Raw genomic sequence first — 115,343 nt, forward strand, 5'->3', positions numbered from 1 at the left:
GGGGCGCCAAGCGCCAAAATCCCCGCGAGCTCGCCTACGAGTTCGACGCTCAGAGCGTCGTCGTCTGGGATCATTCGGATGTCCAAGAGCAAGCTGCGGATGATCGTCATGGCTTCCGCCTTAGTGGTCTCCGCGTTGAGCGTCTCGGTGAGCAGCGAGACTTCCTCACGATAGCGGTCGGGCAAGCCAGGGTGCAGCAAGACTGGGTTCTCGTCGAACGCATCTGCGATCATTGCTTCGAGTTCGTTTCTGCGGGCCTCGAGATTACCAAGCTTCGTCTTCATGCTCTCGTGGAACATGCCACCTGCGATTGCTTCCACCACGCGGTCGATCTGATCCGTCACCTTAGTGAGGTCGCACTCTGCCTATGCCCGGTCCCGTTCGCGTTGCTTGCTCAGGAGATTGAACTCTCCCTGATAGGCGCGGGTGAACTGAGCAACCAGCTCAGGTGCCATGAGTTGGTTCTTAAGCCCTCGAAGGCCGCGGCTTTCTAATCGATCCCTCCGGATGGTGAGCATGTTCTCGCAGGTGCCTTTGTTGCGTGCATTGGCGCCGCCGTAATGGCTTTTACCTATGAGGATGTAACCCCCGCCGCAGTTTGCGCAGGTCAGAAGCTCGGAAAAAAATGCTTGGCTCGCTTGGTCCGGTTGAAGCCGTCGCTGATCGCCACTTTGCGGGTCTCGGATTGGCGGGTTTTGACCGACGCCCAGAGATCGTCATCGAGAATTCTGATTTCTGGTACGTCTTCGATGACCCATCTCTCAGGCGGGTTCAGGCGAGCCTGACACTTGCCGATCATTGGGTCTTTGACGAAGCGCTGGCGGTTCCAGATGAGCTTTCCGACATAAAGCTCGTTGTTCAGAAGCCCGGTTCTGCGCTTTTGATTGCCGTGAATCGTTGATGCGCCCCATGTCCCGCGCGGACCGGGAATACCCTCTTCGTTCAGAGCGGAGGCGATGCTGCGTGGGCTGACGCCTTTGGCGTAGTCACGAAATATGCGGCGCACGACCTCCGCCTGACCCAGGTTGATGCGCCGCTCTCCGCGAGTCGTATTGCCGTCCTCTTCGAGGGATCGGACGACGTCGTAGCCATAGGTGATGCCACCCGCCGATTTGCCGCTTCGCACTCGGCCTTCCAGGCCCCGCCTTGTCTTCTGCGCGAGATCGCTCAAGAAGAGGCTGCTAATCGTGCCCTTCAGTCCGATATGCAGTTCGGAGACGAGGCCTTCCGAGACGGAAACCACGGACATCCCGTGGAACACCATCTGTTTGTAGAAGGCCGCAATGTGCTCTTGGTCTGGGCTGAACCTGTCTAGGCCCTCGGCCAAGACGATATCAAACTGGCTTGTCCGCGCATCCTGGAGAAGCTGCTGATACCCAGGGCGGAGCTGAGACGCACCGCTGGGCGCCGCGTCAGAATAAGTCTGAACCGTGATCAAGCCGTTTTGATCCGCCAGTCGCTGGCAGAGCCGAATTTGATCCTCAATGGAGGCGTCACTCTGAAGGTCGGTGGAATAGCGGGCATAGATTGCTGCGCGCATTTTGGGCCTCCTATCTGCTCGTCTCGTACCGTCTCCGGCGCGAATGCTTTTGATTGGCCCGCCCCATTTTAGGCATATCCTTGCGGATATCTTTCACTATCGATTGCAACCGGTTGCAACTGGCGATGCCGCTGGCGCGATTGTAGCGCTTCTCGGCCATGTCGAGCGTGGCATGCCCCAGAAGGTCGCGGATGATGTTGACGTGCTCTAGATCCGTCGCAGCAATTGAGGTGGCAGCGACATGTCGAAAGGCGTGTGGGCGAATCGGGACGCCGAGATGCCGCTCGGTGACTTTGGGCAGTTCACGCGAAAAGCTATCTGAGGTGAGAGGTTTGCCGTATTGGCTAATCCATAATCCCGATGAAGATTTGCCGCTGAGTAAAACACTTCGATGCGGCTGAGATATGCATCCATGGGGTCAACCAGCGCGTTGAGAAGCGGCATATCGCGGGCCTTTCGATCCTTGATATCCTCGGCTGAGAATTTGAGCCTAAAGCCGCTCGCGTGACGATCCAGATGCCCGTCTACATTCATGCTGAGCAAAGTGCGCCGCCGAACTGGGCGCGCTGTAAGAATGCCGATCATGAGAGCTTGGCGGAACCATATTGCGCGCTCCATGTCGCTAGGTGCTTGGTCCGCTTGGACATCGGCCATCCTCTGCAGGCTCCAGCGCCAGATCGTCTGGGCAGTCAAGGGAGGGGCTTCTTGCAGCTGCTCAAGATGCGAGCGGCTCAGTAGGCGACGCGTTCCACGGTCGAGCCAAGCCCAATCAGTCTCGGGGCGAAGCCTTGCGCCAAGACATAGAGGTCAAGTATCAAACCTGCTGAAGACCGGGTCTTCAGGCGCACCTCGCACTCTTCTAGGTAACGCTCCACACGCTCCTGGGTGATCCGTTCCGAGGGAAAAAGTTCTAACGCAGCAGGATCGGTCCTCGCGACAAATGACAGCCATTGCCCGTAGGATTGTCGTCGCTTTAGGCGGCTGCCTTCCGACCAACCTTGGAAAGGGCCTGTGTCGTCGAAGAGGCCGCCTTCTGCGAAGAATGCGGCCCAGGCGTGCTGATCGAGCTTTGGCCAGTCGGGGAACTTTAAGACAAGGGGGATTTGCTTAATCATCGGAACCCCCAATCTTGGAAAGCACCACCTGATCGTAATGATCGTGCGCCCATTGGTTAGAGAGGGAGGCGTAGAAATCCATCGTGGTCTGAAGGCGCTTGTGCTTGAGCAACCGGCGGACCAACTCGAAATTCTCAGGACGCTCTTTGAGATACAGGTAGGCCGCGAAATGCCGGAAGAGGTGCATGTGCATCACAAGACCGGTCTCGCGTTCGATCACTTCCTTAAGGTGAGCGGAGAAGTTGGAAGGCTTGCGCGGTCGGCCGTCGCTGCGCCGGGGAAAGAGCGCGGTGCTCTCGTGCTCTGTCAACATCGGACGAAACTGCACAATGTATCGATCCAAGAGTCGCGACATCTTCGCGTTCAGTTTTACTTCAACGGGTTCGCCGTTCTTTACCTCCGAACCCTCCACGCGAATTCCGTAACGCAACGCTGCGCCGTGGCCTTGCGGCCTCAGGTGACGGTCTAGGTCAAGCGATGAGACATTCTGCGCGCGCATCGGGCAGGAAAGGAGAACCCCGAGCGTTGCCGCATGCATCGCGGCCAAGGCACTCTCGCGACTTGTCGGATCCTCATTGGCTCGGTCCATTAAGACATGTGCCAGGGTGGCGACGCGGATTACGTTTTGCCAGTCCTCGAATTGCCCAAGGCGTTCCTTGTTTTTGGTGCTCATGCCACGCGGGTTCGTTGCGAGACGCTTCTTAATAGTGATGAATTGCTGCACCTCCGGCTCGGGCACCTTCAGGTGATGGCGTGCGATTGCAGTCAGCGTCGCGGCGATGTTCGCGAAACCAGGGGGAATTGCGTTGCTACCCCGCCGTCGTAGCATGGAGTTGAACGCACGCTTTGCCGTTTCCGGTGTCACCACGTCTTTGAGGCTCTGCATGTCTTCGATAGGCATGCTGTCGCTGACAAGAGCATCGAGATGCTGGCGAATATGAGCTTCAATATTGCGAATGCTTGTTGGGCGGAGCGGTTTGTCCGGACCCTCTTCGTCGAAAAGATCACTGTGTTCCAAGCGACTTATATAGGAAGCGATCTCGTCTTGCAGCGATTGTGGATAGTCTGAAAGACGGCGAGCCTTGAACCGCCTTTTTGCCCCCCAAGCTACTCGCGAGAAGGGTAACTTGTTAACCGCAATCAGATAGTTCCAAGTCTCAACAGAGACTTTGCATACATCGCGCGGCGAGCGCGCAAGAAGGCGTTCGTCAAGATACTTGAAGAACCGCTCAAATACCGCTTCATCCACGTTCTCTGGCGCAATCTGATGCGCACAGCAGAAATCTGCAAACCGAGCCAGACCCCAGCGCTGGTGATCGGACGGCGCGCTGTTCAGGAACGCGTTCCAAGCATCAGTGCGATCAATCGGTTCGTGCTCTGCCGGAATAACCCCTGCAGACTTCAGCGCGCTCGTCAGGTTGCTCTTGATGTTGGAGAGGGTCTTTGACGAGACGCCGCATTGGACAGCATGCAGCTTGGAGATCAGGGGGCGCAGCTGCGTCACGCCAGCCGGCAGATCGCCGGGACTCCGGTGCAGCATCTCTGAAATCCGCGGAATGGCCGATGTCTGGTCGCGGTGTTCATTGGGCCCAGTGCAAGCGTCTGCGTTTAGCAGGGCCAGTACATCAGCCAGTGTGTTCGGTTTGTTGGTATCGAGCGCCATGTCAGGCTCCTATGTGGAGGAAAGGGGAAACAGAGGGGGGCAAGCGTCCTTGGGGGTCCACGAGCGGACATTCGGGAAAGACAAGCCGTTGATTTGTAGCCATAGTTGGTGGCTTTATCGTCCCGAACCTCCTGAAAAGCGTTCAATGACAGAACCTTACAGGGCATGGTGTATCGCCCCATTGCCGCGGTCTGCTGCCAACTGCTTCAAGTCGCTGCGTGCGATGCGCCAGCCGCGACCGATCTGCGTAGCAGGCAGGTCTCTGTTCTTGATCCAGCGTCGAACGGTCTTCGGGGTCGTTCGAAACAACTCGGCGACCTCGTTCACCGTCAGAAAGGTCGCGTCGCTCGGGTATGGGAGGTCGATCATTCACGCCTCCCCAGCTTCGTCGTTGCAACGCGTTGCAACATCCGCGCGCGCTGCCTCGCGGGCGAGCAAGCGCACAAGCTGCTTCAATGAGGTCGAGCTGTCAGGAGAGTATGATCGCCCTTTGCTGGGCGAGGAAGAGCACGTCATGGAACAGTTCCTTGTTCGGAACCGCACTCGACAATGATCTCGAAAGTTCGGTCAGGAGCGCACCCAAGACATACAACCTCAGGCCTCGAAAGAGACCCAGATCATCGTCGCGGTGCTGCTGGCTCAGTGGCCTGCTGCTCCTAGCGGCCCAGCCAGTCAGGCTGGTGGTTGATAGTGGGATCTAGCGGTACACTGAGAGAGGCGACCTGCCAAGGGGCAGGGTGGACGTGGCGGACACATTGGTCTGAAAGCGTTAGCGAAAAACTATTGACAGGTCTTAATTATTCGAACCGGCGCTGGCGGCATGCAGGTGACCCTGGTCTCGATACTGTCGCTCGCATCGCGGCTTCAACAAACCGCCCGTTCGTGCTTCGCGCGGCAGTTCGGGACATGAATGATAGAAGGCGGACCTTTCTGCCTTGAGCTGCAAATGCCTAGTCGACGCCTCAACGGCGGCGGGCATTGTCAAGAAGGGTCGCAACGCGACGTTGCTATGTCATGCAAAAAAGGGCGGAGAGCGGCCATTCGCTGCGTGCTGCACGAGCGGCGGCGATGCGCAGGAAGCAGGCTTTGCAAAGTCAGGGACTCGCGGCTGCCGGACTGACGCGAACGGCCCTTTGCGGACAATAGCCATTGCCGAGTACGGCGCGGTGCGGCAGTTATGAGATCTGCCATTCGCGAAGTTTTTTTGTTCTGCGGAACGCCATAGACTGAGCAAGTTCCACTGTGCCAAAACTTCACAATGCCATTGCTGGCAGAGCTGGCTACGATCATTAAATCTCCAACATGCGATTTTTTTCTGACGGCCCTTCTATTCCCGATCTCCTCCTGGAGCGCTGCGACGCCGGTCGTGTTGTCTTCCTCTGTGGTGCCGGAGTGTCATTCAATTCGGGGATGCCAACATTTCTTGGGCTTACGGAGCACGTGATCGACTTCTTCGACCCACCGGAAAGCTCGGAGATCATGAAGGCATTCGCCCCCTGGCGAACCGATCCAACAGCAGCAAATGTTCCCCTAGACCAGATATTCAACCTTCTGCACCAGGAGTATGGTCGGGATGAGGTCAACGCACTGGTAACAGAGCGTTTGCTGCTCCCATCAACTGCGGCAACCATCGGTCGTGAACACAGCCTGTTGAAACGGATATCTTCGAACCAGAGTGGCGTTCCTCAGATCGTGACGACGAACTTCGATCACCTGTTCGAACTTAGCGACGAAGCGGGCAGCATCCCGGTCCATATTCCTCCGGCGTTCCCTGATCTGACTTTCGGATCACCAATTGATAGTATCACCTATCTACACGGGCGACTTGTTGCACCAGACGCGACCCAACACCCCTACGTGCTGAGCAGTGCAGATTTCGGCAGAGCCTATCTGTCCGAGGCATGGGCCACAAAGTTCATCAGCGGCCTGCTGGAACGATATACCGTCGTTCTTGTCGGGTATCAGGCCGAAGACCCGCCCGTGAAGTACCTCCTTCAAGGGCTCAACCATGATGGTCAGTTCGACCGAACGCGCCTCTATGCATTCGACCGAGGGGAGCCGGAGGAAATTGAAGCCAAGTGGCGAGATCGGGGCGTAACTGCCATCGCCTATCAAGATCATGGCCACCTATGGCAGACTATGGAAGCTTGGGCTGACCGGGCTGACGACCCACGTGCCTGGCGGAACCGGGTCGTCGCTTCTGCGGAACGTGACCCGAAGGAGATATCACCGCACGAGCGTGGGCAGGTCGCCCATGTCCTGCGTTCCGTTCCAGGAGCCAAGGCATTTGCCGACGCCGAACCATCACCACACCCGGAGTGGGTTTGCGTACTCGATGCATTCGTTCGCAATGCCAAGAAGTGCAGCGGATACGGGGAAGATGCCGAAGAGTTCGATCCCGTGCAGGCATATGGCCTCGATGATGATCTTGTTCCGATCAGTGATGAGGATTTCAGACGGGGAACCAGAAACGATAACCTGTTCGAATGGCGGAGTGGCGACGACAACCCGCCCGATTTTCACCGCCTCGGAGGGCGCCAAGTAGAAGGCCATGAGGCAATGCCAATCCGGTTGTGGCATCTCGTCCGCTGGATCGGAAAGTCACTCCAAGCGCCAGTGGTCGCCTGGTGGGCGGCTCGTCAACTTGGCCTGCATCCTCGCCTCATCGACCACATTGCTTGGCACCTCGACCAATCGAAGGAAGTTGACGGGAACTGCTGACAAATCTGGAACCTGATATTGGAACACCACCGGGATCCTCGGAACCGTCGGTGGAACGGGCGATGGTACGACCTGAAAAAGCGCATTGCCGAAGAGGGTTGGGTCCCCAGCGTTCTCCGTGACTTCCAACACGCAGCCCAACCATGCTTAAACATCAAGCGGCCCGTGGGCCTGCATGAGAACAAGCCGCCCACATCCGAGTGGGGTGAACTTCGGTTCGACGAGATCGCTCGGTTCGAGATCAAGTATCTTGAGCGACATAACGAGGACCTGGTGGTGCCGGATGAGGACCTGTACGCTGTCTTTCGCCTTTTGGACAACCATTTCACCACTGCGGCTGGGATGCTGTCTGACCTTGGTGTGTCCTACTTCACCACGCCTACATGCTACCCGGAACGGGAAACCGACGGCGGGGAGCAGTACCGTGATTCTTCTGAACCATTTCTTCTGTTCATCGAACTCTTTAACCGGATCGTGGCGCTCGACGCCAAACGGGCATTGGCTCATGCTATGCTTTGGGACGAAGGCAACGAGTATTTCTTTCGTAAGCTCAAGCTCTATGCGCTGTCGAAGCCTGACCTTTTCGATGCTAACGACGCCGCCGAGATCATCTCCACGTTCGATCAGACCGCGTTCTGGGACAACGAAGTGGTGCGCGAACTTCTCTTCGCCCTGGTAGATCGGTGGGATGAGTTCACGGATGACAGCAAGGAGGTCATAGCTGAACGTATCCTTGCTGGCCCTGACAAGATGGACCACCAGTCAGAGGACGATTACCCGGCATTCCGTGATCAGATTGCCGCCAGTTACGGCCGTTACCTTCAGTTAAATGGCTGCGATCTACCTGATGCTTCGGCTACGCGGTTGGCGGAAATCATCGCGGGGATTCAAAATTGGCATGATGGTTGGGCAACGTCGACGGTGATACTGTCGGGCGTGCATACGTCTTGGGTCGGAACGGACGAAACTCCAGACGCTGTTCTCGACCTTCCAGTCAACGAGGTCATTACAAAGGCAAAAGAAGACCTGAAGCGCGACTTCGGTAGTTTCACCGAGCGCCGACCCTTTACGGGCCTGGTAAGGGCAAATCCCCGCAAAGCCCTTTGCGCCCTAACCATTGCCGGGAAAACCGGTGACTTCCCACTGGCATTCTGGTCAGCAATAATCAACGAGTTGCCCTCAGACATCGCTCCCCGGCTCAGAAGGGTCTTCCTGCATCGCGTTGCTCGCCTTCCGCACCCAATCGTTGTTGAGCTCCGTCATACATTGGCTCGGTGGCTGGAACAGAACCTGGTCGACTTGCTTGAGTTCGACGACGATCTGGGCTGGACCGTTTTTGATCATGTGGTTGATGGCACCCTGAGTGGTGGAGCGGATGCCGCTGCAAGTGGTCGTGGCGAGGTCCGCATGGGTGGAGAGGTTATAGAACGATCCAGGCGCACATATGGCCATGCAATCGACGGCCCATTGGGAATGTGTGCGGAGGCATTGTTCCACGCTGTACCCGGAGAGAAGCAGGAAGCCGGTTCCTTAGTTCCTGACCACATTAAGGCCCGCTTGGAACGACTGTTCGCAGCACCAGGCGAAGGCTCCGATCATGCTGTGTCGACAGCGACAAGAAAGCTCAACTGGCTGATGTACATTGACCCGGATTGGACCCAAGAGCGCCTCATCCCCCTGTTAGCTTATGATCACCCGGCCTCGGAGCCAGCATGGAATGGCTTGCTTTACAGTGGGCGTGTGCCTCGGCTCCCGCTGGCCAAAGTCATTAAACCCCTGATGCTCGACCTTTTTCCATGGATCGAAGAATTCTCATGGGACCGTGACCTCTCAAGAGTGGCCGCTCAGTGGTTGGGTTTCATGCGGGTGTTTCATCCCGATGACCCGGCGGACTTACCAAGGCCGAGATGAAGTCCGCTCTCAGGGCAATGTCCGAAGAGTCCCGCAATCGGTTCACTTTCTGGTTGGGGCTTGTGGGACAGAAAAACGACGATGGTTGGATCAAATACGTGGTTCCCTTAGTCAACGAGGATTGGCCCAGAGAGCGCCAGTTTCGGACTTCTGGATCGGTTAAAGCTTGGATCAGGCTGCTTGACGACACAGGCGATGATTTCCCAGCAGTCTATGAAGCTGTTAAAAAGTTCTTGGTGCCAATCGAGACCGACGACTATTCATTTTATCGCTTCACCCGTAAGGTCAATGAAGGAGAACCAATCACTACTCGTTTCCCAATTGAAACACTCGATTTGATCCACCGAGTTACACCCAACGGGTTATCTCGCCTCCCGTATGAGCTACCGAAAATTCTTGCCCTGATTTCTGAAGTCGAACCGTCATTGACCTCCGATTATCGTTATCTGCGCCTGATCGATTTGCTGGAGCATTGTTGACGGCGACCTAATCTTTCATTTGAAAGCTCAGCTCGTAATTGAGCGCTTGGGATTATCCTTCCTCCAGCTAACCTGCGGCTTTATGCCACGCAACGAACGACTGCTTCCCTCCCCTCTCCGAATGTGAGCGAATGTCCATTATCTCGAAGGGGGCGCGCAACGGGTCACCGTTGCGCGGATAAACTAACTTGAAACACTCACCTCACCTTCCGCACTTTCGTCAAGCAACGGGTAGATATCTTCTGGAGTTAGCTCCCAGCCGAGCCCGTTAGTTGAACGAGCCTGCTCAGCCAACATCCGAACCTGATAACCCTGTTCGGCAGTTTTCAACTGTTCAATTGCTCTAGAAAGCGCCTCACTTTTCCTTTCATCGACGTGAATTAGAGAAGTAAGAAGCTGGTAGTTCATATTATCATCTGCATTTATACCATTTGAAATGCTCAAGAAGTCAATTACCCGAGCCGGATTATCCGCATATACGCGAGACAGGCCTTCGACCACATCTATGACCACCTTATCCCAAGTTGCCAGAATGTACCCGGCGTCATCGTGCTCCCTAATGTATGTGCAGACGCGAGCGTCATGCTCAATCAGAACTCGAGGGTCGTACCGTTTCTCATGCGCTATTTGTTTAAATATCTCAACCTCATAATCACCATCTCGCACAATTGATATTCCAAAGTCATTTAGCAATGACTCAATTCTGTTCTCGATTTTTTGTAGGCCGACTCCTTCCCTTATTCCAAAGTACGAAAGAAAATCAAACAGCGATAGTTGCCGCCCCTGCTCCCTCTCGATATCCGCTATATGAGTGTAGTGACTAAGGTAAGCGTTGCCAGATCCTGTCAAAGAGGAGCGAGCTACATCAGGCAGAGCTTCATGAACTGGTTGAAAAGCTTTCGCCTTTCCTCCATGAAATGCCATTTCGTTAAGATAGCTCTTCGGAACTGCGAGCTTAATCCCGTGAGATTTGCAGGCTTTAATTAGAGCCGCGGCGGCTGTTCCATATCTCGAACGCGCGTGCCCGAAAGATAAGCCGCACAAAATAGGCATTGCTACGCTTGCATCAAGCAAAACGGTTAGATCCGTCCTTCGCCCCAACGCCCGGTAAATATCGAACGTATTGGACTTGCATATGTGGTCTAGCGTTTCGCCATATTGCTTGAGCTTTGCGGTTTCGCATTTCGCAAGGCACTCATAAACCTTATTGCGGCGACGCGATAAGTCATGTTGAGAAATGAAATGCCTTAGCTCCTCCTCCCGAACGCCCGATGCATTGAGCTCCCCGTTACGCAACAGTATTTCAATTCCCAAGTTCAACAGTTCTTCTGCGGAATCCTCTTCCAGTCCCAGCTCAGATTTTATTGATCCAATATCAATTAATCTAGCCGACAGAAGGTTCTTTTCCGCGACGTCCATCTTCTCGCTTTCCGCCTCAGAAAGACTGATATCAGTTTTCTTCCCAACAATTTTGCCCGCGCCGCGCAGTCTGGAAATTGAAGATTCTACCAATCTATCAGCCACCGCCCAAGGGAGCGCCTTAGACGCTTCGGCCACCAACTGTTCCTCTGCGATCCTTCCTTCCTGTCGGATTATTGATTTGACGTTAACATCAATTATTTCCTTGCGAAGCTCTCTCGCCTCATTTGAGAAAAGAAGCATTGAGCTTAAAGCCACTTCTTTCGGGTCAGCGCTTATTTCTTTAGGAATCTCAAGATGAAGAATTTCATGCGTCTTAGACAGCGAGCCCGGCCGGGAAAGGGAAGTGGAAATTCTATTTAGGTCGTGAATACTAGCATCCACGTCGCCGGCGAATTTATATTCGGACGTTAGGAAATCTTGCTCTACAGATTGAGATATCGCTCTATTTGTAACGTAAACGATGTGCTTCAATCCCTGACTTTTCGCGCGGGCCGCCTCATCATTTACTTTATTTTTCCAATCCTTCCGGACACTTAGTTGAATGATTAAATCATTTCGATCGGATATTACATCTCTTCCGCCATCCCCGGGTCCGTCAACAACAGAAAGACCAGTATACCCTAGACCCTCTAAGTAAAGCGTTGCTATCTGGTAGAATGCCTTTTCCTCGAGCACTCCAATTGCTTTCCGTATGACTGGAAGATACATGCAAAATCCTCTATCCGGACCATGGTCGCAAGCTGGTGCGTGTCCAGTTTCGTGTGGTCAGTGGCACCTTTAGTCAATTGCGCCTGACACCTGTAAGCGCCATCTCTCGTGAGTACTATAGCATCTGACCGCTGTGATCCACTTGAAGCAGTTGCTCTGATGCCGACCTTCTTGTGGTTACGAGACAAAGGGTAAGGTCAATACGAGTGTTGCTTCCTGCGCTTCATTTCGAGGGTATCGCCGATGGTGGGCGTCCGTGTTTGGACCGTTGGCACCCAGAGAGTGGGACACTGTAGGAATCGCTCTCTGCGTATCGCTGCCGTTCGTTTGGGACTCCGCGAATGGCGGGAAGGTCCCGCAGAGCAGACGTTGGTGCATGGCGCAGCGAAGGTTCGCTTCGCTTGCCGTCCGTCGCTGTCCTCTGCGATGTGTGCGCTCTTGCAGTCTTGGATTTGGCCATACAGAGCGCCTACCTCAGATCGCTCAGACTAGGCAGCTCAAGCATGTTCGGTATTGTCGGTTGCGTGCTCCCGCAACCAGTCATTCAGACACGCCGCAGCCGGAAGGCTCGCGGCGTTTTCTGTCGTTGAGGCAAGGGGTTCGCCCTACCGACCCAAGGCCCATCGGCGGTCCTCCGCGCAGAGGCAAAATCCCCGCCCTTCTTCATAAAATTGTCTTCGCTCCCCTCTAGGCTGAGTCCCATCCGTCCCGGGCCCCCACCTCACGGGCCCCGGGGCGCTGCCAGCGAAACTCAGGGAGCCAGCCATGAAAGACATCGATCGCAACAAGCTGTCCGCCGACGATTGGGACGAACAGACCTTCCCGCGGCCCAAGGTGCAGGAGTTCGACCGGGTGGTCGACCGCGCGGTCTCGCGCCGGGGGTTCCTGGGCGGCGCGCTGGCCTTCGGCTCGGGCGCGGCGGTCATGGGCACCGCGTTCCTCAAGGGCACAAGTGCCATGGCCCAGCAGGCCACGCGCTTTGCCTTCGAGGGCATCCCAGCCCAGACCGACGGCACCGTGCATGTGCCCGAGGGCTACAGCTGGAAGGTCACCGCGCGCTGGGGCGACAAGCTCTTCTCGGATGCGCCGGAGTTTGACCCGGAGACGGGCGTGGCCTTCGAGGGCTCCGACCGGGTCTTCGGCGAGAACACCGACGGCATGGAGCTTTTCCACGTCGCGGGCCGCGAGATCCTCGTGGTGAACAGCGAATACACCAACAATGAGATCAACCTGCCGCAGACCGAGGACGGCACCCCGCAAAACGCCGAACAGGTGCAGCTTCTGCAGAACCTCCAGGGCGTCACCGTCATGGAGCTGGCCGAGGGCCCCGAGGGCTGGGCGATCGTGGTCGACAGCCCCTACAACCGCCGCATCCATCACCGCACGCCGATGCGCTTCGACGGGCCGGCGGCGGGCCATGACCTGTTGAAGACCGAGGCCGACCCCGAGGGGCTGACCAGCCTCGGCACGATGAACAACTGCGGCTCGGGCCGGACGCCCTGGGGCACCTATCTGACCTGCGAAGAAAACTTCAACGGCTACTTCGGCGCCACCGGCGAGATGCCGGAGGACGAGACCTTGGCGGCGGGTTACGCGCGCTACGGCATCGGCTCGGACGGCTGGGGCTACAACTACCACCTGCACGACCCGCGCTTCGACGTCTCCACCACACCAAACGAGCCGCATCGCGCGGGGTATATCGTCGAGATCGACCCGGCCAACCCCGAGGCGACACCCGTCAAGCACACCGCACTTGGCCGCTTCAAGCATGAGAACGCCGCCACGGCGCTCGCCCCCGATGGCCGCCTGGTGGTCTACATGGGCGACGACGAGCGCGGCGAGTTCATGTACAAATGGGTCTCGCGCGACATCTATGTGCCCGGCGGGGACACCTCGACGCTGCTCTCCGAAGGCCAGCTTTACGCCGCGGTCTTCGAGGACGACATGTCGGGCCGCTGGGCCGCGCTGACCCCCGAGGCGACCGGCATGGAGCCCGCCGAGATCGCCATCTTCACCCGCACCGCGGCCTCTGCCGTGGGCGCGACCACCATGGACCGGCCCGAGTGGATCGCGGTCAACCCGGTCGCCGTCGAGGGTTATTGCTGCCTGACCAACAACAGCCGCCGCGGCGCGCTGAACGACGACGGATCGGTGCGCACCAACGCCGGCGGCGACCCGATGAGCGTCAACGCGCCGAACCCGCGCGAGACCAACGAATACGGCCAGATCCTGCGCTGGCGCCCGGCGGGCGACGACCATGGGTCGGAAGAGTTCGAATGGGATCTCTACGTCATGGCGGGCAACCCCATGGTGCATGACGACGCCTATGCGGGCAGCGAGGCGATCAAGGAAGGCAACCTCTTCAACTCGCCCGACGGCATGCAGATCGACTCGACCGGAATGATCTGGATCCAGACCGACGGCGACGACAGCAACGAGGGCGATTTCGCCGGCATGGGCAACAACCAGATGCTCGCGGGCGACCCGGTGACCGGCGAGATCCGCCGCTTCCTGACCGGGCCGAACGGCTGCGAGGTCACGGGGCTGACCTGGTCGACCGACCGCCGCACGATGTTCGTGGGCATCCAGCACCCCGGGCGGCCCTTCCCGGACGGGCCCGACAGCCTGCCGCGCAGCTCGATCGTGGCGGTCAAGCGCGACGACGGGGCGCTGGTGGGCTGAGGCTCTTGGTGTCTTGAGTGGATAGGCGGTCCGGCCGGAGGGTCGGGCCGCGCGGGCGGCTCCGGGGAGATTCGGAGCCGCTTTTTTGTTGTTAAGTAGAGGGTTAGGGGCGCGAGAGCGGCCCTCTCCTTCGAGGGATAGACAGAGCTGCGGGGCTCCATCGGCGGGAGGCGCGCCGGGAGTTGGCTCGCACTCTGCCTCCTGAAACCGCGTGGATCGTGACCGCTCCGGCTCGCGCTTCCACAGCGCCGAGCCCCGACCAAGCCTTCCCCGCACCAAGCCCCCAACGCCTCCCACTTCCAGACCAATTTGTAGACCAATCCCACCCAAGGCATAGACCCCGGTGCAGTCCCGCGCAGGAGGTCGCCCGTCATGTCGCTTCTCGTTCTCACCCTCGCCGGGCTCCTCGCCGGGATCGTCAATGCGGTCGCCGGGGGCGGCACGCTCCTAACCTTCCCGGCGCTGGTCTGGCTCGGCGTGCCGCCGATCATGGCCAATGCCACCGCGACGCTGACCGCCCTGCCGGGCTATCTCGGCAGCGCCTGGGCCTATCGCCGGGACATCGCCGCCGAGGGCGCACTCTCGCTCCGGGCCATCGTGATCCTGGCCGCGTTTGGCGGGCTGCTCGGCGCGGGGCTCCTCCTGATCACGCCGGGCGAGGCTTTCACCGGTATCGTGCCCTGGCTTCTGCTGGTCGCGACGCTGGCCTTCGCGCTTGGCCCCCGGCTCATCGCCGCGCTGCAGGCGCGCGGGCGCGGCGCGGCGGGCCTGGGGATCTCGACCTTCGGGGTGATCGCGGTCGCGGGCTACGGCGGCTATTTCAACGGCGGCCTCGGGATCATGCTGCTGGCGCTTTTCGGGCTCATCGGCTTTCGCGACCTGCATGGGATGAACGGGCTGAAGAACCTCTTGTCGGCGGTGCTCTCCTCGGTTTCGGTCGTGGCCTATGCCAGCGCGGGGCTGATCGCCTGGGACCAGGCGCTGGTCCTGGCGCTGGCCACGACGCTCGGCGGCTACATCGGGGCGCGGCAGGCGCGGCGGATCACCAACACCGGGCCGCTGCGCGCAGGCATCGTCGCGGTGGGCGCGGTGCTGACGCTGGTCTTCTTCCTGGTCTGAGGGGCTGGCCCTTGCCAGCGCGCGCCGCGCGGGGCTGAATTGGCGCGAGAGGACAGGAGCGGCAGGCCCCATGCGGATCGGAACGGATAGTGCGCTGGCTCAGCTGCGCGCCCTGATCGAGGTCGAGGCCCCGGCGCCGGGCGACCGGCTGCCGACCGAGCGGGTTTTGGCGGCGCGCATCGGTTGCAGCCGCGCGACCCTGCGCGGCGCGCTGGCCCGGCTCGAGGCCGAGGGCGAGCTTTGGCGCCGCGTCGGCCAGGGCACCTTCCGGGGCCGCGCGCCCATCGGCACGCCCCTGCGCGATCACCTGCTGCTCGAGGCGACGACGCCGGAAGAGCTCATGGATGCCCGGCTGCTGCTGGAGCCGCAGGTGGCCGCGGCGGCGGCGCTGCGCCGCGAGCCGGGGGATCTCGCGCATCTCCACGCTCGGGTGGCGGAGGGCCGAGCCGCGCGGGACCGGGCCGCCTCGGAGCGCGCCGACGATGCCTTCCACCAGGCCCTGGCGCAGGTCGCGCGCAACCCGGTGCTGATCGCGCTTCTGCGGCATTTCTCCGGCGCGCGTTGCCGGGCGGTCTGGCAGCGCGAATGGGACCGCACCTACCGCCGGGTCGGCGTGGCGGAGTTCCGCGGGCTGCACTCCGACCAGCATGCCGCGGTCGTCGAGGCGGTGGCGCAGGGCGATGCAGGCGCCGCGCAGGAGGCCATGGCGCGCCACCTCGAGACGGTGCGGGTTGCGATGGCGGGTGGCGCGGCCGAAGGGTAGGCAGGGGCGGTTATTCTTTGCTGCCGCTGCCTCGTGACCCAGAGGTAAGCGTCGGGTTTCCAATCCCGCGATGTCTGCGGCCTGCCCCGCGGCGCGCCCTGCCGGTGCCGCGCCCCGTCGCCCCACCCTCAGCGCGAGCGGATGCGCCGGCTGCGGCGGCGGCCGGGGGTGAGCCTCGGTCGGATCGCCGGCTGCCGCTCGCGCCAGAAGACGTAAAGCCCCGAGCCCAGGATCACCGCGATGCCCAGCCAGGTCCAGCCGTCGGGAAAATCGCCGAAGACCAGGTAGCCTGCCGCCGTGGCGCCGATGATCTCGAGGTATTGGAAGGGCGCCAGCGTGCCCGCCTCGGCGCGGCGGAAGGCCTCGGCGATGAGCACGAAGCTCGCCGCCGCAAAGGCGCCCGCGCCAAGGACCGCCGCCCAGCCCTGGGGCCCGAGCCCCATGATCCCGGGGGTGAGCGGCCCGAGCGCCCAGAGCCCCGGCACCAGCAGCCCCATGCCGAGGCAGGCATAGACCGTCGCGCCGCATTGCACCGTCAGCGCCGAGCGCGTCTCGGAGGCGCGGCGCAGGACAATCATGTTCAGCGCATAGGCCGTGGCGGCGATCAGCGGCAGCGCCGCCGCCCAGCCGAAACCGCCGCCCGGGCGGATCACGATCAGCGCGCCCATGAGGCCGATGCCCACCGCCGCGAGCCTTCGCGGGCCGACCTTTTCGCCCAGGAGCGGGCCGACCAGCGCGGTCAAGATCAGGGGCTCGACGAAGAAGATCGCGATGGCGGTGGCGATGGGCATGACCGAGAAGGCCCAGATCAGGCTGCCGAGCGTCACGCAGACCAGCCCGCCCGAAAGCGCCACCACCGGCGAGAACATGGCGCCCCTGAGCCGCGCCCGCAGGATCAGCGCGGTCGGCAGCAGGAAGAGCGCCTGCGCCAGGAGCCGCGCGAGGGTGACCTCGAGTGGGTGCAGGCTTGTGGTCAGGAGCTTGGCGAAAGTGTCGCCGATCGGCAGGAGCGCCATGGCCAGCGCCATCAGCGCCATGCCCCGGGTCGTGTCGGAGAGCCCCGGCCGGGCCGGGGCCTGGGTCGCATCGGTCATCTGGACCTCATCACGTCGGGCCCGCCGGGGGGCGGGCGACGTCCGGGCGTGCAGGACGGGAAAGGTTCGGGAAAGGCCCTGGCCCCGCGACGCCATCGCGGGGGGCGGCCCTTGGGTGGCCTCTTAGGGAGGCGGAGGGGCCGGGGTCAAGGGGGGCTTGGAGGTGAGGGAGTTGGCGGGTTGAGTGTAGCTGAGTGGGGTGTGGGTTTTGGTGGGTGGCTTGTCAGAGGTTGCCGGTTGAGCTGCACAGGTCTGCGTCTGCGTCTGCGTCTGCGTCTGCGTCTGCGTCTGCGTCTGCGTCTGCGTCTGCGTCTGCGTCTGCGCCTGCGCTTGTGCTGTGGAGGCGGATGCTTGCACCGAGGAAAAGGTTCTTGGGGTGAGGGAGGTGGCTCTCGGGCGAAGTGCCCGACGCGCAGCCTCAGTCTCCCGCGCAACCTGCGCCCGAATAGCACCGAAGGTGCCGGGCGCGCGCCGGACCGGCCCGATGGGCCGGCGCTCCTTGGGGTGGCGTGCCTAGCTCACCGCTAGCCCTGACCTTGTTGGGATTAAGCGCGCAGCTCAAATCTCAGAAGCGCCGGCCCCCGGTCCGGCGCGCGCCCTCTCTGTGAGCGGGCGGCGCAGCTCGGCGGACAGGTGCAACGGTCCCTTGGGAAGTTCTCCGTCACAGCGGTCGGTAGGTCGCCGGATACGGAAATGCCCCGCCCGGTCTCCCGGGCGAGGCGGATCGCTTATGCACATCTCGAGCGGCCTTCAAGGCGTCGCGTCCGGCGAGCCGTCACGCTGGGGCGAGGTCACTCTGCCCGACCCTGCGGACGAGGCGCCTCACTCCCCCCCCTCACGCCGCCTGCCGCTCAGCCTCCGGCGCACCATCCAGCGCGGTCCAGCCGCCGTCCGGGTCGCGCCGGGACAGCCGGCCCTGACCGTCCATCGCGATCAGCGACAGCCAGCCGTTGTCGAAGAGCGCCCGCACCTGCGGCTGCCGCTCGAGCACCGCGGTCAGCGCCGATTGCGGCGCCTCGACCACCACCTGCAGCCGGCTCGGGCCGTGCCGCAGCTGGCTGCCGTCGTGCAGCGACTGCCGCGGCAGCCCGGCGCGCAGCGCCCCGCCGTTGCCCTCGAGCACGCCGATCCCGCCGACCACGTTGTGCAGGAGCTTGTTGCCCGCGCCGAAGGTCTCGGGCGCGACGCTCGAGCCGTGGTATTGCAGCGCGATCCAGCTCGCGACCACCACCGGCGCGCTCAGGATCAGCTCGAGCACCTGGGCCTCGGGGTCCTGGCTTGCGTCGTAGTCGTGCAGGAAGACCTGCCCGCCGAGGTCCCGGCCCGCGGTCCGCGCGCGGGGTGCGGCGACGAAGGCCCGGCAGCCCGCGAGCCCCCATTCGGGGCGCAGCTCGGACCAGTCCTTCCCACGCGCGGCCAGCCGGTCCTCGGCGCCCCGCGGCAGGCTGAGCGCGCGCTCGGTCCGGGCCTGGGTGCCGGCCTTGGCGAGCGCCTTGCGCAGCCGCGCGGCATCCTCGGCATGGCTTGCGGGCAGGGCGTCGTCGAAGAGCGTCACCTGGTCCGACACGGTGTCATGCAGGCCCGCGAGGAACCAGGTGTCCTCGGGGATCGCGATGCCGGTCTCGGCGAGGCCCGCGCGGACCTCGGGCTCGTTCAAAAGCCCCGCCAGGAGCGCCGCGTTCACGTCGCCCGCATGGCCGCCGCAGGCGCCGCATTGCAGGGCGCTGGCGTGCGGCGCATTGGTCACCGTCGCGCCGTGGCCGCAGATCAGCACCAGCCGGGCGAAATCGCGGGTCAGCGACATGGCGCCCAGGATCTGTGCGGCGCTGGCGATGCGGTCGGCGAGCGGCAGGTCGAGGACCGGCGCGGGCGCCTTGGCACTGCCTCCGGTCTGGCCCAGCCCGTCGCGGATCAGCTTGCCCACATACAGCGGGCCCGCCGCCTCGACGAAGGCGAAGGCCGAGACCGCGGCGCGCTTGAACCGGCCCCAGGCGCGGATCGCGCGCAGGTGGATGCGGTCGCCCAGGTCCTCGCCCGCCGTGGCGCTGGTGACGCCGGGGTTGAGCAGGATCGGCGCCCGCGCTTCGGAAAGGTCCGAGGCATGGCCCGCGTGTTTCACCGCCAGCCCGAAGAAGCCCGCGAAGCCCTTGGTCCGCAGCCCGGGGTCCGCGGCCTCGAGCGCCCGGCGCAGCACCTCGGAGCGGACGTCGATGCAGAAGGCGGCCTGCAGCGCCGGCCGGCCCTCGGGGGGCTCGGGCGCAGGCTCGGCCAGCTCGGTGACCAGCCGCCGCTCGGCGGCGAGGTCATAGGCCACCTGCAGCGCGGCGTCGCGGCTGAGCTCGGCGTCGGGGACGAGCGGCGCGGCGAACCGCGCCCGCGCCTCGGCCCAGGCCTCGGCGGTGACCGCGCCCCCGGCTTCAAGCAGGGCGACCTCCCAGGTCAGCCGCAGGGTCAGCATCTCGAAGAGCGTGTCGTCCCGCCCGCCGTCGCGCTCGGCGGTCCAGCTGAGGTGCCGCGCCATCTGGCCCCAGCCCGAGAGCGTCACCAGGAGCCGGTGGAAGTAACCCGGCGCCGCCTCGGGCGCGAGGTCGAGCGCCGCGCAGGCCTCGGCGAAGGCGGCGCGCGCGTGGCTCGGGCTTTCCGCGATGCGCGCGGCATAACCCGGCAGGCCGGCGAGCGCCGGCGTCAGGTCGCGGGCGGCGAAGGCCCGCCAGGAGGGCCAGGCCGATTGCCCGGGCGCGGGCCAGAAGGCCTGCCCCCGGTCGAACTGCGCCGCGGCCCAGAGGCCGATCCGCTCCTCGATGAGCTCGGGCCAGTCGACGCCGGTCTGCCGGGCCGCGATGTCGGCGAGGCAGGGCACCGGGGCGGGCGCGGGACGCGGGGTCTCGGCGGCCTTGGCCAGGGCCTCGGGGCTCTCGCCATGCTCCGCCGCCGCGGCGGCAAGGTCTGCCTTTGTGATCTCGCCCGAGGCGATCCGGGAGGCGATCTCGGTGCGCGGGGTGAAGAGCGCCCCGCCGCCGACCCGTTCCATGCGGGCCGCCGCGGTCAGCCGATCCTCGCCGGTCTGTCCGAGCCAGGGGTTCACCGCCACGGTGGCCTCCAGCGGGAAGGCGGGCGGCAGCTGCCGCATGGCCTCTTCGGCGGCGGCGAAAAGCTCGAGGTCCGGGCCGGGCCAGGTCATATGCAGGGTCATTGGGTCGCTCCCGTCTTGGAGGTCCAGCGGCCCGACATCCGGTCGGACAGCGCGTTGAGGTAAAGGCCGTTCATCAGGTGCACCCGCATGCCTGCCGCTGCCGGATGGCCGGCCCAGAGCGGGAAGGTGGTCTGGGCCACCGCGGCGACGCAGAAGCTGGCCACGGCGAGGGTGATGGTCGCCCAGATCAGCCCGTCGGGCGGCGGCGGCGCGGGCAGGGTGGCCGCCGAAAGAAGCGTCGCCCCTTCCTGCAGCGCGAAGTAGCCGAGGGTGGCCGCAACCGACATCGCCACGGTCCGCCAGGTCAGCGCCCGGGGCGCGAGGTCGGCCAGCCCCTGGGCGATCAGGTAGACCACGCCGAAGATCAGGATCGCGCCCAGGGCCACCACCTGCGGCGGCTTGCCGGTGATCCCGAAAAGAAGGCCCACGGCCAGGTAGAGTGCCAGCGCCAGGCCGAAGGCCCGCGCCACGGCGGCCAGGCCGGGCACCGCGACCGGGCCGGGCCGGCGGGTCGCGGTGACCTCGCCCACGGCCCCGCCCGAGGCGAGGAAGGCATGCGCCTTGTAGAGCGAATGCGCGACGATATGCAGAAGCGCCAGCGGGAAAAGCGCCAACCCGCATTGCAGCACCATGAAGCCCATCTGCGCCGAGGTGGACCAAGCCAGCGCCGTCTTCACCGCCGGCTGGGTCAGCGCCACGGCGGCCCCGACCAGCGCGCTGAAGCCGCCGATCAGCGCAAGCACCGCGAGCACCCCGGGATTGGCCAGCAGCACGTCGGCGAAGCGGATGAGCAGGAAGCCCCCGGCGTTGACCACGCCCGCGTGCAGCAGCGCCGAGACCGGGGTCGGGGCCTCCATGACCTCGGTCAGCCAGCCGTGCACCGGCAGGAGCGCGGATTTGAACACCGCCGCCACGGCGAGGAACAGCGCGGCCAGCCAGATCGGCCCGCTGCCCGTTCCGGCGCGCGCCTGGGCGTTGATCTCGGCGATGTCGCCGGTGCCGTAGCCGGCGATCAGGATCGCGCCCGCGCCCAGAAGCGCGGCGCTGGCGATCAGCCCGCTCATGGCCTTCTTGCGCGCGGCGCGCCGGGCCCGGGGCCTCTCGGGGTAGAACAGGAGAAGCCTGTGCAGCGTCACGCCGACCGCGACCCAGCCCAGCACCAGCTGCAAGAGGTTCCCGGCGCTGACCAGCAGCAGCACGCAGGCGATGGTCGCCGCCATCCAGCCCATGAAGGCCGGCTGCCGCGCCTCGCCATCAAGCGCCACCCGCGAGAAGCGCAGGACGCTCCAGCCGACGAAGGCGACGGTCAGCGACATGGCGATGCTGACGATATCGGTGCGCACCGAGAAGCCGACCGAGGCCAGGCCCAAAAGCGGGCTTGTGGTCGGCCCGTTGAGCGAGAGGTTGAGTGCCGCCAGCGCGGCGAGCGCCAGCGCGATGAGCGCCGCGATCTCGGGCAGGCGCAGGCGCCAGTCGCCACGCGCGGGCGGCGAGAGCGCGATGGCACCGGCGGCCAGGGCGGGGCTCAGGGCGGAAAACAGCAGTAACAGACTCATCGGGGCCTCCCGTGGTGGATCTGGCTGTCACCTAGCGGGGGCGCTTCCCCTAGAAAAATACATTGTTTGGAAGAAAACGTTCTATAAAATAGAACTCATGCGGCTGAACTACCATCACCTGCGCTATTTCCAGGAGGTCGCCCTCGAGGGCAATCTGACCCGCGCGGCGGAGCGGCTGAACCTCTCGCAATCGGCGCTTTCGACCCAGATCCGGCAGCTGGAAGAGCGGCTGGGCCATGACCTTTTCGACCGGTCGGGACGGCGCATGAGCCTGACCGAGGCCGGGCGCATCGCGCTGGATCATGCGGAGCGGATCTTCGGCGTGGGCGAGGATCTGATCGCCACGCTGGCGCGCAGCGGCGGGCCGGTGGCGCCGCTGCGGGTGGGCGCGCTTTCGACCCTGTCGCGGAACTTCCAGCTGCGGTTCCTGCGGCCGGTGCTGGGGCCGGGCGACACCGGCGGGGCGGGCATCGTGCTGAGCTCGGGCAACACCCAGACGCTGCTGCGCGCGCTCGAGGACCTGGCGCTCGACCTCGTGCTGCTGACCAGCCCGCCGCCGCGCGAGAGCTTTCCCGATCTGGTCTCGCACCGCATCGCCGATCAGCCGGTGGCGATCCACGGCGCACCGGCGCGGCTGCGGCACGGCTCGCTGGCCGAGCTTCTGACCGAGGAGCCGATGATCCTGCCCACCGAAAGCTCGATCCGCACCGGCTTCGACAGCCTGGTGGCGCGGCTGGGGATCACCCCGAAGATCGCCGCGGTGGTCGACGACATGGCCATGGTCCGGCTTCTGGCGCGCGACGACCTGGGGCTGGCGATCACGCCGGCGGTGGTCGTGGCCGACGAGCTGGAACAGGGGGTGCTGGCGCGGGCGCCCTTCGCGCTCGACATCGTCGAGAGCTTCTACGCCGTGGTCGCCCCGCGCAGCTTCCCGCATCCGATGCTGGAGCGGCTCATTCCCGGGGGCGAGACCGCGGACTTGGCGGCGGACCGTGCGGCGGACCACTCAGGGGGCCCGAACAAATAGGCGACCTGCACACCGGGGAGCGGTGGTGCAGGCCGCCTGGCCCCGACGCGCGCCGCATCGTGCCGGGGTATCTCTCCGGCCCTCAGGCGGGCCGGGCGACGCTTGTGGCGCGATGCAGGGTCGCCATCACGCCATCGAGCAGCGACAGCTCGTCCTTCAGCCGCAGTTTCGCGCGCTTCATCCGGCCCAACCGCAGCGTGCAGGGCAGCGGGCGGGCCATCTCGGCGTCGATCTCGGCATCGAGGCGGCGCTTGCGCTCGGTCAGGGCGAAGGCGCGCGCATCGAGCGAGCGGGGTCGGGTGAGGGGGCGGGCGGTCATCGGGTCCTCCGTGTTGACGTCTCTTTGGTCGCGGGGCCGGGGCGATGCCGGGGCAGGGCGGTCGGGGATCCGGCGGCCACAGGGATGAATTGGGGGTCGGCGCGGCCTGTAAGAAGATAATGGAAATTGAAAGTTTGATAGTTTTTTCCTATCTACTTTCGATCCCTGCGTGAGATGCCCATGCCCCGCCCCCCGAGCCTGCGCCAGCTGCGCTACCTTCTGGCGCTTTCCGAGACCGGCCATTTCGGCCGCGCGGCCGAGCGCATGGGCATCGCCCAGCCCTCGCTCAGCGTGCAGATCGCCAACCTCGAGGAGGCGCTGCAGTTGAAGCTTTACGAGCGCGGGCGCGGGCCCTTCCGGCTGACCCCCGAGGGCCGCGAGATCACGCTGCGCGCCCGCGAGGTGGTGGCCGAGATGCAGGGTATCCTCGATCTCTCGGACAGCCTGCGCTCGGGGCAGTCGGGCACGCTGCGGCTCGGCACCACGCCGACGCTTGGGCCCTATCTCCTGCCGCATGTGGTCGGCGCGCTGCACGAGGCCTATCCGGAGCTGAAGCTCTATATCCGCGAGGCCGCGCCGCGCGACCTGGAGGTCGAGCTCGACCACGGGCGGCACGACGTGATCCTGACCCAGCTGCCGGTGAGCGGCGAGAGCTTCGTCACCGAACGGCTGTTCCGCGAGCCCCTGGCGCTGGCGCTGCCCGCCGATCATCCGCTCGCCGCGAAGGAGGAGCTGGGCGAGGCGGACCTTTCCGGGCTGGTGATCCTGGGGCTAGGCCCGGCCTATGTGCTGCACGGCCAGATCAGCGCGCTTTGCCGCGAGCTCGGGGCCGAGCTCCGGGCGGATTACGAGGGCACCAGCCTCGACGCGCTGCGGCAGATGGTGGCCATGGGCATGGGTGCGAGTTTCCTGCCGATGCTCTACGTCCGCTCCGAGGTCGAGGGCCGCGACAGCTCCATCGCCGTGCGCCGCTTCCGCCGAGGGCGGCTCGACCGGTCGGTCGGCCTGGTGCGGCGGCGGACCTCCGGCAAGACTGCGGGAATCGCGCATATCTCTGACGCGCTGCGGCAGGCGACCAAGGCGCGGTTCGCGGATATTTTGACGTTGGAGTGAGGGGGGCAAGGGCGACCCGCCTCTCGCTGTCTTTTGGCCGCATCTCAGCCCTACGAACCGCTCGAGATCCGATCTGCGCGAGGTGTGTGGGCGGCGAACGTGCTTTCGACGGGCCGTGTTTTAGCCGCCTGAGACAGCCTTGTGGCAACCAGCCATCCTGTCTCCCTTCACCCCAGAGCCACCGCCAACCCCCACGCCCAACCTGCGCCCGAATAGCATCGAAGATGCCGGGCGCGCGCCGGACCGGCCCGATGGGCCGGCGCTCCTTGGAGTGGCGTGCTTAGATCACCCCTAGTCCTGACCTTGCTGGGATAAAGCGCGCAGCTCAGAGGTCAGCAGCGCCGGCCCCCGGTCCGGCGCGCGCCCTCTGATGTGCGGGGTGATGGCGGAGTGGGGCGGTGTTCTGGGATGGGTGGCGGGGCGCTTTACGGACGCAGGTTATCCGTGGGGCGTGTCCGGTGGGCGGAACCTTGCTACCTGGAAGGCCTAGGCCCGGCGGGCAAGTCGACCTTTCGCGCGAGCTAGAACGCAGCGGGCGAGCACGCGCCGACGTTGGAGGAGGTTGCGAGGCTGCCGCTGTTATCAGCCCGGTTCGGCAATCATGACCGCCGCGCGCCGCACGGCGCCACAGCCCTCTCCGCCCCACAGCCAGCCCCCGCTCCCACCAGCCCAAAACCACCCCCACCCCCGCCGAACCCCGCACATACCGGCCCATGCGGCATCCGGTCGCTTCCGGGCGGGCGGGCCTTCACCGGCACATCGCAGCCCTTATATGAGTTTCAGAAATTTCTGAAATCGAGGAAAGCCATGGGGCGCGTCGAAAAAGAATTCATCCTGCACTTCGGTGAAATGGGCTCCCGCTGGGGCATCAACCGCACCGTGGGCAAGATCTACGCGCTCCTCTTCATCAGCGAGGAGCCGCTCTGCGCCGACGACATCTGCGAGCGGCTGGGCTTTTCGCGATCCAATGTCTCGATGGGCCTCAAGGAGCTGCAGGCCTGGCGGCTGGTGAAGCGCGCCGACCGCGACGACGACCGGCGCGAGTTCTTCACCACGCCCTCGGACCTGATGGCCATCGTCCGCACCCTGGTCGAGGAGCGCAAGAAGCGCGAGATCGACCCGACGCTGACCAAGCTGCGCGAGCTCGAGATCGAAAGCGCCGAGGACGGCCGCTCCGACAGCTACGGGGCCACCCGCATCACCGAGCTGCGCGAGCTGATCGAGAGCCTCACTGCGCTCTACGACGATCTGGCCCGGATCGAGACCGAACGGCTGGCCACCCTGCTGAAGGCCGGCTCCACCCTGTCGAAACTCGTGACCGCCACCGGCCGCGTGATCCCGCTGCGCAGCCGCACCGACGGTCCGGAGGCCAAGGAGGTCCGCTGACATGATGGACACCTTCCTGCTGTCGCGAATCCAGTTCGCGGCCAATATCTCGTTTCACATCCTGTTCCCGACGATCACCATCGCGCTGGGCTGGATGCTGCTGTTCTTCAAGCTGCGCTTCAACGCCACCGGCGAGGAGCGCTGGATGGACGCCTACCGCTTCTGGGTGAAGGTCTTCGCCCTGTCCTTCGCGATGGGCGTCGTCTCGGGCATCACCATGTCCTTCCAGTTCGGCACCAACTGGCCGGGCTTCATGGAGAGCGTCGGCAATATCGCCGGGCCGCTTTTGGCCTACGAGGTGCTGACGGCCTTCTTCCTCGAGGCGGTCTTCCTGGGCATCATGCTCTTCGGCTTCCGCAAGGTGCCGGGCTGGGTGCACACCACGGCGACCTTCCTCGTGGCCTTCGGCACCACCATGTCGGCCTTCTGGATCATCGTGCTGAACTCCTGGATGCACACGCCCACCGGCTTCGAGATGCGCGAGGGCGTCGCCCATGCCACCGACTGGCTGGCGATCATCTTCAACCCCTCGATGCCCTACCGGCTGGTGCACATGCTCCTGGCCTCGGGCCTGACCGTGGCCTTCCTGATCGCCGGCATCTCGGCCTTCCGCTGGATCATCGGCGACCGCGGCGCGGAGGTGCGCACCACCCTGCGCACGGGTCTGATCACCGGCGCGGCGCTCATTCCGCTGCAGATCCTGGCGGGCGACCTGCACGGGCTCAACACGCTCGAGCATCAGCCGGCCAAGGTCGCCGCCATGGAGGGCAACTGGGAGACCGGCCCGAACGTGCCGCTGGTGCTCTTCGCGATCCCGAACGAGGAGACCCGCTCGAACGACTTCGAGATCGGCATCCCCAACGGCGCGAGCCTGATCCTCAAGCACAGCGCCGACGGCGTGGTGCCCGGCCTCAACGACTTCGTCACCGAGGAGGGCGAGGTGCTGCACCCGCGCGTGGCCCCGGTCTTCTACGGCTTCCGGGTCATGGTCGGCACGGGCTTCGCCATGCTGGCGCTGACCTGGGGCGCGCTGGCGCTCATGGCGCGGCGGCGGCCGGGCGCGACCGGCGGCTGGCTCGAGACCCGGCGCGGGCTCGACGGGCTGCCGAAGCCGGTGATCTGGGCGGCGCTCGCCATGACCTTCTCGGGCTGGCTCGCCACGCTCGCGGGCTGGTATGTGACCGAGATCGGCCGTCAGCCCTGGCTGGTGACCGGGGTGCTGCCCACCGAGGCCGCGGTCGCCGATGTCGCCCCCGGCATGGTCGTCTCGACGCTGCTGGTCTATCTGGCGATCTACCTGGTCTTGACGCTGGCCTATGTCGGCGCGCTCTTCCACCTCGCGCGGAAGACCGCCGGCAAGGACCAGACCCCGGAGCGGCCCGCCGCCCCCAGCCTGCAACCCGCCGAATAAGGAGGCCCTGCGATGATGACGCTCTTTGGCGATCCCACCCTCTGGCTGCCGGCGACCTTCGCGGCGCTGATGGGGCTGTCGATCCTGATCTACGTGGTGCTCGACGGCTTCGACCTGGGGGTGGGGCTGCTCTCGCCCCTGGCCACCGAGAGTGAGCGCGACCGCATGGTCGCCTCGATCGGCCCGTTCTGGGACGCCAACGAGACCTGGCTGGTGCTGGCCATCGGGCTTCTCCTGGTGGCCTTCCCGACCGCCCACGGGCAGATCCTCTCGACGCTTTACCTGCCGGTGGCGGTCATGCTGGTCGGGCTGATCCTGCGCGGGGTGGCCTTCGAGTTCCGCGTCAAGGCGCCGATTACCCAGAAGCGCAACTGGGACTGGGCCTTCTTCGCGGGCTCGGCCCTGGCCTCGCTCTCGCAGGGCTACATGCTCGGCGCCTACGTCCTGGGCCTGGCGCCCGGCCCGCTGACCTGGGCCTTCGCGGCGCTGACGGCGGTCTTCCTGACCGTGGCCTATAGCTTCATCGGGGCGACCTGGCTGATCTACAAGGCCGAGGGGGCGCTGCAGAAAAAGGCCGTGGCCTGGGCGCGGGGCGGCATCTGGGGGCTGCTTGGCGGGTTGGCGGCGGTCTCCATCGCCTCGCCCATCGCCTCGGCGCGGATCTTCGAGAAGTGGTTCTCCTTCCCGGAGATCGTGCTGCTCGCACCCATGCCGCTGGGCTTCGCGCTGATCGCCGCACTCCTTGTGCTGGCGCTGCGGCGGCTGCCGACCTCGGACGACAGCTGGGCCTGGTTCCCCTTCGTGGCGACGGTGGCGCTTTTCTGTCTGGCCTTCGTGGGGCTTGCCTATTCCTTCTATCCCTACGTGGTGCCGGACCAGCTGACGATCTACGAGGCCGCCGCCGCGCCCGAGAGCCTGGCGATCATCCTCGCCGGCACGGTTTTCGTGCTGCCGGTGATCCTGGGTTACACGGCGCTGGCCTACACGATCTTCCGCGGCAAGGCGGGGCTTCTGAGCTACGACTGAGGGCGGGCCTGCGGGCCCGGCCCCCCCAGAAAGGAAACGCGGCGCTCCGGGGTCCCGGGGCGCCGCGTTTTTCATTCCGAACCCTGCGCCGCGGCGCCAGGGCTACCCTTACCGGCCGGTGATGCCCGGGAAGGCGATCAGCATCGCCAGCGCCAGGATCTGCAGGCAGATGAAGGGCAGGAGCGACTTGAAGATCTCGCCCAGGCTGATCTCCGGCGGGGCCACCGACTTCAGGTAGAAGGCCGCCGGGCCGAAGGGCGGAGAGAGGAAGCTCACCTGCATGTTCATGCAGAACAGCACCCCGAACCACACCGGGTCATAGCCCAGGTCGGTGATGATCGGCACGAAGACCGGCATGGCCAGAAGCGCGATGCCCACCCAGTCGAGGAACATCCCCAGGAGGAACAGGATCGCCATCATGAAGAGCAGCACGTAAAGCCGGTTGTCCGAGATGTTGGTGACCAGCGACTGGATGAAGTCGAGCCCGCCCATCAGGTTGAAGACCCCGACCAGCGCCGAGGCGCCGATGCCGATCCAGACGATCATGCCGACGGTGCGCAGGGTCTGCATGGCCGCGCCGCGCAGCAGCTCCAGCGTGAATTCGCCGCGCAGCATGGTCGAGACCATGACGCCCAGGACGCCCACCGCGGAGGCCTCGGTCACGCTGGCGATGCCGCCGTAGATCGAGCCAAGCACCCCGATCACCACGAGGATCGGCAGGATCAGCCCGCGCAGGAGCTTGAGCTTCTCCGACAGCGGCGTGTCGTCGTCGGCGGGCATGGCCGGCGCGATGGCGGGGTTCAGATAGGCCCGGACCAGCACGTAGGTCACGTAGAAGCCGGCCAGCATCAGCCCCGGCAGGAAGGAGGCGGTGAACAGGTCGCCGATCGAGACATTGGCGGTTAGGCCGTAGATGATCAGCACGATCGAGGGCGGCACCATGGTGCCGAGCGCCCCGCCCGCGCAGACCACGCCGATCGCGAGGTTGCGGTCGTAGCCGAGCCGCAGCATCTGCGGCAGCGCGATGAGGCCCAGGAGCACGATCTCGCCGCCGATGATGCCGGACATGGCGGCCAGGATCACCGCGACGATGATGGTCTGGATCGCCACACCGCCGCGCAGCCGCCCGCCGACGAGCTTCATCGCGTCGAAGAGGTCGCGGGCGATGCCCGATCGGTCGAGGATCGCTGCCATCAGCACGAACATCGGCACCGAGACGAAGACGAAGCTCGAGACGAAGGAATAGACCCGGCTGGTGATCAGCGGCACCGCCATGGGCCCGAACCAGCCGAGCGCGAAGATCAGCGCAACGAGCAGGGTCACGAAAGCCAGCGGGATGCCGGTGACCAGAAGCACCAGCAGCATGCCGAACATCAGGTAGGTGGCGGTCTCGACGCCCAGCCCCTGGAGAGATCCGAAAAGCTCCATCTCAGCGCTTCCCCCTGGCGTAATTCACGGTGAGGATCAGGAACTGCAGCGCCATCACCGCGAGCACGGCGAGCAGGAAAACCTTCATCAGGCCGGGATAGACCGGGTCCCAGGCGCTGCCCGAGCGCTCCAGCCGGAACTCGCCCGAGGGCGTGAAGGCGGCGCGGCTGACCATGATCCAGGCGGCATAGGCGAACATCGTCGAGGCCAGCGCGCAGACCGCCGAGATCGCCACGTCGAGCCAGCGCCGGGCGCGGGCGGGAATGGCGTCGTAGATCAGCACCACGCGGATGTGGCTGTCGCGGGCGACGCAATAGAGCCCGCCGTAGACGAAGGCCACGCCGGACAGGAAGATCGTCGTCTCATGCGCCCAGGTGGTGGGATTGTTGAAGAAGTAGCGCAGCACCACTTCCTGGATGAGGATCAGCATCGCGATCACGATGCCCGCGGCAAAGACGATGCCGCCCCTTGAGATCATCCGCCCGAGCAGCCCCGCCTCGGGGATCGGCCCGCCCTCGTCGCGGTGGCCGGTGTCGGCGCCGGGATGGTCTTGATCGTCCTTCTGGGTGGTCATGCGATACCCTCCTCAACTGCAAAGGCCGGCCCCGATGCGGAGCCGGCCCCTTGCCTGGGTATGAACTTACATCAGGCCTTCTTCGGCCAGGTAGGCGGTCAGCGCGTCGTAGACCTTCTGGGCGTTCTCCGAGCGCTCGGCGACCTTCTCCCATTCGCCCTGGGCGATCTGGCGGAACTTGGCGCGCTCTTCGGCGGGCCAGTCGTGCACGGTCACCTCGCCGCCGGCCTTGGCCTCGGCCACCGCGGCCTCATCGGCCTCGCGCAGGGTTGCGACCTGCATCTGCGAGAACTCCTGGACCGACTCCGACAGCGCCTGCTGGTGCTCTTCGGAGAGGTTGTCCCACTTCTGCTTGTTCATCGAGATCTCGACGAGCGGCATGGAGTGGAAGCCCGGGTAGACCGGGTGCGGGGCGACGTCATGCATGCCCTGCGCCTGGTTGGTCGAGAAGACGGTGTAATCCGCCGCGTCGATCACGCCCTTGTCGAGCGAGGTGAAGACCTCGGAGCCGGGCAGGTTCACCGGCGCCGCGCCGGCGGCCGCGAAGACCTGCTGCACGAGGCCCTCGGGGGCGCGCATCTTCAGGCCCTGCAGGTCGTCCACACCCTCGAGCGGCACCTTCGAGACGAAGGCCTCGAGGCCCGGGGTGGTGGCGCCGATGAACTGCAGACCATAGGGGTTCACCAGCTCGTTCATCAGCTCCTTGCCGCCGCCTTCATACATGAAGGTCAGCATTTCCTGCGGGTCGCCATAGGCGCCCACCGGGTTGGCGATCAGGCCGAAGGCCGGGTCCTTGCCGGCGAAATACGAGGTGTCGGTGACATGGCCGTCGAGGATCCCGGCGGCGATGGCGTCCTGCGTCTCGTTGTGCGCGACGATGGATTCCACCGGCAGCAGCTCGACCTCGATGGCGCCGTCGGTCTTCTCCGAGACGCTCTCGGCCCACTTCTGCTGAAGCTGGAAGTTGGGGTTGCCCGCGGGGTCCGAGGACTGGAAGCGCAGGGTCATCTCCTGGGCCATGGCCAGGCTCGATGCGCCCATGGCGAAGACTGCGGCAAGTGTCAGGGTTTTCATGGTTTTCCTCCCAAAGTGAAAAATACCGTCACGCCGGGCGGCGTGAACGGGTGGCGAAAGCGAAGCCCGTATCGGCCATCCGGCCGAGCGGTTCGGTGATCTCGAGGGTGAGCACCCCGTCGCCCTGGGGCGGCTCGAGGTCGGCCAGCTGGCTGTCGATCAGGCTGGCGGGCATGTAATGCCCCTCGCGCGCGGCCATGCGGCCGGCGATCAGGTCCCGCGCGCCCTGCAGGAAGACGACGTCGAGCGGCCCGAGCGTCTCGGAGAGCCGCTGCCGATAGGCCGCCTTCAGCGCCGAACAGGCGATGACGCTCGGCCCGCCGGTCGCCGCGGCGGCGGCGCCGACACGGTCGAGCCAGGACCAGCGGTCGTCGTCGCTCAGCGCGGCGCCGCTGGCCATCCGGGCGATGGCCTCGGGGGAATGGTGGTCGTCGGCCTCGATCAGCGGGCGTTGCATGCGGTCCGCCAAGAGCGCGGCAAGGCTCGACTTGCCCGTTCCGCAAATGCCCATGACCAGTAGATGCCGCACGTCTGACCCTCCCTCTTTCGCTGCCAAACGGCATATGACAGCGCTGTCATGGGTCTGATGCTTATTGACAGCGCTGTCATTCGTCAATGATTGTCTTTCCCATGCCGAAGCACCCCAGTGACAAGACCGGAAAACCCGGGCGGCGCGTGACCTTGGCGGATGTCGCCCGCGAGGTCGGCGCCTCCACGATCACCGTGAGCCGCGCGCTGCGCCGCCCCGAGATGGTCTCGGAGGGGCTGCGACAGCGAATCGCCGCGGCGGTCGAGACCCTGGGCTACCTGCCCGATCCCGCCGCCCAGGCGTTGGCCTCGCGGCGCAGCAACGTGATCGGCGTGCTGATCCCCTCGGTCACCAACAACGTCTTCTCCGACGTGCTGGCCGGGCTCTACGACACCGTTGGCGGGACCGCCTTCAACGTGCAGCTCGGCAATACCCGCTACCGCGCCGAGGTCGAGGAAGAGCTGATCCGCATCTTCCTCAGCCAGCGGCCGGCGGGGCTGATCGTGGCGGGCATCGACCAGACCCCGGCCTCGCGGGCGATGCTGGCGCAGGCGGAATGCCCGGTGGTGCAGATCATGGAGCTGGGCGAGGACCCGGTCGACATGCTGGTCGGCTTTTCCCACCGCGACGCGGCGCAGGCGGCCACGGAACACCTGCTGGCCCAGGGCTACCGCGCGCCCGCCTTCCTGGGGGCGCGCATGGACCCGCGGTCCGAGCGGCGCCACGCGGGCTTCCGCGCGGCCCTGGCGGCGGCCTCACCTGAAGGCGCCGCGCCCGCCCGCGAGCTGACCACCACCGAGCCCTCCAGCGTGCGCCTCGGCGGGGTGCTCTTCGACCGCCTGCGCGAGCGCTTCCCCGAGACCGACGCGGTCTTCTGCAACAACGACGACCTGGCGCTGGGCGCGCAGTTCGCCGCGCAGCGCGCGGGCCTCAAGGTCGGCCCCGAGGTCGGCATCTGCGGCTTCAACGACCTCGAGGTCATGTCCGCGGCCCATCCCACGATCACCAGCGTGCGCACCTTTCGCCGCGAGACCGGCGAGACCGCGGTGCGCAAGGTGCTGGCCCGGCTCGCCGGCGAAGAGGCCGGGCCGGATGTCACCGATCTGCAGTGGAAGCTGATCCCGCGGTCGAGCACCGACCGGGGGTAGGGGCGGCGCTCAGCCCTTGTCGTTCGCCTCGCGCAGGGTCTTGCGGTGGAAGAGCTCCCAGTAGGTGCCTTCCTTGCGGCCGATGTGGTCGACCAGCACCTCGAGCCCGGTCTCGGCGTCGCCGCGGCGCACGCAGTCCGAGATGATCACATGTTCCTCGAAGGATTTTGCCATGTGGTCGATGTGCCGCCCGAGCCGGTTGCGCAGGGCCGCCATCTTCGGGCTGATCGCCGCATAGGCGCGGATCAGGAAGGGATTCTTCGAGCCCGCGACCAGCAGGTCGTGAAAATCCGTGTCGAAGGCGAGATAGGCCGAGGTGTCCTCCCCGGCGCGGGCGCGGCGCATGTCCTCGACGCAGGCCGAAAGCGCGGTGTGCAGCCCGCGCGGATCGGTGCGCAGCGCCACCTGCAGGGCCTGGGTCTCGATGCAGACGCGGGCATCGCAGAGCTGGCCCAGCTCGTCCGGGCCGACCTCGAAGACGAAACAGCCGCGCTGCGCCTCGACGCGCAGAAGGCCCTCGCTCTCGAGCCGGTTCACCGCCTCGCGCACCGGGGTGCGGCTGACCTCCATCTGCTTGGCGATCCGCGCCTCGGAGAGCTTCTGCCCCAGCTCCAGCTCACCGGAAATGATCCGCGCGCGCAGGCGCTCGGTCACGAGTTCGGTCAGGGATTTCGGACGGGCGATGCCGAGGGGCGAAGGTTCCATCAGCCGAAAGTATTACGCATGGGCCTTGCATACAACAGAGCACGGGCCCTGGTAACGCGCGCTTTATCGTCGCCCCCGGGCCCGCGGCCCCCTTGCCAGACCCAGCCTGTGCCAGACCCGGGCGGGGAATGTCCCGGCGCGGATTGCAGCCGCGGCGGCGATCCGCCTACACTCGCTCCGGTTTCAGTGCCCTGCGGAGCCCCGCCTTGTTCCTGTCCTTGCGTTCCTGCCTCGCCGCCTGCCTTGTCCTTCTGGCCCTGCCCGCGGGCGCGGCCCTGCGCGGCCCCGAGGGCGGCGCAGTGCCCGGGGCCGAAGCACCCGCGCCTGCGCCCGAGGCCCGGCGCCTGGCCCAGGCCGACCCCGAGCCCGCTGCCGCCGGGCCCGCGACGGGCGGCGCGCCCGCGCTGGCGCTCGGGCTCAACGGCGTCACCGACTGGTCGAGCCAGCATCCCTTCGTCGACATCTTCAAGACCTCGCGCGCCTGGATCGGCCATCTGCCCGGCCAATGGGGCGGGATCGAGGCCGAGGAGCTGCGCGCGGGCGGCCATATCGACGCCGCGGGCTGGCCGGTCTCCCTGCCGGACCGGGCCGAGCGGCTGGAGGCGCTGATCCTCACCGACCAGCCCGAGGAGGCCACGGGCCAGCGCGGCTATTACATCCTGACCCACGCCGGCCGGGGCGAGATCACCCTGACCGGTCGCGCCCGCCGGGTCGACGACAGCGCGCCCGGGCGGCTGCGCTTCTTCTACGAGCCGGGGCCGGGGGCCGTCGGCGTCTCGATCTCGGCGCTCGATCCCGAGGACCCGATCCGCGACATAAAGGTCTACCGCGAGGAACACGCCGCGCTGATCGAGGCCGGGGCGATGTTCAACCCCGCCTGGCTTTCCGAGGTCTCCGCGATGCGGGTGCTGCGCTTCATGGACTGGCAGGCCACCAATGATTCCACCCTGACCGACTGGGACGACCGCCCGCGCCCCGGCGATGCCAGCTACATGCCCTGGGGCGTGCCGCTCGAGGTGCTGATCCGGCTGGCGAACGAGGTCGGCGCCGATCCTTGGGTGAACGTGCCCCATGGCGCCTCGGACGGCTATGTCCGCGCCATGGCCGAGATGCTGCGCGACGGGCTCGATCCGCGGCTCAAGGCGCATGTGGAATATTCCAACGAGGTCTGGAACGAGATCTTCGAACAGGCGCGCTGGGCCGAGGCGCGGGCCCGCGACCTCTGGGGGCCGGGCGAGGACCTGAAGATGCAGTATTACGGCCTGCGCGCGGCCCAGGTCATGGACATCTTTGCTGAGGTCTACGGGCCCGAGCGCGCGACCCGGCTGGTCCGGGTCTTCGCCACCCAGACCGGCTGGATGGGCCGCGAGGCCCGGGCGCTGACCGCGCCGCTGGCCTATCTGACGCTCGGGCGGATGCCGCGGGACAGCTTCGACGCCTATGCGGTGACCGGCTATTTCCCGCATGGCGCCAAGAAGGACATCTGGTCCGACCTCTCCCGCGTGCTCGACGCCGCCGAGGCCGAGGCCCGCGCGGCGGGTGAAGCCGAGGGGCTCGCCCGCGTCGCCCTGCGCGAGCATATCCGCGCCACACGGTTCGAGGCCGCCTACCCGGTCTTCGCAAAGATGCTGGAGCCGGGCATCGACCTTCTGACCGAGGAGGTCTTTCCCTATCACGCCGCGGTCGCCGCCGAGGCGGGGCTCGACCTCATCATGTATGAAGGCGGCGCGCATCTGGTTGCCGCGGGCACCGGCCCGGACGAGGAGCGCATCGCCGAGTTCCTCGCGGGCTTTGGCCAGTCCGAGCCGCTGGCCGGGCTCTATACCCGGCTGCTCTCGGGTTGGGCGGCCTCGGGCGGGGTGCTCTTCAACGCCTTCGTGGACGTCGGCGCGCCCTCGCGCTGGGGCATCTGGGGCCACCTGCGGTTCCTCGGCGACACAAGCCCGCGCTGGGAGGCGCTGGGCGCCTATAACGCCGCCGGGCCCTTGCCCGACGCGCGCCCGGCCTCGGTCTTCGCCGATGGCGCGCTGGCGGCGGGCAGCGCGGGCGACGACGAGATGCGCGGCTCCTCCGAAGAGGATGTGCTGCTCGGCGGGCCGGGCGACGACCTGCTGATCTCGGGCGGCGGGGCGGACCTTCTGCACGGCGGGCCCGGCATGGACGAGGCGCGGCTGCCCGGCGCACGGGCCGATTACGCGCTGACCGAGGACGCCGCGGGCCGCACGCTGGCCACGGCGGGCTGGCGGCGGGTCACGCTGACCGGGATCGAGCGGCTGAGCTTCGAGGCGGAGCCGGGCGAGAGCTTGCCGCTGCCCTGAGGCGCGGGCATGCTCTGGCGCAACAGGAGGCAGGCGGGCGCCCGGCAGGGCCCCGGGCGGAGCGGATGACAGACACGGCAGCCAGGCTCAGCGTCATCGTGCCCGCCTCGAACGAGGCCGGGCGCATCGGCGCGTGCCTCGCCGCGCTCGCCGGGTCGAGCTGGCACCTGCCCGAGCCGCCCGAGGTCATCGTGGTCGAGAACGGCTCTACCGACGGCACCGCCGAGGTGGCGCGCGGGGCCGGCGCGGCGCTCGAGGCCCGCGGCTGGCGCTGCCGGGTGCTGGAGGCCGAAAGCCTCGGCAAACCCGCCGCTCTGAACGCCGGGGACGCCGTGGCCGAGGCGCAAGCGCGGCTTTACCTCGACGCCGATGTGACCGTGGCGCCGGACCTTCTGGAGGCGGTGGCCCGGGCGCTCGACACCTCGGCGCCGCGCTTCGTCTCGGGGCGGCTGCGGATCACCGCGCCCGAGAGCTTCGCCAGCCGGGCCTATGCGCGCTACTGGGCGCAGGTGCCCTTCATGGCCGAGACGGTGCCGGGCTGCGGGCTTTTCGCGGTCAACGCCGCGGGCCGCGCGCGCTGGGACACCTTCCCGGAGATTATCTCGGACGACACCTTCGCGCGGCTGAGCTTCGCGCCGGGGGAACGCCGGGCGGTCGCCGCGCCCTACGACTGGCCGGTGGTGGCGGGCTTCCCGGCGCTGGTGCGGGTGCGCGCCCGGCAGAACCGGGGCGTCGCCGAGGTGCATACCCGCTGGCCCGAGCGCGCGCGGAACGACGATCACCGGCCCTTTCCCCTGCACCGCAAGCTGCGGCTGGCGCTGGGCGACCCCGTGGCCTTCGCGGTCTATTCCAGCGTGGCGCTGCTGGCGCGGCTGAACCCGGGGCAGGGCTGGAGTCGCGGGCGATGAATGTCTTCGGCCTGACCCGGCTGCGCGGCAGCTCGCTCGGCGCGCGGGCGCTGCGCTCCTCGATCTGGACCACCGGGGCCTTCATGGCGAGCCAGGTGATCCGGCTCGGCGGCAACCTGGTCTTGACGCGGCTGCTTTTCCCCGAGGCCTTCGGCCTGATGGCGCTGGTCGCGGTGATCATGCAGGGGCTGGCGAATTTCTCCGACACCGGCGTCTTGCAATCGGTCATGCAAAGCAAGCGTGGCGAGGATCCGCGCTTTCTCGACACCGCCTTCACCATCCAGGCGATCCGGGGGGTGCTGCTGTGGGGGGCGGCCTGCCTCCTGGCCTGGCCGCTCGCCCTGGTCTTCGACGCGGCGCTGCTGACCTGGCTCCTGCCGGTCGCGGCCTTCTCGCTGGTCGTCCTGGGCTTCACGCCGATGCGCAGCGCCACCGCCCACCGGCATCTCCTGATCGGGCGGGTCGCGGGGCTGGAGCTGGCGGGCCAGGTGCTGGGGCTTGTCGCGGGCATCGCGCTGGCCTGGGTGACGGGCTCGGTCTGGGCGCTGGCGATCAGCGGCATCATCGGCGCCGTGGCGCATGTCTGGCTGAACTGGCGCTACCTGCCCGGCCACCGCGAGCGGCTGCGCTGGAACGCCTCGGCGGCGCGCGAGCTGACCAGCTTCGGCAAGTGGATCTTCCTGTCGACGATCTTCGGCTTCCTGACCGCCCAGGGCGACCGCATCCTGATCGGCCGGGCGCTCGCGCTCGGGGCCTTCGGGGTCTACAACATCGGCTACTTCCTGGCCTCCTTCCCGATGATGCTGGGCAAGATGGTCGCCGGGAAGGTGCTGATCCCGATCTACCGCGAGGCGCCACCCGCCGAGAGCCGCGACAATTTCCTCAAGCTGCGCCGGATGCGGGCGCTGGTCAGCGGCGGGCTGATCGCGCTGGTGGCGCTCCTCGGCGTGATCGGGATCGAGGTGGTGGGGCTGCTTTATGACGACCGCTACGCCGACGCGGGCCCGGTGACGGTGCTCATGGCGGTGATGTGGATCCCGCACATCCTGACCCTGACCTACGACCCCGCGGCGCTGGCGCGCGGCGACAGCCGCAGCTTCTGCCTGCTCATGGCGGGCCGCGCCGTGGCGGTCCTGGGCGCCGTCGCGCTGGGGCTGGAGCTGGCCGGCCTGCCGGGGGCGATCGTCGGGCAGGGTGTCGCGGGGGTGCTGATCTATCCGGGCGAGGTCTGGCTGTCGCGGCGGGCCGGGGCCTGGGACCCGCTGCACGACGCGACCTTCGGGGCGCTGGGCCTGGCGGTGGGCGCAGGCGTGATCTGGCTGCACGGCCCGGCGATCGCCGCCCTGGCCGCGGCGACAATGTGACGCCGGCCTGACAGGGCCCCGCCATTGCGCGTATGTTACCAGACAAACGCCGCAATATCCGCGTATTTTCCAAATAGATCATCCACGAAGGATTAAGCAGGATTGGCCATGTTGGACCCGGCGGAGACCCCCGAGACCGGCGCGACGGATATTGCCATAGTAGGCATGGCGGCGCATCTGCCCGGCGCGGCCAGCGTCGAGGCCTATTGGCAGAACCTGCGCGCCGGGCTCTCGGCGATCCGGCGTCTGAGCGAGGAGGAGCTGCGCGAGGCCGGCGAGGCCCCCGGCATGATCCGCCGCCGCGACTACGTCCCCTTTGCCGCGCCGCTCGACGGCTTCGAGATGTTCGACGCGGAGTTCTTCGGCTTCTCGCCGAAAGAGGCGGCGATCCTCGATCCCCAGCACCGCCGCTTCCTCGAGGTGGCCTGGGAGGCGATGGAGAACGCGGGCCATGTGCCCCGGGGCTTTCCCGGCGCCGTCGGCGTCTACGGCGGCTGCGGCATGGGCAGCTATTTCTACTTCAACATCTGCTCGAACCCCGAGCTGGTCGACCAGACCGGCATGTTCCTTCTGCGCCATACCGGCAACGACAAGGACTTCCTGACCACCCGCGCGAGCCATGTCTTCGACCTCAAGGGCCCCTCGCTCAGCCTGCAGACCGCCTGTTCGACCTCGCTTGTCGCCACCCATTACGCCGCCCAGGCACTGCTGGCGGGCGAATGCGACATGGCGCTGGCGGGCGGGGTCACCATCGAGCTGCCGCAGGGGCGCGGCTATCTCTACAAGGAGAACGAGATCCTCTCGCCCGACGGGGAATGCCATGCCTTCGACCACCGCGCCGCCGGCACGGTCTTCGGCTCGGGCGCGGGCGTGGTGGTGCTGCGCCGGCTCGCCGATGCGCTGGCCGACGGCGACCATGTCTGGGCGGTGATCAAGGGCAGCGCGGTCAACAATGACGGCGCCGACAAGGCGGGCTACCTCGCGCCCTCGGTCGGCGGCCAGGCGGCGGCGATCTCCGAGGCGCAGGCCATCGCCGATGTCGATGCGCGCAGCATCGGCTACGTGGAATGCCACGGCACCGGCACCTACCTCGGCGATCCGATCGAGGTGGCGGCCCTGACCCAGGCCTTCCGCGAGACCACCGAGGACAGCGGCTTCTGCCGCATCGGCTCGGTCAAGACCAACATCGGGCATCTCGATACCGCGGCGGGGGTGGCGAGCCTGATCAAGGCCTCGCTGTCGCTGCACCACGCCGAGATCCCGCCGAGCCTCGGCTACGAGGCGCCGAACCCGGCGATCGACTTCGCGGGCTCGCCCTTCCGGGTGAACGACCGGCTGACGCCCTGGCCCGAGGCCGCGCGCCAGCCGGGCCAGCCGCGCCGCGCCGGGGTCAATTCGCTGGGCGTCGGCGGCACCAACGCGCATCTGATCCTCGAGGAGGCGCCCGCCCGCGCGCCCTCGGAGGCGCCGGAGTTTCCCTTCCAGATCCTCACGCTTTCGGCCCGGAAGAAGACCGCGCTCGAGGGCAATGCCGCCCGGCTCGCGGGCTGGCTGAAGGCCCATCCCGAGGCCGAGCTGGCCGATGTCGCCTATACCCTGAAGGAGGGCCGCGCCGCTTTCGCCGAACGCCGCGTGGTCGTGGCCGAGACCCCAGCCGAGGCCGCCGAAATGCTCGAGCGCGGCGACCCGCGCCGGGTCTTCACCCACCGCGCGCTGAGCGCCCCGGACGTGGCCTTCCTGCTGCCCGGCGGCGGGGCGCAATACCCGCAGATGGCCAAGGGCCTCTACGAGACCGAACCGGTCTTTGCCGAATGGATGGACCGCGGGCTCGACCACCTCGCCGGGCTGACCGGCGGCGACCCGCGCGCCGACTGGCTGGCCGCCCCGGGCGCCGAGGCCGAGGCGCGGCTCCTGAAGCCCTCGGTGCAGCTGCCGCTGATCCTGGTGACCGAGATCGCCCTGGCGCGGCTCTGGGAAAGCTGGGGGGTGACGCCCGCGGCGCTGATCGGCCATTCCATGGGCGAGAACGCGGCGGCCTGCCTGGCCGGCGTCATGCGCTTCGAGGAGGCCATCGGCCTCGTGCATCTGCGCGGCGCGCTCTTCGACACGGTGCCACGCGGGGGGATGCTTTCGGTGCCGCTCTCCGAGGCGGTGCTGTTGCCGTATCTCGGCGAGGAGCTCGACATCGCCTCGGTCAACGGCGCGCAGCTCACCGTGGCGACCGGCCCCGAGGCGGCGCTCGAGGCCCTGGCCGAGCGGCTCGCAGGCGAAGGCATCGAGAGCCAGCGCATCGGCATCGACATCGCCGCGCACAGCCGGATGCTCGACCCGATCCTGCCGGCCTTCCGCGACTACCTGGCCGGGCTCGACCTGCGGCCGCCGGAAATCCCGATCATGTCGAACCGCAGCGGCGACTGGCTGACCGCCGAAGAGGCGACGGATCCCGATTACTGGGTCGCCCACCTGCGCCATACCGTGCGCTTCGCGGACGGGCTGGCGCGGCTCGCCGAGCCCGAGAACCGCGTGCTGCTCGAGGTCGGGCCGGGCCATGCGCTGGGCGCGCTCGCGCGGCAGCAACCGCAGATCGGCGCCAACCGGGTGGTCTCGAGCCTGCGCCACCCGCAGGACGTCATCGCCGACGACCGCCACTTCCACGAGGTGCTGGGCCGGCTCTGGGCGCTGGGCGTCGCGGTCGACTGGGACCAGGTCTGGGGCGAGGCGCGCCGGTTGCGCCTGCCGCTGCCGAGCTACGCCTTCCAGCACGCGCCCTATTTCATCGCGCCGGGCCATGCCGCCAGCGACACCGCCGACCGTTACCCCGCGCGCAGCGACGACATGGCCGACTGGGGCGCGGTGCCGGTCTGGCGGCCGCGCGCCGCCGAAGTGCCGGTCGACGTGGAGCATGACCTGGGGCTGCTTGAACCGCAGACCTGGCTGGTCTTCGCCGATGCCGCGGGGCTGGCCGAACGCGCCATGGCGCCGCTGCGTGCCGCCGGGCACCGGGTCATCGAGGTGCGCCCCGGCGACACCTTCGCGCGGCTCTCCGAGGACCGCTATGCCCTGGCGCCCGAGCGCGGGCGCGAGGGCTACGACCTGCTCCTGGCCGATCTCGACGCGCGCGGGCTCTCGCCCGGGCGGATCGCGCATTTCTGGCTGGTCACCGCCGAAGAGGGCCACCGCCCCGGCTCCAGCTTCTTCCACCGGCTGCAGGAACAGGGGTTCTACTCACTGCTCTTCCTCGCCCAGGCGCTGGTCGACGAGGGGCTGACCGGCCTGCATCTGGACGTGGTGACCTCGGGCGCGGCGGCGCTGTGCGACGCGCCGCTGGCCCATCCCGCCAAGGCGCTGATCGCGGGGCCGCTGCGGGTGATCCCGCGCGAGGTGCCGGGCTTGAGCTTCGCCGCGCTCGACGTGGTGCTGCCCGAGACGCCCCGGCGCGGGCTCTTCGCCCGGGCCGACCGGGGGACCGAGGCCGCCTGGGAGGGGCTCGCCCGCCAGGTCACCGAAGAGCTGATCTGCCCGCCCGCCCCGCGCGAGGCCGCCCTGCGCGGCGGCCGCCGTTTTGAGCGCGGGCTGAACCCGCTGCCGCTGCCCGCGCCCGAGGCCGGTGAGGAGACCGGGGCCCCGCCGCTCACCGGCACGCTGCTCATCACCGGCGGCTTCGGCGGTATCGCCCGGACGCTCGCCCGCGCGGCGGCCGCCCCGGGCGTGCGGCTGATCCTGGCGTCGCGCAGCGCGCTGCCTCCGCGCGCGGACTGGGCCGAATACCGCCGCCGCCACGCGCCCCACGATCCCGTCAGCCGCGCCATCGCCCATGTCGAGGCGCTCGAGGCGGCGGGCGCCGAGGTCATGGCCGAGGCCGTCGATGTCACCAACCTCGAAGCCATGCGCGCGCTCTGCGAAAGGGCCGAGGCGCGCTTTGGCCGGATCACCGGGGTGATCCACGCGGCGGGCCGGCTGTCGGACCAGCCTTTCCTCGGGCTCGGCCCCGCGGACGTCGAGGACACGCTGGCGCCGAAGCTGCACGGCGCCGATGTGATCGACCGGCTGTTCCCCGATGGCAGCACCGACTGGATCGCGCTCTTCTCCTCGGTCTCGACCATGGCCGCGGCGGCGGGGCAGCTCGATTACGTCGCCGCCAATGAATACCTCAACGCCCTGGCGCAGGCGCGCGCGGGCGGGCGCACCCGGGTCGTGGCGCTGAACTGGGGCATCTGGGCCGAGGCCGGCATGGCCGCCGAGGCGCTTGCCCGCCGGATCGGCGAGGCGCCGCCCGCGCCCGAGGAACCGGTGACCCGCCCGCTTCTGGACAGCATGGGCTTCGACGCCGAGGGGCGGCGCGTCTTCCGCAGCCGCTTCACCACCGCCGACTGGGTGATCGACGAACACCGCACCCGGGCGGGGCTGGCGCTGCTGCCCGGCTCGGCCTGCGTCACCCTGGCCGCCCATGCGCTGGCCGAGGCCGGCGAGGACCGCGCCTTCGAGATCCGCGACCTGGCCTTCCTGCGGCCGCTGACCGTCTCGGAGGAGACCCCGCGCGAGGTCACCCTGCGGCTCACCCGCACCGAGGCGGGCTATACGCTCGAGCTGCTGCATGCCGCCCGCGCCCAGGGCCGCGAGGGGCTCTTGCGCTTCGCCGAGGCCGAGATCGCGCTGTCCGCGCTGGGCCCCGCGCCACGCATCGACCCCGAGGCGATCCGCGCCCGCTTGCCCGCGCCCGAGCGCGCGGCGCCGGGCCTGAGCCTCACCACCGGGCAGGAGCGGCACCTGGCCTTCGGCCCGCGCTGGCGCAGTCTTGTGTCGCGCAGCCTCACCGCCCGGGAAGGGCTCGCCGAGTTGGCCCTGCCCGAGGTGGGGGAGGGCGACGACTGCCTCATTCATCCCGCGCTGTTCGACATCGCCACCGGCTGGGCGATGGAGCTGATCGAGGGCTACGAGGCGCGCCACCTCTGGGCGCCGATCTCCTACGGGCGGGCGCGCATCTGGGGGCCGCTGCCGAACCGGCTCCTGAGCTGGGTGCGTCCCAGCGCCGGCGGCGAGACCAGCCGCGAGAGCGCCAGTTTCGACGTCACCCTCGCGGCCCCCGATGGCACCGTGGTGATCGAGATCCACGGCTTCGCGATCCGGCGGCTCGACGACCCCGCGGCGCTGGGCCAGGCCCGCGCGCCCACCCCCGCCGAGATCGAGGGCGCCGAGGGCGGCGCGGCCCAGCCGCTCTCGCCCGGCGAGACGCTTCTGCAGCACAACCTCTCGCAGGGCATCCGCCCCGAGGAAGGCGCCGAGGCCTTCGCCCGCGCCATGGCCAGCGGCGCGCGGGTGGTTGCGGTGAGCCCGGTGCCGGTCGAGGCGCTGCGCCGCCAGGCGGCGCTGGCGGCGACCCCGGAAAGCACCGCCCAGAGCTTCGACCGCCCCGAGCTCGACGGCGATTTCGCCGCCCCCGAGACCGACATCGAAAAGCGCCTCGCGGGCTTCTGGGAAGACCTCCTGGGCGTGCGCAACGTCGGCGTGGACGACAGTTTCTTCGACCTCGGCGGGCACAGCCTGATCGCCGTGCGGCTCTTCTCCATGGTCAAGAAGACCTACCGCGTCGACTTCCCGATCTCGGTCCTCTTCGAGGCGCCGACGATCCGTCAATGCGCCGCACTGATCGCCGAGAAGGCGGGTCTCTCCGACCAGCCCGCGGGCAGCGAGGCCGCGCGCCCGGCGCTGACCCGCCCCGAGCGGCGCTTTGCCCATGTCGTGCCCATGCACGAGGGCGAACCGGGCCCCCGGCGGCCCTTCTTCCTGGTCGCGGGCATGTTCGGCAACGTGCTGAACCTGCGCCATCTCGCGCTTCTCTTGGGCCGCGACCGGCCCTTCTACGGGCTCCAGGCCAAGGGGCTCTACGGCGACGAGGCCCCGCATGAGACCATCGAGGAGGCCGCCCGCGACTACATCGCCGAGATGAAGCGCATCCAGCCCGAGGGCCCCTATCTGGTCGGCGGCTTCTCGGGCGGCGGCATCACCGCCTTCGAGATCGCCCGCCAACTCGAGGCGCTTGGCGACGCCGTGGCGCTGGTCGCCATGCTCGACACCCCGCTGCCGCAGAAGCGTCCGCTGCTGGCGGTCGACCGGGCGGTGATCCAGCTGCAGGAGGCGCGCCGCAAGGGCCTCGGCTACCCGCTGGTCTGGGCCCGCAACCGGATCCGCTGGGAGATCGAGAAACGCCGCGCGCGCGGCGCCACCGAGATGGCCGAGGCCTTCCACAACCTCGAGATCGAGGCCGCCTTCCTGGGCGCCGTGGCGCGCTACGAGCCCGCGCGCTACGCCGGGCGGGTGGCGCTTTTCCGGCCGCCGCTGCGGGCCAAGTGGCGGGTCGCGGGCGGGCGGCTCGTGAACGACGAACGCGCCTATCTGACCCATGACAATGACTGGGGCGGGCACCTCTCGGATCTCGAGGTCATCGAGGTGCCGGGCGATCACGACAGCATGGTCCTGGAGCCCAACGTGCGGGTGCTGGCCCAGGCCCTGCGCCGGGTTCTGCAGGAGGCCGAGCGCGGCAGCCCCGAAAGCGCGGTCCTGCCCTTCCGCCCGACCGAGGCCGCCGAATGAGCGCCCGGGTCGAACGGCTCCTCGCGGTGCTCCTGAACTGGCGGAGCGCCGAGATGACGGGGCGCGCGCTGGAGGCGCTGGCCGCGGCGCTCGACGGTCTCGATGCCGAGATCGTGGTGGTCGACAACGACAGCGGCGACGGCTCGGAAGAGGCCCTGCGCGCCAGGGTCGCCGGGCGCGACTGGCCGGTGCCCGTGCGGGTCGTGCAATCGGGCCGGAACGGCGGCTACGGGGCGGGCAACAACGTCGGCATCCGCGCCGGGCGCGCCGACGGGCAGCGCCCCGATGCGGTCTACCTGCTGAACTCCGACGCCTTCCCCGAGCCGGAGGCCCTGCGGGTGCTGGTCGATCACCTGAACGCCCATCCTGATGTCGGCATGGCGGGCTCGCAGCTCTATAGCGACGACGACCCCTGCCATGCCACCGCCTTCCGCTTCCCGGGGCTGGCCTCGGAGTTCGAGCAATGCGCGCGGACCGGGCCGATCTCGCGGCTCCTCTGGCGCTACCGGGTGCCGCTCTCGGACCTGTCGCGCCCGCGCCGCCCGGATTGGTTCGCCGGGGCCTCGGCGCTCTTCCGGCAGGAGGTGCTGGAGGAGGTCGGCCTCTTCGACGAGGGGTTCTTCCTTTATTTCGAGGAAACCGAGCTTTTCCACCGCGCCGCCCGCGCGGGCTGGCAGGCGGCCTTTCTGCCCGCCAGCCGGGTGGAGCACATCGGCTCGGTCTCGACCGGCATGAAGACCTGGCGCGCGGTGCCGGACTACTGGTTCGACAGCCGCTGGCGCTATTTCGAGCGCTGCCACGGGCGCGGCTACGCGGCGCTTGCGACCCTGGCGCGGCTCGCGGGGCTTCTGGTCTGGAAGACCCGCCGGATCTTCGGGGCGCCCCGGCTCGACCCGCCGGGCACCTTCCGCCGCACCCTGCGGCACGGCTTGGGTCGGATGCTGCGCGGCGCGCCGGGGGCCTCGCCCCCGCCCGTCGTGCCGTCTCGGTGCAGGAGTGAGTCATGAGTTTTTCCGCCATACTGATCGGCAACGACCGGCTGACCCGCGAGGCGGGCGCCAAGCTTCTCTCCGCGGGCCATGCGATCACCGCCTGCGTGACCCGCAACGCGGAGGTCACCGCCTGGGCCGGCACGCTGAACCTGCCCACCCTCGCCCCGGGCCCGGGCCTCGCCGAGCGGCTGGCGCCCCATGCCGCCGACTGGCTCTTGAGCGTGGCGAACCTCGACCTGCTGCCCGAGGCGGTGCTGGCGTTGGGCCGCAAGGGCGGGGTGAACTTCCACGACGGGCCGCTTCCGGCCTATGCCGGGCTGAACGCGCCGGTCTGGGCGCTCCTGAACGGCGAGACCCGCCACGGGATCACCTGGCACATGCTCGAGAGCGGCGTCGACCGCGGCGCCATCCTGGTCCAGCGCGGGGTGGAGATCACCCCCGAGGACAGCGCGCTGACGCTCAACACCAAGTGTTTCGCCGCGGCGCTCGACAGCTTCGACGCGGTGATCGCCGCGCTCGAGGCGGGCGCGCCCGAGGCGATGCCGCAGCCCGAGAGCGGGCGCAGCTACTTCGGCCTGGCCGCCCGGCCCGCGCATCACGGCACGCTCGACCCCGCGCAGCCCGCCCGCGCGCTGGAGCGGCTGGTCCGGGCGCTCGATCACGGGCCCTATCCCAACCCGCTGGCGCTGCCGAAGCTCTGGACCGGGCAGGGGCTTTTCGCCATCGGCGCCGCGCGGGAGGCCGCGCTGACCGAGGGCCAGGACAGGACCCCGGGCCGGGTGCTCGCGCGCGAGGATGCCGGGCTGACGCTGGCCACCGGGGCGGGCGCGCTGGTCCTGTCGGAGCTGGTGCCGCTTGCGCCCGGGGCCGCGCTGCCCGAGGTCGGTGCGCTCCTGCCCGCGCCGCCCGAGGACGACCTTTCGGACCTCGCGCGCGGCGAGGCGCAGTGGCGCGCGCGGCTGCCGGGTTATGCGCCGGCGCGGCTGCCGGGCTTCGGGACGCCGGGCGAGGAGACCCGTTCCTTCCCGGTGGAACTGCCGCCCGAGGCGCTGGGCCTCCTGGCCGCGCGGCTGGCCCAAGGGGAGCGCACCGACATCGCGCTTCTGACGCCTGAGAGCCGCGCGCGGGCACAGAGCGGGCTGGCGCTGCCCTGGATGCCCGTTCTGCTCGACACCCAAGGCCAGTCCGAAGACCTGCGCGCCCGCGTCGCCACGGCCTGCGCGGCGGCCCGCAAGACCGGCCCCATGGCCCGCGACCTGCCGCTTCGGCTGCCCGGCGCGGCCCCGCTGGAGCTGCCCGCGCTGGCGCTCAGCGAAGGGGCGGGTCCGCTGCCCGGCGCGCTCATCACGCTTGAGACCGGCGATGTCACGCTTCTGCACTACGACAGCGCCGCTCTGACCGAGGAGGCCGCGCGCCTTGTCGCCGCCCGGCTGGGCGCGCTGGTGACCCACACCGGGCCGCTCGCCGAGGCGCCGCTTCTGACCGAGGCCGAGCGGCGGCTCACGCTCGAGACCTGGAACGCCACTGAGGTGCCGCCGACCGACCGCACGATGCTCGATCGGTTCGAGGCGCAGGCCGCCGCCACCCCCGGGGCCGAGGCCGTGGTGCACGAGGACCAGGCGCTGAGCTACGCCGACCTCGACCAGATGGCCAACCGCATCGCGCATCTTTTGCGCGAGGAAGGCGCGGGCCCCGAAAGCGTGGTCGCCTTGCACCTGGCGCGGGGGCCGCGGCTCCTGGCCGCCGCGCTGGGCGTCCTCAAGGCGGGGGCGGCTTATCTGCCGGTGGACCCCGGCTATCCCGCCGAGCGGCAGGCGCATTACCTCTCGGACAGCGGCGCGTCAGTGGTGCTGACCGAAAGCGCCGTCGCGCGCGCCCTGCCGCGCCACGCCGCGCGCGAGATCCGGCTCGACATCGAGCCCCGGCTCTATGCCGCCGCCGCGACCCGGCCCGAGCCTGGCCCGGAGCCCGGCGCGCTGGCCTATCTGATCTATACCTCCGGCTCCACCGGCACCCCCAAGGGCGTCATGGTCGAACACGCGCAGGTGGCCAATTTCTTCACCGCCATGGACGCGGTGGTGCCCGATCCGGGCGGCACCTGGCTTGCCGTGACCAGCCTAAATTTCGACATCTCGGTGCTCGAGCTCTTCTACGCGGTCTCCCGCGGCTACAGGGTGATCATGGCCTCCGAAGAGGTGGCCAGCGGCGTCTCCTCGGGGCCGCGCCGGGCCAGCGGCATGGCGCTGTCGCTGTTCTACTGGGGCAATGACGACGGCGCGGGGCGCGAGAAATACCGCACCCTGCTGGAAGGCGCGAAATTCGCCGATGCCCATGGCTTCCGCGCGGTCTGGACGCCCGAGCGGCACTTCCACGCCTTCGGCGGGCCCTATCCCAACCCCGCGGTGACCGGCGCGGCGGTGGCGGGCGTGACCAGCCGGATCGGGGTGCGCGCGGGCTCCTGCGTGGCGCCGCTGCACCATCCTGCCCGGGTGGCCGAGGACTGGGCCGTGATCGACAACCTCACCGACGGGCGCGCGGGGCTCGCCATCGCTTCGGGCTGGCAGCCCGACGATTTCATCCTGCGCCCCGAGAACGCGCCGCCCGACAACAAGCGCGCCATGCTCGAGGCGATCGACCAGATCCGCCGGCTCTGGCGCGGCGAGGCGGTGGGCTTCCCGCGCGCCGACGGCAGCCTGCACGAGGTGGTGACCCAGCCCCGCCCGGTCAGCCGCGAGCTGCCGCTCTGGATCACCACGGCGGGCAACCCCGAGACCTGGAAAGAGGCCGGGCGGCTCGGGGCCAACGTGCTGACCCATCTCCTGGGCCAGAGCATCGCCGAGGTGGGCGAGAAGATCGCGCTCTACCGCCAGGCCCGCGCCGAGGCGGGGCACGATCCCAAGACCGGCGAGGTGGTGCTGATGCTGCACAGCTACCTCGCGCCCAGCCGCGAGGAGGCGCGCGAGACCGCCCGCGAGCCGATGAAGGACTACCTGCGCTCGGCCGCCGCGCTGATCAAGCAATACGCCTGGGCCTTCCCGGCCTTCAAGAAACCGCAAGGCGTGACCAACCCCATGCAGCTCGACCTCGGCAGCCTGTCGGAGGAGGAGCTGGAGGCGATCCTCGACCATGCCTTCGAGCGGTATTTCTCGGAATCGGGCCTCTTCGGCACGGTGGAGGACGCCGAGGCGCGGGTGGCCGAGCTGCAGGCCATCGGCGTCGACGAGGTCGCCTGCCTGATCGACTACGGCATCGCGCCGGAGCAGATCTTGGAAGGGCTGAAGCCCCTGGCCGAGGTGGTCGCCCGGGTCTCGGGCCCGGACCTGCCCGCCGAGGACGACTTCTCCGTCGCGGCCCAGATCCGCCGGCACGGGGTCACGCATCTGCAGTGCACGCCCTCGCTCATGCGGCTGATGCTGGCCGACGAGGGCGCCCGGGCGGCGCTGCGGGACCTGCGGCAGATCTTCCTCGGCGGGGAGGCGCTGCCCGGCCCGCTGGTCGCGGCCCTGGGCGAGGTCACCGAGGCGCGGGTCACCAACATGTACGGCCCGACCGAGACGACGATCTGGTCCGCCGCGGGCCCGGCCCGGGTGACCTCGGGCGTCGTGCCCATCGGCCCGCCGGTCGCCAATACACGGCTCTACGTGCTCGACCCCGAGGGTGCGCCCTGCGCGCTGGGCCAGCCGGGCGAGCTCTGGATCGGCGGGGCGGGCGTGGCGCGCGGCTACTGGCAGCGGCCCGAGCTGACCGAGGCGCGCTTTCGCCCCGATCCCTTCGCGGGCGGGCGGATGTATCGCACCGGCGACCTGGTCCTGCGCCGCGCCGACGGCTGGCTCGAGTTCCTGGGCCGCGCCGACGGGCAGGTGAAGCTGCGCGGGATGCGGCTGGAACTGGGCGAGGTCGAGGCCCGGCTCGAGGCGCTGCCCGGCGTGCGTCAGGCCGCCGCCACGGTGCGCGACGACCGGCTCCTGGCCTATGTCACCGGCGCGCCGGGCGAAGAGGCCGCCGCCAAGGCCTGGCTTGCCGAACGGCTGCCCGCCCATATGGTGCCCGCGCGGATCGTGACGCTGGAGGCGCTGCCGCTCACCCCCAACAAGAAGGTCGACCGGGCGCGGCTGCCGGAGCCGCCCGCGCCGGTTCTTTCGGCACCTGTGCCGGAGGCCCCGGCCCGGCGCGCCGCTTCGGGCGCCTCCGGCCCGGGCCGCGCCGATCCCGCCACGCTGGGCGAGCTGGGCGAGGTCTGGTCCGGCATCCTCGGCGTCGCGCGGGTCACCGGCGGCGACAATTTCTTCGCCCTCGGGGGGCATTCGCTGCTGGCGGTCGAGCTTTTCCGCGCGGTGCGGGAGCGCTTCGGCGTCACGGGCTTCGCGATCACCGATGTCTTCCGCTTCCCGACGCTCGGGGCCATGGCGGGGCGGGTGGCCGAGCTGCGGGGCGATGCGCCCGAGGCAGCTGCCACCACTCCCGCCGCAGCCGGCGCCGAGCCCGCCAGCCCGCCGCGCAACGCCCGCGCCGAGGCGCGGCGCGCGGCCATGGTCAAACGCCGCGCCATGCGCGCACGGGCGGGGGGCTGAGGGCGTGGCGGCGGCGGCGCTCGAGAGGATGATCGCCGGGCTCGGCGCGGCCTGGCCCCGTGGCGTCGCGGTGGCGATCTGCGCGCCCGACCCCGAGGCGCGCGGGCTCTACCCAGTCGAGGAGGCCGCCGTGGCCCGCGCCGTGGCCGGGCGCCGCTCCGAGTTCGCCGGGGGCCGCCGCGCCGCGCGCCGGGCGCTGGCCGCGCTGGGCCATCCGCCGGTGGCGATTCCCATGGCCGAGGACCGCTCTCCGGTCTGGCCCGAGGGCTTCGTCGGCAGCGTCTCGCATTGCGCGGCGGCCTGTATCGCCGTGGTCGCCCGCACCGAGGGTTTCGCCGCGCTGGGCGTCGACATCGAACCCTACGACCCCTTGCCCGAGGACCTCCTGCCCGAGATCGGCTCGGAGGCGGAGCTGGCGGGCGTCGGCCCCGACCGCAGGCTGGCCGGGCGGCAGCTCTTCTCGGCGAAGGAGGCCGCCTACAAGGCGCAATACCCGCTGTCGCGCACGCTTTTCGGCTTCGACGGACTGCGTTACGACGCCGGTGCCCGGGCGCTGCGCTTTGCCCGCCCGGTGCCGCCCTTCGCGCGCGGCCAGGCGATCCCGGTCAGCCAGTGGACCGGCGACGGGCTCTGCCTGTCGCTCTCTGCCCTGACGGCGGCCTGAGCGCGTGGAAAGGCGAAATGTGGCAGGAATTTCCGAATGCGGGACGCTCTGTTTCCGTCCAAGGCGCGGACAAACGTGGCAATAATCGGGCAGCGCCCGTACATTGTGGCGGAAGCGTGACCGCCGCGCGGCGGTTTCGCGGACTTGCGCATTGGGGGCCTCTTTGCGGGAGTAATAGGTAGATGTTGCAGTTTCAGACCCCCGAAGAAGTCTTCGCGGCGCTCAGGCGCCGTGCGCCCGCCATGGCCATCGTCATCGTGCTGGGCTGCGTGCTCTCGGTGCTTTTCGCGCTGGGCCAGCAGAAGCTCTATCTCGCCACCGCGGTGGTGCAGGTCGAGGGCGCGCGCATCCAGGCCGCCGAGGACGGCGCCGACATGGGCGCGGAATCGGTGCGCCGGATCGAGCTGATCAAGCAGCGCATGACCGCCTCGGACACGCTGCTGACCATCGGCGACGAGATCGGCATGTTCACCCCCGACGACCCCGAGGCCGAGCCCCTGAACCGCAGCTCGAAGCTGGCCGTCATGCGTGCTTCGATCGAGGTTTCCGAGGTCGCCGACGACCGCATCGGCCAGCCCCGGATCGCGCCTTTCGCGCTGATCATCGAGGCGACGACCGACGATCCCGAGCGCACCGCCGAACTGGCCAACCGGGTGATGATGGCGGGCATCGACGAGGCCCGGCGGCAAAGCCTGTCGCGCGCCGCAGACGCGCTGGCCTTCTTCGACGAGGAGACCGCGCGGCTCGAAGGCGCCATCGCCGAGGCCGAGGCTGAGCTGGCCGAGTTCCGCCGCGAATACGACCAGAGCCTGCCCGGCGCGGTCAGCGTCTTGCGCGGCCAGCGCGGCGCGCTGGAGGAGACCGCCTTCAACATCGACCGCGACATCGCCGAGCTGGAAAGCACCGTGACCCGCCAGCGCGACACCGTGCGCGACCGCGAGATTTCCCTGCTCGAGGAGCAGAAGGCGCTGATCGAGGCGCGCATCGCCGAGATCGACGCCGCCATCGCCCGCGCCCCGGAAGTGGCCCGCGACCTCGCGGTGATCGAGCGGCGGATCAGCAACCTGCAGGAGCAATACAGCACCGTGGTGCGCCAGCGCGCCGACGCCGAGCTCGACCAGGTGCTCGAGGCGCAGGACCAGTCGGACCGGCTGACGGTGCTGGAACGCGCGGTGCCGCCGGACGAATCCTTCTCGCGCAGCCGCAAGTCGATCGCGCTGATCGGCGCGGTCCTGAGCGGCGCGCTGGCGCTGGGGCTGGCCTACGCGCTGGAGCTGTTCAATCCCGCGATCCGCAGCGCCGCCCAACTTGAACGGCGGCTCGGCATCACCCCGGTGATCAGCGTGCCCGTGGTCGACCGCCGCCGCCCCGGCTGGGGACGGCGCATCGGCGTTCTGGCGGGGCTTGCCGGGCTCGCCGCGGCGGTGCTGGCGGGGCTGCAGTTCTTCGGCAGCCGGCTGTCGGATCCGGGCTTCTGGGGCCGGTTCCTGCCGCGGCGCGTGTGGGGCTGAGAGGGCGGGTTTGCCGGTTCGCCTAGCCTGAAGGCGAAGGGGGTGGCGGCCCGCATTTCGTTGTCTCTGGAAAAGCGAGAGTCCGGGCTTGGGCGCGCGCGACAGCTCACAGCGCGCCCCGAAATCCCCGCCCGCTTCAGTAGCTGTATTTCCGCGCCGAGGAGCCCTCGGCCCGGTTCATCACCACGCCCAGAAGCGGCGTCTCGGTCCCGAGGCGGCGCTCCACCTCGCGGATCTCGCGCTCGGTCGTCAGCCCGCCGCCGACCACCAGGATCACCGCGTCGAGGCAGGGCCGCATGGCGATCACGTCGTCGCCGTAAAGCGCCGGCGGCATGTCGAAAAGCATCACGTCGGGGTCGTAGTTCTCTTCGATCGTGGCCAGCGTCCGCGCGGTGCGCGGGTCCTGCAGGAGCTCCGAGGCATAGGTCTCGGGCGCCTCGTTGAACCCCACGGCGAGGTTGTGGCCCGCGTGGATCGCGTTCGGCCCGACCCGGCGCAGGTGGTCCGCCGGCGTCACCTGGCCGCGGAACATGTTGCCGATCACCCCGGTGCCGCGCAGCCCGAAGACCTTGCCCAGCGAGGGGTTCCGCAGGTCGGTGTCGAAGAGGATCGTCCGGCAGTTCTCCTGCCGCGCCAGGCTGATGGCGAGATTTGCGGCGGTGAAGGTCTTGCCGCAGCCCTGGGTCGGCGAGGTGATCGCGACGCGGGTCCAGCCGCGCTCGCTCAGGGCCTGGAGGAGCCGGGTGCGCAGCACGTCGAAGGAGGAATAGGCCGGGTCGTAGCGGCTCGCGGTGATGATCCGGTTGCGGTCGAGCATGCGCTCGTCGAGGGCGAATGGCTGGAGCCGCGCCCAGAGCCGATCCGCGGCGGCGCTGTCCCGCTCGCCCAAGTCGGGGCGGGAGGGGGCGGCGGTCTTCGCTGCGGAGGGCGCGTCGGCGGGCGGGGTGTCGACGGGCGGCGTGTCGTGATGTGCTTCGGTCGGGTGTGCCGCTGGGGCCGCGCGCGGAGGGTCGATTGGGGCGGGCTCCGTGGCGGGCGTGGTCTCCGAATCGACAGGGGCAGGCTCCGACCCGTGCACGGGCTGGTCGTTGGCCTCCGGTGCGCCCTGCGCCACGGCGTCATCATCGCTCACCCAGGTATCCGCTCCGTCGCGCATCTCGTCCCGCTCAGTGCACTCACCCGCAGGCGCCGTCAGGTCCTCGGCCTCCTCCGCCCGCGCAGATGGCGGAGCCACGCGGCGCGGGGTGACGGGGGCGCTTTCCTCGGGGCTCTGCCGGGCGGGCGAATTGCGGCGGCGGAAGGTGCGGCGGCGGGGCTGGGGGGCTTCGCTCTCGCGGCCCTCGGCCTCCCGCGTTTCCTCGGGGGCCTCCTGCGGCGCCGCGCTCTTCTGCTGCCGGATGTTGCGGTCGCGCGTCATCGCCTGCCCTCCACCCTGCGGCGGGGGGGCTCGAGGCGCGTCGCGCGCGCCGTCATGCGATCGGTTCCCTGCATCGAATTGCCTGCCAGTCTGGCCGTTTCCCGGCGGATATGCACGGTTAAAGCGGTAAATTCTGTCCAAAGTTGGGTCAAATCGCGGGGATTGTTGACCACCCGGGCGCAAAGCCTCGGCCCGGTGTCAGCCCGGGCCGCGGTATTCGATCAGCCCCAGCCGCCGGCCCGTCGCCCGGCGCAGATGGTAGCGCAACATGCCCTGGAGGCCCGGCAGTTTTGCCAGGGTGAACAGCGCCGCGAAGCCGCGCGCGTCTTCGGGCGGCACGCCGTCGCTGCGCAGGCTGCGGTAGCCGCGCCAGGTGCTCAGGCCCCAGGCGAGCGGCGGCAGCAGCGCCAGCGGCGGAGCGACCAGAAGCCCCGCCAAAAACACCAGCGGCAGCGCGCCGCCGTAGACCCAGGCGCGGAGCCGCTCGGCACGCCGCGCGCCGGGGTGTTTCGCGGCAAGCTGCGCCAGCCCGTGCCCGGCCCGTTCGGTGCGCCGCCACCACTCGGACAGCCGCGTCATGCCCGCGTCATGGGTGACCATCTCGCGGGGCAGCCGCTCCAGCGCGTGACCCTTCGCCAGAAGCCGCAGGCAGAGGTCCTCCTCCTCCGAGGCGATGAGCATGGGGTCGAAGCCGCCCACCGCGTCGAACGCCGCGCGGCGCAGCATGAGGTTGCCGGTGCAGCTGGTGATCCGCCCTGCCGGGGCGCGCCATTCCCAGTCGATCAGCCGGTTGTAGATCGAGGCCTCGGGCGCCTCCTCCCGGGCCCAGCCGGTGATGAGCGCGTGGCCGGGATGTGCCGCGAGGAACTCCCGCGCGGCCTCGGTCCAGCCGGGCACCAGCAGGCAGTCGCCGTCGAGGAACATCAAAAGCGGCGCGGGGTCTTCCAGCGCGGCGGCCCCGGCGTTGCGGGCGCGCGCGGCGGTGAAGGGCCGGTCCGGGTCCAGCGGCACCACCCGCGCGCCCGCCGCCTCGGCCAGCGCGGGGCTGCCGTCGGTCGAGCCCGAATCGACATAGACCATCCGCGCGCCGGTGGCCTTGGCCGCGGCGAGGGTGGCGGGCAGGCGGCGGGCCTCGTTGCGCCCGATCAGCACGATGTCGAGCGCGCTCACGGTCCCGCCTCGAAGAGCGCCGAGAGCTGGCGGGCCGAGCGGCGCACGTCGAACTCCGCTTCGACCTTGGCGCGGGCGGCCCGGCCCATGGCGCGGGCGCCCTCGGGGTCGGAGAGCATCTGCCCCAGCGCCTCGGTCAGCGCCTCGAGGTTGCCCGGCGGCACCAGCCGGCCCGAGACGCCGTCCTCGATCAGCTCGGGGATGCCCGCGATCCGGGTCGAGAGCACCGCGCGTTCTGCGGCCATGGCCTCCATCAGCACCACCGGCACGCCCTCGGCGAAGCTCGGCAGGCACAAGAGGTCGGTGCGCGAGAGCTCTTCCGCTACCCGCTCGGGCGGCTGGTAGCCGAGGAAGGTGACGCGGTCCTTGAGCCCCAGCGCGGCGACCCGCGCCTCAAGCGCGGCGCGGTCCGGCCCGTCGCCGAGATAGGTCAGCCGCGCTTCGGGATGCGCCTCGGCGAGCCGCGCCAGCGCCTCGAGCAGCAGGCGCGGCCCCTTCAGCCCCACGAGCCGCCCGACGAACAAGAGGTTCCGCCCGGCAAACGCGCCGCCGCGGTAGTCTTCGGGGATCACGCCGCAATGCACGATCCGGAGCTTTGGCCAGTCCTCGGGATCGGTGAAACACATGAGCTGGGAGCGCGCGAAATCTGAAATGCAGGCCACGAAGGCCGCATGCCGGGTCTTGGTGCCGAGGTGCCAGCGCGGAGCCTCGAAGAAGGTGTCGGGCCCGTGGATCGTGTAGCTGTAGGGCAGCTCGGCCAGTTCGGCGGCCAGCATGGTGACGTTCAGCGATTGCGAGGCCAGGTGGTTGTGCAGATGCGCGACACCTTGGGCGGTGAGGTGGCGGGCCAGCACGGCGGCCTCGGCGAAATAGAAGAGCTGGCGCAGATGCGCGCGCGGGCCCTCGGGCGCGGTCTTGAGCGCAAGCCGCAGGGCGCGCAGCCAGCGGCGCGGGTGGTGACGCAGGGCATTGGCATGGGCGCCGATCAGCTCCGCCGGGCGGCGGGCGGCCTCCAGCAGGTGCCAGGTCTTGGCCTGTTCGGCCTCCTGCGCGGGGCCGGAGAGCTCGGCGCGCGGGGTGCGGCGGACCGAGCAGGTCAGCACCTCGTGCCCCAGCGCCCGCAGGGCTGCGACCTCGCGCTCGATGAAGGTATGCGAGGCACGGGGGTAATGGCCGGTGAGATAGGCGATGCGTTTCATGCGGGTCTCGGGAAGTCTTCAAGGGGCGGGCGATGCGATCGGCGGGGGCCGCGCGGCAGGCCGGTCACGGGCGGGGGCGGGTCTTTACGCCGCGCGCGCTTTCCGCCTCCCGCAGGGGCGGGGGCCATGCTAGGCACGGGGCCATGAGCCGCGAGATGTCCTTTGACTACGCCGGGACCCGCGTCGCGCTGACGATCCGCGACATGGCCGCGCTGAAGCGCGCCGTGGCCGGGCGGCTCGCGGCGGGCGAGGGCTTTGCCGTGGCCACGCTGAACCTCGACCACATGGTGAAACTGCGCAGCGACGCGAGCTTCCGCGCCGCCTATGCGCGCCACGAGCTGGTGACGGCGGACGGCCACCCGGTGGCCTGGCTGGCGCGGCTCGCCGGGCGCCGCGTGGCGCTGGTGCCGGGCTCGGACGCGGTGCTGCCGCTGGCGCGGATGGCCGTGGCGGAGGGCGCGCCGCTGGGGCTTTTCGGCAGCAGCCAGGTGGTGCTCGACCAGGTGCGCGCGCGGCTCGCCGAGGAGCTGCCCGGGCTGCAACTGGTCTTTGCCGAGGCCCCGCCCATGGGCTTCGACCCCGACAGCCCCGAGGCCGAGGCCGCGCTTTTGCGGATGCGGGCCTCGGGCGCGCGGCTGGTGTTCCTGGCGCTTGGCGCGCCCAAGCAGGAGCGGCTCGCCGCACGGGGCCGCGCGCTGGTGCCCGAGCTTGGCTTCGTCTCGGTCGGCGCGGGGCTCGACTTCCTGGCGGGCGGTCAGCGCCGGGCGCCGCGGCTCTTGCGGATGCTGTCGCTCGAATGGCTCTGGCGGATGCTCGGCGCGCCGCGGCGGCTCGCCCCGCGCTACGCGCGTTGCGCGGCGATCCTGCCCGGAGAGGCGCGCCGCGCCCTGGCCCTGCGCGGGCGGGACTGAGACGCCGTCGCTCATGCCGCCAGCGGCCCGCCCAGAAGCGCCGGCGCTGGCGTCGCCCGGCCCGAGAGCACCCAGTCGTAGACCCGCGCGACCTGTTCGGCCTTCGCGGCCCAGGTAAAGCGGCTTGCCACCAGGTCGGCGGCGCGGGCGCCCCGGGCGCGGCAGCCCGCGGGGTCGGCGAGAATCTCGTCCAGCGCCTCGGAGAGCGCGGGCACCAGCCGGTCGGGCGGCAGGATCGGCACCTTGTAGCCGGTCTCGGGCGTGACCAGCTCGCCCGGCCCGGCGTAATCCACCACGAGCGGCGCCCGGCCCATGGCCATGGCCTCGAGCACGACGCCGCCGCCAAAGTCGCGGATCGAGGGGAAGGCCAAAAGGTCCGCCTCGGCGAGCCGTCCCTGCACCTCGGCATGGGGCAGCCAGCCCGCGAAACGCACCGCATCGCCGAAGGGCGCGGCCTGCGCCGTGAGCCGCGCCATCTCGGGCCCGTCGCCGATGATCTCGAGGTGGAGCCGCCCGTCTGACAGCGGCCCGCGCGCCGCCTCGAGCAGCATGTCGACGCCCTTGAGCGCCACCAGTCGGCCGACGAAGACCGCGCGCAGGGGCTCGGGCTCCGGGCCCGGTACCCGCGCCGGCCGGCGCGGGAAACGCGCCGGATCGACCGCGTTCTCGGGCAGCCAGAGCACCTTGTGGTGATGCGCCGCGGGGATTTCCGCCGCGGTGAAGCGCGAGCCCGCGAGGATGGCGCTGGCGTGGCGCAGGGTGGCGCCCCGGCCCGGCATCCGCTTGTAGAGCCCGCGCAGGTAGCCCAGCCATTCGCGCTCGGCCCGGCGGACGTGGCCGTAGCCCTCGGGCCAGGGCACCCCGCCGTTCAGCGGGCCGAGGACGAAGGGCACCCCGATCCGCGCCAGCCGCGCCGCCAGCGGCGATGGCGCTGTGGGCGCGAGCGGCGTGACCCGGTGCACCAGGTCGTAGTCGCCCGCCTCCAGCGCCGGGCCGAAGCGCTGCCAGACCTTGCGCTCGAACCAGGGGTAGGTAAGCGACTGCGCCGCCTGCACCATGGTCCAGCCCTTGCCTTCGCCCATGCGCAGGATCTCGGCGGCGCGATGGGCAGGGCGGGCCAGCGCCTCGGTGTCGATCGCGGTGAAGTCGCGGCCCTCGACGTAGCCCGCCTTCAGGATCGCCGCGCGGTTGCGCACTTGCGTCACCAGGTGCACCTCGGCCACATCGCGCAGCGCATGGGCCAGCGACCAGCCGACCAGCGGCACCGAGACCCACTCGGGGTTGGCGGCCTCGGCCAGGACGAGGACGCGCGGCCTGCGGGTGGGGGCGCTCACAGGATCGGCTTCCAGCGCAACCCGGGCCCGCTACTGCCCTGCGCGGCGGCGGGCGCGCCGCGCCGCTCGGGCCGTTCGGCATGGGCGAGCAGCACCCCGGCGATCAGCCAGCTCAGGGGCGTCAGCGTGGCATTGGGGATCAGGTCGAGCGTGTTGAAGGCCAGCAGCAGCGCCAGGGGCGGCGCATAGGGCGAGAACCGTTCGGGCGCGCGGGTGATGCCGCCGGCCAGCAAGAGCAGGATCGGCGAGATCAGCAGCCCGAACTCGGCCAGGAAGCCGACCCAGCCGAAGACGCCCAGGGTGATGACCCAGCGCCCGTCCGAGATCGTCTGCCATTCGCCGGTGCCCGCGTTCATCACGTGGTTGCGCCCCCAGCTGCCCCAACCGAAGGCGGGCCGTTCGAGCGCGCGATCAAACAGCCGGTCCTCGTTCTCCAGGCGGAACTCCAGCGAAAAGGCGCGCTCGGGGTCGATGCGTTCGATCCGGGTCAGAAGCCGCTCCTCGGGCACCAGGTCGGCGGTCTTCAGAAGCGGATAGGTCAGGCTCAGCGCCGCCACCAGGGCGGCGACCAGCGTCTGGCTGCGTCGCCCGGTCAGCAGGATCAGCGGCAGGAGCAGAAGCGCCATGGCCAGCGCACCGAAGGATTTCATCGCCACCAGCAGGAGCGTCAGCCCGAGGCCGACCCCGAGGTAGCGCAGCCGCTTGCCGCTTTCGTGACGCCAGAGCGTCCAGGCCGCGGCGCAGGCCATGAGCGCGAAAAACGCGGTCCAGAGCCCGTGCTGCAGGAAGACCACCGGGCGGAAGGTCTCGCCGCGCTCGGCCTGCTCGAGGCTGGCCTGCGAGAAGCCGTAGAGCGCCTCGTGCAGGAAGGGGCCAAGCGGCACTTCGACCAGCATCAGCGGCGCATAGGCCAGCCCTGCCAGCACCAGCGCCAGCGCCAGGTCGCGCGCCGCCCCGCCCCGGGCCAGGTGCTGCCGCGCGAGCAGGAAAGGCAGGACCGTCAGCGCGTTCTGGATGCAGAGGCCGAGCCCGTCCTTCAGCGAGGTCGCGGGCAGCTCGTAGCTGCCCCAGGCGACCGGGTCGGCATTGGTGAGCGCGGTGGCCAGCGGCACGGTGACGTAGAGGCCCAGAAGCAGCCGCACCAGCGGCGCCTCGGGCCAGAAGCCGCGCGCCTCGGGCGGGCGCAGGACCAGGAGGCACAGAAGGCTCATCAGCGCCGGCAGGGAACTTTTGTCGAGCGGCGGCACCAGCGGCAGGTCGAAGGCGGTGGGCGGGCTCGGCAACAGCAGGTAGCCGCCCAGGATCACCACCAAGAGCGCCCGTCCCGGTGCCAGGAGCCGGAACGCCAGGACGGCGGCCAGCGGCACCAGGCCGAGCATCAGAAAGGCGATGGTATTGGGCATCTTGGGTTGCGGTCCCTCGCACGTCCCGGCGGCGCGGGGGCGAGGATAGCAGCCCGCCGCGGGGCTGTCCTCACCCCCGGGGGCCGGCGCGCGACGGGCGGTGCCGGAATGTTGCAGTCAGGAGGGGAGGGCTGGGGGCGGGGCCGTGTTTGGCCCCCGAAAGCGCCTCAGCGTCCGCGCAGCCAGCTGCCCATGCGCTTGCGGCGCTGGCTCAGGCCCTGGGCGGCCTCGTCGAGGCTGTCCTCCATGCTCGACATCACCGGGTCGATGCGGTTCTGCCGGAAGCGCCGCCAGCGCACCCAGATCGCCCAGAAGACCGCCGCCAGAACGACCAGCGTGAAGATCGCCCGCCAGGGCAGGATCTGCACCTCGGGGCCCGCCACCGGCTTGATCGCCACGGCGTTGGGAAAGATCGACAGGAACTCCGCCCGCCAGCCGTAGTGCCGGATCGCCACCCAGCGCGGCTCAGCGCCGGTGGAGCGCAGGTCCGCCGCCTCGGCCTGCAGGTTGGAGCTGTTGAACTTGAAGTAGGGCGGCCAGCCCCAGCCGGTGTCCTCGTTGCGGTAGACCATGATGTCATCGCCCGCCCGGCGGGTCTGGATGAAGAAGACGTCGCGGCTGCTGCGGACCTCTCCTCCGGTCTCGCCGCGGGCCCAGAACAGCCCGTTGGCGCCCAGGTCCTGGCGCTTCTCGTAGGTGTCGGTGATCCGCACGATGTCGTTCTGCGGCAGCGTGTAGTGCAGGAAGGACAGGGTCACGATCCAGAAGAGCGCGATCAGCGTCCATTTCACATATGCCATCGGCGGGGCCCTCGTGTTCGGTCCTCTGGGGGGAATTTTGCCCCGAAGCGGGGCCGGTTCCAAGGTCTCAGACGCCGTCCTCCGCGGGGTCGAGCGCCTGGCGCAGCTCGCGCAGGCGGGCCTGCAGCCGGGCGACCTCGGCGGCGTCCATGCCGAGCCGGTCGAGCACGCAGGCCGGGATATGCGCCGCGCGGCTGCGGAGCGCCAGCCCCGCCTCGCTCGGGGCGACGATGACCCGGCGTTCGTCGGCGGCGTCGCGGCTGCGCGCCACCAGCCCCGCGCCCTCGAGCCGCTTCAGGAGCGGCGTCACGGTATTGGTCTCGAGGCCCAGCCGGGCGCCGATCTGGCCGACGCTCAAGGGCGCCTCGGTCCAGAGCGCGGTCATCACCAGGTATTGCGGATAGGTCAGCCCCAGCGGATCGAGCAACGCCTTGTAGAAGCGCCCGAAGGCGTTCTGCGCGGCATAGAGGTCGAAGCAGAGCATCTGCTCCAGGCCGTGTCCGGGGGCGCGGTCAGTCATGGGTTCGATGTAAGCCGCGGTTTTGCCCCCGGCAAGCGGGGAAGCGGGCAGGCGCGGGGGGCTGCCGGTGGGGTGGGGCCGCGGTGCAGCCGGGTGAGCGGGGGAGTGGGGCGCTTGGGCGCCTCACGTGCAGGGCCGCGGTGGCGCCGGGTTTGCAGGCGAGAGGGTAGCTTGCGCATGGGCCGCACCGGGCTGCGGCTGCGGCGGGTGTGTGAAGGCGTGGGGCGCTTGGGCACTGGCCGCGCTTGGCCAGGCCCTGCGTAGCGCCAGACCCGGCGCGCCGCAGGGCGCCCCGGCCCGCGCCTTCCACGGCCCCCACGCCCCGCGCTGCCCTCAGCCCAGCGTGTTGAAGTCCCGGCCATAGGGATAGCCGGTGATGTTCTCGGCCCCCGCCTCGGTGATCACCAGGATGTCGTGCTCGCGGTAGCCGCCCGCGCCGGGCAGGCCCTCGGGCAGGGTCAGCATCGGCTCCATGGAGATCACCATGCCGGGCTCCAGCCGGGTGTCGATGTCCTCGCGCAGTTCTAGCCCCGCCTCGCGGCCGTAGTAATGCGACAGCACCCCGAAGGAATGGCCGTAGCCGAAGGTGCGGTATTGCAGGAGATCGCGCTCGGCGAAGAAGGTGTTGATGCCCTCCGTCACCTCGGCGCAGCTCGCCCCCGGCTTCAGAAGCGAGATGCCCAGCTCATGCGCGCCGACATTGGCGTCCCAGATCGCGGCGGTCGCGGCATCGGGCTCGCCCAGGTGCAGCGTGCGTTCGAGCGCGGTGTAATAGCCCGAGATCATCGGGAAGGTGTTCAGGCTCAGAAGGTCGCCGTGGCGCAGCTGCCGCCCGGTGACCGGGTTATGCGCCCCGTCGGTGTTCAGCCCCGACTGGAACCAGACCCAGGTGTCGCGATACTCGGCCTCGGGGAAGCGGGCGGCGATCTCGAGCTCCATGGCGTCGCGCCCGGCCATGGCCACGTCGATCTCGCGGGTGCCCTCGCGCACCGCCTCACGGATGGCGTAGCCGCCGACGTCGGCGACCTCGGCCCCGGCGCGGATCAGCCCGATCTCGGCGGGGCTCTTGAGCATCCGCTGGCGCATGGTGGCGGGCGCGATGTCGGTCACGCCCACGGGCGCCAGGAGGCTGTCGAGCGCGGCGCGCCCCGCGACGGTCAGGTGATCCGCCTCGATCCCGATCCGTCGGTTGGTCCCGGCGACATGGCCCACCGCGCGCCAGAAGTTGTCGCGCCGCCAGTCGGTATAGGTGATCTGCTCGCCGTGGCAGCGACGCCAGGGCTGGCCCGAGTCGATCCCGGCGCTGACCACCACGTCGGCCTCGAAGGTCACCACCAGCCCGTAGGGCCGCCCGAAGGCGCAATAGAGAAAGCCCGAGTAATAGGCGATGTTGTGCATCGAGGTCAGCACGCAGACCTCGACCTCGGCCTCGCGCATGATCGCCCGGAGACCCGCCAGCCGGGCCTCGTATTCGGCGGCGGCAAAGGGCAGGGGCGCCTTGTCGCCATTGGGACAGTGGTAGAAATCCGGTCGCTGCATCGCGCCCTCCCGCTGACCCGCCCGGGGCACCCTGAGAGCGGGCGCGGGGCGGAGAAGTCCCGGCGTGCAGGACGACAAAGAGGGGCGGGGGTGGGAGCGACGCCATCGCTCGGCCCAACCAAGCGATAGCCGGGCCGCCCCCTGCGAGGCAAGAGGGCTGGCGGCGGGCCTATCCCAGAAGTGCCTGAATCATCCGGCTTTCGGGATCTTCCAGCCCGTCGATCACGTCGAAGTGATGACGGTTCTCCTCGATCACCAGCCCGGCCTCCCAGGCCTCGGACAGCAGCCGCGCCTGGTCGAGGAAGGCCGGCCGCTCGTCACCGCCGACCCAGACCGTGACCTTGGCGGCGGGCTTGGGCTGATGCACCGGGCTTTCGGCACGAGCGGTCTCGGCGTCGAGCTGCAGCTCCTCGTTCATCGAGGTGCGCAGGAGCGGCTCGAGATCGGCGAGCGGCGAGATCGGCATGACATGGTCGATGCGGCGGGCGATCTCCTCGGGCAGGCGCCCGGGTTCGAGCATCCGCGCCACCAGGTGGCCGCCGGCGGAATGGCCGGTGAGCCGGATCGGCACGTCGGGCACCTCGCGGGCGGCGGTGATCACCGCATCGGTGATCTGCCGGGTGATGTCGGGAATCGTGACTCGTGGGCAGAGGTCGTAGGAGGGCATGGCCACCGCCCAGCTCGCCCGCATCGGGCCCTCGGCCAGATGCGACCAGTCGCCCCGTCCGAAGCGCCGCCAGTAGCCGCCATGCACGAAGACCACGAGCCCCTCGGCACGCCTGAGCGGCAGGAACAGGTCGAAGACGTTGCGCGTTCCATGGCCATACATCAGGCCCAGCCGCGCCCGGTTCGCCGCCCCCAGCCGTTTGCGCATCTCGCTGGCCTTCTCGGCCCATCGCGGCGGGTAGCTCGCGGCGTCGGCGATGTGGTCCTGATTGGAATAGGCGTCGTCCAGATCCATCTGTCTCTCCGGGGCGGTTTCGGCGACAATATCGTGATGACGGGCCGGGTCCACCCCGAAGCCCGCCCCAGCAACAAGGAGATGCTTCATGCGCGACCTCACCACCGACCTCTCGGGCCTTCTGAAAGACCCCAGCCTGCTCGAGACCCGGGCCTATATCGGCGGCGCCTGGGCCGAGGGCGCGGATGGCACCTTCGAGGTCACCAACCCCGCCCGCGGCGATGTCATCGCCGAGGTGGCCGACGCCTCGCGCAAGCAGGTCTCCGAGGCGATCGACGCCGCCTATGAGGCCCAGAAGGACTGGGCCCGCTGGACCGGCAAGGAGCGCGCCCAGGTGCTGCGCCGCTGGTTCGACCTGATGATGGAAAACCAGGAGGACCTGGCCAAGATCATGACCGCCGAACAGGGCAAGCCGCTCGGCGAGTCGCGCGGCGAGGTGGCCTATGGCGCCTCCTTCGTGGAGTTCTTCGCCGAAGAGGCCAAGCGGGTCCTGGGCGAGCAGATCCCCGGCCATGCCCGCGACAAGCGCATCCTGGTGATGAAGCAGCCGATCGGGGTCGCCGCCTCGATCACCCCCTGGAACTTCCCCAACGCGATGATCACCCGCAAGGCCGGCCCGGCGCTGGCGGCGGGCTGTTCCTTCGTCGCCCGCCCGGCCTCGGAGACGCCGCTCTCGGCGCTGGCGCTGGGCGTGCTGGCCGAGCGCGCGGGCCTGCCGGCGGGGATCTTCAACGTGGTGCCCTCGTCCTCCTCCTCCGAGGTCGGCAAGGAGTTCTGCGAGAACCCCAAGGTGCGCAAGCTGACCTTCACCGGCTCCACCGAGGTCGGCCGCATCCTGCTGCGCCAGGCCGCCGACCAGGTGATGAAATGCTCCATGGAGCTGGGCGGCAACGCGCCTTTCATCGTCTTCGACGACGCCGATCTCGACGATGCGGTCGAGGGCGCGATCATGTGCAAGTTCCGCAACAACGGCCAGACCTGCGTCTGCGCCAACCGGATCTACGTGCAGGAGGGGGTCTATGACGCCTTCGCCGAGAAGCTCGCCAAGCGGGTGAGCGAGCTGAAGGTCGGTGACGGTCTGGCCGAGGAGGACGTCGACCTCGGCCCGCTGATCGCGCCGGATGCCATCGACAAGGTGAAGGCCCATCTGCGCGATGCCCGCGACAAGGGCGGCAAGGTGATCCTCGGCTCCGAGGAAGGCGAGATCGACGGCAATTTCTTCAAGCCCGCCATCGTCACCGGCGCCACCCAGGAGATGACCGTCGCCCACGAAGAGACCTTCGGCCCGCTCGCGCCGCTCTTCGCCTTCAAGGACGAAGAGGACGTGATCGCCAAGGCGAACGACACGATCTTCGGCCTGGCCTCCTATTTCTACGCCAAGGACCTGAGCCGCGTCTGGTCGGTCGCCGAGGCGCTGGAATACGGCATCGTCGGCGTGAACACCGGCATCATCTCGACCGAGGTCGCGCCCTTCGGCGGGGTGAAGCAATCCGGCCTCGGCCGCGAGGGCAGCCACCACGGGATCGAGGAGTTCCTCGAGATGAAATACGTCTGCCTGAGCCTGTGATGCGCTGAGCGGAGGGGGCTGCGGCCCCGCTCCGCCGGCTGGCTCGGAGGGCCAAAGCGCCGCGCCGGGTCACCCGGCGCGGCGCGTCTTTTTTGGGGGTGGCGGACCCGTGCCCGCCCCTCGGCCCTACCGGTTGTCCACCTGCGCCCGCACATTGCGGCGGCCCTGCGCGGAGATGCGGTAGGGGCTGGAGGCGCGGCTTTCGATCAGCCGTTTGCGGCGGAGCTTGCGGAAGACCTCGAGCGAGCAGTCGCCGAGGATCAGCCCGTCGCGGGTGACGCAGGTGACCTCGGTCACCTGGCCGCCGGGCGCGCGCTCGTAGGCGATCACGCCGCCCTGGGCCAGCGCGTGCAGCACGCGCTGTTCGTGTTTGGAAATATTCATGGATGCGTCCTGTGACGTCGCTGTCAGGCCCCGGACATGGCGGCAGAGCCGGCCGGCCGGGGGTAGGCGTCACCTCGTCGAACCGAGGTGTCAGCGGGTGGTCACAAGCTCCAGCATCAACAATTCCCGTCACTGGGGTGTCGTCACGGCCCCTTGGCTAGATCCGGCGGCCCTGGCGGTCAAGCGGGGGTCCAACGCAAAACGCCCCGGCCGTGGCGGCCGGGGCGCAGGGTCGTCGAAGCGGCGCGAGGGCGCCTGCCGCGATCAGTTGACCTTTTGCGCGTCGAGCAGGTCCTTGCGGGTCTCGACGGTGTCGGTCTTCTGGATCTCGATGCGGCGCGGCTTCAGCGCCTCGGGGATCTCGCGCTCGAGGTCGATGTGCAGCATGCCGTCGGCATGGCTGGCGCCGATGACGCGCACGTGGTCGGCGAGATGGAAGCGGCGCTCGAAGGCGCGGGTCGCGATGCCGCGGTGCAGGAAGGCGCGGTTTTCGTCTTCCTCGGCCTTGCGGGCCGAGACCACCAGCGCCTGGTCCTTCACCTCGACCGAGAGATCGGTCTCGGAGAAGCCGGCCACGGCGATGGAGATGCGGTAGGCATCCTCGGCGGTCTTCTCGATGTTGTAGGGCGGATAGGTGGGCTGGGTCACATCCGAGGCCAGCACCCGGTCCATGAGGTCGGCGATCTGGTCGAAGCCGACGGTGGCTCGGTAGAGCGGGGCGAGGTCAAAGCTACGCATGGGTTATCCTCCTTTGAGCGATACCATATGTTGTGCGCCTTCCCGTATGGGACAGGCGGCTGCCAAGTTATGCGGAACCCGAAAGCGGCGTTCCGCAGCCAGAATTTGGGGAGGCCCGCGCGGGCTTTCAAGTCTCTTGCGGGCGGAGGAACTCGGCGGCTAGGGGCGCAGGAACTTGGCGGCGCTGGCGCGGCTGCCGGTCTCGGTCACCGACTTGATCCCGGGCAGCCTTGCGCGGCGGGTTTCCTCCGCAAGCGCCGCCTGCAGTCGGGGCAGCGCCGCCTCGACCGAGACCCCGAGCGAGACCGGCGCGCCCTCGGCCTCGGCCTTTGCCGAGACGATGGAGACCACCCGCGGCACGCCCGAGGCGAAGGAGAAGACCGGCGAGCCCGACGAGCCGAAATCCACACGGCAGGACATGACCACCACGCCCTGCTGTTTCGAGAGCACCGCGCAGCGCTCCTCGAGCGCGGGCACATCGGCGCCGCCGCGCGCATAGGAGACCACGCCGATACTGTCGCCGCGGGCGGGGTCGGCGTCGGTCTCGAAGGGGGTGATCGTGGTGTTCTGGATCGGGTGCTGCAGCTTCAGAAGCGCGATGTCGTTGCGCACCCGCGCCGGGCCCGAGGGCAGCGAGAAGTCGTAGTCGGGATGGGCGATGGCGCGGCGCACCCGGCGGTAGGCGGCGGCGCGGCCGTTGCGCCAGCCGGCGAGGAACTGCACCTCCTCGACCGCGACGGGCGCGCCGCTCGCGCGGTCATAGAGGCAATGCGCGGCGGTCAGCACCAGGTCGGGCGCGATCAGCGCGCCGGTACAGAAGGTCTTGCCTGAGATCTCGAGCCGTCCAACCGAATCCCAGGCCCCGCCCGCGGCATCTGGCCCGAGCGAGAACAGCCCCTGGGCCGAGAGGGGCTGGGCGAGGAACAGCCCCAGGAGGGCAAGGGCGAGACGGCGCGGCAATGGGATCTCCGGCGGTGGCGCGGCTGCGGGCCAGACTATTGAGCCTCATTGACCGGAATGGGGCAAGGCTGCGGCAATCGCGGGGAGGGCGCGCGTGGGGCGGGGAGCTGTGCGCGCGGGGGCGTCGCGCCGCTGCCTCAGCGCCCGTCCGGTGATCGGCGCAGAGTGCTCCGACCGGTCTGCGCCACTACGGCGCGCCCCTTACGCCTCGCGCATCAGCTTCGACGGCTTCGGCCCGCCGGTCGCCCAGTCCAGAAGCTCCACCGTATGGACAACCGGCACCTCGGTGCCCGAGCCGATCTGCATCATGCAGCCGATGTTGCCCGCGGCGATGACCTCGGGTGACTTGGCTTCCAGCGTGCGCACCTTGCGCGCCTTGAGCTGCCCGGAAATCTCGGGCTGCATCAGGTTGTAGGTCCCCGCCGAGCCGCAGCACAGATGGCTGTCCGCCGGTTCGACCACCTCGAAGCCCGCGCGCTTCAGAAGGGTCTTCGGATGCGTCTTGATCTGCTGGCCGTGCTGCAGCGAACAGGCGGCGTGATAGGCCACCCGCAGCGCCCCGCCGCCGGTGCCGCGCGGCGGCGCATGCACGCCCCGGCCCGGCGCGGCGTCGGGCCCGGCGATGCCCTCGCGGGCCTCCTGCGGGCTGGCCTCGCCGGGGGCGGGCACAGCCTCGGGCATCAGCTCGACCAGCACCTCGCTCACGTCGCGGGCCAGGGCCGAGACCTTCGCGGCCTCGTCGGCCAGCGGGCCGTTGCGGAACATGTGGCCGTAGTCCTTGACCGTGGTGCCGCAGCCCGAGGTGTTGATGACGATGGCGTCGAGCCCCTTGCCCTCGATCTCGCGGGTCCAGGCCTCGATGTTGCGCGCGGCGGTGTCATGGGCCTCGTCGCTCTTGCCCATGTGGTGGGTGAGCGCGCCGCAGCAGCCCATGCCCTCGGCCACCACCACCTCAGCGCCGAGCCGGGTCAGCAGCCGGATGGTCGCGTCGTTGATGTCGGTGTCGAGCGCCTTCTGCGCGCAGCCGGTCATCAGCGCCACGCGCATCTTCGGCGCGCCCGCGGCGGCAAAGCTCTGCGGGTCGTCGTTGCGACTGACCGGCGGGATCACGTCGGGCGCCATCTCGAGCATGGCGCGCAGCCGCGGGTCGGGCATCAGCCCCCGGAAGGGCCGGCCGATCTTGGCGGCCAGCAGCGCCAGCCGGAAGCGCTTGGGATAGGGCAGGATCCGCGCCAGCACCCAGCGCAGCGCGCGGTCGCGCCAGGGGCGCTCGTAGGTCTCTTCGATATAGGCGCGGGCGTGGTCGACCAGGTGCATGTAATGCACCCCCGAAGGGCAGGTGGTCATGCAGGCCAGGCAGGAGAGGCAGCGGTCGATGTGCTTGACGGTCTTCTCGTCGGGCACCCGCTCGTTCTCGAGCATGTCCTTGATCAGGTAGATCCGGCCGCGAGGGGAATCGAGTTCGTCGCCCAGCACCTGGTAGGTCGGGCAGGTCGCCGTGCAGAAGCCGCAATGCACGCAGGCGCGCAGGATCTCGTTCGACCGCGCGACATCGGGGTCTTGCAACTGCTCGGGGCGGAACTGGGTCTGCATGTCTGTCCTTCTGGTGAGCGTCAGGGCGAAAGGGTCAGGGCCGTGGCCAGCCCGAACCACGGCAGGGTGGTCGCAAGGCTGCCGCCAAGCCGGGTCCAGCGCGAGCCGCGCCCGCCGGCGAGCTTCTGCGCCGCCGCGGTCGCGCAGGCCAGGGCCGCGATCCAGGCGAGCCAGAGGCAGATGAGCGCCGCCAGCGGCCGCAGCGGGCCGAGCGTGATGCCCGCCAGCGCCAGGGTCAGCGCGCCGACCACCAGCGCGGCGAGGTTCACCCGCGAGGGCGGCGTGCGCAGCGCCAGAACGTAGAGAAGCGGCCCCGCGCCGAAGCAGAGCGCGAAGGCTAGGACCATCTCGGCGCTCATGCGGCCTCGGCCTGGGCGAAGATGCCGCGCGGGTCGAACTTCGCGGCGATGCCCCGGCTGAGCGCGGCCAGCGGCTCGGGTTCGGGGTGCAGGGCCGGCGGGCGGGCCGGGCCGCCCGGGGCCGCCCGCACCAGCGTCGCGTGGCCGCCGAGGCCGGAGAGCGCCGGGCGGGGGTCTTCGCCCGCCCGGAGCGCCGCCCAGACCAGCCCGCCGCCCCAGTCGTAGAAATGTGCTTTCGCGCCCAGCCGCCGGGCCACCTCCGGTCCGTCGCTCGGCTTGACCGAGAGCCGCCAGACGTCGCCCTCGGCCGCGGCCAGGGGCTGGGCGTCGCGGATCTCGCGCCAGAGCGCGGCGCTGGCCTCGGGGTCGGTCTGCGGCTCCTGGCCTGCCTCGGGGAAGAGCGCGGCCAGCGCCTTCAGCCGGTAGGCCACCGAGCTCTCGAAACCCTCGATCCGCAGGCAGCAGGCGCCGCGGTCGGGCAGATGCGCCGCGCCCGAGACCTCGTAGGGCGAGCCGAGCGCGCGGGACATGGCCGCCACCGCGCCTTGGTCGTCGAGCCCGGTCAGCACCAGCGTGGCGCTGGTCTCGGGCACCGGCAGCACCTTCAGCGCCACCTCGGTCAGGACGCCGAGCCGCCCACGGCTGCCGGCCAGGAGCTTCACCAGGTCGTAGCCGGTGACGTTCTTCATCACCCGCCCGCCGTTCTTCACGATCTGGCCCGCGCCGTCGACGAAGCGCACGCCCAGGAGGAAATCCCGCGCCGCGCCGGCCTGGATGCGTCGGGGCCCCGAGACATTGGCCGCCGCCACGCCGCCCAGCGTCGGTTCGCCCTTGGTGCCAAGGAGCGGGCGGTGATCCATCGGCTCGAAGGCCAGCCGCTGGCCCTCGCGGGCCAGCGCCGTCTCGACCTCGGAGAGCGGCGTGCCCGCGCCCGCGACCAGGGTCAGCGCGCCGGGCTCGTAGAGCCGGATGCCGGTCAGAGCGCCGGTTTCGATCACCGGGCCCTCGGGCGGGGCCGACCGCGTGCCGCCGCCGCGCACCGCCAGGGGCTCCGTCGCCGCGCGGATCGCCGCGCTCAGCTCTTCCTCGCTTGCCGGTCTCATCTGCCCTGCTGTTCCTTCATCCTGGCGAAAATAGTTGGTGGGCCGCGGGGGCTGGCCCCGGCTACTCGGCCGCGATCGGCACCGACCGCCGGGCCTCCGAGACCGCCAGCGGAAAGACCTTCGCGGGGTTCAGAAGCCAGGCCGGATCGAAGACATCCTTCACCGCCATCTGCGCCTCGAGATCGGCGGGATCGTATTGCGCGGTCATCAGGTCGCGCTTCTCGATGCCGACGCCATGTTCGCCGGTCAGGCAGCCGCCGACCTCGACGCAGAGCCGCAGGATGTCGGCGCCGAGCGCCTCGCATTTCTCCAGCTCGCCCGGCTCGTTGGCGTTGAAGAGGATCAGCGGGTGCATGTTGCCGTCGCCGGCGTGGAAGACATTGGCGACCTCGAGCCCGTAGTCCTTGGACATCTCGCCGATGCGGGTCAGCACGCGCGGCAGTTCCGAGACCGGGATGGTGCCGTCGAGGCACATGTAGTCGTTGATCTGCCCCATGGCGCCGAAGGCCGATTTCCGGCCGAGCCAGATGCGCCCGGCCTCCTCGGCGTCGCGGGCCTCGCGCAGTTCCACCGGGTCGTGGCGGCGGGCGATCTCGGTGATCAGTCCGAGCTGGTGGTCGATTTCGGGCTCGGAGCCCTCGACCTCGACGATCAGCAGCGCCTCGCAATCGGGGTAGCCGGCCTTGGCGAAGGCCTCGCAGGCGCGGATGCAGGGCCGGTCCATGAATTCGATCGCCACCGGCAGGACGCCGGCCTTGATGATGTCCGAGACGCAGGCGCCCGCGACCTCGTTCGAGGCGAAACCCATGAGCACCGGCCGCGCGCCCTCGGGGTTGCGCAGGATCCGCAGCGTGGCCTCGGTGACCACGCCGAGCTGCCCTTCGGAGCCGCAGATCACGCCCAGGAGGTCGAGCCCGCCGGCGTCGAGATGCGCGCCGCCGATCTCGACGACGCTGCCGTCCATCAGCACCATGGTGACGCCGAGGAGGTTGTTGGTCGTCACCCCGTATTTCAGGCAATGCGCCCCGCCGGAGTTCATCGCGATATTGCCTGCGATGGCGCAGGCGAGCTGCGAGGAGGGGTCGGGGGCGTAGAAGAAGTCCTCCGCCTCGACGGCGCCGGTGACGGAGAGATTGGTGCGCCCGGTCTGGAGCCGGATGAAGCGGTTCTCGTAGTCGGTCTCGAGCACCTCGTTCATCCGCGCGACGCCCAGGATCACGCAGTCCGCCGTGGGCAACGCGCCGCCCGCGAGCGAGGTGCCCGAGCCGCGCGGCACCACCGGCACGCCCATTTCGTGGCAGACCTTGAGCACCGCCGAGACCTCCTCGGTCGAGGCCGGCAGCACCGCCGCGAGCGGCGGGCAGCGATAGGCGGTCAGCGCGTCGCATTCATAGGCGCGCGTCTCCGAGAGCTCGTCGATCACCGCCTCGGCCGGCAGGACGGCGCGCAGCCGCGCGACGATCTCTTCCTTGCGGGACAGGACGCTGCGGTCCGGTGTCGGCATCTCCATGCGGGAACCTCCCCTTGTCGTGGCGTCACTATCTAGCATGGAAAGGGTTAATGCCAGCACTCACCCCGGGAGTGCGGCGAGACGCCCGGGGGAGGGGGGGGGGTTTATGTGCCGGGCCAGAATGCGCCATCGGCTGCCCCAGGGTCACTATGCTGCAAAGGTTGCCCACGCCCCGCCGCCCGGAGAACCCCATATCCACAAGCGCACCCCCTTGCGCCCTCTGTTGGAACTGGTGGAGCGGGCAAAGGGCATGATCACTGCGCGAGACTCGCTGACCATCCGTCCGCGTCAGCGTGTCCCGTTCCAGCCCGCGCTTCTTGCGCCCGAACAGCACCGAAGGTGCCGGGCGCGCGCCGGACCGGCCCGATGGGCCGGCGCTCCTTGGGGTGGCGTGCTTAGCTCGCCCCTCGTCCTGACCTTGCTGGGATAAAGCGCATAGCCCGGAGGTCGGTAGCGCCGGCCCCCGGTCCGGCGCGCGCCCTCCGGTGGGGCTGGTTGAGAGGGTGGTGGGTGACGGGTGGCAGGGAAGATGCACCCGACAAAGCCCCCCTCCGAGCGCCGTGCCGCTCCGCGCCAGCGCGCCGCAACTGACCAACCGCACAACCCCTTCCGGCACCCCAACTGACCTACCGCACAAACCGCCCCAACACCCCCTCAGCTTCCCCCCGCCACCCCCCAACCCCCTTGCGCGAGGCGCGGGCTTGCCGCAGAGGAGTCCCATGACCTGGATCAAGATCATACATCTGCTCTGCGTGATGGGCTGGATGACCTCCATCTTCGCGGTGCCCCGGGCGCTGATCTTCTGGAAGCGCGAGCACGCGCGGCTGGGCGAGTTCGGCCCGCTGGGCGACCTGACGATCCGGCTCTATCGCTTCTCGGCGGGGCTTGGCGTCATCGCGCTCATCACCGGGTTCTGGCTGGCGGGGCTCTTGGGCATGCCCGGCTGGGTCTGGTGGAAGCTGGCGCTCGTCGCGGGGCTGGTCGCGCATTACGGCTGGACCGGGCGGCTGGTGCTGCGCGCCCGGCGCGGCACCTTCTCCGAGAGCGACCGCTTCCTGCGCATCTTCAACGAGCTCAGCGTGCTCCTGGTGATCGCGGTCCTCTGGGTTGTCGTGGCCAAGCCGGTCTGATGGCCGATACGCTCGACAGCCTCTTCACCCTGCTCGACGCCACGGCGCTGATCGTCCTGGGGCTGGCCTGGCTCGGCAGCGGCCGCATCATCGAGCGCCCGCCCGCGCGCCGCCCCTCGACCTCGCTCCTCATGGCCGCCTACCGGCGCGCCTGGATGGTGCATTTCGTCAGCCGCGACCCGCGCATCTTCGACAGCCAGATCGTCGGCATCATGCGCCAGGGCACGGCCTTCTTCGCCTCGGCCACGATGATCGCCATTGGTGGCGGGCTGGCGCTTGTGGGCAACGTCGACCGGCTGCGCGGCATCGCCTCGGACCTCTCGCTCGGGGCCGACCCGGTGATCGTTTGGGAGGTGAAGATCATCCTGATGCTGCTGATCGTGGTGAACGCCTTCCTGAACTTCGTCTGGTCGCATCGGCTTTTCGGCTATTGCGCGGTGCTCATGGCGGCGGTGCCGAACGATCCCGCCGATCCCCTGGCGCTCGACCGCGCGCGGCAGGCGGGCGAGGTCAATGTCACCGCGGCGCGCAGCTTCAACCGCGGGCTCCGGGCGGTCTATTTCGGCATCGCCTCGGCGGCCTGGCTGATCGGGGCGGCGGCGCTGATCCTGGCGAGCCTCGCCACGCTGGCGGTGATCCTGCGCCGCGAGTTCCGCTCGGAGAGCCGCGAGATCCTGCTGCGCAACCTGCCGCAAGACACGGAAAAATGAGCCCGGTTTCAGCATGGGGATGCTAGGAGCCGGAGCATGACACGACTTCTCGCGCTTCTTGCCCTGATCGCCCCGCCCGCCCTGGCCGGCCCCCCGGAAATCCGCGATGCCGCGATCGAGAAAAGCGGCATGGACTGGCGCGTCTCGGTGACGCTGGCGCATCCCGACACCGGCTGGGACCATTACGCCGACGCCTGGCGGGTCGAGACCGAGGCCGGGGAGCCCCTCGACACCCGCGTGCTGCACCATCCGCATGTGACCGAGCAGCCCTTCACCCGGTCCCTGAACTCGGTGATGATCCCCGACGGGGTCTGGACGGTCTATATCCGCGCGCATTGCAACGTGCATGGCTGGGGCGAAGAACGGTTGGCGCTGAAGGTGCGGCCGGAGTTGTGAGGCGGGGGGCGCTGGGCTTAACGCCGCGCTGCATTCGGTCTTCCGCACTTAAGCAGAAACCCACGCCCACCTTGCGCCCGAACAGCATCGCAGATGCCGGGCGCGCGCCGGACCGGCCCCTTGGGCCGGCGCTCCTTCGAATGGCGCGCATAGCATGCCCCTAGTCCTGACCTTGCTGCGATAAAGCGCAAAGCTCCGAGGTCAGCAGCGCCGGCCCCCGGTCCGGCGCGCGCCCTCCGCACCAGGTTTTTCTCGTGGTTTTCAGCCGGAACCTCAAAGGTTGGCGCTTCGCTTTCGCTGTTGGGATAGGCGCTTCCGCGCTGAGGGCTAGGACCGATACCTCGCATCCAACGCGCGGAGGGCATTGCGCCCAGCCGAAGACCCGGACGCGATCTCTCGATTCATAGGCTGGGTTTGCACAGGTAGCGCGTCCGTCGGCATCCAGCCGCAGCACCAATCCGCCGAAGCCCTCTTACCGCCGCCCTTCCCGCAGCCAGGCGCCCACGATCAGCGCGGCGGCGAGCAGCATCGTCAGCCAGGCGGGCAGGAGCGGCACGCTGCGCAGGTCCAGCGTCTCGAAGGCATCGCGCGGGGTGATGCCGATCCAGCCGCGACCCGCGGCGGGGCGGCCCTCGGCGACCTCGCGGATGCGCGGCAGCCCCTCGGCGAGGCGCAGCACCCCGCCTTCGCGGCTGTCGATCAGCCCTTCCATAGCGGCGCCCGAGGCGATGGTCCGCTCGAACTCGCGCGGCGCGGCGGGGCCAAGACCGACCACGGCCTCCTCCTCGCCCTCGGTGAGGCGGTAGAGCCCGATCTCCGGCCCGTCGTAGAGCGCCTCGAACCGGCCTGGCGCCACCTCTTCCAGCGGCACCTCCTCGGTCTCGCCGTCGGGGCGGGTCACGGTCACCGGGCCGACGCTGTCGCCCAGCGTGCGGCGGGTGATCCGCATGGTCTGGCCGGTCGCCTCTGCAAAGAGCGTCTCTTCCTCGAGCTCGGGCTCCTTCATCATCCAATGCGCGAGCCGGCGCAGCAGTTCGAGCTGCGGCCCGCCGCCCTCGTAGCCGCGCGACCAGAGCCAGGCCTGGTCCGAGGCCATGAGCGCGATCCGCCCCTCGCCCACCCGGTCGAGCACCAGGAGCGGGCGCTCGCCCACCCCGGCCATCAGCGTCTCGCCCGAGGACAGCGCCTCGACCTCGATCTGGCGCAGCCAGCGGCCCCAGGTCTCCTCGCCCGAGAGGCCCGCGGTTACCGGGTGGCGGTCGCCCAGGTCGGTGATCGTCGGGCGGAAGCGCTCCTCGATGACGCGGGCGGTGGGCGTGGCGGGCACGATCTCGCCCAGGGGCGAGCGGAAGATGCTGTCGGCCGAGGCGAAATCCGGCCCCGCCGAGATCAGCACCGCGCCGCCCTCCTCGACGTAGTTGCGCACGTTGTCGAGGTAGATCGCCGGCAGGATGCCGCGCCGCTTGTAGCGGTCGAAGATGATCAGGTCGAAATCCTCGATCTTGTCGAGAAACAGCTCCCGCGTCGGAAAGGCGATCAGCGAAAGCTCGTTGACCGGCACGCCGTCCTGCTTCTCGGGCGGGCGCAGGATGGTGAAATGCACCAGGTCGACCGAACTGTCGGACTTCAGAAGGTTGCGCCAGGTGCGCCCGCCGGCATGGGGCTCGCCCGAGACCAGCAGCACCCGCAGCCGGTCGCGCACGCCGTTGATCTGCACCAGCGCGGCGTTGTTGCGGTCGGTCAGCTCGCCCGCGCCCTCGGGGGTGGAGAAGCGGATCACGTTCAGCCCGCCGTGGGGCAGGGTGATCGGCAGGTCGATGTCCTCGCCCACGGGCACGGTGAAGCGCTGCGGATCGCCGCCGTCGACCGAGATGTCGAGCGGCACCGTCGCGGCCTCGGGCGCGGCGCCCTCGTCCTCGAGCCGCAGGGTCAGGGTGACGGGCTCGTCGAGGATGGCGAAGGCCGGGGCGTTCTTGACCACCAGCCGCCGGTCCCAGTCGTCCTCCTGGCCGGTCAGCAGAAGATGCATCGGCGCGGGCAGCTCGGGCGCCCGGTCGATGTCGTGCAGCCGCCCGTCCGAGGCGGCGATGATGCCCGCGATGCGGCCGCGCGGCTCTTCGGCCAGCGCGGTGTTGAGCGCGGTCATCAGAAGCGTGCCCTGGTCCTCGGCGCCGTCGCCGATCTCGACCCGGCGGACCTCGGTGTTGGGCCGGGCCGCGAGCTGCGTCTCGAGCGTGTCGAGCGCCGTCTCGGTCGTCTCGGCGCGGTCGGCCAGCTGCTGGGAGGCGGAACGGTCCTCGAGCAGGATCACGATGTCCGAAAGCGGCGCGCGGTCCTCGTCCTGGAGCGAGGGCTGGGTCAGCGCCGCCACCAGCACCAAAAGCGCCAGCGCCCGGAGCCCCCAGCCCGCGAGCCCGCGCCAGAGCGCCAGCGCGGCCCCGGCCAAGGCCAGGGCCCCCAGCACCGCGATCGCGGCCCAGGGCAGAAGCGGGTCGAAGAGGATGCCGTCGATCATTGGCCAAGCCTGTCGAGAAGGGCGGGCACATGCACCTGGTCGGATTTGTAGTTGCCGGTCAGCACATGCATCACGAGGTTCACCCCGAAGCGATAGGCGATCTCGCGCTGGCGTTCACCGGCGAAGCCGCGGCCGATTGGGCGCAGCGGCTGGCCGCTCTCGTCCACCGCCCAGGCCGAGGCCCAGTCGTTGCCGCCGATCACCACCGGGGTGACATTGTCGTTGAGGTTGCGGAAGGGCATGCCTTCGATCTGTTCTGCGTCGGGCGGGGCGGCCTCGACCCAGACGTCGCGGCTGACGTAGCGCCCGGGGAAGTCCTGCAGCAGGTAGAAGGTGCGGGTCAGCACGTGGTCCTCGGGCACCGGCTCCAGCGGCGGCACGTCGAGCGGCCCGGCCAGCTCCTGCAGCTTGCGGCCGTTGGGCGAGGAGGCGCCGAAGCTCGCGATGTCGGCGTCGCGGGTGTCGAAGAGGATCAGCCCGCCCGAGCGCAGGTATTCGTTGAGCTTCGCGTAGGCCGCGGGCGAGGGCAGGGCCTGGCCCTCGGTCACCGGCCAGTAGAGCATCGGGAAGAAGGCCAGCTCGTCGTCCTCGAGGTCGACGCCGACCGGCGGGCCGGGCTCGACCGAGGTGCGGAAGAACAGCGTCTCCGACAGCCCCTCGAGGCCCGCGCGGGCCACCCGGTCGACCGCAGCGTCGCCGGTCAGCACATGGGCCAGGGTGACCTCGGCGGTGACGTCGCTGGCGAAGGCGGGGCGGTCGGCACCCGGGGGCTCGGAGGATTGCGCCCGCGCCTCGGCGCCGGGCAGCATCAGCGCCGCGAGGATCAGCGCCGCGGCCCGCGCCGGCAGGAGCCGCCCCGAAAGCGCCAGCGCCGCCAGCACGTCGGCGACCAGAAGCACCAGCGCCAGCGCCAGGAGCGGGCCGGCCAGCGGCGTCTCCTCGGGCCGGTCGAGCCCTTCGACGGGCACGCTCTCGGGCCAGGCGGCGGGGGTCAGCGCGGCCTCGCGCGGGGTGACGTTGCGCGCCAGGCTGCGCTCCTCGCCCTGGTAGCGCCCGGGGCGCAGCTCGGGGCCAAGCGCGTCGCCGACCAGCGCCGGGCCCGCGACGCCGGGCAGGTTCTCGGCCACGCCGAGCCCGCCGAAGGCATCGAGCACCCGCACCGGCTGCCAGGTCGTGCCCTCCAGGTCGCCCGCCTCGGGCTGGGCGGGCATCGAGGAGACCGCCAGCCGCTCCAGCATCTCGACGAAGAGCCCCGAGAGCGGCAGCGTCGACCATTCGGCATTGGCGGTGACATGGAACAGCACCACCTGCCCCTGGCCCTCGCGCTTGCGGGTGACGAGCGGCGTGCCGTCGGTGAGCTGGGCGATCACCCGGCTGGCCAGCGTCGGGTCGGGCTGGGCCATGACCTGGGCGTTGACGGTGACCTCCTCGGGGACCTCCAGCCCGAAAAAGGGGCTTTCGGCGTCGAAGGGGGCCAGCGTCTTGGGCTCGCCCCAGCTCATCGCGCCGCCGACGGTGCGGCCGCCCGCGCGCAGGCGCACCGGCATGAGCGCATCCTCCGCGGCGCGGCTGACCTCGCTGGCGGCGAGCCGCGGGCCGGCGAAGCGCAGGAGCATCCCGCCCTTGTCGACCCAGGCGGTCAGCGCCTCCTTCTCGGCGGGGGAGAGGGTCGCCACATCGGCCAGGACGATCACGTCGGGATTGGCGGGCAGCACCTCGAGCAGCCCGCCGTCGAGCAGGTCGGCGGTCGGCGCCAGCGCCCGTTCGAGGTAGTGCAGCGGCGAGAGCAGCTCGAGCCCCTCGCGGTTCTCGGTCCCGGCGATCAGCGCGACCTCGCGGCGGCGCAGGCTGTCGTCGGGCAGGGTCACGGCCCCGGCCGAAGAGGTGGCCTCGACCTCGAAGCGGTCGATCCGCGCCCGCAGCTCGGCGGGCAGCGCCAGGGCGCCCTCGGCGCGGGTCGCGCCCTCCTCGAAGCGCAGCGGCAGCCGGGCGAGGGCGGCGGGATTGCCCGCCGGGTCGCGGCCCTGGGCCACCACGCCGACCTCGGCCGCGCCCGAGGCGCGCAGCCGGTGCAGGGTCAGCGCCACGGCGCCATCCTCGAAGCGGGCGGGCTCCAGCGCGTAGACCGGCGCGGGGCTTTCGAAGACCGTGACGGCGCCGCGGTCCTCCAGCGCCTCAAGCATCGGCGCGCGGGCCTCGCGGTCAATCCCGTCCGAGAACCAGTAGCTTTCGAACGCGCCCTCGGGCAGGGCATCCAGCGCGGCCTCGGTGCGGGCGGCATCGGGCTCCCAGGGTTCGGGGGTGAGCCCCGAGATGCGGTTGCGCAGGGTCTGGCTCGACTGGAAGGCCGCCGCCTCGGGGCGTGCGAGGTTCAGGATCGCGGCGGGGCGATCCTCGCGCCCGGCCTCGGCCAGGAGCCCGTCGAGCGCAGTCATCTTCGCCCGCCAGGTCTGGGCCGAGGCCCAGCTGCCGTCGAGCACCACCAGAAGCGGCGCGGAGCCGCGCGTCGGGCCCTCGTTCTCGGGGTTGAGGACCGGTCCGGCCAGCCCGGTGATCACCGCCGCGACCGCCAGCATCCGCAACAGCAGCAGCCACCAGGGCGTGCGGTCGCTGACCTGTTCGTCGTCCTTCAGACCCAAGAGCAGCACCACCCCCGGGAAGCGCCGGCGGATCGGCGCGGGCGGCACCGCGCGCAGGATCAGCCAGAGCACCGGCAGCGCGGCGAGGCCCAGGAGAAGCCAGGGCGTGGTGAACCCGATCAGCCCGAAGAGCGTCATCCATGCCCCCCGTCGAGCGCCCGCCAGAGCCAGAGCAGCGCGCTTTGCGCCGTCTCGGAGGTGTGGTGGCAGCTGTATTGCCAGCCGGTGACCCGCGCGAGGTAGTCCAGCCGGTCCTTCCGTTCGGCCAGCCGCTCGAGGTAGCGCGCCTTGAGGTCGGTGGCCTTCAGCGTCTCATGCGCCATGCTGCCGCCGACGGATTGGAAGATCGTGCGGCCGCGGTAGGGAAAGGCCTCCTCGGCGGGGTCGAGCACCTGCAGGAGCACCCCGCGCACGCCGCGGTCTGCGGCCTTGGCCAGCGCCGCCTCAATGCCGTCGAAATCGCCCAGGAAGTCCGAGACGAAGATCGCCCGGGCATGGGGGATCATGCCGCGCGCCTCGGGGGTGGCGTAATCCTCGGCCTCGGCGTCCGAGAAGAACTCCGCCAGCCGCAGAAGCTGCGCCGCGCCGCGCCGGGGCGGCAGGGTGAAGCCGGTGAGGCCCACCCTCTCGCCCGCGCGGCTGAGCAGGATCGCGACGGCCAGCCCCAGGAGCCGTGCGCGGTCGGCCTTCTCGGGCAGCCTGGGCTCGGAGGCGAAGCGCATCGAGGCGGCGCGGTCGACCCAGAGCATCACGCTTTGCGCGATCTGCCACTCGCGGTCCTTCACGAACTGGCTGTCGCTGCGCGCCGAGCGGCGCCAGTCGATGGCGCGGTAATTGTCGCCCGGCATCAGCGGGCGGTATTGCCAGAAGTCGTCGCCCAGGCCCGCGCGGCGGCGGCCGTGTTCGCCCAGAAGCACGGTGCCCGCGAGCTGTTCGGCGCGCGCCAGGAGCGGCGGCAGCCGGGCCGCCTCACCCTCGGCGCGGGCGCGGAGGGCAAGTTCCGGCGTCAAGCCGCGGCCTCGGACCTGAGCAGCCCGTTGGCGATCTCTTCGATGAGCGCGCCCAGATCCTCGCCCCGGGCCCGGGCCGAGAAGGTCAGCGCCATGCGGTGCACCAGGACCGGCCGGGCCAGCGCCACGACATCCTCCATGGAGGGCGCGAGCCGCCCCTGCAGAAGCGCCCGGGCGCGCACGGTCAGCATCAGCGCCTGGGCGGCGCGCGGGCCGGGCCCCCAGGCCACCACCTCGCGCACCCTCTCGGGCGCCGAGGGGTCCGAGGGCCGGAAGGCGCGCACCAGGTCGAGGATGGTCTCGACCACCGTGTCGCCCACGGGCATCCGCCGCAGAAGCTGCTGGGCAGCGATCAGCGTGGGGCCGTCGAAGACCTGGTAGGCCTCGGCCTCCTCGGCGCCGGTGGTGGCCAGGAGGATGTCCTTTTCGGTGCCGCGCTCGGGATAGGCCACGTCGACCTGCACCAGGAAGCGGTCGAGCTGCGCCTCGGGCAGCGGGTAGGTGCCCTCTTGCTCGATCGGGTTCTGGGTGGCCAGGACGTGGAAGGGCGCCTCGAGCGCGCGGGTCTCGCCCGCCACGGTCACCGCCTTTTCCTGCATCGCCTGCAGCAGCGCCGACTGGGTGCGCGGGCTGGCGCGGTTGATCTCGTCGGCCATCAGGAGCTGGCAGAAGATCGGGCCGGGAATGAACTTGAAGGCGCGGCTGCCGTCGGCGCCGGTCTCCAGCACCTCGGAGCCGAGGATATCCGCCGGCATCAGGTCCGGGGTGAACTGCACGCGGTTGCCCGCAAGCCCCATGACCGTCGAGAGCGTCTCCACCAGACGCGTCTTGCCAAGCCCCGGCAGGCCGATCAGCAGCGCGTGCCCGCCGCAGAGAAGTGCTGCCAAGGTCAGGTCGACGACCCGCTCCTGGCCGATGAAGCGCCGGGTGATCGCGGTCTTGGCCTCGGCCAGTTTCGCCTCGAGCGATTCGATCTCGCCCACAAGGTCTTCGGCGTCGGCCATGGCATTGCTCCTCGTTCCGGCTATCATGAAAAGAGAGTATCTTTCGGCACGGAAATGGCAAAAGCAATGTCCTCACAAAATCGCGTGACACCCTCCGCGGAGGGGATCGCCGCCTCGGCCAAGGCCGCGGGCAAACACCGTGGTCTGCCGCCGGTCGAGAAGTGGGATCCGCCCTTCTGCGGCGACCTCGACATGAAGATCGCCCGGGACGGCACCTGGTTCTACCTCGGCACCCCGATCGGGCGGCGCGGGCTGGTGAAGCTCTTCTCCTCGATCCTGAAGAAGGAGGGCGAGGATTACTTCCTCGTCACCCCGGTCGAGAAGGTCGGCATCCAGGTCGAGGACGCGCCCTTCGTGGCCGTCGACTTCGAGGTGCACAGCCCCGGCCCCGACCAGGTGCTGACCTTCCTCACCCATGTCGACGACCGCGCGAGCGCGGGCCCCGCGCATCCGATCCGGGTCGAGCGCGACCCCGAGACCGGCGAGCCCGCCCCCTATGTCCTGATCCGCCGCAACCTCGAGGCGCTGATCGACCGCAAGTCCTTCTACCGGCTGGTGGACCTGGGTCACACCGGCCCGCATGACGGGCAGGAATGGTTCGGCGTGCGCTCGGGCGGCGAGTTCTTCCCGATCATCCCGGCCTCGGAACTGCCCGAATGACGCGCGATCCGCGACAGATCACGTAATCGTGCTAGGCTGAGGGAGATGAAGATCGCAGCCAACATCTCCCTCCTGCATTTCGGCGTGCCGCTGGCCGCCCGCGCCGACAGTGCCCGCAAGGCCGGTTTCGACGGGCTGGAATGTCTTTTCCCCTATGCGCTCTCGCCCGGAGAGATGGGCGACGTGCGGGGCGCAATGCCCCTGGTGCTGATCAACACGCCGGTCGACGACTGGGAGGACGGCGCCCGCGGCCGCGCCGCGGTGCCCGGGGAACTGGCGCAATTCGCCTCGGACATGCAGCGCGCGATCGACTACGCCGAGGCGCTGGGCGTGGGCCGCATCCACGTCATGGCGGGCAAGTCCACCGGCACCCGGGCGCGCGAGCGCTTCGAGGCCAACCTGCGCGCCGCCTGCCTCGCGGTGCCCGAGATCACCATCCTGATCGAGCCGCTAAACGCGGGTGACATGCCGGGCTATTTCCTCAACGATTTCGACCAGGCCGGAGAGATCATCGACCGCATCGGCCTGCCGAATCTGGCGCTGCAGTTCGACACCTGGCACGCCAAGCGCATCCACGGGGATGCCCGCGCGGTCTGGGCCCGGCACGCGGGCCGGGTGGGTCACGTGCAGATCGCGGGGCTCGGCGCGCGCGGCGCGCCCGATCCCGACGACCCGGTGGAGGCGGCGCTCTACGAGGCCATCGCGGCCTCGGGCTACGACGGCTGGGTCAGCGCGGAATACCTCGACAGCGGGGCGGGCTACGGCTGGCTCCCCGCGCTCCGCCGCCGCATGGGCGACAACGCCGGGGACCGCGCGCCGGTCCGGGCGTGAGGTTGGGTGTGGGTGACGGGTGAGGAGTTGGCGGAGCGGGGCGCCGCGCTGGGGTCGTATGTCTGACTGTGCAGGGGAAGGTGCGCAGCGCTGGGGTCAATCTTGCTGACTGTTGAGTGGAGGGCGCGCGGCGGACCGGGGGGCGGCGCTGCTGACCGGCGAGCGAGGCGCTTTATCCATGCAAGGTCAGGGCTAGGGGTGATTTAGGCACGCCATCCCAAGGAGCGCCGGCCCATCGGGCCGGTCCGGCGCGCGCCCGGCACCTTCGGTGCTGTTCGTGCGCAAGTGGGCGTGTGGGGGCCGTGGGTGCGATTGGGTTGGAGGTAGGGTGATTTTGCGAGTCGGGAGGCTTTGAGCCAACCGCCGTGAGGCACCGAGCTTCACCCACCGGCCCGACCAACCGCGCCCAACCTCAATCCCCCAACTTCGCGTGCACCTCGTCGAGGTCGATCTCGCCCACCGGCTGCTTGTTCGCCGGGTTCTCGAAATCGTATTTGAACAGCTCGAAGTCGCGCTTGTAGATCTCGTAGACCAGATGCATCGAGAGGTCGTCGAAGTAGTCCTCGACCGGATGCGCGCGCTTCGGACCGTGGCCCTCGCTCTCGTTGAAGCGCGGCACCTCGCCCAGCACCACCGGATGCGGCGTCTCGATCGCGTCGAGCACCTCCTGCATCCCGGGATTGAAACGCTCGGTCCAGAAGATCTTGTTGTAGCGCCCGCCGTTCACGATGAAGGTCGAGATATGCCCCGACATGGCCGACCAGTGGATGTCGGGCTCCATCGGCCGGCGCCAGCGGATGGTGTCGCGGGCGAAGAGCAGAAACCGCCGGAACGAGCGCACCTGGTCAAACTCCTCGGTGCCGTCCTCGCCACCGACCTCGATGCCGTATTTCTGGATCAGAAGCGGCACCAGGTTGCCGCGGTAGCGCTTGCCGTTGCGCTGGATGCCGCAGATCTTGTCGAAGAAGGACGAGAGGATGCGGCTGTAGGGATTGCGCACGCAGGTGAAGGCATAGGCCGAGCGGGTCTTCACGTTGGCGCGGATCTTCGGCTGGCTGTCCTCGAGCGCCCATTTGTGCATGCCGCCGCGGGCGTCGTGAATGTCGCCGTCGTAGAAGCTGCCGTGATCCGAGTAATAGAGGATCTGACCGATCGTCGAACAGGCGCATTTCGGCACGACGCGATAGACGACGCTCTCGCTCTCGGTCATCCAGGTCCCGGGAAACCCCATCTTGTCTTTCTGCCCCTCACCCCCCGCGCTTGCGTCCCGCGCGGTCTTCGCGCCAAACAAGCAAACAAATCGGGTTCATTCAATCTTCGTTTAGGGTATCACCGGAATATCGGGGCAAAAACATGGGCGTGTCGTACCTGTAAATGGCCAAGGTCGCCTTCATCCTGCTATGCCACAAGGACCCCGCGGCGATCATCCGCCAGGCGCGATCGCTGACGGCGGTGGGCGATTACATCGCGATCCATTTCGACCGCAGCGCCGACCCCGAGGATTACCGCCGCATCCGCGAGGAACTCTCCGAAAACCCCAATGTGGTCTTCGCCAAGAAGCGCCAGCGCTGCGGCTGGGGCGAATGGAGCCTGGTCGCCGCCACCCTCGAGGCGCTAACCGCCGCGGTCGAGGCCTTCCCCCGCGCCACGCATTTCTACATGCTCTCGGGCGATTGCATGGCGATCAAATCCGCCGAATACGCGCATGACTTCCTCGACCGGCGCGACGTCGATTACATCGAGAGCTTCGATTATTTCGAGTCCGACTGGATCAAGACCGGCTGGCGCGAGGAGCGGCTGATCTACCGCCACTGGTTCAACGAACGGACCCAGAAGCGGCTTTTCTACGCGATGTTCGAGCTGCAGAAGCGGCTCGGGCTGACCCGCAAGATCCCCGCGGACATCGACGTGATGATCGGCAGCCAATGGTGGTGCCTGCGCCGCCGCACCGTCGACTGGCTGCTCGACTTCATTCGCAGGCGGCCCGACGTGGTCTCGTTTTTCCGCACCACCTGGATCCCCGACGAGACCTTCTTCCAGACGCTGGTGCGCCACCTCGTGCCCGAACGCGAGATCGAGAGCAGGACGCTCACCTTCCTGATGTTCACCGATTACGGCATGCCGGTGACCTTCCACAACGATCACTACGACGTGCTCCTGAGCCAGGATTTCCTCTTCGCGCGCAAGGTCAGCCCCGAGGCGCATGACCTCAAGCGCCGGCTGGGGGTGCTCTATTCCTCCGAAGGGGTGCGCTTCGAGATCTCCAACGAGGGCCGGCAGCTCTTCGATTTCCTGACCGCCAAGGGCCGCATCGGCCGCCGCTTCGCCCCCCGCTTCTGGGAGACGGAAAGCACGCTCGGCCGCGAGCGCGAGCTGCTGATCGTGGTCTGCAAGAAATGGCATGTCGCCAAGCGGCTGCTCGAACGCATCCGCCAGATGACCAACATCCCCTGCATCGAATATCTCTTCAACGAGGAGAACACCGCCCTGCCGGACCTCGGCGGCATCCAGTCGACCATGGTCAAGCGTCACCGCCACCGCCGGGCGCTGATGCGGATGCTCTACGACTACTACGAGACCGAGCGCATGCTGGTCTGCCTCGACCCGGTGAGCATCGACCTGCTCGAGGATTTCTGCCGCGACCGGGCGGTGACCCGCATCCTCGAGGTGGACTGCCACTTCTCCGACGACTACCTCACCGGCCATGCGATGCGCGTCGGCCTCGCCGGCGATCGCACCCCGCCCGAGACGCTGGCCCGGCTCCTGCCGACCGTGCGCAACGACATCCTGCACGAGAGCGACCGCATCCGTGACGCGGAGTTCCCGAACTACCTGCGCATCCGCGAGGGCGAGACGCCGGAGGCCAATGCCGAGGCGCTGGCCGCCTTCCTCTCGCTCGGGCGCGACACGGCGATCGACATCGCCCGCACCGATTTTCTTTTCGCTGACTGAGGACCCTGATGGCATTCGACTACGACGACCAGAACATCTTCGCCAAGATCCTGCGCGGGGAGATCCCCAATGACACCGTGCTCGAGACCAAGCACAGCCTCGCCTTCCGCGACATCCAGCCCCAGGCGCCGACCCATGTGCTGGTGATCCCCAAGGGGCATTACGTCTCCTATGATCACTTCGCCCAGGAGGCCTCGGACGAGGAGATCGTCGATTACACCCGCGCCATCGGCGCCGTCTGCCGGATGGCGGGTCTCGAGGCCGACGGCTTCCGGATGATCGCCAACGCCGGCCGCGACGGGGTGCAGGAGGTGCCGCATCTGCACGTCCACATCCTCGCCGGGCGGCCGCTGGGGCGGATGCTGGCCCGGGCGTGAGAGGTTTTTGTTTAGCGGAGCGGGCGGCGGGGCCGCCCGCGCTTGGTGTCTCGTCCGGGGCCTTTCGGCCCCGGCCTCGGGTGTGCCTCCGGCGGGAGGTATTTTTGGCCCGGTCAAGCCTGGGTGGTGGCGCGCCGGGGGTGAGGGGGTGGCGCGGATGGTTGGCCTTTGATTTTTTGGGAGTGAGAAGGGGTGTGCAAGCCGGGGTGCTCTGTGCTTGTGCCTCGTCCGGGGCTCTGTGTTTGGTCAGTCCCTCGGCACTCTCTCGTAGGCCTCCAGGAGGCTCGACAGGCGCGTTTCGGTCTTCTGGTGCTGTTCGCTGTCCTCGGGCCGCGCGAGGATGTCCATCGCGAGCTTGTTGGCGGCGAAGGTGACGCCCCAGGAGAGGATGCGGCTAGGGTCCAGGCCGGTGCGGGCGTGAATGCGCTCCGCCATGCGGATCTGGCGGTTCGGGTCGTTCGCGATGCGCGGCATGTGGCTGGGATTGGAGAGCGCCAAAGCGTATTCGGCCTCGGGCTCGCCGAAGAGCGGCAGGGGGTCGATGGTGCACCAGTGGCGCGGCGCGCCGATAATATTGGTGTGGTGCAGGTCGCCGTGCAGCATGCCCCTGTCGCCGCGCGCGTCGCGGTCGAGCGCCGCCGTCGCGATGCCGAGCGCGGTCCTGAAGGGGGCATTCGAGAGCACCGCGCTCGCGGCGGGGTCGGCCATGAACATGGCGCTGAAGCGCTTGTCGAGGCGGCGCTCTGGGGTGAAGGCCTGGCGGCGGGCGCGGATCGCCTCGGCGACGTCGATGATGATCTCGGTGGCCTCCGCATCCCCTCCGCGCTCGACGATATGGGTCAGGAGCGCGCCGTCGAGATGTTCGAGCAGCAGGGCCTTCTCGGAGGCGCGCAGGAGCCGGACGCAGCGGTGGCCTTCCATGACCGCCAGAAGCTCCGGGGCCTCGGCCTCGTAGCCCGGCGTGCCCGCGTGGTAGACCTTGAGGATCGCCGGGGAGCCGTCCGCCTGCGCGACCTCGTAGATCTGGGCCCGCGACCGCGAGGGGCCTTCGGCTTTCAACGTCAGGTCCCATTCCGCGAGAATCTGCGCAATGTCGGACTCTTCGAGATCCCTTGCCATGGGGTAAGGCTATCCGAGACCGCGTGAAATGCCAGAGAATTCGCTTTTAGGTGGTGGTGGGTGGGCTGCGCAATTCCGCCGGGAATTGATATGAGGTCATTCGCCCATTGCGAGTTTTCTGGAAATGGGGGTCGGAGTCGCACTTGGTATCGACAGAGAAAGCCGGGTTGCGCAGCTCACGCGGAATAGTCCTTAAAGGCGATCAGCGCAGTCGGAAAGCACGCGTTAGGCGCTGTGGGCGATAATGCGTGACATGTTTCCGCCGCAATTCGGGCGGGATCAAAATCGCGTATTTAGCGCAGCTCTCAGAAAACCACCCCGCATATAGACAATTCACCCCCATCACCTTCCAATTATGGCGGTCATATGGGGAAAACCGTTGAAATTTGGGCAAAAATTGGGCAAATTAATCTTTGTTAACGGGACGCTGCACGGCTCGGGACAGAGACTGCCACCTGAAATCCGAACAGCGCACGTTGGAACGCCCGGTGCTCAATACGTTCATTCGGCGCCTCGGGGAGGGTGATGTATGCGTAGTAAGCTAAGCGTTGTTGCAGCTTTGGCCGCCATGTCGACAAGGATCGGCCTGCCGGACTCGGCCTTGGCCCAGGAAGCCATCGAATTGCGGGACAGATGCGAGACCTATCTCGAAATCGACGATCGCGGAATTCTCTTGAACGAGCTTGAAAACCTTCTGGAGCTCGATCCCGACGATCCCTGCATTCCCTTCCTGGTCGATCTTTTGGGTGGGAGCCCGCTGGCCCAGGCCACCTCGCCTTATTGACCTCGGGCGCGCGGAACGCGCTGCGGTTCCATGTCCGGCGATATTTACGCCGGACATCTTCACGTCTTCTCAATCTTTGAGCGGTAGTCCTGATGCCAGTCGCGCGTGGCTCTGCAGTGCTGCGCGGGGCTTACGCGGTCCGGCAGGGCCGGAGGTATTGCGCGGCATAGGAATAATCCATGCGCTTCAGGCGGGAGGAAAGGCCGCCCTGCTGGGAAATCCACTGACGCACCCAGGCGGGGTAGCGTTTCACGAGGTAGTCCGTGCCCCATTTGTTCATGTCGCTGCGGGCGCCGAAGGCACGGTGAAAATGAAAGGAGGCGCCGGGGGCGATGCAGGTCTGAGAGGGGCTCAGCGACAGGAACAGCGTACAGGCCGAGGCGCAGGGGCCGTTGAAGGCGACAAGCGTCTGCTGGTTGCGCGCCCGGGCGACCCGTTGGGCGTATTCGACGACGCTGCCGCCGTTGTCGCGGCCGATCAGCAGCACCTGCCCGTTCGAGCCGGTGTTGGCAGTGGTCGTGGTGGCCGTCAGGCAAGTCAATGCAATTGCCGCAGCAATACCTTTTAGGGATAGCATGCTCGTACCTCGTTCCCGGCGACTCTGACGTTCGCCTTCCGCTTTCTTCAGCTGCCGCGACCGACCTCGGGGAGGACCCCTCTGGGCGATGGCGACACCTGTTGGGTGACGAACATGATGCGTCAGGGGACGAAATCAATACGGCATTCACGGGACCGGAGCGGGGCAAACCCGGGGCGGCGGAGCCCGCCAAACGCGGGTCACGAAGGGTCTCACCGGGATTTCAGGGGGTTACAGAGGGCGATCAACATGTCGTGGTTGTGAGGCCAGATATAACCACATGGAGCGATAGAATCGCCATCCTGACGACGGGAGGCAGAATTCCGCAACATGTTGTCTGATTGCCACGCTTTTCGCTGTGCAGCGCTCGCCGACGATAGCGGAGACCCGCTCAGCCCGCCGGCGCGGCAGGCACCGTCGAATCGACCGATACCCAACGGCAGGGCAGCTTGAACAGGGCCTCGAGCTCGCCTTCGGTGGGCATGCGCCGCCGCCTTGGGTCGAACATCGCATCAGAGCGCCCGGCGGCAGGGCAGAGCACCTCGAGCCCCTGGGCGGTGATCTCCGGGATGCCCTCGATCGGGATGCGCGCGAGGTAGGGATCGCAGAGCACCACGGTCTTGGCCCTGGCCTCCTGGAAGGCGCTGATCTGCTCGATCCGGCCCGCGTCGAGCAGCTCGCTGATCTGCGGGCGGAAGGTCAGGTCGGTGTCGTTCTCGTAGTCGGGCCAATGGAAAATGCCGATCCGCCCGGCGCGGCGGCTCTCGGCCTCCACATGCGCCGCGATCCAGTCGACCCCCACCGCCTTGTTGGAGAAATCCGCGATGAAGAGGCACCTGAGCCGCGCCGGGCGATTGTCGCGCGGCAGGATCGGCCGGGGCGCCGGATAGGCGCGGCTGTCCTCGGCCTGCCAGGGCAGGGTCAGCTCCTCCGAGGGCAGCGCGGTTTGCCAGCGGCGATAGGTGCGGAAGTAATCCTTCCGCAGCCCGTGGAAGACCGTCTTCACATGCGTGACGCTTTGCTGGGTCAGCGAGTCCGGCCGCACCATGCTGAGGGCCAGCGGCAGGTCCCGGTCGGTCTCGGCCACGGCCCGCGCGCCGTAGCGCGTCTTGAACCGCCAGATGAACTCGTTGTCGCCGCCGGCGCGCACGTTGTCCCAAGGGCCGATCTCGGAAAGGACGGCCTTGGGGATCAGGAACGACGATTGGTTCAGGCTGATCAGCATCTCCTCCGGGCGCCAGTAGCCGACCGCGAAGAGGTCGTCGTAGACACGCAGCCAGCGCGAGATGACGCCGACCGCCCCTTCCGCCTCGCGCAGGCGTTTGAGCTGCCATTCGATCTTCTGGGGATGCGACCAGTCGTCGGCGTCATGGACGGTGACATAGTCGCCGCTGGCCTGCGCCATGCCGGCGTTCCGGGCCAGATAGGCGCCGCCGTTGGCGGGCATTTGGATCAGCGAGACCCGCGGGTCCTCGGCGGCGATGCGGGTCACGATCTCGCAGCTCTCGTCACTGCTGCAATCGTCGACCACGATGATTTCGAGGTTGCTCCAGGTCTGCTCGCGCATGCTGCGGATGGCGTTGCCGATCGTGGCCGCGCCGTTGAACATCGGCATGACGACCGAGACCTTGGCCTGTTGTAGCTGGCTCTCCGGCGGGCCGTCGAGGATCGCGCCGCGGATGTTGCTCAGGCTCAGCGGTTGCTCCGCGTCGCGCTTCTCGATGCCGACCGCGCCTTTGGTCAGGAAGACACGGTTGATCCAGGCGAGCCGCTCCGCCTCGCCCTCGGCGGGCGCATCGGGCCCCGGGCCGCCGTAGGTATTGGCGATCTGGAACAAGAGGTTGGGATCGTCGGGATTGCGGGCCAGCATCTGCAGCGCCAGCTCCCGCGCCGCCTCGGGCTGGCCAAGCTGGATGAGGCAGTTCGCCTCGGCCAGTACCAGCCCCCGCGAGCCCATCTTGCCCAGGGCGCGCGCCTCGCGGATGAACTCGAGCGAGGTCTTGTAATCGCCAAGATAGCTGGTCCAGCGGCCGAGGCCCCAGGCCGCCAGCGCGCGCTGGCTGGCGGGCGCCTTCGGCGCGCGGAGCGCCAGTTCCAGCGCGTCCCGGGCCGGGCCGGAATAGCCGCGCCAGAGACGCCGCTCGAGCACCGCGGGCGCGGGCTTGGCCAGCGGCCCCTCGACAAGGGCGTTGCGCGCGGCGCGCTCGGCCTCGGCGATCACCTTGGTGAGCGCGCTCGGCGCCTCCTGCGCGCCGCGTGCATGCAGGCTCGCCGAAAGCATCCAGAAGGGCATGATCCCGTCGTGCGGATGGAAGATGGGCTTGCGCGCGAAGCCCAGCGCCCGCTCGCTCCAGGCCTCGGGGGTGAACCGCGCCTGGGCCGCGTAGATCAGCGGCAGGATCCGGTCCTTGTCGAAGGCCGAGAGCTGCTTGTGCCCCCATTTCGGCTTCAGGTGTTCCGCCAGCAGCCAGCCGAAGGCATGCGCCAGCCCGCGCCCGTCCCGCGAGGTGAACTCCCACAGCCGGTCGCCGCATTGCTTGGCCAGCGTCGCCAGATGCGTCCAGCACTGCAGGTTGAAATAGCAGTAGTGCCGGGTCTGGGTGCGCTGCAGCTCGTGCTTCTGGACGCCGTTGCCGTCGAACTGCCCGGCGATCCGTTCGCGGCTCCTGCGGAAGGTCTCGCAGAGCCTGGGGATGTCGCCGAGATAGGCCGCGATGGCGCCGACCTGCAGGTCGTAACAGGTGCCGTGGTTGTTGCGCGCCCGCGCCTCCTGCAACCCTTGCGGGCTTTCGAGCAGCCAGGTGAGATATTCCTCCAGCCAGAGGGTCAGCGCGGCCTTGTCCGCCTCCGGCCAGGCGCCGGCGCGTTCGAGCAGGCGGACGGCGTCGAGCAGGAAGTAGAGGTCCTTCATCTCGATCAGCCCGCTCGCCGAGTGCGCCTCGCGCTGGGCCGCCGGGTTGACCTGGGCGAACTCCAGGTGCGGGGCCATGCGGGTCTCGGGGTCGATGAACCAGCACCTGAGCAGCCGCGCCGCGTGGTCGAGATAGGCGGTCTTGCCGCTCACCGTTCCGGCCAGCGCCAGCACGGTGGTGTCGTCGAAGAGCCGCTGCAGCCGCGTCCGGTCGTATTGGTCGCTGAGGGGCTCGTAGAGCACGGTGCCCGGCGCGCGCAGCCCGTCGCGGTAGGTGCCCGAGCGTCCGTCGGGGGCGTTGGGGTCGGGCCACCAATAGGGCGCGGGGTGGTAATAGTCGTGCTTGTCGCCGCTGGGCGGCGTCAGCGTCTTGTCCGTGACCGAATAGGGCCCGCGCTGCAGCGCCAGCTCGGCCTCCTGCAAGAGCCGGTCGCGGATCAGCCCTTTCGAGGAGTCCTGCGGGGCCGCGCGCAGCGCAAGCAGCGTGTCCTCGTCGTAAGCCGTCAGCCGCGCCGGATCGAAACCGCGCGCCAGCGCCTTGCGGTCCAGCTCGTCGAGGATCGTGACGATGGCCTCGGCCCGGGCGGCCCCGCGCCCAACCAGCGCCTCGGTCGACTGTTCGTCCAGATGCGCGCTGCCCGAGGAGAGCCGCGCCACCCAGCCCGCCTGGCCGAAGTCGCCGGCCTCCCTGGCGCGCGCCGGGCGCGGCAGGTCCCAGACGTCGTCCTGCCAGCTGTCCCAGGCACCGCGCACGCCCAGCCGCCAGAGCAGCTCGACCTTGGGGCGGCGCCCGTAGTGATAGCTTTCCTCGAACTCCTCCGAGGCGTCGCGGCGGAACAGGATCTGGGGCTCCTCGCCGGTCTCGGGGCGGTGGCCGCGCTTCAGCAGGTCGGCGTTGTCCAGCGTCCGCGCCATCGGCACGACGTGGTATTTCATGTAGGGCGCCTGCCCGACGTCGCGCAGGATCTGCGACCAGGCCGCCCGCGAGAGATAGCAGTTGCCGTCCCAGGGCAGCACCCATTTCGCCCGCGTCCGGCCATCGCGCAGCGCCGCGTTGCGCGCGCCGTTGTTGTTCATCAGGTATCGGTTCTTGTGCCGCCGCGCATGGGCCTCGGCGCGCATCTGGTCGGCTTTCTGCATGTCATCGTAGCTGCCGTTCAGGAAGAAGGTCAGCTGCGGGAAACTGTCGAGATCCCAGTCGACCTGGGCGTAGTTCTCGAGGTCGAAGGGGATGTGCAGATAGGGCTGCTTGTGCTTCTCCAGAAGCGCGAGGATCGCCGCCTCCTGCTCGGGGGCGGCGATCCGGTTGACCACCCAGCGCTTCTCGCAGCGGGTCAGCCGGGGTTCGTGCTCGAGGATGAACTCCAGGTTGGCCAGCGTCTGCCCGGCCTCGTGCCGGGGCGGCAGATCGTTGCCGAGGATCCGGTAGAGGACGAAGGTGTCCGCCTCCTGGTCGAGCCCGGTGTCGAGGTATTCCGCCTTCAGCGCCGCGATGTCGGCCACCGCTGGCTCCGCGATGACCTCGGTCGGGCGGCGGGGATTGAACCGCGTGCCGGGATCGAGGTTGGCGCCCCGGAACAGGTCGTAATCCGTGAGCCGCGACCGCAGGAGGCCGGGCTTGCTGAAATCGAGCATGTAGGGCGGCGCCCACTTCGCCCAGATGGTGCGGAAGCGCGCGGTCAGGCGGTCGCCCGAGGGGGCCTCGAAATAGACGCTGCGCGGGAAGAACTCGACGATGCCCTCGGGGTCGAGGCGCGCCATCTGGTCGGCGTCGTCGGTCAGGAAAAGCGGCAGGATCGGCTTGGCCCCGCGCTGCATCCGGTCGATCTGCTTCAGCGCGGCGCAAAGCCCGGCGGCGTCGAGCCCGAAAAGCGCCACGGCGACCAGCGGCGGGGTGCCGCCCTGACCGGGGGCCCGCGGCGCGACCGGCCGGGCCTGCAGTGCTTTCGCGGGCGGGCTCTCGAGGCACCAGCCGGCCTCCTCGGCCCAGCTCGGATCGGGCAGCGCGGCGGCCTCGATGCGCGGGGTCCTCTCGGTCCGCCAGGCGACAGTCATCGCGCGCGGCTCGCCCGGCGCTGCCGCCGCAACGGGGCCCGCGGCCCGCGTGGCCCCCTGGGCGGCACAGGGCACGCCCGCGTCCATCTGGTCCTCGTCCTCACGCGGCGGTTCTGGGGCGTCGATCTTGTTCATGACATACGGACCACGCTTTGAATTGCCTCGGCCGCGTCCCCGGCGCCGTTGCCCTGGTACAGATCAAGACACTGGTGACGCACGAAATTCTGCGCCGCCTTCTGCAGAAGTGCTTCGCAGACGGCGGGCAGGTGAAAAAGCTCCTCCTCCGGCAGGTCGAAGCCGGCGTTGTGGTCCTGGGCGAACTCCGCCCGCACGCCCTGGGCATCGAGCGCGGGGTGGCGGTTGGCGACGAAGATCGTCGGCAACCCGCTGGCGATGATCTCGTGGAAGGTGTTGTAGCCCGCCGCCGAGATCGAGAAGTCGAAGGCGTTGAAGTAGTGGCTCAGCGGGTATCCCTGCAGGTGCCGCGCGGTCTGCCCGGCCGAGAGGGCCAGCGCGCCGCTCTGCGCATCGGCCAGCACCACCTGCAGATCCGGGAAGCGCTTGAGGTGGTCGAGGATGTCCGCGGTCAGCCCCAGGACATCGCGGTTGCCGCTGGCCCCGAGCTGAACCAGCGCCAGGGCCTTGTCGCCTGGCAGCCCCAGCGCCTGCCGCGCGGCCTGGCGGGGCAGGAAGTCCGTCTGGTCGAGCAGTGTGACCGGCGCGACCTGCCGGGTCTCGTGGCGGCGTGTCGCCGTCGGCCCGTCGTCCCAGGCGCCGGCCACCTCGCCGGGCTCGATGATCAGGTCCATGAAGCGCGCGTTGTCGAGATCGCGCGAGGGCGATTGCAGCATCCCGCGCCGCACCCAGACAAGCCGGCAGTTCCCGCGCGAGAGGACCGCTTTCACCAGGCCCGGGCTCGGGTTGTTGCCGTCATAGACCACGGCGTCCGGCGCGTAGCGGTCGATCAACCGCGCCAGCTCGACCCGCAGCCAGGCGTCCCAGGCCGCCCGGTCCGACCGGATCTTAGCCTGCGCCGGCAGGTATTCGGCGAGGTATCCGAAGGAGGTGATGATCGGCACCGAGGGCGCCAGGGTCGCGAAGATCGGCTCGGCGGCCGTGTCGAGGCGCCACGCGATGGCCAGCGAGCGGGTCACATGCCCGAGCCCCGCCCCGTCCGCCGGCACGAAGAGGATGCGCTTGCCGGGCCGCTTCCGCGGCCGCACCCGCCGCCGGGGGCCGCTCTCCAGAAGGGCTAGGACCCGCGCGCGGTGCGCCTCCTCCGAGAAGGAATAGCGGCTGTGCGTCAGCGCCTCTTCGCGGGCCCGGGCCAGGGCGGTCTCGTCCTCGGCCAACTCGCGGACCCTCTGCCGGGCGCTCGCGGCGCTGGCATAGACCGGGCCCGGGCCGAAGTGGCGTTCGAGATGCTCGGGCAGGACCACGACCTTGCCCGAGGCCATGGCCGTCGCGATGGCGCTTTCGGGCAGCACCGGCACCTGGATGCCCGGGAAATACATGAAGACATCGAGCATCTCGATGAAGCGCGCGACGGTGATGTCCGCGGCGTCGAAGCCGGTCAGCCCGGCCCGCGACCGGATCCCCTGCCAGACCTTGGCCGAAGGCTTGCCGAGCACGCGGAAATCCGTGCCATTGCCGATCGGATAGGTCGCCAGGATCTTCTGCGGGCTCGCCGGCCATTGCGCCGCGCCGGGCACGCTCACCCGCCCGAAGACCAGGGGCCCCGGCCGCCGCGTCCCCGGCTGCCGGACCGGCCGCGCCACCGGCCGCCAGTCCTCGGCCAGCATCGGCACCGGCAGATGCATCGCCGCCAGCGAGGCCCGCACCCAGCGGTTCGTCGGCGCCCAGTGCATCTCGCCCAGCTGGAAGCTGAACCACTTGCCGGCGTTCTCGATGGTCGATTTCTGGTCGTGCACCAGCACCACCTTGTCCGCCCGCACCGAGGTCAGATCGGCCACCGGCCAGCTCATCGTCGAGGGCGAATAGCCAACCGCAAGCTTGGCGCGGATGTCCTGGTCCGCCCTGAGCGGCTGGGCCAGCCCCTCGCGGAAGCAGGCCTGCAGGTCGGGCGAGACGAAGCGCTTCGCCGGGTCGGGCTCCACGTGGACGACGCCGACACGGCACCCCATGTCGCAATAGGTTCGGATTTCGTTGGACAGCCGCAGCCCCGCGTCGCCCTGCCGCGCCAGGTCGGCAAGCAGCACGATATCCGGGGAACCAACCCTCACTGACCTAGCCGTAGTGAGACATGTCGCATGTCACTACCTCACTGATGAGGGTATATTCAGAATTTGCGATGCGGCAGTCAAGTCTCTGATTAGGCCGGAGTTTCCCTGGTGTTTTTGTGCCGCGGTTCCGGGTTCGGCCTGGGGTTGAGCGGAGGAGGTTTTTGTTTAGCGGAGCGGGCGGCGGGGCCGCCCGCGCTTGGTGTCTCGTCCGGGGCCTTTCGGCCCCGGCCTCGGATGTGCCTCCGGCGGGAGGTATTTTTGGCCCGGTCAAGCCTGGGTGGTGGCGCGCCGGGGGTGAGGGGGCGGCGCGGATGGCGGGCCGGAGTATTTTTTAGCGGTTTGGTTTTTTTGAGCGGGGTTTGGCGCGTCCTGCGCGGGTGGGCCTTGCGGCGCGCGCGGTCGGGTGGGCGCGCGGTTGCGTGGGCGCACGTTGGTATTGGCCGCGGTCGGAGCCTAGGTCCCGACGGGCGGCGGCGCCCCGTTTGACGGGGGCGCGCCGGGGTTTTTTTGAGGTTTTGGACGGCTTCCCGGCCGCTTAGTCGTGGGCGCCCTTGGTGAGGGCGAGGAAGACGTCCTCGAGGTCGGGCTGTTCGGTGCGCACGTCGGAGATCCGGATGCCGGCGGCGCGGACGGCGTCGAGGACGTCCTCGGCGTGCATCTCGCGGGCGTGGTAGGTCAGCGCCAAGATGCCGCCTTCGCGGGTCTCGACCTCGCAGCCTTCGAGCTCGGGCAGGCTCGCGGGCGTCTCCTCGGGTTCGATCACCATGGTGCGGGCGTCGAGCTCGCCCAGGAGGTTGCGGGTGGTGTCGCGGGCGACCAGCGCGCCCTGGTTGATGATGGCGATCTCGTCGCACATCTCCTCGGCCTCCTCGAGGTAATGGGTGGTGAGGATGATCGTCATCCCCTCCTCGCGGTTCAGCCTGCGGACGTTCTCCCAGAGCATCTGGCGCAGCTCGATGTCGACGCCGGCGGTGGGCTCGTCGAGCACCAGGATATGCGGGCGGTGCACCAGCGCCTTGCCGAGCAGCAGCCGCCGCCGCATGCCGCCCGAGAGCGTGCGGGCATAGGCCTCGGCCTTGTCGGCGAGCCCCACCATCGAGAGGATCTCGTCGGAGCGGCGCTGGCCCTTGGGCACGCCGTAAAGCCCGGCCTGCACCTCAAGCGCGCCGCGCGGGGTGAAGAAGGGGTCGAGGTTCAGCTCCTGCGGCATCACCCCGATCGAGGCGCGCGACTGCCGCGGGTTCTTGTCCTGGTCGAAGCCCCAGATCTCGACCGTGCCGGCGGTTTTCACCACCAGCCCGGCGAGGATGTTGATCAGCGTCGACTTGCCCGCGCCGTTCGGCCCGAGCAGCCCGAAGACCGAGCCTTCGGGGATGTCGAGATCGACGCCCTTCAGCGCCTCCTTGGCGGGCGCGCCGCCCTGTCCGCCATAGGTCTTCTTCAGTCCCGCGATGCGGATCGCCTTGCCTGCCATGCCTGTCTTGCTCCTCGGTTCGTCATCCGACATAAGGCACCTAGTGCAAAGGCAAAGTGATGGGAACTCGCGCCATGGCTCCGGACGCCCCCGAGACCAAGATCGTCGACCGCTATCGCGTCGCCTGTGACGGCGGCGAAGGCGCGCTGGGCCATCCGCGCGTCTGGCTGCAGATCCCCGAGGACCGCGGCTGGGTCGAATGCGGCTATTGCGACGCGCGCTTCATCCACCGCGACTTCGAAGGCAAGGCCGGGGCGTGAGCCCCGCCCGGGCGAGCGCGGCGCTTCTGGCGCTGGCGGCGCTCGGCACCGTGCTGGCGCGGATCTGGCTGAGCGTGAGTGAGGGCGAGAGCCTCGGCGCAGCGCTCTGGTCGCTCTTCCGCTACTTCACCCTCTGGACCAATACCGCCGTCGGTCTTTACGCCGCCTGGGTGGCGATGGGCGGGCGCGGATCGGCGCGCCTGGCGGGCGGGCTGCTGCTGTCGATCCTGGCGGTGGGACTGGTCTATCACCTGCTGCTGGCGCATCTCAGCGACCTCTCGGGTCTCGAGGCGCGGATCGACGACATGCTGCACACCGTCGTGCCGCTGGGCTACCTGGCCTATTGGACCGGGGCCGCGCCCAAGGCGGGGCTGGGCCTGCGCGACCTGGGGCTCTGGCTCGGCTACCCGCTGGTCTATTGCCTCTACGCGATCCTCCGGGCGCAGCTCGACGGGGTCTATCCCTATCCCTTCCTCGACGTCTCCGAGGCCGGGCCGGGCGGCGTTGCGCTGAACGTCCTGGGCCTTCTGCTGGCCTTCGGAGCGCTGGCGCTGGGGATCCAAGCGCTGGCCCGCAGGATGGCGCGCGGCGCCTGAGCGCGGCTTTCCATGTGCCGCGCCTCGGGATATGCCGGGGGCGACAGACGATTTGACCCAAGGAGCGCGCGACATGAGCTTCGGCAAAGGCTCTCACCTGCATCTCATCGACGGCTCCGCCTTCATCTTCCGGGCCTTCCACGCGCTGCCGCCGCTGACGCGCAAGTCCGACGGGCTGCCGGTGGGCGCCGTGCAGGGCTTCTGCGACATGCTGCGGCGCTATATCGCCAAGGACCACGGGGCGGGGGCGCCGACCCATATCGCGGTGATCTTTGACAAGGGCAGCCACACCTTCCGCAACGATCTGTACGACCAGTACAAGGCCAACCGCGACGAGATGCCCGAGGACCTGCGCCCGCAGATTCCGCTGACCCGGCGCGCGACGGAAGCCTTCAACATCGCCTGCAAGGAGATCGAGGGATACGAGGCCGACGACATCATCGCCACGCTCTCGGTGCAGGCGCGCGAGAAGGGCGGCCAGGTGACCATCGTCAGCTCCGACAAGGACCTGATGCAGCTCGTCGGCGGCGGGGTCGAGATGTTCGACGCCATGAAGAACCGCGCCATCGACGCCGAGGGGGTGATGGAGAAATTCGGCGTCGCGCCCGAGCGGGTGGTCGACGTGCAGGCCCTGGCCGGCGACAGCGTCGACAACGTGCCGGGCGCGCCGGGCATCGGGATCAAGACCGCGGCGCTTTTGATCAACGAGTTCGGCACGCTGGAAGAGCTTCTCGACCGCGCCGAGGAGATCAAGCAGCCGAAGCGCCGCCAGACCCTGATCGAGAAGCGCGAGCAGATCGAACTGTCGAAGAAGCTGGTGCAGCTCGACCGCGAGACGCCGCTCGACTTCGCGCTCGAGGATCTCGAGCTGCGCGACCCGGACCCTGAGACGCTCCTGGGGTTCCTGGCCGAGATGGAGTTCCGCAGCCTGTCGCGCCGGGTGGCCGAGACCCTGGGCGCCGAGGCGCCGGTCATCCCCGAAAGCGCCCCCGAGGCCGCCGCGGGCGAGGCCGAGGCGCCGGAACAGCCGGATTTCGCCGAGGCCGACTACAGCACGATCCGCGACGCCGAGACCCTGCGAGGCTGGATCGACGCGGCGCGGGAACGCGGCTGGATCGCGCTGGATACCGAGACCACGGGGCTCGACGAGATGCGCGCCGAGCTGGTGGGGCTGTCCTTCGCCGTCGAGGCGGGCCGCGCGGCCTATCTGCCGCTTCTGCACCGCGATGCCGCCGAAGGCGACCTGTTCAACTCCGACGCGCTGCTCGAGGGGCAGATGGATCGGACCGAGGCGCTGGATCTCCTGAAGCCGCTGCTCGAGGATCCGGCGGTCCTGAAGGTCGGGCAGAACCTGAAATACGACATGAAGATCCTCGCCCGCGTCGGCATCGAGGTGGCGCCGATCGAGGACACGATGCTGCTGTCCTACGCGATGAACGGCGGGCTGCACGGGCACGGGATGGACCAGCTCTCCGAGCGCTATCTCGGGCACCAGCCGATCCCCATCAAGGAGGTGATCGGCACCGGCAAGAGTCAGATCACCTTCGACCGGGTGCCGATCGAGGCGGCGACGAAATACGCCGCGGAGGACGCCGACATCACCCTGCGGCTCTGGCAGGTCTTCAAGCCGCAGCTGCACCGCAAGAAGGTGACCCGCGTCTACGAGACCATGGAGCGGCCGCTGGTGCCGGTCCTGGCCGAGATGGAGCGCGCCGGCATCGCGGTCGACCGGGACGTGCTGTCGCGCATGTCCGGCGCCTTCGCGCAGAAGATGGCCGCGCTGGAGGAAGAGATCCACGAGCTGGCGGGGGAACGCTTCAACGTCGGCTCGCCGAAGCAGCTGGGCGAGATCCTCTTTGACAAGATGGGGCTCGAGGGCGGCAAGAAGGGCAAGACCGGGGCTTATGCCACCGGCGCCGACGTGCTCGAGGACCTGGCGACCGAACACGACCTGCCGGCGCGGGTCCTGGACTGGCGGCAGCTCTCCAAGCTGAAGTCGACCTATACCGACGCCCTGCAGGAGCACATCAACCCCGAGACCGGGCGGGTGCATACCTCCTACGTGATCTCGGGGGCGAACACCGGGCGTCTGGCCTCGACCGATCCGAACCTGCAGAACATCCCCGTGCGCACCGAAGAGGGCCGCCGCATCCGCGAGGCCTTCGTTGCCGACACGGGCAAGGTGCTGGTCTCGCTCGACTACAGCCAGATCGAGCTGCGCATCCTGGCGCATATCGCCGGCATCGACGCGCTGAAGGAGGCCTTCCGCGAAGGCCAGGACATTCACGCCGCCACCGCCTCGGAGATGTTCGGCGTGCCGATGGAGGAGATGACCCCTGAGGTGCGGCGCCAGGCCAAGGCGATCAACTTCGGGGTGATCTACGGCATCTCGGGCTTCGGGCTGGCGCGCAACCTGCGCATCCCGCGCGCCGAGGCGCAGGGCTTCATCGACCGCTACTTCGAGCGCTTCCCGGGCATCAAGGACTACATGTCCGAGACCACCGCCTTCGCGAAGGAACACAAGCGCGTCGAGACGCTCTTCGGCCGGGTGATCCACACGCCCGAGATCTCCGCCTCGGGGCCGCGCGCGGGCTTTGCCCGCCGGGCGGCGATCAACGCGCCGATCCAGGGCACGGCGGCGGACATCATCCGCCGCGCCATGGTGCGGATGCCGTCGGAAATCGCCGCGCTGCCTGCCAAGATGCTTCTGCAGGTGCACGACGAACTGCTCTTCGAGGTCGAGGAAGGCGCGGTCGACGATCTGATCGCCGCGGCCCGCGGGGTTATGGAGAATGCCGCCGACCCGGTGGTGAAGCTCGATGTGCCGCTGGTGGTGGACGCCGGGCAGGGGCCGAACTGGGCCGAGGCGCACTGAGGGCGCGCCCCTCAGGGCCGCCCCGGCGGCGGCGCCCTAGGTCAGGCGCGGCCCCGAGCCCCGGGGCGCGCGCGGATCGCGGGGCGGGGCCTGGCTCAGACCAGACCCTTGTCGCGGAAGAGATCGGGCAGCGAGGTCTCGGGGCGCGGGCCCATGTGGCCGATCACCTCGCGGGCGGCGGCATGGCCCATCTCGCCCGCGCGGAACATCTCGGCCCCGGTGACCAGCCCGTAGAGGAAGCCCGCGGCGAACTGGTCGCCCGCGCCGGTGGCGTCGACCGGGGTGATATGCTCGACCGGCACATCGGTCCGCGTGCCGTCGCGCAGGATGGTGCAGCCCTGGCCCGAGCGGGTGCAGACCACCAGCGGGCAGATCGCGGCGACCGCCTCGAGGTCGGCCTCGAGATCGTCTTTCTGGAACAGCGCGCGGATCTCGGCCTCGTTGCCGATCACGTAGTCGAGCTCGTTCTCGATGAAGTCCAGGAAGTCGGCGCGGTGGCGTTCGACGCAGAAGGGATCGGAGATCGCGATGCCCGCCTTGCCGCCGGCCTTGCGGCAGGCGCGGGCCATCTTGGCGAAGGCGTCCTTGCCCTTGTCCTTGTCGAAAAGATAGCCCTCGAGGAAGACCACCTCGGCCTCGGCGGCGACCGCCTCGTCGACGTCGTCCGGGCCCAGTTCGGCGGAAATCCCGAGGTAGGTGTTCATCGAGCGCTCGCCGTCCGGCGAGACGAAGATCATCGAGCGCGAGGTCGGCAGCTCGCCGCCCGGGGCCGGCGGGTTCACGAAGGCGGTGCCGATCTTCTCCATCTCCTCGGCGTAGAAGCGGCCCAGCCCGTCGTCCTTCACCCGGCCGACGAAGGCGGTGCGCAGCCCGAGGTTGCCCAGCCCCGCCAGCGTGTTGGCGACCGAGCCGCCGGGCGCCTGCACCCGGCCTTCCATCGCGCCATAGAGAAGCTCGGCGCGCTCGCGCTCGATCAGCTGCATGATGCCCTTCTCGATGCCCATGTTGTCGAGGAAACTGTCCTCGGCGCGGGTCAGCACGTCGACGATGGCATTGCCGATGCCGGCAACCTGGTACTTCTTCATTCTGTCTTGTCCTCGAATTGGCAGAGGTCGCGGATCAGGCAGGCCCTGCATTTGGGCTTGCGCGCGACGCAGGTGTATCGGCCGTGCAGGATCAGCCAGTGGTGCGCGTGCAGCTGGTAGTCGGCGGGCACGTGATCCTCGATGGCGCGTTCGACCGCGGCCACGTCCTTGCCCGGCGCGATGCCGCTGCGGTTGCCGACCCGGAAGATATGGGTGTCCACCGCCTGGGCGGGGTGGCGCCACCACATGTTCAGCACGACGTTGGCGGTCTTGCGCCCGACGCCCGGCAGGCTTTCCAGCGCCGCGCGCGAGTTCGGCACGGTGCCGCCGTAGTCCTCGGCGAGGATGCGGCTGAGCTTGATGACGTTCTTGGCCTTGTTGCGGTAAAGCCCGATGGTCTTGATGTGCTCGGTCAGCCCCTCTTCGCCGAGGGCGAGCATCTTCTCGGGCGTGTCGGCGACCTGGAACAGCGCGCGGGTCGCCTTGTTCACGCCCGCGTCGGTGGCCTGGGCCGAGAGCGCCACCGCCACCACCAGGGTATAGGCGTTGACATGCTCGAGCTCGCCCTTCGGTTCGGGCTCCGCGCCGTGGAACCGGGCGAAGATCTCGCGGATCGTGTGGTAGTCGAGCTGCCGTGCCATCGCGCATGTTCATGCCCGCCCCGCCCGGGATACGCAACAATCGGGTCGCGCGGCGGGCCGCCTGCGCGGTAAAAAGGGCCCAGAGAGACGAGGATGTGCCCCATGACCGACCAGAGCCCCATGCCCGGCCAAAGCGCCTATCACTTCGAGGTCATGCGCCGCGCCATAACGCTGGTCGACGAGATGGGCCCGGCGGCGCGGCTCGACGAGCTGGCGCGCGAGATGTCGATGAGCCCGGCGCATTTCCAGCGGGTCTTCTCGGAATGGGCGGGCGTCAGCCCGAAGCGCTACCAGCAGTATCTGACGCTGGGCCACGCCAAGGCGCTGCTGCGCGAGCGGTTCACCACACTCGAGACCGCCCATGCGGCGGGGCTTTCGGGCAGCGGGCGGCTGCACGACCTGTTCCTGCGCTGGGAGGCGATGAGCCCCGGCGACTACGCGCGGGGCGGCGCGGGCCTCGCCATCGACTGGGCCGAGGTCGACAGTCCCTTCGGCCCGGCGCTGGTCATGGCGACCGAGCGCGGCATCTGCGGCATCGCCTTCACCGCCGAGACCGGCCCCGAGGTTGCCATGGATGACATGCGCGGCCGCTGGCCCGAGGCCGAATACCGCGAAGCGCCTGAAAGGCTCGGCCCCATGGCAGGCGCGGTCTTCGGCGCGGGCGGCGAGGTGGCGCTGCATCTCATCGGGGCGCCCTTCCAGATCAAGGTCTGGGAGGCCCTGATGCAGGTGCCCTCGGGCCATGTGACCACCTATTCCGAGATCGCCGGCGCCATCGGCCACCCCAAGGCGGTGCGCGCGGTGGGCACGGCGGTCGGGCGCAACCCGATCTCGCTGCTCATTCCCTGCCACAGGGCGCTGCGGAAGTCGGGCGGTTTGGGCGGCTACCACTGGGGGCTGCCGGTCAAGCGCGCGATCCTCGCCTGGGAGGCGGCGCGTTCCGAAGCCTGAGCCCTTTCGGCGGCAAATCGCCGAGGATAACCGGAATGTTTTTGGATAACACGGAACCCCGCGCATATCGTCCGGCTTGTTCATGCGTAATTCAACGCGATCACGGACGAGGAAATAATGATCCGAGCGAAGTCTTCCCTTCTTCTTGCGAGCGCCGGTCTTGTCGCGCTGACCGCCTGCGCGCCGCTCAACGACCCCAACAACCCCAACCGCCAGGCCCAGACCGGGGCGCTGATCGGCGCGGGCGTGGGCGCGCTGGCCGGTGCCGCCGCCGGCAATGACCCCGAAGAGCGCCGCCGCAACGCCGCCGCCGGGGCCCTGGTCGGGGCCGCGGGCGGCGCCGTCATCGGCAACCGCCTCGACAAGCAGGAGGCCGCGCTGCGCCAGCAGGTCGGCAACGACAACATCGACATCCGCAACACCGGCGAGCGTCTGATCGTGACCCTGCCGCAGGACATCCTGTTTGCCACCGACTCGACCGCGGTCAGCCCCGGCATCCAGGGCGACCTGATCGCCGTGGCGCGGAACCTGCAGCAGTATCCCGACACCAACGTGCAGGTGGTCGGCCATACCGACAACACCGGCGATGCGGCCTACAACCAGGACCTCTCGCAGCGCCGGGCGCAGGCCGTGGCCTCGATCCTGACCTCGAACGGCGTGCCGGGCTTCCGGATCAACACCATCGGTCGCGGCGAGGACCAGCCGGTCGCCTCGAACCTGACGCCCGAGGGCCGCGCGCAGAACCGCCGCGTGGAAATCGTGATCCTGCCGACGGCCTGAGCGCCGCCGCGCCAGGACTGACGCGAATGGGATGCGCCGCGGCTTGCCGCGGCGCATTTTCGTTGTAGCTGGGCCCGGGACGGAAAACCGACGACCGAAAGGCCCTCCGACCCATGTCCGACCTCACGCTCCTGACGATCTCCGGTTCGCTGCGCCGGGCCGCCACCAACCGCAAGCTCGCCGCCGAGGCGGCGCGCCGCTTCGGTCCCGCCGAGGTGCAGGTGGCGGACCTCGATCTGCCGCTCTACGACGGCGACCTCGAGGAGGGGCAGGGCATTCCCGCCAAGGTGCAGGCGCTGGCCGATGCCATCGCCGCGGCGGATGCGGTGGTGATCTCGACCCCGGAATACAACAAGGGCATCTCGGGCGTCCTGAAGAACGCGCTCGACTGGGTGAGCCGCACCGAGGGCAACCCCTGGCGCGACAAGCCGGTGGCGCTGATGTCCTCGGCGGCGGGGCGCGCCGGCGGCGAGCGCTCGCAGAACATGGCGCGGCTCTGCCTCAACCCCTTCCGGCCCCGGCTCCTGCCCGGGCCCGAGGTGATGATCGGCAGCACCTCCAAGGCCTGGAACGCGGAAGACCGGCTGGCCGACGAGCGGGCGGGCAAGCTGCTGGACGAGCTGATGGGCGATCTGCGCGCCCTGGCCGAGGCCGGGCGCGGCTGAGGCGCCTTTGCGCCTGGGCTTGCGGCGAGGCCGCCTCGCCGGAACGTATTGGTTTTGAGAAACAGACGGGCCGGGCGCAGACGCCCGGCGGCCCCTCAGTAGCCGGTCCCGGTGATCACCACCCGCACCGTGCGGACCAGGATGCGCAGGTCGGTCCAGAAGGAGAGCGCCCGCAGGTAGGCGCTGTCGAAGGCCGCGCGGTCGACGAAGCTCGATTCGTTGCGCACCGAGGTCTGCCAGAAGCCGGTGATGCCGGGGCGCATCGCGTAATAGGCCGAGCCGGGGTAGAGCCGCGCCTGCTCCACCATCATCGGGCGCGGGCCGACCAGCGACATCTCCCCTTTCAGCACGTTCCAGAGCTGCGGCAGCTCGTCGATCGAGCTTTTGCGGATCACCCGACCGATGGCGGTGATGCGCGGGTCGCGGCGCAGCTTCTGGCTGCGCTCCCATTCGCGCGCGGCCTCGGGGTTCTGCGCAAGATAGGCGCTCAGATGGGTCTCGGCGTCGGGCACCATGCTGCGCAACTTCAGCATCCAGAACACCCGGCCCTCGCGGCCGAGGCGCTTCTGGTAATAGAGCGGCGAATGGCCGTCGCGGGCGATCAGCAGCATCAGCGGCAGCACGATCAGCAGCGCCGGCAGCGCCGCGACCAGCACCAGCGCGATGTCGAGGCCGCGCTTGAGCAGGTGCCGGTAGAGCCCGCCGTGCCGCGCCGCGCGGCGCGGGGTCAGCCGGTCGCCCTCGAAGTCGGAAATCGGAAACTGGTTACGCAGGTGAATCGTCACTGGAAAAAATCCCCGTACTTGCCTCGTGGCGAGGAAGAGCGCAGGCGGGACGGTTACGGCGCGTCCCGCGTCGATTGCGATCTCCATCGCGTGTCAGGTGAAGCACCGGCCCCCCAGGTGCGGATCGTCAAAGCGGCGACAATGTGGCGACCGCCTGTCCAAAGGTTAAAAGATTGGGGCGAAAATTAGTCAATAATGTCAGAACTGAGGCGGCGGCCCTCGGGTGCCCTTGGGGCAGGGCGTCGCGCATCTTCAGGGTGTGCGTTTGCGGGGCGGGACACGTCTTGAATGTGAGATGTGACGCCGCGCGACGCGAAGTCCGATCCGTCACGCAGCCCCGATCCGGCGCTCATTGTTTCCTAATTGATCCGAATAACGGGCGTTCTTCCCGAAAACCCGGCCTGATTGTTCTCGTATGTGGGGTAATCGCCCTGCGGCGAGCGATAGCGCAACCCCGCCGCCCAACCCCGCGCCCCACGCAGCGGGGCAAGCGCTGCCCCGGTATGCCAGTTGCCGAAACATTCACGAAAATATTTTCTCGTGCCGTGGAAGGATTTGCCCACTCTGCGCCGCGCGGCACCAATCCTCGCCTATCGGAGACATTGTTCGCGCAGGCCCTGCCACAATTGATTTGATTCGCCGCGCGCCCGCCGAGGGCTTACATGGCGAGGAGTTGCGCCGGCCCCCTTGCGGCTCTATCTCCCGCCCGACGCGACGATATCGGAGGGTGCATGGCCATTCATCTCTACCAGGGCGATCTGCCCGACGGGCTCGACCTCGGCCGCGAGGTCGCCATCGACTGCGAGACCATGGGACTCAACCCGCATCGCGACCGGCTCTGTGTGGTGCAGCTTTCGGGCGGCGACGGCGACGCGCACCTGGTGCAGGTCGCCAAGGGCCAGACCCGCGCGCCCAACCTCGAGCGGCTGCTGACCGACCCCGAGGTGCTGAAGCTCTTCCACTTCGGCCGCTTCGACATCGCCGCAATGCAGCATACCTTCGGGGCGCTCGCCGCGCCGGTCTATTGCACCAAGATCGCCTCGCGGCTGGTGCGCACCTATACCGACCGGCACGGGCTGAAGGCGCTCCTGCAGGAGCTTCTGGGCATCGACATCTCCAAGCAGCAGCAAAGCTCGGACTGGGGTTCGGAGAGCCTGAGCGCGGCGCAGCAGGAATACGCCGCCTCGGATGTCCTCTACCTGCACCAGCTGCGCGACAAGCTGAACGAGATGCTCGAACGCGAGGGCCGGAGCGAGATCGCCCAGGCCTGTTTCGACTTCCTGCCGATGCGCGCGCGGCTCGATCTCGAGGGCTGGCCCGAGACCGACATCTTCGCGCATTCCTGACGGCCATGGCGCGCGGGCAGGGCACCTATTCGCAGGTCGTGGCGGGGCTGAAGGTTCTTCTGCCGCTGATCGCGCTCGGGCTGCTGTCGACGCTCTTCCTGTTTTCGCGAGACACCGACCCGACCCGGAACCTGCCGGTCTCCACGGCTGAAAGCCTGAAGGACCGCGAGTCGCAATCGGCCAGCGGCGCGGTCTATACCGGCGTCGCCGAGAACGGCGCCGAGGTCACCATGCGCGCCGCAGCGGCCCGGCCCGACCCGGCGGGACCAAACGGCATCCTGGCCGATATGTTCGACGCCACGCTGGCCTTTCCCGACGGCAGCCGGATCGACCTCTCGGCGCCCTCGGCCAGCATGGACAACGGCGCGGGCGCGGCGAAATTGACCGGCGGCGTGGTCATCGACAGCTCCGCGGGCTACGTCATGCGCACCGACAGCCTGACCTCGGCGATGAACCGGGTGGAGATCGAAAGCGGCGGCCGGGTCGAGGCCGACGGCCCCGCCGGACGGCTCACCGCGGGGCGGATGCGGATCACCCCGGCCGAGAGCCCGGAGGCCGAAGAGGGGGATGTGCAACTGCTTTTCACCGACGGCGTTCGGATGGTATACGAGCCGCAACAACAGGAATGAGTGCGACCCGATGGTGATGTTCCGAGCCCTGGCCCTCCTGGCCTGCATCCTGCCGCTGCCGGCCCTCGGACAGGGCGCCGAGGTGGCCTTCGGAACCATGCGGCAGGACAGCTCCCTGCCCGTCGAGGTCAGCGCCGACCAGCTTTCCGTCGACCAGTCGAGCGGCACCGCCGTCTACACCGGCAACGTGGTGATCGGGCAGGGCGACATGCGGCTGGCCGCGCCGCGCGTCCTGGTGGTCTATACCGAGGGCGCCAGCCAGATCGAACGGCTCGAGGCGACCGGCGGGGTGACCCTGGTTTCCGGCGAAGAGGCCGCCGAGGCCGAGCGCGCCGATTACAACGTCGCCCAGGGTACCGTGGTCATGGTCGGCAACGTGCTTCTGACCCAGGGCGAGAACGCGCTGACCTCCGAACGCATGGTGGTCAATCTCGACGACGGCACCGCCCAGATGGACGGCCGCGTGCGCACCGTCTTCCAGCCCGAAGAGGACACCACCGGCGAAGGTGGCGGCCAGGCGGGGGCGCAATAGCATGGCGCGACCCGAGCTGAGCGTCGCGGAGGGGCAGGCGGGCCTCTCGGTCGCGCATCTGCGCAAGAGCTACAAGAAGCGCGTGGTGATCCGCGACGTCTCGATGTCGCTGAACCGGGGCGAGGTGGTCGCGCTTCTCGGGCCGAACGGCTCGGGCAAGACCACGACCTTCTACGCCATCGCCGGGCTTGTGAACCCCGAGGGCGGGCAGGTCACCATCGACGGCCAGGACGCCACCTACCTGCCGATGTATCGCCGCGCACGGATGGGAATCGGCTATCTGCCGCAGGAGATGTCGATCTTCCGGGGCATGTCGGTCGAGGACAACATCCTGGCCATCCTGGAAATCTCGCTCAAGGATCACTCGCGGCGGCGCGAGCGGCTCGAGGATCTTCTGGCCGAGTTCTCCATCGAACACCTGCGCCGCGCCCCGGCGCTGGCGCTTTCGGGGGGTGAGCGGCGCCGGGTCGAGATCGCCCGCTGCCTGGCCGCCGATCCGAAGTATCTGCTGCTCGACGAGCCCTTCGCGGGCGTCGATCCGATCAGCGTCGGCGACATCCGGCACCTGGTCGCGGACCTCAAGACCCGCGGCATCGGGGTGCTGATCACCGATCACAACGTGCGCGAAACCCTCGAGATCGTGGACCGCGCCTATATCCTGCACGACGGCCAGGTGCTGATGTCCGGCTCGCCCGACGAGGTGGTCCGCAACGAGAACGTCCGCAGGGTCTATCTGGGCGATTCCTTCCGCATCGGCTGAGCCCAGCGCGGCCCGTCCGTCAAGCTCCGGTTTCATTTGACAGAGCGGTCGAAGAAAGCCTCAAATGGGGCCATGACGCCGTGCACCTTCGCCACAACAGACCGAAGGGCCCCTGTAACAGGGACGGTCGACCACAAGCTGTCGGCACCGCGTCAACGTCCGGCCCGTCCGTCACCCGCGACCTAGCCCCCGGCGCCCTGCCGAGGGGGGACCGAGCCAATAACCAGAAGGACACGACTCCATGCGCTACCAGATTTCCGGAAAACAGATCGACATCGGTGCCGCCCTGCAAAGCCACGTTCAGACCGAGCTTGGCGTGACGGTGGAAAAATATGCCGGTCGGCCGACGGATGCTCAGGTGGTGTTTTCGAAGGCGGCGCACGAGTACATCTGCGAGGCGACCGTGCACCTTTCGACCGGGCTGACCTGCACGGCCAAGGGCCGCGCCACCGAGATCTACGCCTCCTTCGACGCCGCGACCGAGAAGATGGACAAGCAGTTGCGCCGCTACAAGCGCCGGCTGAAGGACCACCACAAGGAACGCACGAGCCCGGTTGAACTCATCGGGGCGTCCTCGTATATCCTCGCCGGCAACGAAGACACGGCAGAGGAGAGCGCGGAGCCCGACTCGCTCCAACCGATCATCGTCGCCGAGATGGAGACCAAGATCCCGTCGCTCTCGGTCGGAGAGGCGGTCATGCAGATGGAACTGGCCGGGGCGCCCGTGCTGGTGTTTCGGAACGACAAAAAAGATGGTGTTAACGTTGTGTATCGCCGGGATGACGGAAACATCGGCTGGATCGATCCGTAAGGCGACAGAACCAGGTTCACTCCCAGGGCGGCAGGCCGCCTGAGCAGAAAAGTCAGACAGATGAAATTCGTTGATCTCCTCGTGCCGCAGGCGGTGAAGGTTATGGGTGCTTCGTCCAGCAAGAAGCGCGTCATGCACGACCTCGCCGATGTTGTCGAAAGCGCCTATGGCATCGCCGCGCCGCAGGTGGTCGAGGCGCTGATGGAGCGCGAAAGCCTGGGCTGCACCGGCGTCGGCCATGGCGTCGCGCTGCCGCATGCCCGGCTGCCGGGCATCCACGAGGTCAAGGGTGTCTTCCTGCTGCTCGAGAAGCCGGTGGATTTCGACGCGGTCGACCGTCAGCCGGTCGACGTGGTTTTCGGGCTCTTCGCGCCCGAGGACGCGGGGGTCGAACACCTCAAGGCCCTGGCGCTGGTCAGCCGCACGCTGCGCGACGCGGCCTTCTGCGGCAAGCTGCGCGCCAATCCCGACGCCGGCAAGCTTTACACCATCCTGACCGAGGCGCAGTCGGTGCAGGCGGCCTGAAAGCCGCAACCTTAGAGACAGATCGCCCCGGCCACGCGAGATGCTGGCCGGGGCGATGCTTTTCTGGGGGGCTGGGGGCCGGGTGCTGCTCTAGAGGCGGTGTCCGTGTGGGACGTGACGCGGCTTTTGACCGCTGTCGTGCTCGCGACGGCGCTGCTTTTGAGCGGAGTGCCCCGCAGGCGATGGTGATGCTTCTGATGCGTTGCAGCGCAGGCGGCGACGATGCACTTCTAGGCAGCGCCCCACCGCCCGCGCCTCAACCCCAGTCCGAAAACCCGAACATCGTGTAGTCGCGGGCATAGGCCTCCTGGGCCAGGGCCTCGAGCGTGTCGTCATAGACCTGCGCCAGCCCGAAAGGCGCCTGCGTCGGCCGCGGCTCGGGGTCGGGCGCGGCCGGGCAGCCGACCTGCAGCGCCAGGGCGGGCAGATAGGCGGCCATCTCCTCTTCGCGGATCACCATGTCGGGAAAGGTGAACTCGGCCATGCCCAGGAGCGTCTGCGACTGGCTCGCCCAATGGCCGTCGGTGCGGATCGGCGTCTGCCCCGCGAGGTTCGCCTTGCAGAAGCGCAGGAAGCCGGTGAAGGCCTCGCGGTGATCCTCAAGGCTGTAGTCGGCGGGATCCTCCTTCAGCGGCAGCCCGTAGGTCTTGACCAGATGGGCGCGGATCTTGCCGAAACTGCCCGGCCCGGTCGCCAGGATCTTCGTGCAGAAGGCGTCATGGGCGCGGGCCAGCGGGTGGCGGATCACCGTGAAGCTGCGGTGGCCGGGGCGCGCGCGCTTCCAGTGCCGGAGCGTGTTCTGGCTGAACTTGGTGACCAGCGCGTCTTCGTCGACGCCGTCGAGCGCGGCGAGCCAGGCCGTGACCGCCGCCTCGGGCCCTGAGCGGATCGGCATGTACAGAAGATCCGCGCGCGCCGCGGCCACATAACTCGGCACCAGCGGGCCGCGCCGGGGCTCGAAGTTCGGCGTCCGCGCGAGGTTGAACCCGTCGAGCCGCACCAGCGCCTGCTCCATCTCGGCGTAGTTCTCGACCTTCTCGGAGAGCGGCTTGGGGTTCTGCACCTTGAGCGAGCGGTCCAGCGCCTCGAGCCGCTCGGGCACCCCGAGCCAGGCCGCGAGGCCGTTCATCACCTCGAGGTCCTGCAGGTCTTCATAAGCGATATAGAACGCCGTCTGCCCCGAGCGCTGCAGCGCGTTCAGAAGCCGCACCTGGAAGCCCTGCTGGGCGGCGAGATGCGCCTCGAACTCGCGCGGGTCGAAACGGGCCTTCTCCTCGCGGCGGCGGCGGACGTTGGTCAGCTTCCACTGGCCCGTCTGCTGGGCGATCTTCCAGCTCACGTAGGAGTCGACCGGGTTGCGCGTCAGCACGATCTTGGCGCAGCGCGGGTCCTCCAGAAGCGGCGTCAGCACGCGCGGGTCGTGGTCGTGGAAGTAGCGGAAACCGCCCAGCCCCTGGGTCGCCTTGCGGATCTGCGCCAGCAGCCGCTCGGGCTTGGCGTCGCGCTCGGGGCGGGTGATGCCGAGGATGTCCTCGGAGTTGGGATAGCCGATGAAATGCGGGTTGAAGGCCTCTCCGTGGCAGGTGACCGAGGGCAGGGCGTTCAGGTTGGTCTCGAGGAAATTCGACCCGGTGCGCATCTCGGCGAAGACGACGAAATAGTCGAAGGCGGCGGGCATCGCGGGGCTACTTCCTGACCAGGTAGGGCTTGCGCGCCGGCCGCTGGCCGTGGCGCGGGGCGGGATCGACGGGGAAATCCCCCATCAGGTAGGGGTGCATCCCCTGGTTCTTGAGGTTCTGCAGGAACTGCCCGAAGCCGCTCAGATCGGCGAGCCGGGGCGCCTCGGCCAGCCGCCGGGTGGCGCGCTGGCCGATCTCGTCGATGATGATCTGCAGAGGCTCCATCGGGGCCTCGATGAACTCGGCCATGGTCCAGATGCGGATCCGCGCCTTGGCGTCGGGCGAGCGCAGCTCGTCCAGCATCTTGGCCTCGATCTTCTGGAGCGCCGCCGCCTCGGTCCGCAGGTCGGCGAAATCCCGGTTCGACTGGAAGAGCGGCACCGCCCAGGCGCCCGAGATCACCGAGATCTGGGCATTGGGGTCCTGGGCGAAATGCCAGTTGATCTTGGGGTTGTCATGCGGGCCGTATTGAAAGCACTGCCGCTCGCCGCGGGTGTTCCAGACCAGGTTGGTGAGGAAGGCGCGCGGGTTGTAGTCGCGCAGCGCCGCGCTGTCGGCAAGCGCGCCGTTCAGGATGCGCTGACCGTTGACGAACTCGGCGCGCTCGGGCGCGTAGAGATGGCCGTGCACCTGCGCGCCCGTCGCCCGCGCGAGCCAGGGCTCGAAGTCCTGGAACAGCTCGGTGAAGCCCTGGAAGACCGAGTATTTCCCCGCCGTGCGGCCGTTCTCCCAGCCGTGGTTGGGAAAGCGCGACTGCATGTAGAGGCCGGCCCGCCCGCGGGTCCGCCGCTCCACCGCCTTGGCGAAGATGCGGTCGATTTTGCCGGGGTTGGGCTCGGTGGCGCTGGCCCCGCGCGCGCCTTCGCCCAGGAAGACCTGGTAGAGCCGCTCCGCATGCGGCCAGATCTTCCGCGCGACGAAACAATCCGAGCGCCGCAGGAGCTGCAGGTGATCGTCGTAGAAGATATGCGGCTTGCCCTGGAAATCGAACTTCGACAGCGTCAGCGAGCGGCTTTCGATATTGGTCGAATAAAGCCGCGCGAGGGTCTGGAAGTAGCTTTCGTCGGGGATCCAGACCGAGCGGAAGTAGCGGTCATGCGCGGCGCGGCGCGGGTCCTGCAGGATCGCCGAGAGCGTCTGCCGGGTCAGGCACCACCACTGGCTGCCCATATGCGGGGTGAGGCCCTCGGGGATGCGGCGGCGGTAGCCCACCGCGCGCTGCAGCTCGACGAAACGGTCGAAGAGATACCGCTGCCGCCGCCAGGAAAAGGGGAAATGCATGGTGAAGCGCTCTTCGTCGAGGCCGCCGACGGTCCAGGGCACATCGGCGGTGGTGGCGCTTTCGATGAAATCGGTGCGCGGGCGCTCCTCGAGATAGGCGATCAGCTCCTCGACCGGGCGCAGCGGCAGGCAGGAGCCCGAGGCCAGGTAGACATGGCGCACCTCGGGATGCGCCGAGAGCATCAGCTCGCTCGCGTCCTGGCTGGCGCGGACCAGCGCCCAGCTGCCCCAGTTGCAGGTGTGCCGGCGCGAGAAGCGGATCAACCCGTCGTCGGCCAGGGCCTCGCGGAAGGCGGCGAAGGCGCGCTGCGGCACCTTGCGGTCGACATGGATGACCACAGGGCAGCCCGCCCGCGTCCAGTGCCGCGCCACCTGTTCGGCGCGCCCCAGCGCGGTGTGCACCAGCATGACGATGCCGACGCTCATGCCCAGTTGCCCTTGGACATGAGGCCCAGGATCTCGAGTTGGCGCCAGTTGATGTATTTCTCGCTCCACTTGCACCAGAGGTCGGGGTTGTCCTTCAGCCCGTCCGCATAGGCGAGGTATTCCTTCGAGCCGCCGTAGTGCTGGCGGCGGTCCAGCTCCTCCTCGGCCTTGGCCGAGAAGGTGTCGAGGAACTTGGTGTGCAGCAGGATCCCCGAGGCCTTTTCCCCGCCCCATTCGTCGTAGACGAGGTTCAGCCCGCGCGGCAGCAGGTTGTGGGTCGAGCTGACATAGGCATAGCGCCGGTCCCATTTGACCAGCGGGATCTTGTTGAGCGCCGGCGCCCGGGCGGGCTCTTCGGTGAAGAACATCCGCGCCCGCGGCCCGCCCTGGATCCAGAGGTTGCCGAACTTGGGGTTGCGGGTGATCGCGTAGTTGCCCGCGTCGAACCAGGAGGCGATCTCGAGCGGGTCCTGCCCGGGCGCATAGGGTTCGGCGTCGATCCGGCCCTTGGGATACATGTCGAGAAGCATCGCCCCGAAGGACTTGATCGAGGAGGCGTCGAGCCAGTCGGTCAGCGCCCGGATCGGCCGGGTGTCGCAGAAGGGGTACAGAAACAGCTCGTCGGGATCGACCACCAGGCACCAATGGCCGTGCCCGTGTTTCATCTGTAGCCAGTTCAGCCAGTCCACCCCGAAGCGCGCGCGCTTGTAGCTCTTGGGCGTGGTCCAGACCGAGACATCGGGCTGATCGGCGAGGTAGTCGAGCGAGCCGTCGGTGGAATCGTTGTCCACGATCAGGAAGTGATCGACGCCCATCTCGCGGTAGTATTTCAGGAAATACGGCAGCCGCAGCGCCTCGTTGCGCTGGGTCGAGAACAGCAGGATGTCCGAGGGGTTGATCCGGTCGGTCCGGTTGGCGATGGCGCGCAGATCGCGGCGCTTGCGGAAGGCGCGGATGCGCCAGCGCCGTCGCTGCAGCCTCAGCCGGTATGATTGCCAGACGCCCACCTGCTGCCTCGCCCTATGTCTCGTGCCTCGTGACGGCCTTACCGTCCGCTTATCGGCGGCTATCAGACGTGGGTTAAGACGATCCTGAAATGGTCGTCCCAGCCGGGCGGGCGCCAGGCCCCCGGCCGGTCATCCCGGTCGCCGTTCCGCGTCGCGGCCCCTTGGGCCAGCCGCATTATCTTGTCGTGCCAAAGATAACCCTCTGCCACATCTGCGTAAACGGCCTTGT

Annotated in this window: 90 protein-coding genes and 1 pseudogene (1 of these 91 running past the window's edge); 42 read left to right on the forward strand and 49 right to left on the reverse strand. The window is 68.8% G+C overall.

The window, feature by feature from the left end:
- From LR948_RS08485 to LR948_RS08510, 6 genes and pseudogenes are all read right to left on the reverse strand, one after another.
- A pseudogene (locus LR948_RS08485) lies at window positions 1–344 on the reverse strand (recombinase family protein); the annotation flags it as partial.
- Between the two features lie 263 nt (window positions 345–607).
- The gene (locus LR948_RS08490) at window positions 608–1,540 is read right to left on the reverse strand and encodes a recombinase family protein (RefSeq protein WP_232753573.1); all 933 of its coding nucleotides are present in this window, start codon (window positions 1,538–1,540) and stop codon (window positions 608–610) included.
- 10 nt (window positions 1,541–1,550) lie between these two features.
- A complete protein-coding gene (locus tag LR948_RS19005) occupies window positions 1,551–1,946 on the reverse strand; it encodes a tyrosine-type recombinase/integrase (protein ID WP_370634926.1) in 396 nt (131 codons plus the stop codon).
- A gap of 325 nt (window positions 1,947–2,271) precedes the next feature.
- The gene (locus LR948_RS08500; RefSeq protein ID WP_232753575.1) at window positions 2,272–2,655 is read right to left on the reverse strand and encodes a hypothetical protein; all 384 of its coding nucleotides are present in this window, start codon (window positions 2,653–2,655) and stop codon (window positions 2,272–2,274) included.
- Entirely contained in the window at window positions 2,648–4,318 is a 1,671-nt protein-coding gene (locus LR948_RS08505; protein ID WP_232753576.1) for a site-specific integrase, read from the reverse strand. Before LR948_RS08505 ends, LR948_RS08500 begins: the two co-directional genes overlap by 8 nt.
- 156 nt (window positions 4,319–4,474) lie before the next feature.
- The gene (locus LR948_RS08510; protein WP_232753577.1) at window positions 4,475–4,687 is read right to left on the reverse strand and encodes a helix-turn-helix domain-containing protein; all 213 of its coding nucleotides are present in this window, start codon (window positions 4,685–4,687) and stop codon (window positions 4,475–4,477) included.
- Between the two features lie 1,071 nt (window positions 4,688–5,758).
- Between LR948_RS08510 and LR948_RS08515 the strand changes: the two genes are divergently transcribed.
- From LR948_RS08515 to LR948_RS08525, 3 genes are all read left to right on the forward strand, one after another.
- On the forward strand, window positions 5,759–7,039 hold the full coding sequence (locus tag LR948_RS08515; protein WP_232753578.1) for an SIR2 family protein: 1,281 nt from the start codon (window positions 5,759–5,761) through the stop codon (window positions 7,037–7,039).
- A gap of 165 nt (window positions 7,040–7,204) precedes the next feature.
- Entirely contained in the window at window positions 7,205–8,950 is a 1,746-nt protein-coding gene (locus tag LR948_RS08520; RefSeq protein WP_232753579.1) for a hypothetical protein, read from the forward strand.
- Window positions 8,947–9,429, forward strand: coding sequence for a hypothetical protein (locus LR948_RS08525; RefSeq protein ID WP_232753580.1), 483 nt, complete (start codon window positions 8,947–8,949; stop codon window positions 9,427–9,429). Before LR948_RS08520 ends, LR948_RS08525 begins: the two co-directional genes overlap by 4 nt.
- Window positions 9,430–9,612: 183 nt before the next feature.
- Here the strand turns inward: LR948_RS08525 and LR948_RS08530 are convergent, their stop codons facing one another.
- Window positions 9,613–11,559, reverse strand: coding sequence for a hypothetical protein (locus LR948_RS08530; protein WP_232753581.1), 1,947 nt, complete (start codon window positions 11,557–11,559; stop codon window positions 9,613–9,615).
- Between the two features lie 765 nt (window positions 11,560–12,324).
- Between LR948_RS08530 and LR948_RS08535 the strand changes: the two genes are divergently transcribed.
- From LR948_RS08535 to LR948_RS08545, 3 genes are all read left to right on the forward strand, one after another.
- On the forward strand, window positions 12,325–14,241 hold the full coding sequence (locus tag LR948_RS08535; RefSeq protein ID WP_232753582.1) for a PhoX family phosphatase: 1,917 nt from the start codon (window positions 12,325–12,327) through the stop codon (window positions 14,239–14,241).
- A 372-nt stretch (window positions 14,242–14,613) separates the two neighbouring features.
- Window positions 14,614–15,360, forward strand: coding sequence for a sulfite exporter TauE/SafE family protein (locus LR948_RS08540; protein ID WP_232753583.1), 747 nt, complete (start codon window positions 14,614–14,616; stop codon window positions 15,358–15,360).
- Between the two features lie 70 nt (window positions 15,361–15,430).
- Window positions 15,431–16,123, forward strand: coding sequence for a FadR/GntR family transcriptional regulator (locus LR948_RS08545; RefSeq protein ID WP_232753584.1), 693 nt, complete (start codon window positions 15,431–15,433; stop codon window positions 16,121–16,123).
- 128 nt (window positions 16,124–16,251) lie between these two features.
- On the opposite strand, the gene LR948_RS08550 is transcribed toward LR948_RS08545, so the two are convergent.
- The 3 genes from LR948_RS08550 to LR948_RS08560 all read right to left on the reverse strand — a co-directional run bounded on the left by LR948_RS08550 (window position 16,252) and on the right by LR948_RS08560 (window position 21,966).
- Window positions 16,252–17,217 (reverse strand): DMT family transporter, encoded by a 966-nt coding sequence (locus LR948_RS08550; RefSeq protein WP_232753585.1) that lies wholly within the window; start codon window positions 17,215–17,217, stop codon window positions 16,252–16,254.
- An 835-nt stretch (window positions 17,218–18,052) separates the two neighbouring features.
- Window positions 18,053–20,410 (reverse strand): YbcC family protein, encoded by a 2,358-nt coding sequence (locus LR948_RS08555; RefSeq protein WP_232753586.1) that lies wholly within the window; start codon window positions 20,408–20,410, stop codon window positions 18,053–18,055.
- On the reverse strand, window positions 20,407–21,966 hold the full coding sequence (locus LR948_RS08560) for a proton-conducting transporter membrane subunit (protein ID WP_232753587.1): 1,560 nt from the start codon (window positions 21,964–21,966) through the stop codon (window positions 20,407–20,409). Before LR948_RS08560 ends, LR948_RS08555 begins: the two co-directional genes overlap by 4 nt.
- A 97-nt stretch (window positions 21,967–22,063) precedes the next feature.
- Between LR948_RS08560 and LR948_RS08565 the strand changes: the two genes are divergently transcribed.
- On the forward strand, window positions 22,064–22,993 hold the full coding sequence (locus LR948_RS08565) for a LysR family transcriptional regulator (protein ID WP_232753588.1): 930 nt from the start codon (window positions 22,064–22,066) through the stop codon (window positions 22,991–22,993).
- A gap of 82 nt (window positions 22,994–23,075) precedes the next feature.
- Here LR948_RS08565 and LR948_RS08570 read toward each other — a convergent pair whose 3' ends face one another.
- Window positions 23,076–23,312 (reverse strand): YdcH family protein, encoded by a 237-nt coding sequence (locus tag LR948_RS08570; RefSeq protein WP_232753589.1) that lies wholly within the window; start codon window positions 23,310–23,312, stop codon window positions 23,076–23,078.
- A 180-nt stretch (window positions 23,313–23,492) separates the two neighbouring features.
- Here LR948_RS08570 and LR948_RS08575 point away from each other — a divergent pair, with 180 nt between their 5' ends.
- The 4 genes from LR948_RS08575 (at window position 23,493) to LR948_RS08590 (ending at window position 28,248) form a co-directional block, all read left to right on the forward strand.
- Window positions 23,493–24,425: a hydrogen peroxide-inducible genes activator gene (locus tag LR948_RS08575; protein WP_232753590.1), complete on the forward strand. Its 933-nt coding sequence runs from the start codon at window positions 23,493–23,495 to the stop codon at window positions 24,423–24,425.
- Between the two features lie 807 nt (window positions 24,426–25,232).
- On the forward strand, window positions 25,233–25,811 hold the full coding sequence (locus LR948_RS08580) for a GbsR/MarR family transcriptional regulator (RefSeq protein WP_232753591.1): 579 nt from the start codon (window positions 25,233–25,235) through the stop codon (window positions 25,809–25,811).
- Window position 25,812: 1 nt separating this feature from the next.
- Window positions 25,813–27,222, forward strand: a complete 1,410-nt coding sequence (locus tag LR948_RS08585) for a cytochrome ubiquinol oxidase subunit I (protein ID WP_232753592.1) — start codon at window positions 25,813–25,815, stop codon at window positions 27,220–27,222.
- Between the two features lie 15 nt (window positions 27,223–27,237).
- Complete coding sequence (locus LR948_RS08590) at window positions 27,238–28,248, forward strand: cytochrome d ubiquinol oxidase subunit II (RefSeq protein WP_232753901.1); 1,011 nt, start codon at window positions 27,238–27,240, stop codon at window positions 28,246–28,248.
- Between the two features lie 108 nt (window positions 28,249–28,356).
- Here the strand turns inward: LR948_RS08590 and LR948_RS08595 are convergent, their stop codons facing one another.
- The 4 genes from LR948_RS08595 to LR948_RS08610 form a co-directional block, all read right to left on the reverse strand.
- Complete coding sequence (locus LR948_RS08595) at window positions 28,357–29,676, reverse strand: TRAP transporter large permease subunit (protein ID WP_232753593.1); 1,320 nt, start codon at window positions 29,674–29,676, stop codon at window positions 28,357–28,359.
- 1 nt (window position 29,677) lies between these two features.
- Entirely contained in the window at window positions 29,678–30,250 is a 573-nt protein-coding gene (locus tag LR948_RS08600; protein WP_232753594.1) for a TRAP transporter small permease subunit, read from the reverse strand.
- Between the two features lie 66 nt (window positions 30,251–30,316).
- Entirely contained in the window at window positions 30,317–31,324 is a 1,008-nt protein-coding gene (locus LR948_RS08605) for a TRAP transporter substrate-binding protein (RefSeq protein WP_232753595.1), read from the reverse strand.
- A gap of 28 nt (window positions 31,325–31,352) precedes the next feature.
- The gene (locus LR948_RS08610) at window positions 31,353–31,853 is read right to left on the reverse strand and encodes a gluconokinase, GntK/IdnK-type (protein WP_232753596.1); all 501 of its coding nucleotides are present in this window, start codon (window positions 31,851–31,853) and stop codon (window positions 31,353–31,355) included.
- A gap of 101 nt (window positions 31,854–31,954) precedes the next feature.
- Between LR948_RS08610 and LR948_RS08615 the strand changes: the two genes are divergently transcribed.
- Window positions 31,955–33,001 (forward strand): LacI family DNA-binding transcriptional regulator, encoded by a 1,047-nt coding sequence (locus tag LR948_RS08615; protein WP_232753597.1) that lies wholly within the window; start codon window positions 31,955–31,957, stop codon window positions 32,999–33,001.
- Window positions 33,002–33,010: 9 nt separating this feature from the next.
- Here LR948_RS08615 and LR948_RS08620 read toward each other — a convergent pair whose 3' ends face one another.
- Window positions 33,011–33,706: a GntR family transcriptional regulator gene (locus tag LR948_RS08620; RefSeq protein WP_232753598.1), complete on the reverse strand. Its 696-nt coding sequence runs from the start codon at window positions 33,704–33,706 to the stop codon at window positions 33,011–33,013.
- Between the two features lie 206 nt (window positions 33,707–33,912).
- Between LR948_RS08620 and LR948_RS08625 the strand changes: the two genes are divergently transcribed.
- The 8 genes from LR948_RS08625 (at window position 33,913) to LR948_RS08660 (ending at window position 52,625) form a co-directional block, all read left to right on the forward strand.
- Window positions 33,913–36,024 (forward strand): hypothetical protein, encoded by a 2,112-nt coding sequence (locus LR948_RS08625; protein WP_232753599.1) that lies wholly within the window; start codon window positions 33,913–33,915, stop codon window positions 36,022–36,024.
- Window positions 36,025–36,089: 65 nt separating this feature from the next.
- Window positions 36,090–36,932, forward strand: a complete 843-nt coding sequence (locus LR948_RS08630) for a glycosyltransferase (protein ID WP_232753600.1) — start codon at window positions 36,090–36,092, stop codon at window positions 36,930–36,932.
- Window positions 36,929–38,296, forward strand: coding sequence for an oligosaccharide flippase family protein (locus tag LR948_RS08635; protein WP_232753601.1), 1,368 nt, complete (start codon window positions 36,929–36,931; stop codon window positions 38,294–38,296). The genes LR948_RS08630 and LR948_RS08635 overlap by 4 nt, the downstream gene beginning before the upstream one ends.
- 108 nt (window positions 38,297–38,404) lie before the next feature.
- The gene (locus LR948_RS08640; protein ID WP_232753602.1) at window positions 38,405–44,887 is read left to right on the forward strand and encodes a type I polyketide synthase; all 6,483 of its coding nucleotides are present in this window, start codon (window positions 38,405–38,407) and stop codon (window positions 44,885–44,887) included.
- Window positions 44,884–45,894, forward strand: coding sequence for a glycosyltransferase family 2 protein (locus tag LR948_RS08645; protein WP_232753603.1), 1,011 nt, complete (start codon window positions 44,884–44,886; stop codon window positions 45,892–45,894). Before LR948_RS08640 ends, LR948_RS08645 begins: the two co-directional genes overlap by 4 nt.
- Entirely contained in the window at window positions 45,891–50,450 is a 4,560-nt protein-coding gene (locus LR948_RS08650) for a MupA/Atu3671 family FMN-dependent luciferase-like monooxygenase (protein ID WP_232753604.1), read from the forward strand. The genes LR948_RS08645 and LR948_RS08650 overlap by 4 nt, the downstream gene beginning before the upstream one ends.
- A 4-nt stretch (window positions 50,451–50,454) precedes the next feature.
- Window positions 50,455–51,114, forward strand: coding sequence for a 4'-phosphopantetheinyl transferase superfamily protein (locus tag LR948_RS08655; RefSeq protein ID WP_232753605.1), 660 nt, complete (start codon window positions 50,455–50,457; stop codon window positions 51,112–51,114).
- 182 nt (window positions 51,115–51,296) lie between these two features.
- Window positions 51,297–52,625 (forward strand): chain-length determining protein, encoded by a 1,329-nt coding sequence (locus LR948_RS08660; protein ID WP_232753606.1) that lies wholly within the window; start codon window positions 51,297–51,299, stop codon window positions 52,623–52,625.
- A 136-nt stretch (window positions 52,626–52,761) separates the two neighbouring features.
- Here the strand turns inward: LR948_RS08660 and LR948_RS08665 are convergent, their stop codons facing one another.
- The 3 genes from LR948_RS08665 to LR948_RS08675 all read right to left on the reverse strand — a co-directional run bounded on the left by LR948_RS08665 (window position 52,762) and on the right by LR948_RS08675 (window position 56,411).
- Window positions 52,762–54,042 carry a CpsD/CapB family tyrosine-protein kinase gene (locus LR948_RS08665; protein WP_232753607.1) on the reverse strand — a complete coding sequence of 427 codons (1,281 nt, stop codon included), beginning with the start codon at window positions 54,040–54,042 and terminating at the stop codon, window positions 52,762–52,764.
- A gap of 198 nt (window positions 54,043–54,240) precedes the next feature.
- On the reverse strand, window positions 54,241–55,212 hold the full coding sequence (locus LR948_RS08670; RefSeq protein WP_232753608.1) for a glycosyltransferase family 2 protein: 972 nt from the start codon (window positions 55,210–55,212) through the stop codon (window positions 54,241–54,243).
- Window positions 55,209–56,411 carry a glycosyltransferase gene (locus LR948_RS08675; RefSeq protein ID WP_232753609.1) on the reverse strand — a complete coding sequence of 401 codons (1,203 nt, stop codon included), beginning with the start codon at window positions 56,409–56,411 and terminating at the stop codon, window positions 55,209–55,211. Before LR948_RS08675 ends, LR948_RS08670 begins: the two co-directional genes overlap by 4 nt.
- Window positions 56,412–56,554: 143 nt before the next feature.
- Between LR948_RS08675 and LR948_RS08680 the strand changes: the two genes are divergently transcribed.
- A complete protein-coding gene (locus LR948_RS08680) occupies window positions 56,555–57,322 on the forward strand; it encodes a WecB/TagA/CpsF family glycosyltransferase (protein WP_232753610.1) in 768 nt (255 codons plus the stop codon).
- Between the two features lie 11 nt (window positions 57,323–57,333).
- Here LR948_RS08680 and LR948_RS08685 read toward each other — a convergent pair whose 3' ends face one another.
- The 6 genes from LR948_RS08685 to LR948_RS08710 form a co-directional block, all read right to left on the reverse strand.
- Entirely contained in the window at window positions 57,334–58,656 is a 1,323-nt protein-coding gene (locus tag LR948_RS08685; protein WP_232753611.1) for a glycosyltransferase family 4 protein, read from the reverse strand.
- Window positions 58,653–60,059 carry a hypothetical protein gene (locus tag LR948_RS08690; protein ID WP_232753612.1) on the reverse strand — a complete coding sequence of 469 codons (1,407 nt, stop codon included), beginning with the start codon at window positions 60,057–60,059 and terminating at the stop codon, window positions 58,653–58,655. The genes LR948_RS08685 and LR948_RS08690 overlap by 4 nt, the downstream gene beginning before the upstream one ends.
- A gap of 167 nt (window positions 60,060–60,226) precedes the next feature.
- Window positions 60,227–60,859, reverse strand: coding sequence for a DUF1523 family protein (locus LR948_RS08695; protein WP_232753613.1), 633 nt, complete (start codon window positions 60,857–60,859; stop codon window positions 60,227–60,229).
- 67 nt (window positions 60,860–60,926) lie between these two features.
- Window positions 60,927–61,379, reverse strand: coding sequence for a MarR family winged helix-turn-helix transcriptional regulator (locus tag LR948_RS08700; RefSeq protein ID WP_232753614.1), 453 nt, complete (start codon window positions 61,377–61,379; stop codon window positions 60,927–60,929).
- Between the two features lie 333 nt (window positions 61,380–61,712).
- The gene (locus tag LR948_RS08705) at window positions 61,713–62,918 is read right to left on the reverse strand and encodes an aminopeptidase P family protein (protein WP_232753615.1); all 1,206 of its coding nucleotides are present in this window, start codon (window positions 62,916–62,918) and stop codon (window positions 61,713–61,715) included.
- Between the two features lie 169 nt (window positions 62,919–63,087).
- Window positions 63,088–63,879: an alpha/beta hydrolase gene (locus LR948_RS08710; protein ID WP_232753616.1), complete on the reverse strand. Its 792-nt coding sequence runs from the start codon at window positions 63,877–63,879 to the stop codon at window positions 63,088–63,090.
- A gap of 88 nt (window positions 63,880–63,967) precedes the next feature.
- On the opposite strand from LR948_RS08710, the gene LR948_RS08715 reads away from it, so the two are divergent.
- Window positions 63,968–65,446, forward strand: a complete 1,479-nt coding sequence (locus LR948_RS08715; protein ID WP_232753617.1) for an NAD-dependent succinate-semialdehyde dehydrogenase — start codon at window positions 63,968–63,970, stop codon at window positions 65,444–65,446.
- A gap of 126 nt (window positions 65,447–65,572) precedes the next feature.
- Here LR948_RS08715 and LR948_RS08720 read toward each other — a convergent pair whose 3' ends face one another.
- The 7 genes from LR948_RS08720 to LR948_RS08750 all read right to left on the reverse strand — a co-directional run bounded on the left by LR948_RS08720 (window position 65,573) and on the right by LR948_RS08750 (window position 72,093).
- Window positions 65,573–65,830 (reverse strand): YjhX family toxin, encoded by a 258-nt coding sequence (locus LR948_RS08720; protein WP_232753618.1) that lies wholly within the window; start codon window positions 65,828–65,830, stop codon window positions 65,573–65,575.
- Between the two features lie 264 nt (window positions 65,831–66,094).
- Entirely contained in the window at window positions 66,095–66,568 is a 474-nt protein-coding gene (locus LR948_RS08725) for an Hsp20 family protein (protein ID WP_232753619.1), read from the reverse strand.
- Window positions 66,569–66,727: 159 nt separating this feature from the next.
- A complete protein-coding gene (locus tag LR948_RS08730; protein ID WP_232753620.1) occupies window positions 66,728–67,528 on the reverse strand; it encodes a serine protease in 801 nt (266 codons plus the stop codon).
- 201 nt (window positions 67,529–67,729) lie between these two features.
- Window positions 67,730–69,121: a glycolate oxidase subunit GlcF gene (glcF, locus tag LR948_RS08735; protein WP_232753621.1), complete on the reverse strand. Its 1,392-nt coding sequence runs from the start codon at window positions 69,119–69,121 to the stop codon at window positions 67,730–67,732.
- A gap of 20 nt (window positions 69,122–69,141) precedes the next feature.
- The gene (locus LR948_RS08740; protein ID WP_232753622.1) at window positions 69,142–69,480 is read right to left on the reverse strand and encodes a hypothetical protein; all 339 of its coding nucleotides are present in this window, start codon (window positions 69,478–69,480) and stop codon (window positions 69,142–69,144) included.
- The gene (locus LR948_RS08745; protein WP_232753623.1) at window positions 69,477–70,583 is read right to left on the reverse strand and encodes an FAD-binding protein; all 1,107 of its coding nucleotides are present in this window, start codon (window positions 70,581–70,583) and stop codon (window positions 69,477–69,479) included. The genes LR948_RS08740 and LR948_RS08745 overlap by 4 nt, the downstream gene beginning before the upstream one ends.
- Window positions 70,584–70,644: 61 nt before the next feature.
- Window positions 70,645–72,093 carry an FAD-linked oxidase C-terminal domain-containing protein gene (locus LR948_RS08750; RefSeq protein WP_232753624.1) on the reverse strand — a complete coding sequence of 483 codons (1,449 nt, stop codon included), beginning with the start codon at window positions 72,091–72,093 and terminating at the stop codon, window positions 70,645–70,647.
- Window positions 72,094–72,812: 719 nt separating this feature from the next.
- On the opposite strand from LR948_RS08750, the gene LR948_RS08755 reads away from it, so the two are divergent.
- Genes LR948_RS08755 through LR948_RS08765 form a run of 3 tightly spaced genes read left to right on the forward strand, consistent with a single transcriptional unit; the run spans window position 72,813 to window position 74,329 of the window.
- Window positions 72,813–73,223, forward strand: a complete 411-nt coding sequence (locus LR948_RS08755) for a CopD family protein (RefSeq protein WP_232753625.1) — start codon at window positions 72,813–72,815, stop codon at window positions 73,221–73,223.
- Window positions 73,223–73,933, forward strand: a complete 711-nt coding sequence (locus tag LR948_RS08760) for a DUF599 domain-containing protein (protein ID WP_232753626.1) — start codon at window positions 73,223–73,225, stop codon at window positions 73,931–73,933. The genes LR948_RS08755 and LR948_RS08760 overlap by 1 nt, the downstream gene beginning before the upstream one ends.
- 36 nt (window positions 73,934–73,969) lie before the next feature.
- Window positions 73,970–74,329: a hypothetical protein gene (locus tag LR948_RS08765; protein ID WP_232753627.1), complete on the forward strand. Its 360-nt coding sequence runs from the start codon at window positions 73,970–73,972 to the stop codon at window positions 74,327–74,329.
- Between the two features lie 472 nt (window positions 74,330–74,801).
- Here the strand turns inward: LR948_RS08765 and LR948_RS08770 are convergent, their stop codons facing one another.
- The 4 genes from LR948_RS08770 to LR948_RS08785 are packed head-to-tail and all read right to left on the reverse strand — an operon-like array spanning window position 74,802 to window position 81,497.
- Complete coding sequence (locus LR948_RS08770; protein ID WP_232753628.1) at window positions 74,802–76,844, reverse strand: hypothetical protein; 2,043 nt, start codon at window positions 76,842–76,844, stop codon at window positions 74,802–74,804.
- A complete protein-coding gene (locus tag LR948_RS08775; RefSeq protein ID WP_232753629.1) occupies window positions 76,841–79,621 on the reverse strand; it encodes a DUF4159 domain-containing protein in 2,781 nt (926 codons plus the stop codon). Before LR948_RS08775 ends, LR948_RS08770 begins: the two co-directional genes overlap by 4 nt.
- Window positions 79,618–80,493, reverse strand: a complete 876-nt coding sequence (locus LR948_RS08780) for a DUF58 domain-containing protein (protein ID WP_232753630.1) — start codon at window positions 80,491–80,493, stop codon at window positions 79,618–79,620. Before LR948_RS08780 ends, LR948_RS08775 begins: the two co-directional genes overlap by 4 nt.
- Window positions 80,490–81,497, reverse strand: coding sequence for a MoxR family ATPase (locus tag LR948_RS08785; protein ID WP_232753631.1), 1,008 nt, complete (start codon window positions 81,495–81,497; stop codon window positions 80,490–80,492). The genes LR948_RS08780 and LR948_RS08785 overlap by 4 nt, the downstream gene beginning before the upstream one ends.
- Before the next feature lie 54 nt (window positions 81,498–81,551).
- Here LR948_RS08785 and LR948_RS08790 point away from each other — a divergent pair, with 54 nt between their 5' ends.
- Together LR948_RS08790 and LR948_RS08795 are read left to right on the forward strand one after the other, a co-directional pair.
- Window positions 81,552–82,157: a DUF1285 domain-containing protein gene (locus LR948_RS08790; RefSeq protein ID WP_370634922.1), complete on the forward strand. Its 606-nt coding sequence runs from the start codon at window positions 81,552–81,554 to the stop codon at window positions 82,155–82,157.
- Between the two features lie 45 nt (window positions 82,158–82,202).
- Window positions 82,203–82,988 (forward strand): hydroxypyruvate isomerase family protein, encoded by a 786-nt coding sequence (locus LR948_RS08795; protein ID WP_232753633.1) that lies wholly within the window; start codon window positions 82,203–82,205, stop codon window positions 82,986–82,988.
- Window positions 82,989–83,400: 412 nt separating this feature from the next.
- Here the strand turns inward: LR948_RS08795 and LR948_RS08800 are convergent, their stop codons facing one another.
- On the reverse strand, window positions 83,401–84,219 hold the full coding sequence (locus LR948_RS08800; RefSeq protein WP_232753634.1) for a sulfotransferase family protein: 819 nt from the start codon (window positions 84,217–84,219) through the stop codon (window positions 83,401–83,403).
- Window positions 84,220–84,362: 143 nt separating this feature from the next.
- Between LR948_RS08800 and LR948_RS08805 the strand changes: the two genes are divergently transcribed.
- Window positions 84,363–85,940 carry a DUF5928 domain-containing protein gene (locus LR948_RS08805; protein WP_232753635.1) on the forward strand — a complete coding sequence of 526 codons (1,578 nt, stop codon included), beginning with the start codon at window positions 84,363–84,365 and terminating at the stop codon, window positions 85,938–85,940.
- An 8-nt stretch (window positions 85,941–85,948) separates the two neighbouring features.
- Window positions 85,949–86,317, forward strand: a complete 369-nt coding sequence (locus LR948_RS08810) for an HIT domain-containing protein (protein WP_232753636.1) — start codon at window positions 85,949–85,951, stop codon at window positions 86,315–86,317.
- Between the two features lie 246 nt (window positions 86,318–86,563).
- On the opposite strand, the gene LR948_RS08815 is transcribed toward LR948_RS08810, so the two are convergent.
- Window positions 86,564–87,436, reverse strand: a complete 873-nt coding sequence (locus tag LR948_RS08815) for an aminoglycoside phosphotransferase family protein (RefSeq protein WP_232753637.1) — start codon at window positions 87,434–87,436, stop codon at window positions 86,564–86,566.
- 529 nt (window positions 87,437–87,965) lie between these two features.
- Between LR948_RS08815 and LR948_RS08820 the strand changes: the two genes are divergently transcribed.
- Window positions 87,966–88,220, forward strand: coding sequence for a hypothetical protein (locus LR948_RS08820; protein ID WP_232753638.1), 255 nt, complete (start codon window positions 87,966–87,968; stop codon window positions 88,218–88,220).
- Window positions 88,221–88,350: 130 nt separating this feature from the next.
- Here LR948_RS08820 and LR948_RS08825 read toward each other — a convergent pair whose 3' ends face one another.
- From LR948_RS08825 to LR948_RS08840, 4 genes are all read right to left on the reverse strand, one after another.
- Window positions 88,351–88,761 carry a hypothetical protein gene (locus tag LR948_RS08825; RefSeq protein ID WP_232753639.1) on the reverse strand — a complete coding sequence of 137 codons (411 nt, stop codon included), beginning with the start codon at window positions 88,759–88,761 and terminating at the stop codon, window positions 88,351–88,353.
- A gap of 427 nt (window positions 88,762–89,188) precedes the next feature.
- Window positions 89,189–93,898: an alginate lyase family protein gene (locus LR948_RS08830; RefSeq protein WP_232753640.1), complete on the reverse strand. Its 4,710-nt coding sequence runs from the start codon at window positions 93,896–93,898 to the stop codon at window positions 89,189–89,191.
- Window positions 93,895–95,982 carry a glycosyltransferase gene (locus tag LR948_RS08835; RefSeq protein WP_232753641.1) on the reverse strand — a complete coding sequence of 696 codons (2,088 nt, stop codon included), beginning with the start codon at window positions 95,980–95,982 and terminating at the stop codon, window positions 93,895–93,897. The genes LR948_RS08830 and LR948_RS08835 overlap by 4 nt, the downstream gene beginning before the upstream one ends.
- A gap of 559 nt (window positions 95,983–96,541) precedes the next feature.
- Complete coding sequence (locus LR948_RS08840) at window positions 96,542–97,480, reverse strand: ABC transporter ATP-binding protein (protein ID WP_232753642.1); 939 nt, start codon at window positions 97,478–97,480, stop codon at window positions 96,542–96,544.
- Between the two features lie 74 nt (window positions 97,481–97,554).
- Here LR948_RS08840 and LR948_RS08845 point away from each other — a divergent pair, with 74 nt between their 5' ends.
- The 3 genes from LR948_RS08845 (at window position 97,555) to polA (ending at window position 101,211) form a co-directional block, all read left to right on the forward strand.
- Window positions 97,555–97,740, forward strand: a complete 186-nt coding sequence (locus LR948_RS08845; RefSeq protein WP_232753643.1) for a zinc-finger domain-containing protein — start codon at window positions 97,555–97,557, stop codon at window positions 97,738–97,740.
- Complete coding sequence (locus LR948_RS08850; RefSeq protein ID WP_232753644.1) at window positions 97,737–98,336, forward strand: Pr6Pr family membrane protein; 600 nt, start codon at window positions 97,737–97,739, stop codon at window positions 98,334–98,336. Before LR948_RS08845 ends, LR948_RS08850 begins: the two co-directional genes overlap by 4 nt.
- Before the next feature lie 73 nt (window positions 98,337–98,409).
- Window positions 98,410–101,211, forward strand: a complete 2,802-nt coding sequence (gene polA / locus LR948_RS08855) for a DNA polymerase I (RefSeq protein ID WP_232753645.1) — start codon at window positions 98,410–98,412, stop codon at window positions 101,209–101,211.
- A gap of 95 nt (window positions 101,212–101,306) precedes the next feature.
- On the opposite strand, the gene LR948_RS08860 is transcribed toward polA, so the two are convergent.
- Window positions 101,307–102,296, reverse strand: a complete 990-nt coding sequence (locus tag LR948_RS08860) for an adenosine kinase (protein ID WP_232753646.1) — start codon at window positions 102,294–102,296, stop codon at window positions 101,307–101,309.
- A complete protein-coding gene (nth, locus tag LR948_RS08865; RefSeq protein WP_232753647.1) occupies window positions 102,293–102,937 on the reverse strand; it encodes an endonuclease III in 645 nt (214 codons plus the stop codon). The genes LR948_RS08860 and nth overlap by 4 nt, the downstream gene beginning before the upstream one ends.
- Window positions 102,938–103,039: 102 nt before the next feature.
- Here nth and LR948_RS08870 point away from each other — a divergent pair, with 102 nt between their 5' ends.
- The 3 genes from LR948_RS08870 (at window position 103,040) to LR948_RS08880 (ending at window position 105,333) form a co-directional block, all read left to right on the forward strand.
- Window positions 103,040–103,888, forward strand: a complete 849-nt coding sequence (locus tag LR948_RS08870; RefSeq protein WP_370634923.1) for a methylated-DNA--[protein]-cysteine S-methyltransferase — start codon at window positions 103,040–103,042, stop codon at window positions 103,886–103,888.
- A gap of 117 nt (window positions 103,889–104,005) precedes the next feature.
- Window positions 104,006–104,668, forward strand: a complete 663-nt coding sequence (locus tag LR948_RS08875) for an OmpA family protein (protein WP_232753649.1) — start codon at window positions 104,006–104,008, stop codon at window positions 104,666–104,668.
- Between the two features lie 113 nt (window positions 104,669–104,781).
- Window positions 104,782–105,333 carry an NADPH-dependent FMN reductase gene (locus LR948_RS08880; protein ID WP_232753650.1) on the forward strand — a complete coding sequence of 184 codons (552 nt, stop codon included), beginning with the start codon at window positions 104,782–104,784 and terminating at the stop codon, window positions 105,331–105,333.
- A gap of 95 nt (window positions 105,334–105,428) precedes the next feature.
- On the opposite strand, the gene LR948_RS08885 is transcribed toward LR948_RS08880, so the two are convergent.
- A complete protein-coding gene (locus tag LR948_RS08885) occupies window positions 105,429–106,118 on the reverse strand; it encodes a sugar transferase (protein WP_232753651.1) in 690 nt (229 codons plus the stop codon).
- A gap of 731 nt (window positions 106,119–106,849) precedes the next feature.
- On the opposite strand from LR948_RS08885, the gene LR948_RS08890 reads away from it, so the two are divergent.
- From LR948_RS08890 to LR948_RS08915, 6 genes are all read left to right on the forward strand, one after another.
- A complete protein-coding gene (locus LR948_RS08890; protein ID WP_232753652.1) occupies window positions 106,850–107,464 on the forward strand; it encodes a ribonuclease D in 615 nt (204 codons plus the stop codon).
- Window positions 107,465–107,469: 5 nt separating this feature from the next.
- Window positions 107,470–108,093 (forward strand): hypothetical protein, encoded by a 624-nt coding sequence (locus LR948_RS08895; RefSeq protein ID WP_232753653.1) that lies wholly within the window; start codon window positions 107,470–107,472, stop codon window positions 108,091–108,093.
- A gap of 16 nt (window positions 108,094–108,109) precedes the next feature.
- Window positions 108,110–108,625, forward strand: a complete 516-nt coding sequence (lptA, locus tag LR948_RS08900; RefSeq protein ID WP_232753902.1) for a lipopolysaccharide transport periplasmic protein LptA — start codon at window positions 108,110–108,112, stop codon at window positions 108,623–108,625.
- A gap of 1 nt (window position 108,626) precedes the next feature.
- Window positions 108,627–109,385, forward strand: a complete 759-nt coding sequence (gene lptB / locus LR948_RS08905; RefSeq protein WP_232753654.1) for an LPS export ABC transporter ATP-binding protein — start codon at window positions 108,627–108,629, stop codon at window positions 109,383–109,385.
- A gap of 241 nt (window positions 109,386–109,626) precedes the next feature.
- Window positions 109,627–110,196: a ribosome hibernation-promoting factor, HPF/YfiA family gene (hpf, locus tag LR948_RS08910; protein WP_232753655.1), complete on the forward strand. Its 570-nt coding sequence runs from the start codon at window positions 109,627–109,629 to the stop codon at window positions 110,194–110,196.
- A gap of 60 nt (window positions 110,197–110,256) precedes the next feature.
- Window positions 110,257–110,721 carry a PTS sugar transporter subunit IIA gene (locus LR948_RS08915; RefSeq protein WP_232753656.1) on the forward strand — a complete coding sequence of 155 codons (465 nt, stop codon included), beginning with the start codon at window positions 110,257–110,259 and terminating at the stop codon, window positions 110,719–110,721.
- Window positions 110,722–110,977: 256 nt separating this feature from the next.
- Here the strand turns inward: LR948_RS08915 and LR948_RS08920 are convergent, their stop codons facing one another.
- The 4 genes from LR948_RS08920 to LR948_RS08935 form a co-directional block, all read right to left on the reverse strand.
- Window positions 110,978–112,399 carry a sulfotransferase domain-containing protein gene (locus LR948_RS08920; protein ID WP_232753657.1) on the reverse strand — a complete coding sequence of 474 codons (1,422 nt, stop codon included), beginning with the start codon at window positions 112,397–112,399 and terminating at the stop codon, window positions 110,978–110,980.
- A gap of 7 nt (window positions 112,400–112,406) precedes the next feature.
- Window positions 112,407–114,107, reverse strand: coding sequence for a beta-1,6-N-acetylglucosaminyltransferase (locus LR948_RS08925; protein WP_232753658.1), 1,701 nt, complete (start codon window positions 114,105–114,107; stop codon window positions 112,407–112,409).
- On the reverse strand, window positions 114,104–115,114 hold the full coding sequence (locus tag LR948_RS08930) for a glycosyltransferase family 2 protein (RefSeq protein WP_232753659.1): 1,011 nt from the start codon (window positions 115,112–115,114) through the stop codon (window positions 114,104–114,106). Before LR948_RS08930 ends, LR948_RS08925 begins: the two co-directional genes overlap by 4 nt.
- Window positions 115,115–115,176: 62 nt before the next feature.
- A protein-coding gene (locus tag LR948_RS08935) for a glycosyltransferase family 1 protein (RefSeq protein WP_232753660.1) crosses the window boundary here: on the reverse strand, window positions 115,177–115,343 show its final stretch. Its footprint extends 979 nt past the window's final position; 167 of the gene's 1,146 nt are visible here — the last part of the coding sequence; the start codon falls outside the window, past its right edge; the stop codon is at window positions 115,177–115,179.

It is taken from the genome of Roseivivax sp. GX 12232 (assembly GCF_021272185.1).
In the GTDB taxonomy this organism is placed as follows: Bacteria; Pseudomonadota; Alphaproteobacteria; order Rhodobacterales; family Rhodobacteraceae; genus Roseivivax.

Excerpts from the sequence above, each read along its gene's own strand:
- LR948_RS08715 (WP_232753617.1), top strand. The coding sequence starts at position 63,968 with ATGCGCGACCTCACCACCGACCTCTCGGGCCTTCTGAAAGACCCCAGC.
- lptA (WP_232753902.1), top strand. The coding sequence starts at position 108,110 with ATGTTCCGAGCCCTGGCCCTCCTGGCCTGCATCCTGCCGCTGCCGGCC.
- LR948_RS08585 (WP_232753592.1), top strand. The coding sequence starts at position 25,813 with ATGATGGACACCTTCCTGCTGTCGCGAATCCAGTTCGCGGCCAATATC.
- LR948_RS08600 (WP_232753594.1), bottom strand. The coding sequence starts at position 30,250 with ATGACCACCCAGAAGGACGATCAAGACCATCCCGGCGCCGACACCGGC.
- LR948_RS08675 (WP_232753609.1), bottom strand. The coding sequence starts at position 56,411 with ATGAAACGCATCGCCTATCTCACCGGCCATTACCCCCGTGCCTCGCAT.
- LR948_RS08870 (WP_370634923.1), top strand. The coding sequence starts at position 103,040 with ATGACCGACCAGAGCCCCATGCCCGGCCAAAGCGCCTATCACTTCGAG.
- LR948_RS08555 (WP_232753586.1), bottom strand. The coding sequence starts at position 20,410 with ATGACCCTGCATATGACCTGGCCCGGCCCGGACCTCGAGCTTTTCGCC.
- LR948_RS08765 (WP_232753627.1), top strand. The coding sequence starts at position 73,970 with ATGACACGACTTCTCGCGCTTCTTGCCCTGATCGCCCCGCCCGCCCTG.
- LR948_RS08540 (WP_232753583.1), top strand. The coding sequence starts at position 14,614 with ATGTCGCTTCTCGTTCTCACCCTCGCCGGGCTCCTCGCCGGGATCGTC.
- LR948_RS08680 (WP_232753610.1), top strand. The coding sequence starts at position 56,555 with ATGAGCCGCGAGATGTCCTTTGACTACGCCGGGACCCGCGTCGCGCTG.
- LR948_RS08590 (WP_232753901.1), top strand. The coding sequence starts at position 27,238 with ATGACGCTCTTTGGCGATCCCACCCTCTGGCTGCCGGCGACCTTCGCG.
- LR948_RS08615 (WP_232753597.1), top strand. The coding sequence starts at position 31,955 with ATGCCGAAGCACCCCAGTGACAAGACCGGAAAACCCGGGCGGCGCGTG.
- LR948_RS08640 (WP_232753602.1), top strand. The coding sequence starts at position 38,405 with ATGTTGGACCCGGCGGAGACCCCCGAGACCGGCGCGACGGATATTGCC.
- LR948_RS08920 (WP_232753657.1), bottom strand. The coding sequence starts at position 112,399 with ATGCCCGCCGCCTTCGACTATTTCGTCGTCTTCGCCGAGATGCGCACC.
- LR948_RS08790 (WP_370634922.1), top strand. The coding sequence starts at position 81,552 with ATGGCAAAAGCAATGTCCTCACAAAATCGCGTGACACCCTCCGCGGAG.
- LR948_RS08605 (WP_232753595.1), bottom strand. The coding sequence starts at position 31,324 with ATGAAAACCCTGACACTTGCCGCAGTCTTCGCCATGGGCGCATCGAGC.
- LR948_RS08725 (WP_232753619.1), bottom strand. The coding sequence starts at position 66,568 with ATGCGTAGCTTTGACCTCGCCCCGCTCTACCGAGCCACCGTCGGCTTC.
- LR948_RS08815 (WP_232753637.1), bottom strand. The coding sequence starts at position 87,436 with ATGGCAAGGGATCTCGAAGAGTCCGACATTGCGCAGATTCTCGCGGAA.
- LR948_RS08805 (WP_232753635.1), top strand. The coding sequence starts at position 84,363 with ATGGCCAAGGTCGCCTTCATCCTGCTATGCCACAAGGACCCCGCGGCG.
- LR948_RS08820 (WP_232753638.1), top strand. The coding sequence starts at position 87,966 with ATGCGTAGTAAGCTAAGCGTTGTTGCAGCTTTGGCCGCCATGTCGACA.
- LR948_RS08810 (WP_232753636.1), top strand. The coding sequence starts at position 85,949 with ATGGCATTCGACTACGACGACCAGAACATCTTCGCCAAGATCCTGCGC.
- LR948_RS08830 (WP_232753640.1), bottom strand. The coding sequence starts at position 93,898 with ATGAACAAGATCGACGCCCCAGAACCGCCGCGTGAGGACGAGGACCAG.
- LR948_RS08665 (WP_232753607.1), bottom strand. The coding sequence starts at position 54,042 with ATGACGCGCGACCGCAACATCCGGCAGCAGAAGAGCGCGGCGCCGCAG.
- polA (WP_232753645.1), top strand. The coding sequence starts at position 98,410 with ATGAGCTTCGGCAAAGGCTCTCACCTGCATCTCATCGACGGCTCCGCC.
- LR948_RS08535 (WP_232753582.1), top strand. The coding sequence starts at position 12,325 with ATGAAAGACATCGATCGCAACAAGCTGTCCGCCGACGATTGGGACGAA.
- glcF (WP_232753621.1), bottom strand. The coding sequence starts at position 69,121 with ATGCAGACCCAGTTCCGCCCCGAGCAGTTGCAAGACCCCGATGTCGCG.
- LR948_RS08710 (WP_232753616.1), bottom strand. The coding sequence starts at position 63,879 with ATGGATCTGGACGACGCCTATTCCAATCAGGACCACATCGCCGACGCC.
- LR948_RS08770 (WP_232753628.1), bottom strand. The coding sequence starts at position 76,844 with ATGATCGACGGCATCCTCTTCGACCCGCTTCTGCCCTGGGCCGCGATC.
- LR948_RS08505 (WP_232753576.1), bottom strand. The coding sequence starts at position 4,318 with ATGGCGCTCGATACCAACAAACCGAACACACTGGCTGATGTACTGGCC.
- LR948_RS08775 (WP_232753629.1), bottom strand. The coding sequence starts at position 79,621 with ATGACGCTCTTCGGGCTGATCGGGTTCACCACGCCCTGGCTTCTCCTG.
- LR948_RS08650 (WP_232753604.1), top strand. The coding sequence starts at position 45,891 with ATGAGTTTTTCCGCCATACTGATCGGCAACGACCGGCTGACCCGCGAG.
- LR948_RS08595 (WP_232753593.1), bottom strand. The coding sequence starts at position 29,676 with ATGGAGCTTTTCGGATCTCTCCAGGGGCTGGGCGTCGAGACCGCCACC.
- LR948_RS08635 (WP_232753601.1), top strand. The coding sequence starts at position 36,929 with ATGAATGTCTTCGGCCTGACCCGGCTGCGCGGCAGCTCGCTCGGCGCG.
- LR948_RS08700 (WP_232753614.1), bottom strand. The coding sequence starts at position 61,379 with ATGACTGACCGCGCCCCCGGACACGGCCTGGAGCAGATGCTCTGCTTC.
- LR948_RS08550 (WP_232753585.1), bottom strand. The coding sequence starts at position 17,217 with ATGACCGATGCGACCCAGGCCCCGGCCCGGCCGGGGCTCTCCGACACG.
- LR948_RS08695 (WP_232753613.1), bottom strand. The coding sequence starts at position 60,859 with ATGGCATATGTGAAATGGACGCTGATCGCGCTCTTCTGGATCGTGACC.
- LR948_RS08660 (WP_232753606.1), top strand. The coding sequence starts at position 51,297 with ATGTTGCAGTTTCAGACCCCCGAAGAAGTCTTCGCGGCGCTCAGGCGC.
- LR948_RS08580 (WP_232753591.1), top strand. The coding sequence starts at position 25,233 with ATGGGGCGCGTCGAAAAAGAATTCATCCTGCACTTCGGTGAAATGGGC.
- hpf (WP_232753655.1), top strand. The coding sequence starts at position 109,627 with ATGCGCTACCAGATTTCCGGAAAACAGATCGACATCGGTGCCGCCCTG.
- LR948_RS08620 (WP_232753598.1), bottom strand. The coding sequence starts at position 33,706 with ATGGAACCTTCGCCCCTCGGCATCGCCCGTCCGAAATCCCTGACCGAA.
- LR948_RS08745 (WP_232753623.1), bottom strand. The coding sequence starts at position 70,583 with ATGAGACCGGCAAGCGAGGAAGAGCTGAGCGCGGCGATCCGCGCGGCG.
- LR948_RS08575 (WP_232753590.1), top strand. The coding sequence starts at position 23,493 with ATGCCCCGCCCCCCGAGCCTGCGCCAGCTGCGCTACCTTCTGGCGCTT.
- LR948_RS08760 (WP_232753626.1), top strand. The coding sequence starts at position 73,223 with ATGGCCGATACGCTCGACAGCCTCTTCACCCTGCTCGACGCCACGGCG.
- lptB (WP_232753654.1), top strand. The coding sequence starts at position 108,627 with ATGGCGCGACCCGAGCTGAGCGTCGCGGAGGGGCAGGCGGGCCTCTCG.
- LR948_RS08840 (WP_232753642.1), bottom strand. The coding sequence starts at position 97,480 with ATGGCAGGCAAGGCGATCCGCATCGCGGGACTGAAGAAGACCTATGGC.
- LR948_RS08630 (WP_232753600.1), top strand. The coding sequence starts at position 36,090 with ATGACAGACACGGCAGCCAGGCTCAGCGTCATCGTGCCCGCCTCGAAC.
- LR948_RS08525 (WP_232753580.1), top strand. The coding sequence starts at position 8,947 with ATGAAGTCCGCTCTCAGGGCAATGTCCGAAGAGTCCCGCAATCGGTTC.
- LR948_RS08890 (WP_232753652.1), top strand. The coding sequence starts at position 106,850 with ATGGCCATTCATCTCTACCAGGGCGATCTGCCCGACGGGCTCGACCTC.
- LR948_RS08570 (WP_232753589.1), bottom strand. The coding sequence starts at position 23,312 with ATGACCGCCCGCCCCCTCACCCGACCCCGCTCGCTCGATGCGCGCGCC.
- LR948_RS08875 (WP_232753649.1), top strand. The coding sequence starts at position 104,006 with ATGATCCGAGCGAAGTCTTCCCTTCTTCTTGCGAGCGCCGGTCTTGTC.
- LR948_RS08895 (WP_232753653.1), top strand. The coding sequence starts at position 107,470 with ATGGCGCGCGGGCAGGGCACCTATTCGCAGGTCGTGGCGGGGCTGAAG.
- LR948_RS08740 (WP_232753622.1), bottom strand. The coding sequence starts at position 69,480 with ATGAGCGCCGAGATGGTCCTAGCCTTCGCGCTCTGCTTCGGCGCGGGG.
- nth (WP_232753647.1), bottom strand. The coding sequence starts at position 102,937 with ATGGCACGGCAGCTCGACTACCACACGATCCGCGAGATCTTCGCCCGG.
- LR948_RS08645 (WP_232753603.1), top strand. The coding sequence starts at position 44,884 with ATGAGCGCCCGGGTCGAACGGCTCCTCGCGGTGCTCCTGAACTGGCGG.
- LR948_RS08800 (WP_232753634.1), bottom strand. The coding sequence starts at position 84,219 with ATGGGGTTTCCCGGGACCTGGATGACCGAGAGCGAGAGCGTCGTCTAT.
- LR948_RS08795 (WP_232753633.1), top strand. The coding sequence starts at position 82,203 with ATGAAGATCGCAGCCAACATCTCCCTCCTGCATTTCGGCGTGCCGCTG.
- LR948_RS08530 (WP_232753581.1), bottom strand. The coding sequence starts at position 11,559 with ATGTATCTTCCAGTCATACGGAAAGCAATTGGAGTGCTCGAGGAAAAG.
- LR948_RS08500 (WP_232753575.1), bottom strand. The coding sequence starts at position 2,655 with ATGATTAAGCAAATCCCCCTTGTCTTAAAGTTCCCCGACTGGCCAAAG.
- LR948_RS08720 (WP_232753618.1), bottom strand. The coding sequence starts at position 65,830 with ATGAATATTTCCAAACACGAACAGCGCGTGCTGCACGCGCTGGCCCAG.
- LR948_RS08490 (WP_232753573.1), bottom strand. The coding sequence starts at position 1,540 with ATGCGCGCAGCAATCTATGCCCGCTATTCCACCGACCTTCAGAGTGAC.
- LR948_RS08565 (WP_232753588.1), top strand. The coding sequence starts at position 22,064 with ATGCGGCTGAACTACCATCACCTGCGCTATTTCCAGGAGGTCGCCCTC.
- LR948_RS08750 (WP_232753624.1), bottom strand. The coding sequence starts at position 72,093 with ATGGAGATGCCGACACCGGACCGCAGCGTCCTGTCCCGCAAGGAAGAG.
- LR948_RS08925 (WP_232753658.1), bottom strand. The coding sequence starts at position 114,107 with ATGAGCGTCGGCATCGTCATGCTGGTGCACACCGCGCTGGGGCGCGCC.
- LR948_RS08510 (WP_232753577.1), bottom strand. The coding sequence starts at position 4,687 with ATGATCGACCTCCCATACCCGAGCGACGCGACCTTTCTGACGGTGAAC.
- LR948_RS08860 (WP_232753646.1), bottom strand. The coding sequence starts at position 102,296 with ATGAAGAAGTACCAGGTTGCCGGCATCGGCAATGCCATCGTCGACGTG.
- LR948_RS08785 (WP_232753631.1), bottom strand. The coding sequence starts at position 81,497 with ATGGCCGACGCCGAAGACCTTGTGGGCGAGATCGAATCGCTCGAGGCG.
- LR948_RS08915 (WP_232753656.1), top strand. The coding sequence starts at position 110,257 with ATGAAATTCGTTGATCTCCTCGTGCCGCAGGCGGTGAAGGTTATGGGT.
- LR948_RS08845 (WP_232753643.1), top strand. The coding sequence starts at position 97,555 with ATGGCTCCGGACGCCCCCGAGACCAAGATCGTCGACCGCTATCGCGTC.
- LR948_RS08880 (WP_232753650.1), top strand. The coding sequence starts at position 104,782 with ATGTCCGACCTCACGCTCCTGACGATCTCCGGTTCGCTGCGCCGGGCC.
- LR948_RS08705 (WP_232753615.1), bottom strand. The coding sequence starts at position 62,918 with ATGCAGCGACCGGATTTCTACCACTGTCCCAATGGCGACAAGGCGCCC.
- LR948_RS08545 (WP_232753584.1), top strand. The coding sequence starts at position 15,431 with ATGCGGATCGGAACGGATAGTGCGCTGGCTCAGCTGCGCGCCCTGATC.
- LR948_RS08755 (WP_232753625.1), top strand. The coding sequence starts at position 72,813 with ATGACCTGGATCAAGATCATACATCTGCTCTGCGTGATGGGCTGGATG.
- LR948_RS08690 (WP_232753612.1), bottom strand. The coding sequence starts at position 60,059 with ATGCCCAATACCATCGCCTTTCTGATGCTCGGCCTGGTGCCGCTGGCC.
- LR948_RS08560 (WP_232753587.1), bottom strand. The coding sequence starts at position 21,966 with ATGAGTCTGTTACTGCTGTTTTCCGCCCTGAGCCCCGCCCTGGCCGCC.